The sequence below is a fragment of the Coprococcus sp. RTP21281st1_F1_RTP21281_210402 genome (assembly GCF_040915325.1).
Classification (GTDB): Bacteria; Bacillota; Clostridia; order Lachnospirales; family Lachnospiraceae; genus Coprococcus; species Coprococcus aceti.
In genome coordinates this window covers 310,741-426,083 of sequence record NZ_JBCPDQ010000001.1, presented here as the reverse complement: position 1 = coordinate 426,083, position 115,343 = coordinate 310,741, and the positions used below count along the sequence as shown (strand labels likewise).

99 protein-coding genes and 1 tRNA gene (1 of these 100 running past the window's edge) are annotated in these 115,343 nt (G+C 41.8%); 86 read left to right on the top strand and 14 right to left on the bottom strand.

Annotated elements, in window-relative coordinates:
* The 26 genes from AB5150_RS01955 to AB5150_RS01830 all read left to right on the top strand — a co-directional run.
* On the top strand, positions 1-19 hold the end of the coding sequence (locus AB5150_RS01955; protein WP_368291122.1) for a hypothetical protein. Its footprint begins 194 nt before the window's first position; the window shows 19 of its 213 coding nt (coding positions 195-213); its start codon lies off the left edge, out of view; it ends in the stop codon at positions 17-19.
* A gap of 113 nt (positions 20-132) precedes the next feature.
* Positions 133-339, top strand: coding sequence for a hypothetical protein (locus tag AB5150_RS01950; RefSeq protein ID WP_368291121.1), 207 nt, complete (start codon positions 133-135; stop codon positions 337-339).
* A 175-nt stretch (positions 340-514) separates the two neighbouring features.
* A complete protein-coding gene (locus tag AB5150_RS01945; protein WP_368291120.1) occupies positions 515-1,150 on the top strand; it encodes a helix-turn-helix domain-containing protein in 636 nt (211 codons plus the stop codon).
* Positions 1,151-1,237: 87 nt separating this feature from the next.
* Positions 1,238-1,897, top strand: coding sequence for a VWA domain-containing protein (locus AB5150_RS01940; RefSeq protein ID WP_368291119.1), 660 nt, complete (start codon positions 1,238-1,240; stop codon positions 1,895-1,897).
* Positions 1,898-1,906: 9 nt separating this feature from the next.
* Positions 1,907-2,089 carry a type II toxin-antitoxin system HicA family toxin gene (locus tag AB5150_RS01935; protein WP_368291118.1) on the top strand — a complete coding sequence of 61 codons (183 nt, stop codon included), beginning with the start codon at positions 1,907-1,909 and terminating at the stop codon, positions 2,087-2,089.
* Positions 2,090-2,106: 17 nt separating this feature from the next.
* Positions 2,107-2,928 (top strand): zinc-ribbon domain-containing protein, encoded by an 822-nt coding sequence (locus tag AB5150_RS01930; protein ID WP_368291117.1) that lies wholly within the window; start codon positions 2,107-2,109, stop codon positions 2,926-2,928.
* Positions 2,929-3,361: 433 nt separating this feature from the next.
* Positions 3,362-3,574: a helix-turn-helix transcriptional regulator gene (locus AB5150_RS01925; RefSeq protein WP_161171748.1), complete on the top strand. Its 213-nt coding sequence runs from the start codon at positions 3,362-3,364 to the stop codon at positions 3,572-3,574.
* A 17-nt stretch (positions 3,575-3,591) separates the two neighbouring features.
* On the top strand, positions 3,592-4,191 hold the full coding sequence (locus AB5150_RS01920) for a DUF1819 family protein (protein WP_368291116.1): 600 nt from the start codon (positions 3,592-3,594) through the stop codon (positions 4,189-4,191).
* 2 nt (positions 4,192-4,193) lie between these two features.
* Positions 4,194-4,781, top strand: coding sequence for a DUF1788 domain-containing protein (locus AB5150_RS01915; RefSeq protein ID WP_368291115.1), 588 nt, complete (start codon positions 4,194-4,196; stop codon positions 4,779-4,781).
* Between the two features lie 12 nt (positions 4,782-4,793).
* Positions 4,794-8,384: a BREX system P-loop protein BrxC gene (brxC, locus tag AB5150_RS01910; RefSeq protein WP_368291114.1), complete on the top strand. Its 3,591-nt coding sequence runs from the start codon at positions 4,794-4,796 to the stop codon at positions 8,382-8,384.
* 25 nt (positions 8,385-8,409) lie between these two features.
* Positions 8,410-12,054, top strand: a complete 3,645-nt coding sequence (gene pglX, locus AB5150_RS01905) for a BREX-1 system adenine-specific DNA-methyltransferase PglX (RefSeq protein WP_368291113.1) — start codon at positions 8,410-8,412, stop codon at positions 12,052-12,054.
* 111 nt (positions 12,055-12,165) lie between these two features.
* Positions 12,166-13,803 (top strand): hypothetical protein, encoded by a 1,638-nt coding sequence (locus AB5150_RS01900; protein WP_368291112.1) that lies wholly within the window; start codon positions 12,166-12,168, stop codon positions 13,801-13,803.
* A gap of 16 nt (positions 13,804-13,819) precedes the next feature.
* Complete coding sequence (locus AB5150_RS01895; protein WP_368291111.1) at positions 13,820-15,298, top strand: RNA-binding domain-containing protein; 1,479 nt, start codon at positions 13,820-13,822, stop codon at positions 15,296-15,298.
* Between the two features lie 177 nt (positions 15,299-15,475).
* Positions 15,476-18,022: a BREX-1 system phosphatase PglZ type A gene (gene pglZ, locus AB5150_RS01890; RefSeq protein ID WP_368291110.1), complete on the top strand. Its 2,547-nt coding sequence runs from the start codon at positions 15,476-15,478 to the stop codon at positions 18,020-18,022.
* A 23-nt stretch (positions 18,023-18,045) separates the two neighbouring features.
* Complete coding sequence (locus AB5150_RS01885) at positions 18,046-18,927, top strand: hypothetical protein (RefSeq protein ID WP_368291109.1); 882 nt, start codon at positions 18,046-18,048, stop codon at positions 18,925-18,927.
* A 45-nt stretch (positions 18,928-18,972) separates the two neighbouring features.
* A complete protein-coding gene (brxL, locus tag AB5150_RS01880; RefSeq protein ID WP_368291108.1) occupies positions 18,973-21,051 on the top strand; it encodes a protease Lon-related BREX system protein BrxL in 2,079 nt (692 codons plus the stop codon).
* Between the two features lie 39 nt (positions 21,052-21,090).
* A complete protein-coding gene (locus tag AB5150_RS01875; protein WP_368291107.1) occupies positions 21,091-22,158 on the top strand; it encodes a leucine-rich repeat domain-containing protein in 1,068 nt (355 codons plus the stop codon).
* A 72-nt stretch (positions 22,159-22,230) separates the two neighbouring features.
* A complete protein-coding gene (locus tag AB5150_RS01870) occupies positions 22,231-22,740 on the top strand; it encodes a hypothetical protein (RefSeq protein WP_368291106.1) in 510 nt (169 codons plus the stop codon).
* Positions 22,740-24,038 (top strand): hypothetical protein, encoded by a 1,299-nt coding sequence (locus tag AB5150_RS01865; RefSeq protein ID WP_368291105.1) that lies wholly within the window; start codon positions 22,740-22,742, stop codon positions 24,036-24,038. Before AB5150_RS01870 ends, AB5150_RS01865 begins: the two co-directional genes overlap by 1 nt.
* 24 nt (positions 24,039-24,062) lie before the next feature.
* A complete protein-coding gene (locus AB5150_RS01860) occupies positions 24,063-24,824 on the top strand; it encodes a tellurium resistance protein (RefSeq protein ID WP_368291103.1) in 762 nt (253 codons plus the stop codon).
* Positions 24,825-24,837: 13 nt separating this feature from the next.
* The gene (locus tag AB5150_RS01855; RefSeq protein WP_368291102.1) at positions 24,838-25,668 is read left to right on the top strand and encodes a PP2C family serine/threonine-protein phosphatase; all 831 of its coding nucleotides are present in this window, start codon (positions 24,838-24,840) and stop codon (positions 25,666-25,668) included.
* Between the two features lie 10 nt (positions 25,669-25,678).
* Positions 25,679-26,071 carry a hypothetical protein gene (locus AB5150_RS01850; RefSeq protein ID WP_368291101.1) on the top strand — a complete coding sequence of 131 codons (393 nt, stop codon included), beginning with the start codon at positions 25,679-25,681 and terminating at the stop codon, positions 26,069-26,071.
* Positions 26,068-27,087 carry a transglutaminase domain-containing protein gene (locus AB5150_RS01845; protein WP_368291100.1) on the top strand — a complete coding sequence of 340 codons (1,020 nt, stop codon included), beginning with the start codon at positions 26,068-26,070 and terminating at the stop codon, positions 27,085-27,087. Before AB5150_RS01850 ends, AB5150_RS01845 begins: the two co-directional genes overlap by 4 nt.
* A gap of 15 nt (positions 27,088-27,102) precedes the next feature.
* Positions 27,103-30,651, top strand: a complete 3,549-nt coding sequence (locus AB5150_RS01840) for an AAA domain-containing protein (protein ID WP_368291099.1) — start codon at positions 27,103-27,105, stop codon at positions 30,649-30,651.
* A gap of 24 nt (positions 30,652-30,675) precedes the next feature.
* Entirely contained in the window at positions 30,676-32,334 is a 1,659-nt protein-coding gene (locus tag AB5150_RS01835) for a leucine-rich repeat protein (RefSeq protein ID WP_368291098.1), read from the top strand.
* 159 nt (positions 32,335-32,493) lie between these two features.
* The gene (locus AB5150_RS01830; RefSeq protein WP_368291097.1) at positions 32,494-33,066 is read left to right on the top strand and encodes a helix-turn-helix domain-containing protein; all 573 of its coding nucleotides are present in this window, start codon (positions 32,494-32,496) and stop codon (positions 33,064-33,066) included.
* A gap of 56 nt (positions 33,067-33,122) precedes the next feature.
* Here AB5150_RS01830 and AB5150_RS01825 read toward each other — a convergent pair whose 3' ends face one another.
* The 4 genes from AB5150_RS01825 to AB5150_RS01810 all read right to left on the bottom strand — a co-directional run bounded on the left by AB5150_RS01825 (position 33,123) and on the right by AB5150_RS01810 (position 37,125).
* Positions 33,123-33,701 carry a TetR/AcrR family transcriptional regulator gene (locus AB5150_RS01825; RefSeq protein WP_368291095.1) on the bottom strand — a complete coding sequence of 193 codons (579 nt, stop codon included), beginning with the start codon at positions 33,699-33,701 and terminating at the stop codon, positions 33,123-33,125.
* 94 nt (positions 33,702-33,795) lie between these two features.
* On the bottom strand, positions 33,796-35,355 hold the full coding sequence (locus AB5150_RS01820) for an AMP-binding protein (RefSeq protein ID WP_368291094.1): 1,560 nt from the start codon (positions 35,353-35,355) through the stop codon (positions 33,796-33,798).
* Between the two features lie 68 nt (positions 35,356-35,423).
* Positions 35,424-35,672: an acyl carrier protein gene (locus tag AB5150_RS01815; RefSeq protein ID WP_015534183.1), complete on the bottom strand. Its 249-nt coding sequence runs from the start codon at positions 35,670-35,672 to the stop codon at positions 35,424-35,426.
* A gap of 61 nt (positions 35,673-35,733) precedes the next feature.
* The gene (locus tag AB5150_RS01810) at positions 35,734-37,125 is read right to left on the bottom strand and encodes a condensation domain-containing protein (protein ID WP_349092598.1); all 1,392 of its coding nucleotides are present in this window, start codon (positions 37,123-37,125) and stop codon (positions 35,734-35,736) included.
* A 470-nt stretch (positions 37,126-37,595) separates the two neighbouring features.
* On the opposite strand from AB5150_RS01810, the gene AB5150_RS01805 reads away from it, so the two are divergent.
* The 5 genes from AB5150_RS01805 (at position 37,596) to AB5150_RS01785 (ending at position 40,436) form a co-directional block, all read left to right on the top strand.
* Complete coding sequence (locus AB5150_RS01805) at positions 37,596-38,042, top strand: LytTR family DNA-binding domain-containing protein (RefSeq protein ID WP_004853256.1); 447 nt, start codon at positions 37,596-37,598, stop codon at positions 38,040-38,042.
* 11 nt (positions 38,043-38,053) lie between these two features.
* Entirely contained in the window at positions 38,054-38,509 is a 456-nt protein-coding gene (locus tag AB5150_RS01800; RefSeq protein ID WP_004853253.1) for a DUF3021 domain-containing protein, read from the top strand.
* A 261-nt stretch (positions 38,510-38,770) separates the two neighbouring features.
* The gene (locus AB5150_RS01795; protein ID WP_015534180.1) at positions 38,771-39,001 is read left to right on the top strand and encodes a type III toxin-antitoxin system ToxN/AbiQ family toxin; all 231 of its coding nucleotides are present in this window, start codon (positions 38,771-38,773) and stop codon (positions 38,999-39,001) included.
* Positions 39,002-39,186: 185 nt separating this feature from the next.
* Entirely contained in the window at positions 39,187-39,747 is a 561-nt protein-coding gene (locus AB5150_RS01790) for an RNA polymerase sigma factor (RefSeq protein ID WP_055222827.1), read from the top strand.
* Positions 39,744-40,436, top strand: coding sequence for a hypothetical protein (locus tag AB5150_RS01785; protein ID WP_004853247.1), 693 nt, complete (start codon positions 39,744-39,746; stop codon positions 40,434-40,436). The genes AB5150_RS01790 and AB5150_RS01785 overlap by 4 nt, the downstream gene beginning before the upstream one ends.
* On the opposite strand, the gene AB5150_RS01780 is transcribed toward AB5150_RS01785, so the two are convergent.
* Genes AB5150_RS01780 through AB5150_RS01760 form a run of 5 tightly spaced genes read right to left on the bottom strand, consistent with a single transcriptional unit; the run spans position 40,437 to position 44,720 of the window.
* A complete protein-coding gene (locus AB5150_RS01780) occupies positions 40,437-41,531 on the bottom strand; it encodes an NTP transferase domain-containing protein (RefSeq protein WP_368291092.1) in 1,095 nt (364 codons plus the stop codon).
* Positions 41,464-41,799: a winged helix-turn-helix domain-containing protein gene (locus tag AB5150_RS01775; protein ID WP_055279896.1), complete on the bottom strand. Its 336-nt coding sequence runs from the start codon at positions 41,797-41,799 to the stop codon at positions 41,464-41,466. Before AB5150_RS01775 ends, AB5150_RS01780 begins: the two co-directional genes overlap by 68 nt.
* A complete protein-coding gene (locus tag AB5150_RS01770; RefSeq protein ID WP_055279897.1) occupies positions 41,796-42,620 on the bottom strand; it encodes an ABC transporter ATP-binding protein in 825 nt (274 codons plus the stop codon). The genes AB5150_RS01775 and AB5150_RS01770 overlap by 4 nt, the downstream gene beginning before the upstream one ends.
* The gene (locus tag AB5150_RS01765; RefSeq protein ID WP_368291091.1) at positions 42,617-43,618 is read right to left on the bottom strand and encodes a FecCD family ABC transporter permease; all 1,002 of its coding nucleotides are present in this window, start codon (positions 43,616-43,618) and stop codon (positions 42,617-42,619) included. The genes AB5150_RS01770 and AB5150_RS01765 overlap by 4 nt, the downstream gene beginning before the upstream one ends.
* On the bottom strand, positions 43,602-44,720 hold the full coding sequence (locus AB5150_RS01760) for an ABC transporter substrate-binding protein (protein WP_117874143.1): 1,119 nt from the start codon (positions 44,718-44,720) through the stop codon (positions 43,602-43,604). Before AB5150_RS01760 ends, AB5150_RS01765 begins: the two co-directional genes overlap by 17 nt.
* A 129-nt stretch (positions 44,721-44,849) precedes the next feature.
* On the opposite strand from AB5150_RS01760, the gene AB5150_RS01755 reads away from it, so the two are divergent.
* The 24 genes from AB5150_RS01755 to yihA all read left to right on the top strand — a co-directional run bounded on the left by AB5150_RS01755 (position 44,850) and on the right by yihA (position 75,625).
* Entirely contained in the window at positions 44,850-45,650 is an 801-nt protein-coding gene (locus AB5150_RS01755; protein ID WP_117874144.1) for a xanthine dehydrogenase family protein subunit M, read from the top strand.
* Positions 45,641-46,111 carry a (2Fe-2S)-binding protein gene (locus AB5150_RS01750; protein WP_055144146.1) on the top strand — a complete coding sequence of 157 codons (471 nt, stop codon included), beginning with the start codon at positions 45,641-45,643 and terminating at the stop codon, positions 46,109-46,111. The genes AB5150_RS01755 and AB5150_RS01750 overlap by 10 nt, the downstream gene beginning before the upstream one ends.
* Before the next feature lie 12 nt (positions 46,112-46,123).
* The gene (locus AB5150_RS01745; protein ID WP_055144149.1) at positions 46,124-48,418 is read left to right on the top strand and encodes a xanthine dehydrogenase family protein molybdopterin-binding subunit; all 2,295 of its coding nucleotides are present in this window, start codon (positions 46,124-46,126) and stop codon (positions 48,416-48,418) included.
* A 67-nt stretch (positions 48,419-48,485) separates the two neighbouring features.
* Complete coding sequence (locus AB5150_RS01740) at positions 48,486-49,877, top strand: uracil-xanthine permease family protein (RefSeq protein ID WP_118757656.1); 1,392 nt, start codon at positions 48,486-48,488, stop codon at positions 49,875-49,877.
* A 228-nt stretch (positions 49,878-50,105) separates the two neighbouring features.
* Positions 50,106-51,101 carry an ROK family protein gene (locus AB5150_RS01735; RefSeq protein ID WP_022216043.1) on the top strand — a complete coding sequence of 332 codons (996 nt, stop codon included), beginning with the start codon at positions 50,106-50,108 and terminating at the stop codon, positions 51,099-51,101.
* 25 nt (positions 51,102-51,126) lie between these two features.
* Complete coding sequence (locus AB5150_RS01730) at positions 51,127-52,680, top strand: MATE family efflux transporter (protein ID WP_368291090.1); 1,554 nt, start codon at positions 51,127-51,129, stop codon at positions 52,678-52,680.
* Positions 52,681-52,753: 73 nt separating this feature from the next.
* Positions 52,754-54,289 carry a DNA methylase gene (locus AB5150_RS01725; RefSeq protein WP_368291089.1) on the top strand — a complete coding sequence of 512 codons (1,536 nt, stop codon included), beginning with the start codon at positions 52,754-52,756 and terminating at the stop codon, positions 54,287-54,289.
* A gap of 9 nt (positions 54,290-54,298) precedes the next feature.
* Positions 54,299-54,727 carry a hypothetical protein gene (locus tag AB5150_RS01720; RefSeq protein WP_055222821.1) on the top strand — a complete coding sequence of 143 codons (429 nt, stop codon included), beginning with the start codon at positions 54,299-54,301 and terminating at the stop codon, positions 54,725-54,727.
* A complete protein-coding gene (locus AB5150_RS01715) occupies positions 54,720-55,412 on the top strand; it encodes a glycerophosphodiester phosphodiesterase (RefSeq protein WP_055222819.1) in 693 nt (230 codons plus the stop codon). Before AB5150_RS01720 ends, AB5150_RS01715 begins: the two co-directional genes overlap by 8 nt.
* A gap of 62 nt (positions 55,413-55,474) precedes the next feature.
* Positions 55,475-57,403 carry an EAL domain-containing protein gene (locus AB5150_RS01710; RefSeq protein ID WP_022216038.1) on the top strand — a complete coding sequence of 643 codons (1,929 nt, stop codon included), beginning with the start codon at positions 55,475-55,477 and terminating at the stop codon, positions 57,401-57,403.
* 15 nt (positions 57,404-57,418) lie between these two features.
* On the top strand, positions 57,419-58,345 hold the full coding sequence (locus tag AB5150_RS01705) for a MoxR family ATPase (RefSeq protein WP_022216037.1): 927 nt from the start codon (positions 57,419-57,421) through the stop codon (positions 58,343-58,345).
* A gap of 41 nt (positions 58,346-58,386) precedes the next feature.
* Positions 58,387-59,448: a DUF58 domain-containing protein gene (locus AB5150_RS01700; protein ID WP_368291087.1), complete on the top strand. Its 1,062-nt coding sequence runs from the start codon at positions 58,387-58,389 to the stop codon at positions 59,446-59,448.
* The gene (locus AB5150_RS01695; RefSeq protein WP_368291085.1) at positions 59,441-61,801 is read left to right on the top strand and encodes a transglutaminase-like domain-containing protein; all 2,361 of its coding nucleotides are present in this window, start codon (positions 59,441-59,443) and stop codon (positions 61,799-61,801) included. The genes AB5150_RS01700 and AB5150_RS01695 overlap by 8 nt, the downstream gene beginning before the upstream one ends.
* A gap of 40 nt (positions 61,802-61,841) precedes the next feature.
* Complete coding sequence (locus AB5150_RS01690; RefSeq protein WP_022216034.1) at positions 61,842-62,543, top strand: 5'-methylthioadenosine/adenosylhomocysteine nucleosidase; 702 nt, start codon at positions 61,842-61,844, stop codon at positions 62,541-62,543.
* A gap of 2 nt (positions 62,544-62,545) precedes the next feature.
* Positions 62,546-63,028 carry an S-ribosylhomocysteine lyase gene (locus tag AB5150_RS01685; RefSeq protein ID WP_015534167.1) on the top strand — a complete coding sequence of 161 codons (483 nt, stop codon included), beginning with the start codon at positions 62,546-62,548 and terminating at the stop codon, positions 63,026-63,028.
* A 235-nt stretch (positions 63,029-63,263) separates the two neighbouring features.
* Positions 63,264-66,503: a SpaA isopeptide-forming pilin-related protein gene (locus AB5150_RS01680; RefSeq protein ID WP_368291084.1), complete on the top strand. Its 3,240-nt coding sequence runs from the start codon at positions 63,264-63,266 to the stop codon at positions 66,501-66,503.
* Positions 66,504-66,606: 103 nt separating this feature from the next.
* On the top strand, positions 66,607-67,527 hold the full coding sequence (gene ptb, locus AB5150_RS01675; protein WP_022216032.1) for a phosphate butyryltransferase: 921 nt from the start codon (positions 66,607-66,609) through the stop codon (positions 67,525-67,527).
* 33 nt (positions 67,528-67,560) lie between these two features.
* Positions 67,561-68,628: a butyrate kinase gene (gene buk, locus AB5150_RS01670; RefSeq protein ID WP_015534166.1), complete on the top strand. Its 1,068-nt coding sequence runs from the start codon at positions 67,561-67,563 to the stop codon at positions 68,626-68,628.
* A 132-nt stretch (positions 68,629-68,760) separates the two neighbouring features.
* Positions 68,761-68,967, top strand: coding sequence for an alpha/beta-type small acid-soluble spore protein (locus AB5150_RS01665; protein ID WP_015534165.1), 207 nt, complete (start codon positions 68,761-68,763; stop codon positions 68,965-68,967).
* A gap of 267 nt (positions 68,968-69,234) precedes the next feature.
* On the top strand, positions 69,235-70,521 hold the full coding sequence (tig, locus tag AB5150_RS01660; RefSeq protein WP_015534164.1) for a trigger factor: 1,287 nt from the start codon (positions 69,235-69,237) through the stop codon (positions 70,519-70,521).
* 46 nt (positions 70,522-70,567) lie between these two features.
* Entirely contained in the window at positions 70,568-71,149 is a 582-nt protein-coding gene (gene clpP / locus AB5150_RS01655; protein ID WP_015534163.1) for an ATP-dependent Clp endopeptidase proteolytic subunit ClpP, read from the top strand.
* Positions 71,150-71,285: 136 nt separating this feature from the next.
* Positions 71,286-72,596, top strand: a complete 1,311-nt coding sequence (gene clpX / locus AB5150_RS01650) for an ATP-dependent Clp protease ATP-binding subunit ClpX (protein ID WP_022216030.1) — start codon at positions 71,286-71,288, stop codon at positions 72,594-72,596.
* A 118-nt stretch (positions 72,597-72,714) separates the two neighbouring features.
* Positions 72,715-75,018 (top strand): endopeptidase La, encoded by a 2,304-nt coding sequence (gene lon / locus AB5150_RS01645; RefSeq protein ID WP_117874156.1) that lies wholly within the window; start codon positions 72,715-72,717, stop codon positions 75,016-75,018.
* A 10-nt stretch (positions 75,019-75,028) separates the two neighbouring features.
* Entirely contained in the window at positions 75,029-75,625 is a 597-nt protein-coding gene (gene yihA, locus AB5150_RS01640) for a ribosome biogenesis GTP-binding protein YihA/YsxC (protein WP_015534161.1), read from the top strand.
* A gap of 100 nt (positions 75,626-75,725) precedes the next feature.
* Here the strand turns inward: yihA and AB5150_RS01635 are convergent, their stop codons facing one another.
* Positions 75,726-76,259 (bottom strand): DUF4364 family protein, encoded by a 534-nt coding sequence (locus AB5150_RS01635; RefSeq protein ID WP_368291083.1) that lies wholly within the window; start codon positions 76,257-76,259, stop codon positions 75,726-75,728.
* Positions 76,260-76,535: 276 nt separating this feature from the next.
* On the opposite strand from AB5150_RS01635, the gene rho reads away from it, so the two are divergent.
* From rho to AB5150_RS01570, 13 genes are all read left to right on the top strand, one after another.
* Complete coding sequence (rho, locus tag AB5150_RS01630; protein ID WP_349092613.1) at positions 76,536-78,116, top strand: transcription termination factor Rho; 1,581 nt, start codon at positions 76,536-76,538, stop codon at positions 78,114-78,116.
* A gap of 153 nt (positions 78,117-78,269) precedes the next feature.
* Entirely contained in the window at positions 78,270-78,476 is a 207-nt protein-coding gene (rpmE, locus tag AB5150_RS01625) for a 50S ribosomal protein L31 (protein ID WP_004853176.1), read from the top strand.
* Between the two features lie 87 nt (positions 78,477-78,563).
* The gene (locus AB5150_RS01620; RefSeq protein ID WP_022216026.1) at positions 78,564-79,520 is read left to right on the top strand and encodes a DUF1385 domain-containing protein; all 957 of its coding nucleotides are present in this window, start codon (positions 78,564-78,566) and stop codon (positions 79,518-79,520) included.
* Positions 79,521-79,535: 15 nt separating this feature from the next.
* Positions 79,536-80,399, top strand: a complete 864-nt coding sequence (gene prmC / locus AB5150_RS01615; RefSeq protein ID WP_015534159.1) for a peptide chain release factor N(5)-glutamine methyltransferase — start codon at positions 79,536-79,538, stop codon at positions 80,397-80,399.
* 52 nt (positions 80,400-80,451) lie between these two features.
* The gene (gene prfA / locus AB5150_RS01610; RefSeq protein WP_015534158.1) at positions 80,452-81,528 is read left to right on the top strand and encodes a peptide chain release factor 1; all 1,077 of its coding nucleotides are present in this window, start codon (positions 80,452-80,454) and stop codon (positions 81,526-81,528) included.
* A gap of 1 nt (position 81,529) precedes the next feature.
* Positions 81,530-82,585 (top strand): histidinol-phosphate transaminase, encoded by a 1,056-nt coding sequence (hisC, locus tag AB5150_RS01605; protein ID WP_173795368.1) that lies wholly within the window; start codon positions 81,530-81,532, stop codon positions 82,583-82,585.
* Between the two features lie 213 nt (positions 82,586-82,798).
* Complete coding sequence (locus tag AB5150_RS01600) at positions 82,799-83,698, top strand: DUF5688 family protein (RefSeq protein WP_055144183.1); 900 nt, start codon at positions 82,799-82,801, stop codon at positions 83,696-83,698.
* 82 nt (positions 83,699-83,780) lie between these two features.
* The gene (locus AB5150_RS01595) at positions 83,781-84,368 is read left to right on the top strand and encodes a TetR/AcrR family transcriptional regulator (protein ID WP_022216022.1); all 588 of its coding nucleotides are present in this window, start codon (positions 83,781-83,783) and stop codon (positions 84,366-84,368) included.
* Between the two features lie 18 nt (positions 84,369-84,386).
* Positions 84,387-84,782 (top strand): response regulator, encoded by a 396-nt coding sequence (locus AB5150_RS01590; RefSeq protein WP_015534155.1) that lies wholly within the window; start codon positions 84,387-84,389, stop codon positions 84,780-84,782.
* Between the two features lie 96 nt (positions 84,783-84,878).
* Positions 84,879-86,195, top strand: a complete 1,317-nt coding sequence (locus AB5150_RS01585) for a replication-associated recombination protein A (RefSeq protein WP_055144185.1) — start codon at positions 84,879-84,881, stop codon at positions 86,193-86,195.
* Position 86,196: 1 nt separating this feature from the next.
* Entirely contained in the window at positions 86,197-86,409 is a 213-nt protein-coding gene (locus AB5150_RS01580; protein WP_015534154.1) for a hypothetical protein, read from the top strand.
* Positions 86,410-86,489: 80 nt separating this feature from the next.
* Positions 86,490-86,993 (top strand): SEC-C metal-binding domain-containing protein, encoded by a 504-nt coding sequence (locus tag AB5150_RS01575; protein WP_118649196.1) that lies wholly within the window; start codon positions 86,490-86,492, stop codon positions 86,991-86,993.
* A 96-nt stretch (positions 86,994-87,089) separates the two neighbouring features.
* Entirely contained in the window at positions 87,090-89,087 is a 1,998-nt protein-coding gene (locus AB5150_RS01570; protein WP_349092620.1) for an ATP-dependent helicase, read from the top strand.
* Positions 89,088-89,098: 11 nt separating this feature from the next.
* Here the strand turns inward: AB5150_RS01570 and AB5150_RS01565 are convergent, their stop codons facing one another.
* Positions 89,099-89,401 carry a DUF1292 domain-containing protein gene (locus AB5150_RS01565; RefSeq protein ID WP_015534151.1) on the bottom strand — a complete coding sequence of 101 codons (303 nt, stop codon included), beginning with the start codon at positions 89,399-89,401 and terminating at the stop codon, positions 89,099-89,101.
* 276 nt (positions 89,402-89,677) lie between these two features.
* Between AB5150_RS01565 and cysS the strand changes: the two genes are divergently transcribed.
* The 4 genes from cysS to AB5150_RS01545 are packed head-to-tail and all read left to right on the top strand — an operon-like array spanning position 89,678 to position 92,985.
* Positions 89,678-91,069, top strand: coding sequence for a cysteine--tRNA ligase (cysS, locus tag AB5150_RS01560; RefSeq protein WP_015534150.1), 1,392 nt, complete (start codon positions 89,678-89,680; stop codon positions 91,067-91,069).
* Positions 91,054-91,611, top strand: coding sequence for a Mini-ribonuclease 3 (locus AB5150_RS01555; RefSeq protein WP_015534149.1), 558 nt, complete (start codon positions 91,054-91,056; stop codon positions 91,609-91,611). The genes cysS and AB5150_RS01555 overlap by 16 nt, the downstream gene beginning before the upstream one ends.
* Positions 91,601-92,383 (top strand): 23S rRNA (guanosine(2251)-2'-O)-methyltransferase RlmB, encoded by a 783-nt coding sequence (gene rlmB, locus AB5150_RS01550; RefSeq protein WP_015534148.1) that lies wholly within the window; start codon positions 91,601-91,603, stop codon positions 92,381-92,383. The genes AB5150_RS01555 and rlmB overlap by 11 nt, the downstream gene beginning before the upstream one ends.
* Before the next feature lie 11 nt (positions 92,384-92,394).
* On the top strand, positions 92,395-92,985 hold the full coding sequence (locus tag AB5150_RS01545; RefSeq protein ID WP_117548824.1) for a sigma-70 family RNA polymerase sigma factor: 591 nt from the start codon (positions 92,395-92,397) through the stop codon (positions 92,983-92,985).
* 691 nt (positions 92,986-93,676) lie between these two features.
* Here AB5150_RS01545 and AB5150_RS01540 read toward each other — a convergent pair.
* Positions 93,677-93,749: transfer RNA gene (locus AB5150_RS01540), tRNA-Thr, on the bottom strand.
* 200 nt (positions 93,750-93,949) lie between these two features.
* On the opposite strand from AB5150_RS01540, the gene AB5150_RS01535 reads away from it, so the two are divergent.
* The gene (locus AB5150_RS01535; protein ID WP_349092624.1) at positions 93,950-95,626 is read left to right on the top strand and encodes a glutamine--tRNA ligase/YqeY domain fusion protein; all 1,677 of its coding nucleotides are present in this window, start codon (positions 93,950-93,952) and stop codon (positions 95,624-95,626) included.
* Positions 95,627-95,722: 96 nt separating this feature from the next.
* Positions 95,723-96,370, top strand: a complete 648-nt coding sequence (locus tag AB5150_RS01530) for a hypothetical protein (protein WP_349092626.1) — start codon at positions 95,723-95,725, stop codon at positions 96,368-96,370.
* Positions 96,371-96,424: 54 nt separating this feature from the next.
* On the opposite strand, the gene AB5150_RS01525 is transcribed toward AB5150_RS01530, so the two are convergent.
* The gene (locus tag AB5150_RS01525) at positions 96,425-97,144 is read right to left on the bottom strand and encodes a DUF6062 family protein (RefSeq protein ID WP_015534143.1); all 720 of its coding nucleotides are present in this window, start codon (positions 97,142-97,144) and stop codon (positions 96,425-96,427) included.
* 147 nt (positions 97,145-97,291) lie between these two features.
* Between AB5150_RS01525 and AB5150_RS01520 the strand changes: the two genes are divergently transcribed.
* The 8 genes from AB5150_RS01520 (at position 97,292) to recO (ending at position 106,764) form a co-directional block, all read left to right on the top strand.
* Complete coding sequence (locus AB5150_RS01520; RefSeq protein WP_022216012.1) at positions 97,292-98,167, top strand: DNA-3-methyladenine glycosylase; 876 nt, start codon at positions 97,292-97,294, stop codon at positions 98,165-98,167.
* A 170-nt stretch (positions 98,168-98,337) separates the two neighbouring features.
* Complete coding sequence (groES, locus tag AB5150_RS01515; protein WP_015534141.1) at positions 98,338-98,625, top strand: co-chaperone GroES; 288 nt, start codon at positions 98,338-98,340, stop codon at positions 98,623-98,625.
* A gap of 91 nt (positions 98,626-98,716) precedes the next feature.
* Positions 98,717-100,348 carry a chaperonin GroEL gene (gene groL / locus AB5150_RS01510; protein ID WP_349092630.1) on the top strand — a complete coding sequence of 544 codons (1,632 nt, stop codon included), beginning with the start codon at positions 98,717-98,719 and terminating at the stop codon, positions 100,346-100,348.
* A 165-nt stretch (positions 100,349-100,513) separates the two neighbouring features.
* Positions 100,514-101,248 (top strand): DUF4190 domain-containing protein, encoded by a 735-nt coding sequence (locus AB5150_RS01505; RefSeq protein ID WP_015534139.1) that lies wholly within the window; start codon positions 100,514-100,516, stop codon positions 101,246-101,248.
* 185 nt (positions 101,249-101,433) lie between these two features.
* On the top strand, positions 101,434-101,937 hold the full coding sequence (locus AB5150_RS01500) for a cytidine deaminase (protein ID WP_349092632.1): 504 nt from the start codon (positions 101,434-101,436) through the stop codon (positions 101,935-101,937).
* Between the two features lie 36 nt (positions 101,938-101,973).
* A complete protein-coding gene (locus AB5150_RS01495) occupies positions 101,974-104,883 on the top strand; it encodes an insulinase family protein (RefSeq protein WP_349092634.1) in 2,910 nt (969 codons plus the stop codon).
* A gap of 140 nt (positions 104,884-105,023) precedes the next feature.
* Positions 105,024-105,923: a GTPase Era gene (era, locus tag AB5150_RS01490; RefSeq protein WP_015534137.1), complete on the top strand. Its 900-nt coding sequence runs from the start codon at positions 105,024-105,026 to the stop codon at positions 105,921-105,923.
* 97 nt (positions 105,924-106,020) lie between these two features.
* Positions 106,021-106,764, top strand: coding sequence for a DNA repair protein RecO (gene recO, locus AB5150_RS01485; RefSeq protein ID WP_022216007.1), 744 nt, complete (start codon positions 106,021-106,023; stop codon positions 106,762-106,764).
* A 69-nt stretch (positions 106,765-106,833) separates the two neighbouring features.
* On the opposite strand, the gene AB5150_RS01480 is transcribed toward recO, so the two are convergent.
* Entirely contained in the window at positions 106,834-108,240 is a 1,407-nt protein-coding gene (locus AB5150_RS01480) for a PLP-dependent aminotransferase family protein (RefSeq protein WP_022216006.1), read from the bottom strand.
* Between the two features lie 346 nt (positions 108,241-108,586).
* Between AB5150_RS01480 and AB5150_RS01475 the strand changes: the two genes are divergently transcribed.
* The 4 genes from AB5150_RS01475 to AB5150_RS01460 form a co-directional block, all read left to right on the top strand.
* Positions 108,587-109,984 (top strand): glycine--tRNA ligase, encoded by a 1,398-nt coding sequence (locus AB5150_RS01475; protein WP_022057995.1) that lies wholly within the window; start codon positions 108,587-108,589, stop codon positions 109,982-109,984.
* A gap of 53 nt (positions 109,985-110,037) precedes the next feature.
* Positions 110,038-111,282 carry an aspartate aminotransferase family protein gene (locus AB5150_RS01470; RefSeq protein ID WP_022216005.1) on the top strand — a complete coding sequence of 415 codons (1,245 nt, stop codon included), beginning with the start codon at positions 110,038-110,040 and terminating at the stop codon, positions 111,280-111,282.
* A gap of 612 nt (positions 111,283-111,894) precedes the next feature.
* Positions 111,895-114,531 (top strand): pyruvate, phosphate dikinase, encoded by a 2,637-nt coding sequence (gene ppdK / locus AB5150_RS01465; protein WP_015534133.1) that lies wholly within the window; start codon positions 111,895-111,897, stop codon positions 114,529-114,531.
* 198 nt (positions 114,532-114,729) lie between these two features.
* Positions 114,730-115,343: cation transporter (locus tag AB5150_RS01460; RefSeq protein WP_368291082.1), on the top strand; the 614-nt coding region annotated here is incomplete at its 3' end.

The window sequence follows — 115,343 nt, the reverse complement described above, 5'->3', positions numbered from 1 at the left end:
GAAATTTAAAGAAAAATAGATTAAAACCTGCAACATATGATAGGTAGACGGCAAGGGGAATGGCATTTCACTAATATTTCAGACATATGGTGTGATGGTGATTGGAATTTGGAAAAATAGGAGGTGGCTGTTATGCATATTTTAGCATGTTTGCTGTTATTCGTATTTGGCTCTATTGCGGCGGCTTGCAAGGGAGACTTTTCAGGCCTTGAGGCATTAGGAAAAGGAATAGGTTTTCTTGTGCTCTTATTTGTTATGTTATGGCTTTTTACGCAGCCAGTCCTGCTTGTTATAGTAATTATTATTCTTGTGGTAGTAGTTTTTATATGTAATTCATAGCAATAGGAGAATCAGATGATATTATATGCCGAAAAATATGGAAATTGCATGATTATTGTAGCCATAATTCCGTGATGGTGAGAAGTAATGAGTATATTTTGTCGCCTGGGACGTGACAAATTATTTCTTTACACCATGTATAATAATAGAAAAGGTGCGAAAGGTGGTGTTATATATGCCGAGTAAGGAGTTACTTGAGGATGTAGGAAAGTACATAGATAAGTACTATCGCCCTGAGATGGACGATATAAAAATGGATAAAGAAATGAGATCTATTTTTGATAAGATTTCATTATTCAGAGAAAAAAGAAAACAGCTCAAAAATAAAGAAAATACTGAGAACCAAATTGAGATTGATGAATCAATGGCAGAGGAATTTGATGAGTCTACGATGGATAAAGTAAAGTTCACAAAATCCATGTCTTCAACAATTGCAACTAATAGAAATATTGATGATTTGATGAATCATATGGAGGAGACTTTTTCGCAGAGACTGCTTAGAATGATTGATGAAAGAGATCTAACAGATTCACAAGTTTACACAAAAGCAGGTGTAGATAGAAGACATTTTTCAAAGATAAGGAATGATATCTATTATACACCAAGTAAAAAGGTTGCCTTGGCATTTTCTATTGCACTGGAATTATCACTTGATGAAACAAAGGATCTTCTTGGTAGTGCAGGGTTTGCTCTGTCAAGAAGTTCAAAAACGGATATTATAGTGGCTTATTTCTTAGAAAACAAAATATATGATATGTTTGAAATAAATGACGTATTAGATGCATATGGAGAAGCTGTTTTTAAATTGTGAAATAATGATTTGTCGCCTATTATGCGACCAGCTCTGTTAGTTTCGCAGATATAATGTGATTACAATAAACCGAAGGAGGTAAATCACATGAATGCGGAATTAACAGAGCTGGTTTTTATTTTGGACAGAAGTGGTTCAATGGGTGGACTGGAGATCGACACAATCAGCGGATTTAACGGGATGATAGAGAGGCAGAAAAAAGAAGGAGAAAAAGTTAATGTGACTACAATCCTTTTTGATGATGAGGTGGAAATCATTCATGATCGTTTTCCAATTGATGCAGTTCAGCCGTTGACGGATAAAGAGTATTATGTCCGGGGGTGTACAGCATTGCTTGATGCAGTAGGACAGGCAATTAACAAAATTGACAATGTGCAGAAACATTTGCCGGAGAAACATCGTGCCGGAAAAGTATTGTTTGTAATTACCACAGATGGATTAGAAAATTCCAGCACAGAGTTCAATTACAATGATATTAAGCGAATGATTGAAGCAAAGAAAGAGTGCGGATGGGAGTTCTTATTCCTCGGAGCTAATATTGATGCCGGCAAAGAAGCAGAAAAAATCGGAATTGAAAGAAACAGGTCTGTAACATATGAGAATGATCATGATGGAGTAGCACTCAATTACGAGGCTGTTGGCAGAGCAGTGAGAGGCGTTACAAAAAGCAGAACATGTAGTGTAGAACTTGATGATACCTGGGCAGATGATATCGCAGAATATCATGAGAAGTCAGAAAAAAGGTAGGTGATATTCATGGTAGATACAAGAGAAATGAAAAAGATACTTCGTAATAACGGATATGAATATCAAAGATGCAAAGGCTCACATTTTATGTATTCAAACGGTATTTATACGGTTGCAGTTAATAAAGATCTAAATGCAATGGTAGCAAAAAGAATAATTAAGCAGTACCACCTGCAGGTATCAGGTGTGTAAGAAGGGAGAACAATTTTATGGCAATGATTGTATGTCCGCATTGTGGAGAACAGGTATCAGAAAAAGCAAAGAAGTGTGTGCATTGCGGTGCAATATTGATACCAGAAGAGAAGAAGCATTGCATGGAATGCGGTGCTGAACTCGAAGAGGGGGTGACAGAGTGTCCGAATTGTGGCTGCCCGGTAGATGATACACTAGGGCAGGAAGCAGATGAAAAGCCGCAAAAGGTAGAGGTAACAGGGGTAAAAGTGACTAAGAAGCTCAAGACTGTCATTGGAATTATAGTAGCATTAATGATAATAGGCAGTGTAACAGCAGTTGCGATAACAGAGTATCAGAAGAAAAAAGAAGCAAAGGAATATGCGCAAAGAGTTGAAGAATACTCAGATAATCTAGAACTTGCAACTTTTACCATGTTGTCTGGTGCAGGCGATGCAGAATCAAGTGCAAACTTGATTAAACAGGTCTGGTATAACGCCATTTATGAGAAACAGGATGATGAAACAGATAAGTATACCAAACCGGATGGATATTTTGTATCTGATTTTAATGATGCATTAGGAAATTTGTATTCGGATGAAAGTTTCAGCAGGAAGATAAGTAGTATAAAGGACAATCAAGATACCGTAGGCGGATTGATGAAGGAACTAAAAAATCCACCTGACGAATATAAGGAGGCATATGATGCACTTTCTGTGTTTTATGAAGCATACATATCGCTCACGAATTGTGCTATAGATCCATCTGGCAGCTTACAGACGTATTCAAGCTCTTTCAATGATGCTGATACGAATACACTTAATGCTTATAAATCAATGGAGTTGTATCTTGATGACTGATTTAATTATCCCCTAGGATGACAGCAGGGGATGTGTGGATAAAAGAGTTCTATGGAGACTAGCGGATCAAAACAGTTTAGTGACTAAACATTGTGTAAGGGTTAGTTACTAAACTGTTCTAGTTCTCAATGACAAATATGATATTAATCCAGCGTGGGTTTTCGTATTTTTAAAGTTTCTATACTGTGCTTTCTGATTTCTTCTGGAACTTTGTGAACAATTGCTTTCTCGGGCATTTCTACCACCTCTTTTTCAGATTTCGTATCTCGATAATTATATAATAATACGACATTCCATAAAAATAAACATGAATAAAGTTCGCAAGAAATTGCGATGTATTTGTTGTGGAATTCTACAAATTATAATATAATTTTACCATGGGTTTTAAACCATGTTTAGCATGAAGATATTATATATATCCGCGAGGTGTGAGATGAAAGTTAGTTATAACAAGTTATGGAAGTTATTGGTAGACAGAAAAATGAGCAAAGCTGATCTTCGCAAGGCTATAGAGATAGCTCCAAATACTTTGACGAAAATGCGTAAGGATGAGGAAGTATCCATGAGTGTACTCCTTAAGATAGCTACATACTTAGATTGTGATATTAGTGATATATGTGAGTTTGTAAAAGAGAATAAAGAATAATTGGCTGGGAGAACAAAATGGCAGATGTAGTATATAGTGCAGGACTTACATCAAAATTATTCTGGTTACAGGAGTCAAGGAAGACCGCAGGATATATTTTGAATGGATATAGCAAATCAGATATAAAAAAAATTGCGTGGCAGGAAAATATTTACCAAGTGAAGGCTGAATATAGAGCGTATGAGGTATTAAATGGTACATATAGACGAGTTGCAGCTTTACCTGAAGCGGTATTACAGATATTTATAACTTGTGATGTAGAGACAGCAAAGATTATAAATTTAATTGCGATATTATTGGATAGCAGATTATTTTTTGACTTCCTTCATGAAGTATATGATGAAAAGATTCGATTGGGAGAGAAAGAAATTACAGACCGGGATCTGAATGTATTCTTTTCAGATAAAGCGTTGCAGAGTGATGTGGTGGCTGGATGGACGGATATAGCAGTACGGAAACTGAAACAGTGCTTTACTAGAATGATGTTTGAGGCGGGATTGCTTGAAAGTAGTGCAAAACCAAGAACAATCAAGCCAATTCACATTGACTATCGTACAGAGGAATTGCTGACTGCAAATGGACTGGGAGAATACATGAAAGCTGTGAAAGGAGTCTGAGCATGGCAAAGTTAAGTTTGGATGATAGACTGAATCAGATAGAAGACAAAATATCAGAGAAGTCGTTTAGAGAGAATAAAGGACTTGGAAATGAAGTCGGATATTATATATTCGATTATGATCCAAGAGAGGAGTTGTATGTGAGAAATCATATAACATACCTTAAGGATAGAATAAACAACGGGAACAAGGATTTCAGAATAGTTGAGTTTGACCTGTTTCATCTGATGATTCAGATATTGCAGGAAGAAGGGTATCTGGAAGCATTCTTTGATTTGGAAAAGGAGAATGGATTCTTTGATATGGCAGACAGCCTGGTAGAAACTTTGGGACTGGACGAGACAAATGAATTGAATCTTATCGTTTCGAAAATATTGCAGGAAGATTTGACGGATAGTGTGGTATTTCTTACCGGAGTAGGCAAGTGCCATCCGATAATCGCAAGCCACAACATCTTGAATAACCTGCATCAGGTGCTTGACACTGTTCCAGTTGTGCTCTTCTATCCAGGAGAGTACAGTGGGCAAGATCTAAAATTATTTGGAACTATGGACTCACGCAATTATTACAGAGCATTTCGTTTAGTGTAGGGGAGGAAAACAATGCAGATAAAGAATATGTTTGAAAAGCAGATTGACCGTGACATCAAAGGAGTTATTAAAGTAGGTCAGTCGGATGAAGAGAATGTATATCAGGAGTTAGATGAATATGTAGTGACTAAGGAGCTTCTGAAGCATTTCAGGGATTTCTTCAACAATTATGAAAAGGGTGTAGATGGATATACAGATAAGATGGGTGTCTGGATTTCCGGATTCTTTGGAAGTGGTAAATCTCACTTCCTAAAAATACTGTCTTATTTATTAAAAAACAGCACAGTAGAAGGTAAAAGAGCCATTGAGTATTTTACAGATGGTAAAAAAATAGAAGATCCGATGCTTATTGCAGAGATGACAAAGGCTGGAACAATTGAGTCAGATGTCATGCTTTTCAATATTGATTCAAAGGGTTCTGCAAAGGTAGGCTCCGGCAAGGAGGCTATCGTTGAAGTGTTTATGAAGGTGTTCAATGAGATGCAGGGATATTGTGGTTCCATTCCTTATCTTGCAGAATTTGAACGTCAGTTGGATAATGAGGGCAGATTTGAAGAGTTCAAAGAGAATTTCGAGGCAAATGCAGGTGCACCTTGGGAGAAAAAGAGACAGGCATTTGCAGTTATTCAGGATAAAGTAGTAAAGACATTAGTCGAGATGAATTTCATGAGTGAGGAGGCAGCCCGTAACTGGTGCAAGAATGCAAAGGGTAACTATGACCTCAGTATCGAGAAGTTTGTATCACTTGTGCAGGAGTATTGTGCGAAGAAAGGACCGAATCATCATATTATCTTCTTAGTTGATGAAATCGGTCAGTATATTGCAGATGATACACAGCTTATGCTCAATCTCCAGACAATTGTGGAAGACCTTGGAACAGCCTGCAAAGGTAAGGCATGGGTTATCGTAACGAGCCAGGAGGATATTGATTCTATTACAAAGACAAAGGGAAATGACTTCTCTAAGATTCAGGGACGTTTTGATACGAGACTTTCTCTTTCAGCATCCAATGTTGATGAAGTAATCCGTAAGCGTGTGCTTGCAAAAAATGATACAGCAACACAGACGCTTAGACTTCTCTATGAGCAGAAAGAATCCATTATTAAGAATCTTATAACATTTACAGCGGATACAGCAGACAAGAAGCTGTATGCAGATAAGGCGGATTTTGCAGACTGCTATCCGTTCATACCATATCAGTTCAATCTTTTGGGACAGGTACTTACTGCGGTCAGAACACATGGCGCTAGTGGAAAGCATCTGTCTGATCAGTCACGTTCTATGCTTGCACTGTTTCAGGAGTCGGCAATCAGAGTAATGGATAAAGAGGATGGAGTATTGGTTCCGTTTAGCTTCTTCTACGATCCATTGCATAAGTTTATTGATCACCAGCATAGTCAGGTAATATCAGATGCAGAAAATAACAGTAAGCTGGATGAGTTCGATGTAGAGCTTTTGAAGGTTCTCTTTATGATTAAATATGTCAAGGAAATCAAGGCAAATGTAGATAATCTTACTACACTTATGATTTCCAATATTGATGATGACAGGATTGAAGTCCGTTCTAAGATTGAAGAATCATTAAAGAAACTGATTAAAGAGACACTTGTACAGAAGAATGGTGAAATATACATTTTCCTGACAAATGAAGAGCAGGAAATCAATAATGCCATCAACAATGAGTCAGTAGAGATGGGAGAAATCATCGGAGAGGCTTCTACAGTTATCTTTGAGGAAATCTATACAGAGAAGAAATACCGTTACAGCAGCCGTTACTTATTCCCATTCAACCAGAAGGTGGATGATCGATTCTTCAAGGGCAATCAGTCTAACGATATCGGAGTGACAGTTATCACACCTTATGGCGGAGATTATGCAGACTCTGCACTTCGTCTGCTCTCAGCACAGGAAAACAGTGTGATTGTGAAGCTGCCAAATGACAGTACATTCCTTGATGAGATTACGGAATCCATCAAGATATATAAATTCCTTAATAAAAATGCGTCCGGAGCCAGAGGCAGCTTTGACAGTATTCGCAGGGCGAAAGAAGATGAGCGTATTGAGAAGAAGGATAGAATCAGAATATTTATTGAGGATGCATTAAAAAATGCTGACATCTATGTAAATGGCGATAAGGCAACCATTTCAGCTAAGGAGCCGGCAACAAGAATCAATGAAGCACTCGGTAAGCTCGTAGCAATGAAATACAATAAGCTTACCTATATGGAGACAGCACCGGAGCTTTCAGATATTAGTGCTATCTTTAAGCATAGCGATGGTCAGATGAGTTTCCTTGGCACAAGTGATACCACACCAAATAAGCTTGCGTTAGAGGAAGTGGTACAGGTAATTGGATTAAACAATGTCAGACATATGAAGACATCCCTCAAGTCATTACAGGATAAGTTTGGTGCAGCACCTTATGGATTTGATCCAAAGGATGTGCAGTGGCTTGTTGCAATGCTGTTCAAGCTGGGAAGAGTGTCTCTTACTCTTAACAGTCAGAGCCTGTCATTACTTTCAACGAATTCGGATGAACTGGTCAGATATATTACAAAGCGAGAGTATGTAGAGAAACTCTTGATAGACATCAGAGAAAGAGCAACTGACGGACAGATTCGCTCCGCAAAAGAAGTTATGAAGGATTACTTCGGATTTACTGTATCCAGTGATGATGATGACAAAATCATGAGCAGCTTCAAGAGCAGAGCAAAGGATAAAGTTGAAGTTTACGATGACATCCTTGTAGAGTACAGAATCAATCCAAAATATCCTTGTAAGCGACTGATGGAAGAGGCTAGAAAGAGACTTGCTGAAATCCTTGATATCAATGAGCCTACAGAGTTCTTCAAGACAGTAGATAAGAAGAGAGATGACCTGCTTGACGATGCAGAAGATACTGCACCTGTATTTGATTTCTTTAAGGGAGATCAGAAAAAGATTTTTGAAGAGGCAGTGAAGAACCTTGCATATTTTGGCAACAGTAAGACTTATGTAAGTGATCAGGAGCTGTTAAAAGTAGTTGAAGAGATAGAGACTATCGTAAAGGACAGCAAGCCTTTTGGTAAGATTCAGAGATTACCGGAATTAAATAAGAGATTTGAAGAGCTTCATATGGGATTGCTTGAAAAGGAAGCAGCAATCATGGATCCATTAGTACATGATGACTTCCTTAAAGTGAAAGAGGTGTTGGATACTAAGCCTTTTGCAGAAGTACTCCGTCCTCGTATCAATCAGAGATTTGATGAGATCTGGGAGAAACTCAGAACATCCAGTGATATTGCTGCAATTAAGAATATCAAGCTGGAAAGTGACACTTTAAAAATCAAGTGTCTGGATGAGATAGATGAATATGAGAGGGCACATCAGCCTGCACCGGAATCACCTGTCGCACCGGTAGTACCAGGTAAAGAGCCGATTGATCCTACACCGGTACAGACTAAAGTAAAGACCAAGAGACGTAAGAATGTTTCCATCAGTAATGTAGCAGGGGCTAGAACATATTCGATAGAGTCAGAGCAGGATATTGATAAGTTTCTTGCTGAGATGAAGCAGAAACTGATGAATGAACTGGAAGAAGACACAATAATTACATTGAGCTGATAAGCTTGATTGGAGGATATAGCACATGAACAAAAATGCAATTAAGAAATTTGCAATAGATGCAAGAAATAAGCTGATAGCATCCGTTACGGATAAAGCCGGTATGCTTGGAATTACACCGGATAATTGCAGTGAAGCAATCACAAAAGGTGCAGATTTTGAGGTATACAAGACAGCGGCAGGAACAGAGGTAACACTTAACAAAAAACAGTGTGAGCAGAGAAGAAAACTTGTAGACCAGATTCATGCAAGAGGCTTTGAAGCGGTAGTGGAAGAAGTGGCATATACATGGTTTAACAGAATCTGTGCTATCCGTTTTATGGAAGTAAACGACTATATGTATCCTGTAAGAGTTCGTGTGCTTTCTTCTGAAAAAGAAGGAAAGAATGAGCCGGATGTGGTAACTATGGCTCCGGATATTGACTGGGAGTTCACTGATAAAGAGAGAGAAGAAATCATTGATGCCAAAATGAATAACAGGCTTGATGACTTATTCAAGATGCTCTTTATCAAGCAGTGTAATCTGCTTCATGAAGTGTTACCAGGCCTTTTTGAAGAGACAGAAGATTATACAGAAATGTTGCTTAACATCTCATTTACAAATGAGGATGATGTAATTCGTATGCTGATAGATGATAAGAGGGGAATTCCAGAAGAAGATTTTAACGTAAATACGATTGGAGAAGATGGACAGCCTACCGGACAGGTGGAGATTATAGGGTGGCTATATCAGTATTACAATACAGAATTAAAAGATGATACTTTTGCAAAATTGAAAAAGAATGTAAAAATCACAAAAGAGAGAATACCTGCAGCAACACAGCTTTTCACTCCGGACTGGATTGTTCGTTATATGGTTGAAAACTCTGTAGGTAGAATCTGGATTGAACATTTGCGAGCAGTTGATCCAAGTACAGATGAAAAGGCAACAGCTGAGAAATTTGGATGGAAATATTATCTTCCAGAAGCAGAGCAGGAAGAGGCTGTTAATGTAAAATTGGCAGAAATCCGTACTACATATAAAGACCTGAAACCAACAGACATTACCTGTATTGATCCATGCATGGGAAGTGGACATATCTTGATTGCGATGTTTGATGTGCTAATGGATATCTATGAAAGTGCCGGATATGATAAGAGAGAAGCGGCATTTGATATTGTAGAGAATAATATCCATGGACTGGATATCGACCAGCGAGCATATCAGTTGGCATACTTCGCAGTTATGATGAAGGGACGTGGATACAATAGAAGATTCCTGCGAGGAAGAGATGGAAAGCCAGAACCGAAAGTCTATGCGATTGTAGAGAGTAATGAAATTAATCGGAATCATCTGCAGTTCTTCGGAACACATTTAAGTGAGATGGAACGGAATCTGGCAACCATGCAGATTGAAGGATTGCTGGATACATTTAAAAATGCCAGAGAATATGGATCTATTTTAAACGTAGATGTATGTGATTGGGAGGTGCTGGAAAGATTTGTAGATGATTTAAGTACAACGGGACAGATTTCATTTGAGAGTGTAGGAAGCGAAGAAACACAGAAAAATTTGCAAAAATTAGTAAGAGTAGCACGAAATTTGGAACAGAAATATGATGCAGTAGTGACGAATCCACCGTATATGGGAAATAGTAGCATGAGTGCCAAACTATTAGAATTCATAAAGAAATGCTATCCAGACAGTAAAAGTGATATGTTTGCAGTTTTTATTGAAAGTTGTCGGACAATGACAAAGCATTTTGGGTATCAGGCTATGATTACACAGCACGCATGGATGTCGTTAGCCAGTTACGAAAAATTAAGATATAAACTACATGATATGAGCATTGTTAATATGGCACATCTTGGGGCAAGAGCCTTCGAAGAAGTAAGTGGAGAAATGGTTCAAACTACGAGCTTTGTATTTCATAATGTGAAAATTGAAAAACGTGAGGGTGTATATTATCGATTGGTTGACCAAGCTACTGCTGCAGAAAAAGAAAGAGCATTTTTGTCAGGAGAATATTGTTATAATGCTAGACAAGATAGCTTTGAACGAATACCAGGTGCACCTGTTTCAGCGTATGTGGCTGGAGACACTTTGGCTATGCTATATGAAAAAGGGAAAATAATTGATGATGTTGGAAAAGTAAAAATTGGTATGGGAACAGGAAATAATGATTTATTTCTTAAATTATGGTGGGAGGTAAATAATCTTACCATAGATTATACGATGAAAGATGCATCATTGATAACTGTTGGAAGCAAGAAGTACTATCCGTATAGCAAGGGTGGGGAACGAAAAAGATGGTATGGAAATCAAGAATATGTTGTATGGTACGATGAAGCCGGACAAAATCAGATGAAACAGACATCTGGACATCGTGAAAATGGAGGTTATGATTATTATTTTCACAAAGGAATGACTTGGACATATAGTACAATGGCTGCTTTTGGCGCTCGCGTTATGCCAGAAGGTTTTGTATTTGATGTAAATGGATCCTCCCTTTTCTTGCCAGAAAAGTATTATAATTATGTATTGTGCTTTTTGCAGTCATGCGTGGGAAGATTTATTATTGATTCAACAAAATCTGCTTTTAGTATTCAAGCTGGGACTATAAGAAATTTGCCAATTATTGGAGAAACAAATGATGAAATAGAAGACTTGGCAAAGAAATGTATAAGAATATCTCGTGAAGATTGGGATTCATTTGAAACATCATGGGATTTTAAGAAACATCCTTTTGTAACGGGTAATTTTGTGACCATAAAGGAAGCCTATGAAAAATGGCAGTTAATAACGGATGAGAGAATTGATAGACTTAATAAAAAAGAAAGAAGAATAAATGAGATTTTTATTGATAAATATGAACTTACAAATGAACTTTCACCAGATGTCAATATTGAAGATGGTACATTACATGTGCCAGATTTGAATAGAGAAGTTCGTTCGTTTATTTCCTATTCTGTTGGATGTATGTTTGGACGATACACTCCAGATAAAGAAAGAGTTGTTTATGCAGGTGACGAATGGGATAGTAGCAGATATAAATTGTTCTTACCAGATGAAGATAACTGTATACCCATTACAGACGAGGAATATTTTTCTGACGATATAGTAACTCGTTTTGTAGAATTTGTTAAAACAGTTTATGGTACAGACACATTAGAAGAAAATCTTGATTTTATTGCAAATGTATTAGGTAATAAAGGTGATACATCCAGAGAAGTCATTCGTAACTATTTTTTGAAAGATTTTTATGCAGACCATTTGAAAGTATATCAGAAGCGTCCTATTTACTGGATGTTCGACAGTGGAAAGCAGAATGGATTTAAGGCACTTATTTACATGCATCGATACGATGCAGACACAGTTGGCAGAGTAAGAACAGATTATCTTCATAAGGCACAGAAGTATGTAGAAACTGCAATGCAGAGTGCGCAGTATACGATTGACAATGCGACATCTGCATCAGAAAAATCAAAAGCCACAAAGGCAGTAACAAAGTACACTAAACAGCTTGCGGAGATGAAGATATATGATGAAGCCATTGCACATGTAGCTAATCAGAGAATTGAGATTGACTTGGATGATGGTGTAAAGGTAAATTATGCGAAGTTCCAAGGTGTGGAAGTAGCACAGGAAGGCAAGAAATCATTAAAGATTGATCTTTTAGCAAAAATATAATGTAAAATCTTCTTGGTTAATTGATATATGAATTATTGGCTGAAAGAGCCTAAGAAGTCATTGCATTAAGTCAGATAGATTGTCTGTACAATTAGGAAGGAAGCATGGAATATGTTGCAAATTATATCTGGGAAATTTTTTGAAGATGGGGAAATAGTACATAACGAATGTAATGGAATTTTATATTCTAATGTTGCCTTTCATTCCATGCACCCTATAGAATACGAAAATATAAAAATAAATACAGTGGATTGGCATCCTGGATATCCTTGTTATGTTATTTCATATGATAACTGTATTGAACACACTCCTAAAACAAGTATACTTGTAAAAATTGGGGATAATGTTGTAATTGAACAGTTAAAATATATTTTATCATTTTCATTAAATGCAATATTTGATGAAAGTGAGTCAGTGATAGAGAATCTTTGCAGAAGAGGAAATGCTCATGACAATTATATATCCTCTTATGTGACAGAAACATTTGATAAGGAGCGAAACTTTACTGGAGAAGATTGGAAATATAGCATTCAATTTTATAAAAAAATGATGCATTTGGCTCGTGACGAATATAAGATAGTCATGAGATGTTTAGCTGCATATCATGCTTCATTTAGTGTGTTTAGTAAGGATATATCACTGTCATATAGCATTCTTGTTTATGCTTTAGAGACTTTGTCAGAAAACTTTGATGAGTATACCACTTCTTGGAGCGACTATGATCAGAACACTAGGAAAAAATTGGAGGCTTTATTAGATAAAGTTGAAGATAATGTTGCAGAAGAAATAAGAAATATTTTAGTTTCTAATGAACACTTGAAATTATCAAGGAGATTTGCTCAATTTATTTTGAAGTATTTAGATGATGATTATTATAAAGCAATAGATAAACGTCAAGGTTCAGAAGAAGAAGTTAAACAGGCAGTCGTAAAAACTTATATATTTAGATCCAAATATGCACATGAATTAAAACCGATAATGAAGCAATTAATGGATGCTGGAATATCTGCCAATTCAGAAATATTTGAGTTTCAACATGAGGTATTTTTTACATACTCAGGCTTGTTAAGACTTGTCCGTACAGTTATAACGAATTTTGTTAATTCAAGAAATGTTGTGGAAAAGGAAGAATATGCATGGTATGACGATTTGCCGGGCACGATGAGTGTAGAGCTACATCCTAATTTATGGCTAGGTAAAAGCAATGATTTTAATTTTAGAAATATAGATAGGAATCTCGAGGCATTATTATATTGCATAGAAACTGAGCATAAAGTTCCTGAAATGAATGAACTTGTTGAAAATTATATGACTAATATTCTTAGCATAAAGGAGTCAGATCGATGTACAGCATATGTTCTGTCGTGGATATATGTAAACATTGTTCAGGGATTAGACAATAACTTTGCGGATAAAATAAAAAAATTATTAGATAAGCATTCTGAAACAGTAAATAAATGCTGTATCGCAACAATTATAGGCAATAGTTTTGGAATGAATACAGGATGTTTTGATTTAGAAGAAGTAGTAACGGTTATAAATAACTATAATAAGAGTAAATTTAAAAAGAATAGATTGAAAATTCATAGTAGGATAGAAAGCAGAATTTATATTGCAATTGCTCGCAGCTATAAAGATGAAGACAATAATAGCTGTAAATATTGGTATAAAAAGGCATATAGAAATGCTGTTAATGATAAAGAATTGCAGAGTGAAATTTTGAAAGAAATTGAACTGATAAAAATATAGTCAGGAGGTTTGGCGATTGAAGGAAGAGATTCTAAAAGAATTAAATATTAAAGAAGACCATGAACGAGAATGCAAATTAGCAACTGGTGGACTTCCGGAGAGTATATGGGAAACCTACTCTTCCTTTGCTAATACAAATGGTGGCACGATTCTGCTTGGAATAAGGGAACACAGAGATTCTTTTACAGTTGAAGGATTGACAGACAAGCAGATTGTAAAATATCAGAAAGACTTTTGGAGTACATTGAATGACAGGAATAAGGTGTCAAAGAACATCTTACTGAATCATCATGTCAGACCTGTGACTGTCGGAGAAAAGAAAATATTAAGAATTGATGTTCCTGCGGCAGACAGGCACGATAAGCCGGTATACATTGGGACAGATCCGATGAAAGGTACTTATAAAAGAGATTATGAAGGCGACTTTCTTTGTACTGAAGAGGCAGTCCGTGCGATGTTTGCTGACCAGAGAGATGTATCTGGTGATGTGGAAGTGCTGGATGAGTTTGGATTGGAAGTGCTGAATCAGGATACAATAAAAGGTTATAGAATTATTTTTGAACAGCTTCACAGTGGACATCCTTGGAATGCTTTGGAAAATGATGAGTTCCTTATGAAATTAAGGGCAGCAGCAAAGAATAAAAATGGTACATTATCTCCAACGATAGCAGGATTATTATTCTTTGGAGAGGCTTATCATATTACGGAGATTTTTCCGAATTATTTTCTGGATTATCGTGAGGAATGCGATGATAAAGCGGTACGCTGGTTATTCCGGACACATTCAAACGAAGGTGATTGGAGCGGCAATATATATGACTTTTTCTGCAAGGTTCGTACCAGAATGGACGATGATGTAGCAGTTCCATTTGCAAACAGACGAGATGGATATCGTGTAGATAGAGTGGATGTGCATGATGCATTGGAAGAAGCATTGGCAAATGCACTGGCACATGCAAATTATTACGGTAGACGAGGAATTCTTGTTGTTAAAAAGGGTAAGGAACTTAGCATTTCCAATCCAGGTACTATCAGGGTAACAAAAGAGGAATTTTATGCAGGTGGCAATAGTGATCCACGAAATCCGAATATCTTAAAAATGTTTGGGTTTGTAAATGTCGGTGAGCGTGCCGGAAGTGGTGTCGATAAGATTATGACAGCATGGGCAGAACAAAATTGGAAAAAACCGGAATTTGATTTCTCAGAGCGCAGTGACCGGGTAACATTAAAGCTCGAAGTTGGACAAGTGGTATATATTCCAAGTGCTGCTGATATCAGAAATGAAAATATAAATCACGCAATAGCAACTGCTGTGTCAAAAGAAGAAAAAATACTTGAGTATATCAGGCAGAATGGAAGTATTTCTTCTCAAAAAGCTGCTGATATAGGTGGTTATAAGTCAAAGACAGGAGCAAGAAAATTGCTTGATAAGATGATAGAAAAAGGATTGATTACGAAGAGTGGAAATGGACCGGCAACTAAATATGTGATTTAGGAGTTGCATTGCTACTTATCGAACACTTATTGAACACTATCAGACACTTTTACGGAATATCGGACACAAAGTGTTCGATAAGTGACCGATAGTGACCATTTATCGGACACTTCTTAGCATAGGCTGAATAAAAATATTTGTGCAGACCATCTGCACAAATGGATTAGAAGGTGAAATATGGATTTACAGAACATACAGGATCAATTAAATACAGAATTTGCCAAGTCAGAGACAAGAATTATATTCTGGTTTGATGATAAAGGTGAATACGAGGATGAGGTATCGGAACTGCAGCTTGGTGATGTAAAGCTGCACATTCTTGATGGTACAAACTGGCTCTATTCAAAGTATTTATTAAACGAAGAGGATAAAGAGAGTAAATATCTTGTCTATGCAGCCTTTGCAAAGCCAAGTGATGCAGAGAATCCTCTCGCAGATATGTATTATTACTCAACACCTTATTATACTGACAGAGTATCACAGATGTCACAGGAGATTGGCATTGATAATCGCTTTAAGGAGCATTTATCACAGTATGCTAATTTCTGGAAAAATAAGCATCGTATTGAAAAGTTCAAGGAGCTTGGAATTGACCATTACAATGCACAGACAATTGATATTGGTTTGATTGCTGTACTCACGGATGTAAAGACTCCAAATTTTGAGGAAGTAGTTAAGCAGATGATGCTCGGTGACAATGAGAAGTATTTTAAGGCATTGGATGATAATGGTTTGACTGATAAATTCTGGGAACTTTGTGAAAAATTCTTTGGATATAAATCTGAAAAGCCGAACATAGATGATTTGTCTGCTTGTATGATATTAACATATGCATCATCTACATTAAAGGCTACAGTTCCGGAAGCAATGAGAACTTATATTCTCAAGAAGTGTAATGATGTTGTGGTCTTTATCCGTAATATCATGGACAATGTGAATTATCAGGATGCCTATGACAAACTGGTAGAAAGAATAGATAAGTCATTACGCTTTGTGACAAGAATACAGGATGGATTAAAGAAAGATGTGGAGAAGAAAAAAGACAGTTCTCTCCAGTTGGCGGACGTTTTCGCTTGTGATGCGTTTGCCGGGTTAGATGACATTATTATTGATTGGGCATTGGAGCAGTTAAATGATGAGATTTTAGATGCACAGATTGATGGACTTAATATTGCTCAGGTAGCAGACCAGAGAATGTCTAAGGCATATCATTATAGCGAAAGATACAAGAATGAATATACGACTATCAAGTATGCATATTTGATGATGAAGTCTGTATCACTTATGGAATTTTCAAGTGATATTAAGACATTAGTTGCAAATTATCAGAAAGAGTCTTATTTGATAGATTCATATTATAGATGGTTTTATTATGCATATGATCAGATTGAAGATAACAGTAAATTCTCTGATGTAAGACAGAGAGTAGAGAATATTTATGCGAATACATATTTACAGAAGATAACACCGAAGTGGAATGAGAATTTCACAAATGATGTAATGAATGCTACAGACCTGCCTAAGCAGGAAGATTTCTATAAGCATTATCTTAGAGGATACGATGGAAAACAGAGAGTCATTGTGATTATTTCTGATGCTTTTCGGTATGAGTGTGCAAATGAACTTTTCGGCAGATTGGAATTAGATGAGAAGTGTACACCGAAGATGGAGAGTATGCTTAGCTGCCTGCCTTCTGTTACATCTGTTGGAATGGCAAGTCTGCTTCCACATAAAGAGATGCAGGTGGATGGCAACTTGAATGTGACTGTTGATGGACAGGCATGTGCAAGTATGGAACAGAGAGACAAGATACTGAAATCTTATAATGAAAATAATGTGGCTTTGTCATTTGATGAAGTTGCAAATGCTAATCAGGCTCGAATCAGGGAGTTGATTCAGGGCAAGAATATCGTGTACATCTATCACAATCAGGTGGATGCAAGAGGAGATAAGCTTGCAAGTGAGAATGAGGTATTCAATGCTTGTGCAGAGGCGATAGAAGAGATACATAAGTTGGTTAAGAAACTGACTGGTTATGTATCGGCACCAAAGTTTTTCATAACTGCAGATCATGGCTTCTTATATAAAAGAGACAGATTACAGGAGTTTGACAAGGTAACTTATCCAAAGGATAAATGCCTTTATACAAACAAGAGATTCCTCATTACAGAAGATGCAGTAAATGAGCAGGGAATCATGGCAAGAACAATGGCGTACCTTAATAAACTATATGTAGATACACCGGTTGGAGCAGATATTTTCAAAGTTGCCGGAGGCGGACAGAACTATGTGCATGGTGGTACGTCCATGCAGGAGATGATAGTTCCGGTCATTGAACTTACAACGAATACCAGAGGTGTGGCATACGATTATGTGGATGTTGTCCTTACATCTGTTACCCGTAAGGTGACAAACCTTATCACATACTTTGATTTCATTCAGACAGAGAAAGTCACAGACACCATGAAAGCAAGAAGTATCGTGGCTTACTTTACTACGGAAGATGGAGAAAAAATCTCATTTGATGTGCCTATGATTGCGAATAGCAGGGCAGATGCGCCGGAGAAGAGAACATTCCATGAGAAGTTTACTTTGAAGTCAAGAGAATATAAGTATGGCGATAAGTATTATCTTGTGTTGGCAGATGCTAATGATGAGAAGAATATCTTGCAGCAGTACGAGTTTATGATTGATATTGCGTTTGTTGATGATTTTGGGTTTTAAGATGTGCTGAGGGAGTATTCCTAATGATAAAAAGGGAAAAAGATAATAAAAAAAGTTTTATAAATCGTAGGGTATTTTTCGGATACAGCGAAATTTTAGTAAAACTATCGGTTCTTTTGATTGTGGCATTATATTTCGTAATCAGAGGATCATCATGGCTGTTAATTTCCAATAATAATGTTATTTATAAACTGTTTTACACAGATCCTGTTGGAGATCATACACTTTATAATATAGCAATTAGTTACGTTGCAGCATATATATTTTATTTAATTCAAGTATATTATCCGGAGCGAAAAAAGACATCTATTGCAATAGTTCAAACAAAATTGGATATGCGTAATTGTCTCCATCAATGTGCGATTTTTATTAACGGATGGGAAGCATATACGACCAGAGATCAAGCTAAAGGAGCAATAACTGGAGTAAATATTCAATTATTATACTTTCAAGATGCGGAAGGACATATTGTTCAAATGACTAGAAAGTGTTTAGCAGATACCATTCTAAGAATTCTTGAAGATTATGAAAAAATAAAAGAGAACGTGGATTTTAGAAATGCTGATATGGAATTACAGAAGCTATTTTTAGACATGGATTTTCCGGAACAAGCAAATGAATGGTATCAGGTAATGTTGGGTGCAGAAATATTGTGCAATAACAAAAATTCAACAATTATGGAATCATACTCAGAAGCAAAACTTGCAGAATTTAAATTAAGAATAATGAAATTAGCTATGATTTATCATATTGAAGAATGTATCCCGCTAGAAGAAACCAAAGATGAAAAAAAAATAATGGAATATCATCAGATTATAGCCGAAGGATACCGTATGGTGGATGAAAACCGAGAATATTTTCAAAAGTTACCCCAAGGCTATAATAAACCACTTAGAAGAGAATGAGCTTAACCAATAATATATAATTGATAATTATGGAAAGGAAAAACAATGGACGGATTTGATATTACTCAGGAAAATACAACAGATGATAAACGAGAAATCATAAAGCAAAAGCTCCGCCAATATTATGATGGCCGTATTGTACGCAAGGATTTAACAAAGTCCGTTCGTGAAGGAGCTAATGTTCCGGTCTATGTACTGGAATATCTTCTCGGACAGTATTGTAATTCCGATGATCAGGAGATTATTGACGAGGGAGTAGACAATGTTAAGCGTATTCTGCGTGATAACTATGTTCGCCCGGATGAAGCACAGAAGATATTGTCACTTCTTCGAGAGAGAGGAAGCTATACAGTTATTGACAGGATCACAGTAGTGCTTAATACAAGGGAAGATCGGTATGAGGCAACATTCTCTAACCTCGGAATTAAGAATATTCCTATCAGTGCTGACTATGTGAAGGATTATGACCGCCTGCTATGTGGCGGTATCTGGTGTATTCTCCAGCTTGACTATGAGTTTATCGAGGAAGATAAGAAGAATACACAGCCTATCCGCATTAGAAAGCTGACACCTATTCAGATGCCACATGTGGATATGGATGAAGTAAAAAATGGTCGTAATGCATTTACTAAGGAAGAGTGGATGGATATTCTGCTTCGCTCTACTGGTATGGAACCGGACAAGCTTTCTGACAGAGCTAAATGGTTATTGATTGCCCGTATGATTCCGCTTGTGGAGAACAACTTTAATCTGTGCGAATTAGGACCACGTTCTACAGGTAAATCATACATATATGAGCAGATTTCTCCAAACAGTATCCTTGTAGCTGGAGGACAGACAACTGTTGCAAATTTGTTTTATAACATGTCTAACAATACAGTAGGTCTTGTCGGAATGTGGGATGTTGTAGCATTTGATGAGGTTGCTGGTATCAAGTTTAAGGATAAAGATGGTATCCAGATTATGAAGGGATACATGGCATCAGGTGCATTTTCCCGTGGTAAAGCTGAGATACAGGCAAAGGCATCTATGGTATTTGTGGGAAATATTAATCAAAGTGTGGAGACTTTACAGAAGACATCAAGTTTGTTTGATCCATTTCCGCCTGAAATGGGTACGGATACGGCATTCCTTGATCGTTTCCACGCATATATACCTGGATGGGAGATTCCTAAGTACAGACCGGATTCATTTACAAATGATTATGGGTTTATCACAGATTACCTGTCAGAGTTCATGCGCGAGCTTCGTAAGGATAATTACAGTAATATTGCAGAGAAATATTTCAAATTAGGAAATAATTTAAATCAGAGAGATGCCATTGCTGTTCGTAAGCTGATTTCTGGATTTATAAAATTACTTTATCCGGATGGCGACGTCAGCAAGGAAGAAGTTGCTGAGATCATGGATATTTCACTTGAACTTCGTAGACGAGTAAAAGAGCAGCTTAAAAAGATTGGTGGAATGGAGTTCTATGATGTGAACTTCTCTTATATAGACAATGACAGTTTTGATGAGCATTTTGTATCTGTACCTGAGCAGGGCGGGGGAAAGATGATTCCTGAAGGTATGGGTAAGCCGGGATGCTTATATACAGTTTCAAAGTCAAAGACTGGGATGATAGGATGTTACCGCTTGGAAACCCAGATGATGCCAGGAAATGGCAAGCTGACATGCACGGGTATAGGTTCAGGTAAAGAACCGAAGGAAGCAACAAATACAGCGTTTAATTATTTAAAGGCAAATGGTAAATCAATATCTGGAAATATTAGTACAACAACGAAGGATTATATCATCAACTATCAGGATATGCAGGGAATTGGAATGACTGGTAGTCTTGCGTTGCCTACACTGATAGCTATTTCATCGGCAGCACTTAGCAAGCCACCAATCAGTAGCCTTGCGGTACTTGGCGAAATTAGCATCGGTGGAACACTTATTAAGGTGGAAGATTTGGCAAGTACATTGCAGGTTTGTCTCGATAGTGGAGCTAAAAAAGTACTTCTTCCAATTACATCAGCAGCAGACCTTGGAACAGTGCCATCTGACTTAGTTGGAGCGTTCAGTCTGATATTCTATTCTTCTCCGGAAGAAGCAGTTTATAAAGCCTTGGGCGTAGAGTAAAGAAGGTGATGAGTTATTTTTGAGCAGGATTTTGAAGCAATGCTTCGACAGTATGAAAATTCAATAAATGATAAGCGACAGTTTACCGCATTAGTTAAAGATATATTTCCAGAAGAGGCAAAGAATATCAATCTGATTCTTATGGCATACAACATGGGAATTGCACAGGATATTCAGAAGGCGAATCTGCTCAATAATACATTTGCTTTCCGGTACGTGAAGCAGTTGATGGATGACTATGGCATCAGCAGAGTGAATGCAGATTGGATCGTGTCAGTATGGTGTTCTTGTTATGGTAATAAAGTGCTTGGAAAAGCCTGTGACATTTCAGTGCAGAAGCAGGGCGGTGGTCCAGCGATAAAAGATAATAAGTCATCTTCGGGAAAATCATATGGAGATTTATTTGTATATGAGAAAAGTTGCAGAGGCAACGGACTGGCTGTAATCGGATTCCGTGGAGATAAGAATCAGACGATTATATTTCAAAATAGGTCTGGAAATGAAAATGTTATAGAGATTGCGGATAACAGTTTTAGCAAATCTTCCATAGAAGAGGCAATTCTGACGGAAGGCTTTAAATACATAGGACTAAATGCTTTTTTTGACTGTGAGAAATTGCATCAGGTGGTATTGCCAGTCAGCGTAGAGGAGATTGAAAACTCAGCATTTGAAAATTGCAACAGTTTAAAATCAATCTCATTGCCGATACTGCTTAAGACAATCGGAGATGCAGCCTTTAAAGGAACCGGATTACGGACACTTGATATTCCAAAGAGTGTATTCTGGATAGGTGATGATTTATTGGCAGAGTGCCAATCACTGGAACATATTAAGATACCGGATAACATTGCAAGGATAACTGACAGAATGTTTATGAATTGTTGTGGATTGAAGAAGGTGGAGCTGCATGAAAAATTGAATGTGATTGGTGAACGAGCATTTTTCGGCTGCTCCAGTCTGGATTTTATTATAATTCCAGATAGTGTACATCAGATTGGTCAGGATGCTTTTAAGGGGACGGATGATATGTTTATTGTGCAATGCTCCTTTGGTTCTTTTGCAGAGCAGTATTGCAGGAAAAATAAGATTAAGTATCAGCTGGTCTAAGTGTCGCATGTAAGGCGACACTTAGACAAACATGATACAGTATACTCTACGTATAGAAATGAGGTGAGTGGTATGGGATTGTTAGCAGATATCTTTGGTACAGGCAACAAAGTACCGACAATAATATCAATTCTTCCGGTGGCTGCTAAGCAGGAGATAGAAGCTGGCAGGTTACCGATTCTAAACACAGATCAGCTTTTTCTAAAAAAAGGTGAGAAAATCCACTTTATTGACAAGGCGATAAACCTTGAGATAAAAACGGTTAAGCAATACCAGCATGTAGGGCATTCAGGTCCTGGATTGTTTAAAGGTAATCGATACAATGTTGGAGTTGCTAGGCCGATAGAACGTACAGAATTGGTACAACATAGAGGAATCTTATATGTGACGAATCAAAGAATAGTATTTCAGGCGTCGGAATGGGGATTTGATAAGACTTATAGGTATCTGACAGCGATAACCCCATACATAGATGCATGTGAGATGCAGTTTGGAAATAAAACTTATAATATGATCGTGGCAGATGGCAATTTATTATATCAAGCCTTGCAGCTTGTGAAACAAAGGAGGCAGATACCATAATGGACGGACAGTTGAAGAATGGAATGATAATGACTTCGGAAAGCGGGAATAAGTATAAAATTATTAGTTTGCTTGGCGCAGGTGGACAGGGTGAGGTATATGATGTCGAATGTAACGGAAAACATTATGCGATGAAATGGTATTTCAAAGGAAGCGCAACTGCGAGACAGAAAAAAATGCTTGATAATATAATTGCGAAGGGATCTCCTGATTCCAGTTTTTTATGGCCGATGGAACTGATAGTGCCAAACCAGGGATCTTTGTTTGGTTACATAATGCCTCTTAGACCAAAGAGTTATAAGAGTATAGTGGATTTGATGAAGAAACGAGTAAATCCATCCTTTTATGTTATATGTAGAACAGCATTTAATCTGACAAAGGGATATCAAAAACTACATGGAATGGGTGCAAAGTATCAGGATATTTCGTTTGGAAATCTATTTTTTGATCCGGATACTGGGGATGTATTAATATGTGATAATGACAATGTTTCTTTTGATAATTCCAAACCGGGAGGTGTGTTAGGAACTCCTGGATTTATGGCACCTGAGATAGTAAGAGGTGAGAAGAGACCATCGCGAGAGACGGATAGATATTCACTTTCGGTATTATTGTTTTATCTGTTTATGGTGAATCATCCTTTGGAAGGAAGATTGGAAGCCAATATAAAATGTATGGATTATGCTGCGAGAGTGAAACTGTATGGTACGGATCCTGTATTTATTTTTGATCCAGATAATAAAACAAACAGACCAGTAAAAGGCATTCATGATAATGCGAATATTTACTGGCCAATGTATCCAGAGAAGCTTCGGAAGATGTTTACAAAAGCATTTACGGTGGGGCTTACGGAACCTAACAAACGAATAACAGAGCCGGAATGGATGAATCTATTTGCAAACATGATGAGTGGAATGTTGAAGTGTTCTTGTGGCGCAAGAAATTTTTACGACGAAGAACTAGAGAAAAATGGTGCTGCACATGTATGCTGGCATTGCCAGCAGGTGGTCCCAGTCCCAGCAAAGATTATTATTGGAAAAAACATAATAATTCTAAATGCAGGAACTAAGTTATTACATCATCACTTATATGGTGATTATGATATGGATACGGTTGTTGGGTCTGTAGTACAGAATCCAAAGAATCCTGCATTGTGGGGTATTAGGAATGAAGATGAAGTGAACTGGACCTACGAAAAATCGGACGGAACCCAGATTCCAATTGAAATAGGCAGATCAGCAGGCATTGCAAAAGGCGTAAAGATTATTTTCTCTGATGCAGTTGGAGAATTCAAATAAGGTTATTCAAGGAGGATAAATAATATGGATGAGTTACAGAGACCAGGTGGAGAATTAGCAAGTAGACCATTACATTTCTTTTGGGTAGTGGATTGTTCAGGTTCAATGATCAGTGATGGAAAAATGGGAATTGTAAATAATGCGATTCAGGAGTGTATACCAGCTATGGAATCAGAAGCAGACAATAATCCAAATGCGCAGTTGCTTGTAAGGGCACTTCAGTTTTCTACGGGTGCAAGTTGGATTACAGCAAGCCCTGTTCCTGTGGAAAGCTATGGATGGGAACCACTTGATGCTGGTGGAGTGACAGATATGGGAAAAGCATTTGAACTTTTGGCAGCTCAGCTGTCTATACCACCTATGCCCGCCAGGGCATTGCCACCAGTCATTGTACTTTTGTCTGATGGACAGCCTACAGATGATTATAAAAAGGGGCTTGAGAAGTTGAAAAAGCTTCCTTGGTTTAAGAAGTCGGTCAAGATCGCAATCTCGATTGGAAGGGATGCGGATGATGATGTTCTTGTTGAGTTTACAGGAAATCGGGAATTGGTATTGCAGGCAAATAATCCTACGGCTCTTGTAAAAATGATCAAATGGGCCTCAACAACAGCTTCTATGGTATCGGCTCCATCAAGTAAACCTGTGAATGTTGATGATGCTCCGAATGTTGATGGTCTGGCAGGTAGTGGTGATCCTTTTGCTCCTGCGAACAATTCTGCACCTTTGATTCTTGATATGAGTAATATTCCAAATCCTGATGATTTTGATGAGGGAGCTGTTTGGTAAAAGGAGGCAGTAAATGAAACGTTTAATTTGTGGTGAAAGCGTAAAAGGCGCTACTCACGAAAGAAATGGTTTGCCACTCCAGGATTCAAAGAGAATAGAAGAGGTTTCAGATCATATTACAATTTTATCTGTAGCAGATGGACATGGTAGTGATAAGTGTCCAAGAAGCGACAGAGGTTCACTTATGGCTGTGAATGCGTTTTGTGATGTAATGAAGAAGTATTTGCATGGATACGGTCAGACTCAAGAAGGAATGGCTGAACTTGTGACGGTACTTAATAGAGAAGGCGACACAAGATTTGCTCAGGATGTGTGTGATGATTGGCAGGTCCGTGTAAAGCAGTCATTTTACAAAAATAAGGATTCATCTTTGATTGAGGCAGATAGTCACATTAATTGGGATGGAGTTTACTCGTTGTATGGAACTACTCTTTTAGGAATGTTAATAACAGATACGTTTGTATTTTCTTTCCAGATTGGAGATGGTGATATTACTGTTATTACTAATGATGATATATCACCGCTTGTAGAACCTGAGAAATTCCTTGGTACAGAAACTCATTCGCTATCTAAGGCTGATGCATGGAGAAAATCAGTAGCTTCAGTAAGAAGAAAAGATGTTGAATCAGATCAGCCATATCTTTATATGCTTTCAACAGATGGATTTGTAAATAGTTATGCCAGTGATGAAGATTTTAAGAAAACATGTAGAGATTATTACAACATGATAGGTAAATATGGATTTGATGCAATAAAGGGTAATCTGGCAAAGTGGCTTAAGGAAACAAGTGAGCTTGGCTGTGGTGATGATGTAACGGTTGTTATGGCGTATTTTGCAAAGTAGGTGATTTTATTTGGAGAAACCAATCATTAGTACAAGAAGTGGCGAACCGGAGGCACGGATAGCTTTGTGCAAGTGTAAAGAGGCAAAGGGAAATATATATGGTGTTAGGTTTCAACGTGCAGACGGGGGCTGGAAGTACACATGGGCTTTTGAGATGAAAGAAAGTTCAGCGAAAAGAGAAGGATATGACAATACGCAGATAATGGGTAATATCTATCCAGATGATAATTATCCGGGATGTCCATATTGTGGAACCAGATATTTTGTTGTTTGTGGAAATTGTCAGCATTTAAATTGTAACATTAACACTGGCGAGACGTTTACTTGTGACTGGTGTGGTAACACTGGTACATTAGGTGGATTTGGCGGAGATGGAATTGCATCGGGAGGAGATAGAGGTTGATAGTAGACAGATATTACTACAATCAGCTGAATAAAAACGAGCAGATAATATATAGATGCTTTTATCAAGGGATAATGGATCGAAAAGACATTATCCCTATTCCTGTAAAAGGAAGGATGACTCAGGAGGTATTTAACAGGATATTTGAAGCAATGACAAGAGATAATCCGCTGATTTATTATCTGAATCAATCTACTTGCAGTCTTGCAACTGATGTGTTGGGACATACTGCGATATGTCCACAGTATTTCTTCAGCAGAGAGCGAATCCATGAATATAATCGAAAAATAGAAAAGGCAGTAAATGAACTGGCTGCGGATTTAAAGCTGCAAGAAGGAACTGAGTACGAAAAAGAACTAAAAGTACATGATTGGCTATGTAACTTTGTTTCGTATGACTATGATGGGGCAGATATTAATGATCCGGTGAGATTTATGGAGGCTCATAATATTGTAGGTGTTTTTGCTCATCATCGAGCCCAGTGCGAAGGAATAGCAAAGGCAGTAAAGGTACTGTTGAATGCAGTGGACATCAAATGTATTGTCGTCACAGGTAAAGCTGATGGCAATGGTCAGAACGGACCTCATGCATGGAATATTGTTAACATAGATGGAAAAGCATATCAGTTAGATATTACATGGGATATTGGCGCTGGTGGGAAAAACAAGGATAGAATGGCTTATGATTATTTTAATCTTACAGATGGGATGATGTATATGGACCATACACCTGACGGTAAGCTTCCAATATGTAATTCGCTGGATATGAATTATTTTAGAAATAACAAACTGGTCTTCAACTCGAAGACCAGATTATTAGCATATATTGATTCCTTGTTGAAAAAAGGAGAAATGGACTTCTATTTTCAGCTGGAAGGACGATTAAAGATGAAAGATATCTTGAAAGATATTAGTGATTTATCCATGAGTGTTATGACAACGAAGGGGAAGAGAAATGTTAGAATTCAGCATATACCAAATGAGAAACTAGGGATATGTTGGGTTAGGATAAAATAATGGAGGGGATACTCTATGTGGCATACAACTGAATTAATAGGTGCTTTTAAGGATATAACAAATAGATATGGGTATGGCATTTACCAAAATAGAAAGTTGAGTGTGGCTGTTTGCAACGATTTGCTTGCCGAATATGATACAGAAAAGAATATTGTTCAGATGCTTTTTCAAGCCGGACTAGGAGAAACATTTATAGGAGTTCCGTATAAAAACGAACAAGAATTAAAAATAGGACTTTCTCGTGTAGAAAAATTTTTGATGGACCAGGCGATAGAAAGCGGTGTAAGAGAGGGTATTCTCGATGTTGTTAGCAGTGTATTTTCAGATGCATTACTTAGTGATACTGGAGAAAAATACAAACCAGATGTAACTAGATCCTTTTCCAATTTGCACTTCAAAATGAATTTACCTGTAATCAAAGAGTTTGCAGATAGGATAGAAGCAACCTCAAAATTTATATATACACATTCGGATACTGATGTGGAGACTATTCTCGAAAGATGTGTAATTACTGATAGATTTGGATCTGAGTTTACATCACACATGGATTACACATTGCTGAAACATGGAAAATCAAAGACGATGTCCACCACTATTCCAATGAATGATAAGAAGATATTTACTGCAAAGGCGGACATATCATTTGTATTTTTGTGCAGTAATCGTAAAAAAATAATTACTTCATATAAGATTAGTAGTTCTGGAACAACTGCATTAACTTCTGTCACTATTTATAATATGGGTGATTTGGAATATGAGAGAACTTCAGATTTAGTTCGATTACTTATGAAAGTTTCTGGAGAAGCTATAAGTCAGGAAATTGGAGATAGAGATAGTGTAATGGATCCAATGACAAATCCTGTAGTAGCACCAGTATATACATCATCAGATATTAGGGAATATTCAGATGGGTTGCATAAGGAGATTTTGTATTTAAAGCAGGGAAAGGGTAAGAGATACAAGATTGTTAATGGATCAAAACTGAATAAAAGCGATAATGGTGTTTATACGTATTCATTTGAAATGGAAACGGAGATACATTTGCCTGATGATGCACCGGTCGTTGTTGAATTAAGTGGAGGAATTAGAGCTGTTGGAACTGTGCTGTCATGTGAAGACTTTCAGTTAATGCTTATGTTGGATAGAGATATAGGAGACCGTGTTGGTTCTGCCAGAATGATGGTTGAACCTTGGAAACTATTGGAAGCCTTGGATAAGCGGATGAATTCATTAAATCCTAATGTTAATAAATTGGCAATTAGGCTTATGGAGGAAGGCCCCAAGCTTACAAGCTCTAAAGATATAAACAAAGTTCCCAAAGGTCAAGAAGCAGCCATAAAAATGCTTCAACAAGAAGACATTGTGTCAATATGGGGACCGCCGGGAACAGGAAAAACTCATACGATGGCAGAAATTGCAAAAGATTATATATATCAGGGAAAATCGGTTTTGATAGTTTCACATAGCAATGTATCAGTTGATGGCGTTATAAAACAGATTATAAAGAACCCTGATGACAGGATGAAAGATTATTTAAAGCATGGGAAAATACTCAGATTTGGGTATGTCAGAGATAATGAGCTTGCAAAACATCCATATGCAACATCGTTTACTTACACATTAAGTATGTGTAATAGCTATGCCACTGAACTTGATAGATTATTGATACAAAGAGATGATTTTAGAGTAAAGAATAAAACTCACACAGATGAATACAACAAGCTGGAATTGAAGATAAAACAGCTTAGAAGCGATATAAGAAAGGAAGAGCGCAGATATGTTGATAAGGCACAGCTGATAGGTACTACGATATCCAGAGCAACTGTGGATCCGATGTTTGAGCAAAGACAGTTTGACTTGGTGATGTTTGATGAGGTTTCAATGGCTTATGTTCCTCAGGTAATAGCTGCAGCTGCTTTGGCCAGAGATAAATTCCTGTTTGTTGGAGATTTTAGACAGCTCGCACCTATATCCCAGAATCCTTCTGCAAAAATTTTGCAAGTTGATATATTCTCATTTTTAAAGATAGTAGATGCGAATGGTGATATGTATTATCATCCATGGCTCGTTATGCTCAATGAGCAGAGAAGAATGTATCCAGAAATAGCTGCTTTTCCAAATAAATATGTATATAGTAATATGCTTGATAATCATCAGGAAGTTATTAATTCAGAAGATCTGACTAGAATAGTTAGGCGAGAACCATTATCGGGAGATGCGCTTAATTTGATTGATCTGTCAGGCTCTTATTGTGCAGCTGATAAAAATACAGACGGATCAAGATTTAACATATTAAGTGCAGTAGTATCGTTTTGTACAGCAGTGTCTGTACAGAAAAATCAGATTGAAAGTATAGGAATAATAACACCTTATGCAGCACAGACAAGACTTATTCGTGCAATGATAAAAGATTACTATAATGGTGGAACCTCTAATATAAGTTGTGCAACAGTACATCAGTTTCAGGGGTCTGAGTCTGATGTAGTGATTTTTGATGCAGTTGAAAGCTACCCTAAAAATGCAGTTGGTGTTTTGATGGGTAAAAATCAAAATCAAGTGATCCGGCTTATCAATGTAGCTGTGACAAGAGCAAAAGGAAAATTAATAACAGTTGCCAATTTTAGGTTCTGGGAGAATGTATTCAAGGGAACAAATCATATTTTTTACAGGTTGTTATCATTTGTAAAAAAAGAACACCATACGATTATAGATAATAGTTCAAAAACTTTGAAACCTTATTTGGTAAATGTTTCTCCAGATAAAATGATGGAGATTCATATAGATGAACAACAGGCAGTTAATCAATTGGCGGTAGATGTGAGAAAAGCAAAATTTAAGATTGTTGTTTCTCTTCCAAGTGGACAGCTTAAAGAAACGGAACAACAGATTTATGAGTTGTTTGATGAAGCAGATAGCCGTGGAATAGAAGTAAAGATGAAGTGTAATGAATACAAGGAGTTACCAAAGAGATGGCAGGAGTATTGCGTTGGAACAGAAAATGCAACATTTCCATTAATAGTTATTGATGATGAAATTGCATGGTATGGTTTACCAACAGCAAAATGGGTATTTAAGGTTAATAAAACAGATTCATTGGTTACGGTCGTAAATGCTATGGTCAGGATTAAAGGCAGAAATACAATAGAAATGATGAAAGCTTTGACGGACCTTGAAGTGGTAGAGATTGGGGAGAATAAAAGACCTCTGACAAAAAAGAAAGGTATGTATACAGCCCAAGAAGTAGACGACTCAAATGATACCAAGGTAAAAGTTCCTGGTTTGTGTGGACTGGCAGCATTTGTTGAAGAAAAAGAGTTTTGCCCTAATTGCAGAAAAAATATGATATTAACAAAGGGCTCCAAAGGAACATCTTATTTAAGATGCTCGGATAAATCGTGTTTAGGACGTAAATACCTCACTCCGGATTTAATAAATTGGTATATCTCTGCAAAGAATGTATCGTGTCCTAGACATGATGGAGGAGATTTAAAAGGCGGATTAAGTAAGTTTGGCCCATACATTAAATGTAGTTGCGGACATTATTTAAAACCGGATGAGATATAGACTATATATACAACAGGTGGAATGATGAATAAAGCATTAACACAGGAACAAGCCAAGATAATAAATTTTATAAAAAAATATCCGGATTCTATAACGGATCGCAGAAGGTTTGCTGCTTTAATCGCAGACATAATACCAGATAACAAGCCGTTAAAAAATGCTATCATTTTGGCATACGAAGAAAATATTATAGAAGAAATACGTTGTGGGGATAATTATTTGCAGGTAATGTATAGATGTAGCCGCATATTGGAAAATAGTACAGGATTATCTCCAAATTATGTAAAACAGGCAGTGGAAATTTTGATTTTCCTATTTGGTAAAGAAGAATGGTTCAATGATAGCATAGATCAGAATACCGATGCATGCCAGGATTTTTCGATAGATTTAGAGAGTGTAAAGAAAAAGGTATGTCAAACTGGGATTATAGAGTACGTAGAATTAAAAGGGAAAATACATATACTTAATATTGTCTGCAGTAATAATAATCTGTCAAAAAGCATTGTTCTAATTCCTGAGCGAATTGACGGATGTGAAGTGGTTGGATTATTCTCAAATTCATTGAATAGTTTAAGGTATAATAAATGTAAGTATATGGTTGTACCTAACACAGTTGTTATGATTGGTGATATCAGGGATGGATTATATTCCTCATTTGATAAATCAAAGGGGAATAGTGGTCGGATAAAGATATATTGGTCAAAATATAATTATTCAAATTATGGAGATGATTATGAATTTTATAGTGCTTGGGCTGATAATATATCTGATGAGATAGCTATCAGAGAAATGACTTCCGAAATTGTAGATTATTTGAATTCAAATAAATTTATGCTTATAAATAATTATCAGAATAAGTTTGGTTATTGGTCATATCCCCAAAATGGTATGTGGATATATAAGGACTCACTTATGTTTTATTCTGGGGACAATGAAGTGATAAATGTAAATTGCTGCAAAAAGGTTTGTAGGGGAGCGATTGCACACAATGCGGTAAAAGAAATTGTGTTTGGAGCTACTGTAACTAGATTTGAAACAAAAATGATAACAGATTGTGGACAACTAGAAAAAATAACTTTTGAGGCAGATGTTAGGTGTAATTTTAGTGAATTGGCAATTTTAAATTGTAAAGAGCTTAAATGTGTAAATTGGCCAGATATTTTTGATTTTGAGCAAATATCAATATATGCAGAATGTCCGAAACTCGGAAATATGATCAGATATAACAGGTTGTTAACATACCAAAGTAATGAGAAAGTAATAATTGTGCCACCAGAGATAGAAGTAGTGAATAATAAAGCATTTTGTTCATGTAAAAAGGCTGAGATAGTAATAATTCCTTCAGGTGTCGAAAGGGTAGAGTATGAGGCGTTTGATGGAACATCTATTAGTCACGTAATTATTGAGGGACAATATACTCAATGGGATGCACACGCACAGTCTGATTCAGTTTTATATGTATATTCGAAAAAGGATTCAAATGTCATGCATTCTGTTTCTCCATTCAAGAAATATCCTGGATTGTATATGAAAAATATATCTTGTATGGAACCCTATATATCGGATAAATATGACACAGTAGGGATATTATCAAAATGCCAGAATAGTTGTGACGGTAAAAGTGATGATGAAATGCTAGTTAAACCATATTCATGGGAAAAAGAAATTTATTATAAAAATTAGACATTATTTATGTAAGAAAGAAATTTTTCACAATCAATGAATGTATATGTATATAAAATACCATTTGGACACATGTGTCATGTGTGAATATTCTTGCTTTGTGTCATGTATTTGCTTAAACAACAATAGTAAGATCGAAATTGAAAGGAGGGCACAATAATGCAACAAGAAAAAATGGGATGCTTGCTTCGGGAATTGCGCAAAGAAAAAGGAATGACGCAAGAGCAATTGGCAGAACAGCTCGGTGTATCAAACCGATCCGTGTCACGCTGGGAAAATGGAATTAATATGCCTGATATTTCAATTTTAGTGGAAATATCAGAATTTTTTGAAGTAGGGATCCTGGAACTAATTGAAGGCGAAAGGAAACAGGAAGAAATGGATAGTAATGATTTAAAAAAAATAGCAAATTATTCTGATGAACAGAAACGTCATATTTTGAACAAAATAAATAAGAAGGATGTTGTTGGCTTAGTTTTTAGTTTTATTGCAGCATTTAGTGTATCAGCATATACGGAGTATAAATATAATATATTTTTATTGTTAACTTCGTTTGGAATAGCAACTGCTATAGCCATGCAATTTGCGAATATAGCATATACTACAGGTTTGTCTGATAAAGGGTGTCAATTTAGAAAGAGACATCCGTATATTCTTTATGCAGAGATTGTTTTGCTGATTATTCTGTTAATTTCATTGGCAATGGATATAAGGAAATTTTTAGCCATTTAATTGTGTAGTGCTTGTATTATGTGAGTAATATTGGAGAGATCCCCATGATGGGAGACCTATACCCCTAAATACGGTCTCATACCATCCAGAAATGCTTCTGTCAGGAAAGCAGACACCTTGTCGCTGCTTTCCTGACAGTTATCCACCGCAAACTTGTGCAGGATACCAACCACGCCGCCTATTGCGTATGCTACGGCGTATGAGTATTTCTCCTGGGCCAGGCCGGTCTTGCTGGATTTTTCCAGAATTAATCGCACGTATCTATGGAACATTGTCAGTGCCTTTTCCACGAAATCATAAGCCTCAGGTGTGGCAAGGATGATCATGAGAAATTTATTTGCTTTCATGTATTCGCATAGAGACCTGAAGAACTGGTGGCAGATCTCAAGATTGCCTTCCGGTTTGAAACTATTCATGATCTGAAATATTTCATCGACGATGCGGTCTTCCATGGCATTGATGAAAGCTGGCATGTCTTCATAGTGGTTGTAAAATGTGCTTCTGGTCACACCGGTGAGTTTAGTTATCTCGGACACGCTTATTTTGTTCAGAGCCTTTTGACCTGCAAGTATCTTGAATGCATCGAGAAGGTCACTTTCAGTTCTATCATATCGGGGATCGGTTGAGTTGATCATGGCTGTCTCCTTTATCTGCTGCCTGGCTTGGTGCTGCAGTTTTGTCATTATCTAATACAGCAATGTTACAACAATAATGCGTGTGAGTCTATTGTTATACGAGATTTCTTTTGATCTTTTTTGTCGAACTCTTTTCAAATGGTTCTTTTCTTATATCCAGTGCAGAGATCCTTTTGTATGTTGGCTGGTTTTTGTTGAAAGTATCAATAATTTTTTGCAATTTTTCAGAAGTTCTGTCTGCATCCATATGTTTCTTATCTACAAAATCCTGATCTGGATATATGTGAGCAGTGAGATGGTTGCCGTCGCCGGTAATGACTATTTCTGAAATAAGGGGTTCTATAGAAAGCTTTCCTTCCAGTTCCTCAGGGGATATGTTTTCACCATTTGCCAGAATGATGAGGTTCTTTTTCCTTCCGGTTATATACATGAAACCATCGGAGTCGAGATAACCAAGATCTCCGGTGCAGAGCCAGCCGTCTTGAAAAGCTTCTGCGGTCTCGTCTGGCATGTCGTAGTATCCGGACATGACGCTTGTGCCTTTTATCTGAATTTCCTCATCGACAAAACGAACAGCGCAGTTGTCCAGGAGTTTGCCAACGGATCCGGGTCTGTTGTATCTGTGATTGTTGGAGCAAATTACAGGGGAGCATTCAGTCATGCCGTATCCCTGGAGTATGTCTATTCCATATTTTTTGAATTCGGTAACATACATAGGATCCAGATATGCCCCTCCGCAGAATATATATTCCAGTTTACCGCCAAATGCTTCCTTTGCAACCAGCTTTTTAGGAAGGAGAGGGTTGACGTCTTTGAGTTTTTTGTAAATGGTTTCTACCATGAGAGGAACCATCAGCATACCAACAGGCTGAAACCGTTTCATGTTTTTCAGCATGTGTAGCAACGAGTCATTGATGCAGATAGTGGCGCCCAGTGAAATGCCCTTCATCCATTCCATTGTCAGGCAGAAGGCGTGATGTATAGGAAGAACGCTCAGAATAGTTACACCAGGTTCCAGATTTACATATACATTTTCAACATTTTGTGCGAGATTGAATTGAGACAGCATGACGCCTTTGCTTTTACCTGTTGTTCCAGAGGTATACATAAGCGTACACATTTTATCCTTATCCTGATCGGCAAATGCAAAGTCATCCGGTATGGTAATTTCGCTGCGGAGCTGTTCAAATGACAAAATTGCTAATTGTGGATTTGAATCTGCACCCTCCGGACGCTCTATATCGACTTTCTTTTCCATGGTGAATACAACATTCATTCTAGGACAATCTGCTTTCAGTTCTGTTATCACATCTTTTCTGGATGCTCCGCAGAATAATGCAGTTGATTCTGATCTATTCAGAAGTTCATGTAATTCCGGAGCAGACAGGTTTGCATCCAGCGGTACAGCAGTATTTCCCGTGAAAAGTATAGCCATGTAGGCGCAGATCCATTCATAAGAGCTGCTTCCCACCAGTGCAATATGTGTTCCGCAGAGTCCATTATTTCGTAAAATGACAGCAGTTTTGCGAATATCATCCCACATATCTCCGTAGCTCTTTTCAACAATCTCTCTGTGAGACAGATATTTAACAGCTATTACATCTCTATATATCCGACAGCTTTTTTCAACAATTTCCAGAATATTTTCTTCCATATATTATATCTCCATTTCTTTTATGTGAAGCAAAATGGGACATACTCCGTCGTCCCAGATTTTTAATGTTAAACCGATGCAGAAGAGCTTGTCAGGTTGTCAAGGTACTTGATGGCGTCTTCTATAGTGTGAATATTGATGATCTCATCTTCATCGATTTCCACGTCAAATGTATCTTCAAGGTCGCCGAGAAAAGTCATGAAATCAAGGGAGCTAAAGCCCAAATCTTCTATGAATCGCATATCATTAGTGATCTCATCAGCTGGTGTATTGCAGTATTCGGCAACAATGTTCAAAAAAGTTATATTAGTATTCATATTAAAATTCTCCTTATTGAATTAATTAAATGGGGCAGGAACCTCCGTCCCCAAAAGATGGTCAGATGCATTCGATGATTTCGCCCACGGTCATTTCTGGCTCGGCAATGCCTTTGAAGATTATCTTCATAAGGTAGTAGTAGAACAGTTCAATGTCCTGTTCGGAGAGACTTGCGGTCTGGTATCTGAAATAGAAATTCAAACCCAGATCATTTGCACTGTGCATGACGGTGAGATAGATCTTTTGTTTTGATGTACCATTTGGAATCCACATGCTCCTTACGGAAATGTCTTCGAGATGCGGATTTTTAAGCCTGATAGGAAGAGGCTGGTAAGTAAGCCCCACGCTCTCATAAGTAGTGTGTGGAGGAGTGTGGAACATTTCTTTCATCTGGTCAGACAAAAGTTCCGGGTCATAATTGCAGTGTCGGTATACATGATTCTGAACATCCTGAATCATGAAAACTGCATCCAGAAACTCTGTGTCCGGATCAATGATGGTTCTGCAAGGGTATGCCATTGCGCGCGAGCCACCTGATACCCACTCGGCATGTGTGGAACGTCTTGAAACATAATTCCTTATGGAGATGTCAGTCTGTCCGCCATTTGCCTTGGAGAGATAAGTTCGTATTCCCATGAGAATGAGGTTGGTCATGGATATGTGATTGTTCATACAAAAATCCAGAAGATTCTGGGTTGGCTCAGCATCCAGGTGATAGTTCTTTGTAGCGACAGACAGGTTGTTAATCTCCTGATCTGCAGCGCGGAGTGACTTGTCATTGTGAAGGCGCCTGCTTTCCTGGAGTATCCGTTGTCCCTGTATATCGGAGTAAATAGGTTCTCCATTTTCCTCCAGCACATTTTGCCAGTACATGCGGTCTTTTGAGACACGTTTTTCGTCTGTGCTTTTTTTAAGATCACGTTCGACCATGTCAGTGAAACTTGCCATGTCCTCAGGATAAGGCGTGCCAAATTTGTAATGACAGTACAGTTCCATGATGTCATTCACCATGACGATAGCTCCACATGAATCCATGAGTCTGTGATCGATCTTGATATACAGCCCATTGTAGCCCCCCGGAAGTGAGATCATTTTTATCACGTTCATCGGAATATTGTCCCCGTCAAACGGAATTCTGGACCATTCTTCCATGCGGTGGTAAGCGTCATCACCGGAAAGCCATGAAAGGTTTTCGTAATCAATATCTCTGTCATCGTGAGAAACAACATATTGCCGTACCTCTCCATTTGGGTCAACTTTTGTAAAACGGATTCGCAGGCATTCGTATCTTTCGTACTCCAGCTGTATGCATTTTTTCAGCAGACCAAAATCAAGCGGCGCTTGCAGAGTCATACAAATGCTTATATTTGCGACTTGCTGAGTGCCAAATTCAATAATTGGTTTGAAATGTATCTTTTGTGAAGGTGTTAATGGATAATATTTTCTTGGCATAATTTATTCCTCCTGATGTTCTGATACGCTGTGGGAAAAGTTATCACAAGAAAAATGAGGATTCAATATGCCGGATCCGCTAATGGACACTTTAGATGAAATTGACCGGAAATCGGGGACGTTCCTTCTGTCACCAAGAGTGTCCCCCTGTAACGAATAAGACAGAGGGACACTCTTGGTGACAGAAGGAACGTCCCTACATGTAATAACTGTTATATTTGGTTATAGAAATCTCGGCAAACCCTTGAAAATACTAAAATTTTCGTGGGTGTCCTCCCCGTCACATCTTGTATTGTGTTATATCGTTTTACCCTTGTTTATGAACCCTCATAAGGGAAAAAACAAGGGAAGGAATCAACTGCGAAAACATTGTTTTTGACCAGTTAGGTAGAAAAAATTACCACCTATTGATAAAGTATAGATAATAATCCTAATCCAGATATACTACAAAGCAAGAAAGGAGGAAAATCATGAAACTGAATATTAATATCGATGCGGAAGCTAAAGAACCTGAAATTATGATTACAACAGCACAGATGACGGAAGAAGTTAACAGAGTTGTTGATTTTGTAAGCAGATTAGATGATGCTCCAACAATTATTTCCGGTATCAGAGAGGATAAGGTCGAACTATTAGATCCGGATCACATAGTAAAGATTTACGCAGAAGACAGTAAAGTTTTTACCCAAACAGACAATGGTACGTATCAAATTAGATTGAGACTATATGAAGCGGAAGAAAGATTGGATAACAGTAAGTTTGTAAGGATATCAAATTCAGAAATTGTGAATCTTAAGAAGGTTAAAAGCCTTGATTTAAGCTTTGTAGGAACAATTTGTATGGAATTATCGAATGGGACTGTAAGTTATGTTTCCAGAAGATATGTTTCAAAGATCAAAAAAGTATTAGGATTATGAGGTGACTAAAAATGAAAAAAGAATTATTTTCTAGAATATTTGTTGGATTATTGGGTGGAATTGTAATTAGTTATTTGATTACAATTGGAATTTCACTTGCAATCGGTGATGGTAGTTACTATTCATGTGTTCCGAGTTTGATTGAACGATTTGGCAATGAGGTAACAGCGATTATCATACAGACTGTTTTAAGTGCCGTTCTTGGAGCAGGATTTGCAGGAGCATCTGTTATCTGGGAAATAGATAAGTGGAGTTTATTAAAACAAACAAGCATTTATTTTGGAATTGTATCTGTACTTATGATGACAGTTGCATATATTTGCGAATGGATGGAGCATTCTGTTAAAGGTGTATTAAGCTATTTTGCTATTTTTGTTGCAATATTTGTTGTAGTTTGGATAGTACAATATTTGATTTGGAAGATACGTATTTATAAGATAAAAGAAGGCATTCAAAAGAATAATTAGTCGAAATACACAGAGTACAAATCGAAGATTTGTGCGGTGGGTGTATTTCGCTCTACGAGGCTGAAAAATGATTTGTGCTAAATATAAAAAGATTATGAATTTTTAGAAATTCATTGACAAAAGAATGGCATTTGGTTCAATAATATTGAAGGAGGGTCCTGCCGATAAGTGGACGTTCAAAAAGCGTTAGGGTCGCTACGGTGACACTACATTCAAGGACTATGGAAACATAGTCCTTGAAATATTTTAAAGAAGAAATGAATGATTCAAGCACCATTAGAAGTATATCGTATTGATATGAAATACATCAGAAACTTACATAATATAGATGACAGAGTTTTATCGGTATCTCCTCAGATTGGTAAGGACGAGCGACCTTTTCTTGGAGTGCTTGTTATTTGTAATGAACATAAGTATTGTGTTCCCTTATCTAAGCCAAAGGAAAAGCATGAAAAAATGAGGGATAAAATTGATTTCAAAAAGATTGTATGAATTGTAATTTTCCGCATTGAATATTAAGAGACTTGTTGGTGTATGTCTTTTGCTGTTTTATTATATTCTTTCAAAAAATGAAAGCTAATCTTTGAATAAATATCTTTTGAATTTAAGTGACGCTTGACACATTTTCCCCGTCTATTAGAGTGAAAGGCCTTAATACAAAGGAGGAGGAGAAGCCTATGGATGATAAGCAGATATTAGATTTATATTGGGAGCGCTCCGAAGCTGCTATATCCGAAACTTCAAAAAAATACGGAAAGTATTGCAGATACATAGCCTTTAATATTCTTCACAATGACGAAGACAGCGAGGAATGTGTAAATGATACTTATTTAAGAGCTTGGAACAGCATACCGCCTAACCGTCCATCTGTCCTAAAAACTTTTTTAGGGAAGATTACTCGCAACTTATCTTTGGACAGGTACGAACTGCTCAATGCAAAGAAACGTAATAGCGGGCAAATGCCATTGATTCTTGATGAAATACAAGAGTGCATACCATCGTTGGATAGTACAGAAAACATTGTTGAAGAAATTGCTCTAACGGATATTCTCAACCGCTTTCTTTCTTCCCTGTCATTAGAACAGCGAAAAATCTTTATGAGAAGATATTGGTACTTATCGCCCATTAAAGAAATTGCAACGGAATATGATATGAGCGAGAGCAAAATCAAGATGTCATTATTTCGTTCAAGGAACGAACTTAAAAAATTGTTAGAGAAAGAAGGTATCTCTGTATGAAAGAAAAGAAACTTTTAAGGGCATTGGGAAATGTCGATAATCAGTATATTAAGGAGGCTGAACCTATGAAAAAAACAAGTAAAATAACTAATCGGCAAAAATGGGTGTCTGTTGCTGCTTGCTTCGTACTCGTTGCTGTGATTGGAGTGGGAGTTTTTCAAAGCAATCTGTTTGGTACAAAAAACGATATTGCCACGCTGGATGGTGGAGAAACAATTACTTTTGTTAAAAATGACTTATCACAATCTTCAATTAACTTAAATGTAACAACAAGGCCCTTGAGCGATGCTGAGATTGAAATGCTTTTTGCAGACTTGCCTGTTACCGCAGATGCTTACTTTGATGCTGACAATCATAATATTCTGGGTCTTGAGGGAAAAATTGGTGATACAAGAATGGTAGTATCTAAACAGGGTGTAAATCTATTAGATACTATCATTGATGGAAATACAATCACTTCAAGTGTAGACGGCGTTGATATCAATGCAGGATATTTCGTAACAAAGTCAAATAGTCAAGGTATCAAAACCGTAATATATTATGCAACCTTTGATATGGGAGAGAACACTATTTATGTAGAGTATTCTGGCGTTGAAAATGAAAGTGAAACTGTAAAAAACAACTTGGTAGACACAATTTTGAAGTTGATTGAGAACGGTGCATTTGATTTGAGTCAAATCCAAGAATAATCAGGGACGTTCCTTCAGCCGCGCCATATCTGCTGGTGTGTCAATGTCCATCAATTCAGTCTTGCTGGTGACAGGTAGCTGCCTTACCTGAGATTCGTGACTGTGGACAACGACATTTCCGCCTTTTCCTTGTGGGAGAGACATAAGCTCATCAAAATATTCTTTTGGAAATATCACAGGTGCTCCTGGTGTTTTGTCATAACACGTTCTCCATATATATGATGGCTCATTTTTAGAACATAATAATAGTGATGCTATAGATTCCGTCTTTATGAGTGGCTGATCGGAAGGAATAAAAGCACAGCGGTCAATATAAGAACCAATTGTATCCAGACCAAGACGGATCATATCATTCCGATATGGAGAGGAGTGAAGGATTACCGGTATACTATATTCTGTGCAAAGCTTTTCAATATCCTGGTGTATGGTGACAACAAGTCGTCTGGCAAACAAATCTTTTGTTATATCAAGTATCCACTTTATGAGTGGCTGTCCGTGATATTCAGCCATGAGCTTATTGCTGCCAAAGCGCTTTCCCTGTCCTGAAGCCATGATGATACATCCGGAATTGCCAAATGGTCTGTCAAGGTCAACAAGGAACACATCTTTATGGCTGCACAGCCAGTTTAGAAATGAGAGATCCTGTTTTCGAACGACCATAATGATCCGCTTTTTATTCATGAGCCTTTCGAAAGCTTTTTGATAATCGTATGATGTGTTTTCAAGATATCCAATTTCGTCTACAGTAATCCATGGTGCTGTTGTGTCTGCTAGGCTTTCTAAAAAAGCAATACATGTGCTGTTAAAGGCATCTTTAATGGGCTGCATGAGGTTCTCGCAACCTGTGGCATCAGAGCAGAATCTGCCTATACGTACAACTTCACCGCTAGAGTTGTTTTTCATGTATACGCCTTCTTTTGGAACGGCCCATGATGTAACTCCGGGCATTTGTCTGTCGAAAAGTGAAGAGAGAAGTGTTGATTTGCCACTTTTCCTGTCACCGGTAATAACGATATGTTTCTTTTGACTAGTCAGAAAAGATCTCCATATACAATTGGCTTCCAGCCTGAATACAGGCTTCTCTGTATTGTTCATATTTTTTCAGCCATTCCTTTCCCTCTGGTGTTATCGTGCTTCCCCCACCTGACCTGCCACCTGTTGTGCGGCTTGTAAGTGAAAATCCCAGCGCTTCTTCAGCATTTTTTATCATGCGGAATGCTTTGCTGTAGGCAAGTCCCATGGACTGGGATGCGGAGCGGAGAGAACCGGTTTTTTCTATAGCCAAAAGAAGGCGGTATGGGCCTTCACCAAAGAATTTCTCATCATTATCATCAAAAAATGTTATTTTAATAGCAGCTCTCAATGCATATCATCCTCCTTCATCATGACAAGCTGGCGCTTTCCCTGACGGTTGCAAAGTTCTCTGATACTGATTGTACCATAAACTTTGGACAGAAGCATTTCCATTTCCTCAATGGGTGTTTTATCGGGATATATTTCACCGATCAGCTTGGATTCAGATAAAACCAGAAGAGTGTTGCAGTAATTTAATGCAAGTGATGAATCGTGAAGCGTTACCAGAGACACCGCGCGGTTTTGTTCAACATAGCTGCACAGAAGTTTCATGATCTGGTAGCGCAGTCTGAAGTCCAGTGCACTTTCCGGTTCGTCCAGGAGTAAAAGCTTCCGTTTGGCCACAAATGTACGTGCCAGCAGGGCAAGCTGTTTTTGCCCCTCGCTCAATGTCTGGAAATTATCGTTTATCCGTGAATCAAGGCCGACCATTGCAAGAACTTCATGAGCTTTTCCTTTCATGGTATCAGTAGGGGGCTGAAGCAGCTTAAGCTCTGGGTTAAATCCCATCATGACAACATCCAAGAGAGATATGTCTATGGATATGCCGCTTTTTTGAGGGATATATCCACATAGCTGTGCTAGTTTTTTGTGAGGAATATGTTCCAGCTGGAGATTATCTAACTCGCAGCAGCCACTATGTGGAATCAAATTGGCAATAGCTTTGATAAGGGTTGTCTTGCCACAGCCATTCTCGCCAAGTATACCAACAATTGTACCTTCTTCTGCAGAAAAGCTGATATTATTTATCACATTTTGCACATCTGGGGTGTTGGTGCGGCTGCTGTGGTGGTAGCCGGCTGACAGATCGCATATGTTTAATATACTCATTTTACAGGTTTCCTCCTTATGCATAGATAGATAAGAAACGGTGCTCCTACGATACTTGTGAATATACTGACCGGCAGTTCTGTGGAACATACACTGCGGGCAAGGATATCGCCGAAAGTGAGAAGACATCCACCTATAAGACCACTCAGAAGCATAGTTGATAAGCGGTTATTTTTGAGCAGCATTCTGGCTCCGTGCGGAGCAAGCAAAGAAATAAAGCTGATAAGTCCTGTCATGCTGATCACACTTGAAGTTGCCAGGGTTGCGATCAAAAGAACCAGCATTCGCATCTGGTTAACATGCACTCCAAGCATTTTGCCCTCTGCGTCATCAAGGGAGAGCATTATGATCTGTCTGTACAACAGGAACATTATCAGCAGGCAGACCGCACATAGTATTACGTTTGAGCCAATGGAATATATGCTTATGCCATTAAGACTTCCCATGATCCAGTATTCAATTGATGCTAATTGTTTTTCAGGGTCGGCAGTCAGCTTCAGACACACAAGAGCGGTCTGGGCAAGACTGTGTACTGCTATGCCTGCCAGTACTATGCTTTTTCCATCACGTTCATATGTCAGCGATGACAGAAGCAGAACCAGTATCACACAGCATATGGCTCCGGCAAAAGCAGATATGGTTACAGACATTGTTCCGGACAAAAACAGAATGCCAAATGCGGCACCTGCGCTTGCACCTGAGGATACACCTATGATGTCTGGAGAAGCCAATGGGTTCTTAAAGACAGTCTGATATACAAATCCTGCTATGCCGAGAACAAATCCCCCTATACAGCCGATGATTCCGCGGCTTGCGCGAAGCGTGAGAAATACACGCCACTGCATGTCATCGCCTTGCAGCAATCCATTCAGTGTAAGAGGATATCTTCCGACAAAAAAAGAAAATATACTGAGAGCTGCCAGAATGACAGCTCCCAGTATAATAGTTATTGTTGCTTTGTTTTTATTTTTACGCTTGTTATTAGTTGTTGATTCCATAGAATGTTTCATAATAATTTGTCATTTCAGTTGTATATGTGTCAGCTGATACCTGATCAGGATGAAGGATCCCTGCAAGCCATACAGATGCCAGGATTCCTGCAGGTACCGGGCTATCCAGTGCTTCCACGTCTCCAGGAATAGCATATACGTGGCTGTTTTTTACAGCAGTGCATTCTGCAAGGTTTGGATCGTTCATTACGTCATCTACTGTATATTCGGCATCCGATGCGATTATTATATAAGAAGGATCCCATGCAAGAAGCTGCTCATAGCTTATCTCGGCCCAGTAGGTGTCTGTGATAGAATCAGCTGCATTTTTTCCACCGGCAAGTTCTATGATGCTTGACTGATACATAGAAGGACCGGCAGTAGACAGGAATGATGAGTTGCCGGCAAGGTATACACTTTCAGGTTCTACGCCAGACAGAGCTGAAGTAAGCATATCCTTCTGAGAATCTATATATGCGAGCAGCTTTGCAGCTTCTGAGTTGGTGTTAGTTGCCGTAGCTATGGTGTTGATCATTTCTGTCAGAAGATCCTGACTTTCAGGATTGACGAGCAGTACTGTGATACCGAGGTCTGTCAGGCTCTGGGCTGCATCCTTCAGCTTCATTGGCAGAATAACTAGATCAGGTGAAAGAGTAGCACATGTCTCAAGGTTGAACTCTTTGGCAGTTCCAACATTCGGCAGCTCTGTCATTTCCGGTGCAGCAAGCTTATAAATAGGGCGCTTGTCTGCTTTTGCCTCAATACCGACAACCTTATCCTTGAGACCAAGAGCGATCAGAAGGCTTGAAGAAATATAGTAGCCGCTCACGATAGAAGATGGCTCTTTTTCAATTGTAACTTCACGGCCGGCCTGGTCAGTAACTGTTACAGGGTAGACAGTCTGTTCAGCATCTGCTTCAGTGGAAGACTCTTCAGAAGATAATTCTTCAGATACTTCTTCACTGGAAGCTGATTCGGATACTGAAGCAGCTGTGGTGCTTTCCGTAGTACTCTGTGTTGTTGTAGCACTGTCTGTACCACAGGCTGTAAGTACTGCCAGCATAGTACAGATAAGTATGATAGATAGTTGATTTTTAAAAGTTGTTTTCATGAATTCAATGTTCCTTTCGTTATTCTTGAAATAATACAACGGTATTGTAACAAAGCATCTTTTCAAAGACAAGCTGTTTTAATATAATATATTTTGAAAAATTGTGTTTATATGTTAAAAGGAGCTTTTATGGTAACAATACAGAATTATGTACGCGCACAAAGTATTGATGAGGCATATGAACTGAATCAGAAAAAGGGAAGCTGTATTATCGGAGGCATGCTCTGGACAAAAATGCAGGATCGCCTGATACAGACAGCCATAGATATGTGTGATCTGGGACTTGATAAGATTGAAGAAAAAGATGACGAATTCATTATTGGTGCAATGGCATCACTCCGTCAGATAGAGCTGCATGACGGATTAAACAAATATACACATGGTGCAGTATGTGAAGCTGTGAAGGATATTGTGGGAGTTCAGTTTCGGAATCTCGCAACGATTGGCGGAAGCATATGGGGACGTTTCGGCTTTTCAGACATCCTGACAGTTTTTTTAGCTATGGATGCATTTGTGGAACTTTATCATGGTGGTATGATTCCTCTCAGGGAATTTGTCAACATGAAGCAGGACAGGGACGTGATTGTACATCTGATCATCAGGAAAACTCCTGGGGTTTTTGCTTATGCATCAGTCCGCAATCAGAGAACAGATTTTCCTGTCATTGCCTGTTCAGCATCATGCGTGGATGGAGAATACCGTCTGGCTGTGGGAGCAAGGCCTGGAAGGGCGATGCTTGTTCTGGATGAAGAAGGCTTGCTCACAGGGGGACTTTCAGATGATACAGAGAAAGCATTTGCCAGTTGGGTTTCTGACAATGTTCCGGTTGGAAGCAATCATCGTGCTGGTGCAGAATACAGAAGCCGTCTGATACGTGTGCTTGGACAGAGATTATTGAAAAAAATTGAGGAGGAGCAGCAGTGGAAATAAAAGTTAAATTAAATGGGAAATTTGTCTCGGGAAATATAGCTCCTGATATGCTCCTTATAGATTTTCTGCGCGATCATGGCTGTTATAGTGTGAAACGCGGCTGTGAGACGTCAAATTGCGGCCTGTGTACAGTGCTTATGGATCAGACTCCTGTCCTTTCCTGTTCGATGCTTGCTGCCAGGGCAGATGGACACGAGGTGCAGACCCTTGAGGGCCTTCAGGATGAGGCGGCAGAATTTGCCGGATTCATTGCTGATCAGGGTGCTGATCAATGTGGTTTCTGCAACCCGGGTTTTGTGATGAATACAATAGCTCTTCTCAGAGAAAATCCTGATCCATCGGATGATGAGATCAGGGCATATCTTGCCGGGAATCTGTGCAGATGTTCCGGATATGAGGGACAACTGAGAGGAATCCGAAATTACTTAGACAGTAGAATTCCTGCAGATGACAGACAGTAAAGGGGTGAACTCATGGAACATAAAAAATATAATGTAGTTAATAAATCCGTTAGAAAAAAAGATTCTATGCAGTTACTTCTTGGCAAACCGGTATATGTGGATGATATCACTCCCGGTGATGCACTTGTTGTGAAACTGCTTCGCAGTCCACATGCGAATGCTATTGTGGAGGATATAAATGTCTCCATAGCAAAAAAAATACCCGGAATAGTAGATATTTACACATGGCAGGATGTGCCAAATAGCCGGTTTGCAATAGCAGGACAGACATATCCTGAGCCGTCACCGTATGACAGACTCATTATGGATCGCCATGTGAGGTGTGTGGGCGATGTGGTTGCAATCATAGCAGCTGAGGATGAAAAGTCAGCAATCAAGGCTATGAAACTCATAAAGGTAAAATATAAAATCTTAGAGCCTGTTCTGGATTTCCGCAAGGCAAAGGATAATGATATATTGGTTCATCCTGAGGACGACTGGTTCCCACCGGTTCAGGTAGGAGGCGATCCGAAACGCAACCTGATAGCAAGCGATATAGGCGGTGATGGCGATGTTGATGCTGTTATAGCTGACTGTGATGAGGTACTGGAGAACAGATATCATATGAGAGCCTTTAACCAGGCTATGATGGAGACTTTTCGAACGTATACACACCTTGACCGTTATGGAAGGCTTCATGTAATTTCTTCTACACAGATCGTGTTTCATGTACGTCGTATTCTGTCAAGAGCGCTTGGCATTCCAAAGAGCAGGATCAGAGTGGAAAAACCACGTATAGGAGGCGGATTTGGAGCAAAGCAGACAGCGGTAAGTGAGGTGTATCCTGCATTTGTGACCATGAAGACAGGACGTGCGGCCAAGATCATATTTACGAGACAGGAAAGTCAGATCGCAGGTTCACCGCGCCATGAGATGGAGGTGAGTGTTCGTCTGGGAGCAGACCGCGATGGACATATAAGGGGACTTGATCTGTATACGCTGTCCAACACAGGAGCGTATGGGGAGCATGGACCTACAACAGTCGGACTTAGCGGGCATAAGTCAATTCCATTATATACGGGAGGTCTTGAGGCATATAGGTTTGGATATGATGTTGTATATACGAACACTATGGCGGCTGGTGCATACAGAGGCTATGGGGCTACACAGGGAATCTTCGCACTTGAGTCTGCGGTGAATGAACTTGCGGAGAAACTGGGGATAGATCCGACCGTGATCCGTGAGCAGAATATGCTGCGCGAGGGAATGAAGATGCCTGCGTATTATGGTGAAACTGCAAATGCGTGTGCTCTTGACAGATGTATGGCCAGATGCAAGGAGATATTTAACTGGGATGATAAATACCCTGTCAGGGACATGGGAAACGGAAAAGTCAGGGCTGCAGGAGTGGCAATGGCCATGCAGGGTTCTTGTATATCGAATGTGGATGTGGGATCTGCAACGGTCAAGCTTGCGGATGATGGTACATTTAACCTGATAATCGGTGCTGCAGATATGGGAACCGGATGTGATACTATCCTTGCACAGATGGTTGCGGAGTGCATGGACTGCTCGGTTGATGACGTGGCGGTATTTGGAGCAGACACAGATGCTTCACCGTATGATTCCGGCTCATATGCTTCATCCACTACGTATGTAACAGGAAAGGCTGTGGAGCTTGCCTGTGATAAATTGAAGAAGAAGCTGTGCGCAATTGCAGCAGGAATGCTTGGATGTGAACAGGATGAAATGTATTTCGAAAATGGCAGGGCATATCGGACAGGAACAGATCAAAGCGTTTCCTTGGCTGATATAAGTGTTAAGGATCAGGTCGCAAATGATATTGCCGCTGTAGCTACAGTCTCTCATTCATCTCCGGTTTCGCCTCCTCCATATATGGTCGGAATGGTTGAGATAGAACTTGACAGATATACAGGAGAAGTGAAGATATTGGATTATGCTGCAGTCGTGGATTGTGGCATAGCCATAAATCCGGCACTGGCACGTGTTCAGGCGGAGGGAGGCATAGTTCAGGGAATCGGACACACTCTGTTTGAGAACATCACCTACAATGCGAAGGGATGCCCGATAGAGTCGAGTTTCATGCAATACAAGATACCAACCCGTCTGGATATGGGACATTTGAGAGTGGAATTTGAAAACAGCTATGAGCCTACAGGTCCTTTTGGAGCCAAATCGATAGGGGAAATAGTTATCAACACTCCGGCACCTGCTATTGCACATGCCATATACAGGGCGACAGGTGTATGGCACAGAGAACTACCGATTACACCGGAGAAGATTCTTATGTCCATGCCGGAAGAGTGATTGGAGATAACATAAGCAGAATAACAGAATCTGTAATATGAAAAAAATATACAGGAGAAAACAACAGATGAAAAATAAGTTTAAACTTTCAGAAACAGCATTCCAGCTTGATGGAAGGATGCCTCTTTCCCAGGCGATACCTCTTGGACTTCAGCATGTCCTTGCAATGTTTGTCGGAAATTTGACACCATTATTGATTATCACAGGAGCATGCGGACTGGTCGGTGGTGAATTTGCTGATCTTCAGCTTTCACTGCTTCAGAACGCAATGCTTATCGCGGGAGTTGTCACCCTGATACAGCTTTTCTCAATAGGACCTGTTGGAGGAAAGGTGCCGATCATTATGGGTACATCTTCAGGTTTTATAGGAGTATTCAACAGCGTGGCGGCAACCATGGGCGGTGGAGTGCTTGCGTATGGTGCGATTATGGGGGCATCCATTATCGGTGGCCTGTTTGAGACTGTGCTTGGCTTTTTCCTGAAGCCATTGCGCAGGTTTTTCCCGGCTGTTGTAACAGGTACAGTGGTTTTATCCATTGGACTCAGCCTTATATCGGTGGGAATAAATTCGTTTGGAGGTGGAAATAATGCCGCAGACTTTGGCTCCATGGAGAACCTTCTGCTTGCAGTATTTGTCCTTGTGGTTATTCTTTTCTTTAAGCACTGGACAAAAGGATTTTTGAGCTCATCATCGATTCTTTTTGGAATAATCGCAGGTTATATCGCAGCGATCATAATGGGACTTGTTCTTCCGAGAACAGGTATAACTGCTGATGGTGTGGAATATACAAAAGCCTGGGTGCTGAACTGGGACAAGGTGAAAGATGCTTCCTGGTTTGCGATTCCACAGCTCATGCCTGTAAAACCAGTGTTTGATGTGCGCGCAATCCTTCCTGTGCTCATAATGTTTATTGTTACAGCGGTGGAGACTGTAGGCGATATATCAGGTGTTATGGAAGGTGGTCTTGGAAGGGAAGCCACAGACAAGGAACTTTCAGGTGGTGTGATGTGTGACGGTCTGGGTTCATCTCTTGCAGCTGTGTTTGGAGTCCTTCCAAATACATCGTTCAGCCAGAATGTGGGACTTGTAGCCATGACTAAGGTCGTCAACAGATTTGCGCTTGCAACAGGAGCGATATTCCTGATATTATGTGGCCTTTGCCCTAAACTTGCAGCACTGGTATCGATCATGCCTCAGTCAGTGCTTGGCGGAGCTGCGGTTATGATGTTTTCTTCGATAGTTATCAGTGGTATTCAGCTCATAACAAAGGAACCGTTAAGCGCACGCAACCTGTCCATAGTTTCGGTAGCACTGGGCGTGGGCTATGGAATGGGAGCCAATCCGGGTATTCTAGCAAATGCCCCTCAGCTGCTCCAGCTTGTTTTTGGAGGCTCAGGAATTGTTCCTGCGGCAATGGTTGCAATTCTGCTTAATATTATCCTGCCTAAAGAAAAGTAGTAATTGGGGACGCTCCTCGTTACAAAGGAAACGTCCCTGTTATATATAACAAAAAGTTGTGCTACAAAAGTAGTTGTTGATAACAAAAAAATATGCTAACATAAAAATAGTAGTTTCCGAATGTATGTTCGATATAGTATAATATATACTGTATATACATTTGAGACTGCTATTTTTTAACTTGAAAAATATATAGTAATAAAACATATTCGGTATGGAGGAGAAGTTATGTACCTTGTGATAGACGTAGGCGGAACATTTATAAAGCATTGTGTGATGGACAGAGATGCTGAGATAATGGAGAAGAATAAATTCCCTACACCTGGAAGATTTGGGAATGGACTGGAGAACATACAACAGGGGCTGGATGCATTCCTTGATGCACTTCAGTCGATATATGATGGATATAAGGAAAGATATGATATACAAGGAATAGCTATATCACTTCCTGGACAGGTGGACGTGGACAACGGGATATGTTATGCCGGCGGAGCCTTGCCTTACCTTGACAAAGCACATATAGGCGAGCTTGTAAGCGAGAGATGCGATGGACTTAAGGTAGCGCTTGAGAACGACGGCAAATGTGCAGCATTGTCGGAGATATGGCAGGGAAATGCAAAGGACTATAGCAGCGCAGTTGTATTGGTATTTGGCACAGGTGTCGGTGGAGGAATAGTCATAGACAGAAAGATACTCCACGGCAGAGGTATGGTTGCCGGTGAGATGTCGTACCTGTTTGAGGATGTGAACAGGGATAATATAGACAAACTTGTACCGCTTGAGGCGAATCTCAAGAATACAAAGAAACATGTAAAACTTCCGGACAATGTCACCTGGACGATGCAGGCATCGGTAAGCTCACTCAGAAGAGAGGTGGCAGCAGTCAAGGGCATGAGGGAAGATGAAGTGTCAGGTGAGATGATATATGAGTGGGAGACTGCCGGTGATAAGGCGGTCATAGATGTACTTGAGGACTGGTATCTGAACATCGCGAAGCACTGCATGAATATACATGTCATTCTTGCACCGGACATCATACTCCTTGGAGGTGGAATCAGTGCGGAACCGAGGTTCATACAGGGCGTGAAGAAGTATGTGGATAAGCTTGCAAAATTTTCAGTGATCTATAATGAGATGCAGGTTGGACTGTGCAAATTTGGTAACGATTCCAATCTCATAGGAGCACTTTTCAACTATCTTCAGAAGTATGAGGGTGCCCACTAGATAAGAAAACGGAGATCATATCAGGATGAAACACAATGACGGAAAAGAGACGGACATCAGAATGAAGCACAATGACGAAAAAGAGACGGACATCAGAATGAGCGCAGAAAAGAGTAAAGAAAGAAGCATAGAAAAAAATATAGAAAAAAGCAAAGAAAAAGGCAAAGAAACGAATACAGAAAAGAACACCGATTATAGAAAAAAATCGCACGAGATGGATATGTTAAATGGTTCACTGGCGCTTAAGATGCTTATATTTGCCATGCCACTTGCCGCCAGCAGTATACTGCAGCAGCTTTTCAATTCGGCAGATGTAGCTGTGGCAGGAAGATTTGCAGGAAGTGATGCCCTGGCGGCCGTTGGAAGCAATGCGGCGGTTGTTGCCCTGTTTGTGAATGTGTTTGTGGGGCTTTCAGTGGGTGTGAATGTTCTTGTGGCCCATTATATAGGCCAGAACAAAAAAGATTCCATAAGCAGGTGTGTGCATACCAGCGTGAAGTTTGCCCTTATATGCGGAATAGTTATGCTTGTTGCGGGAATGTTTGTGGCAAGACCGATTCTTGAGGCCATAGATACCCCTGAGAGGGTGCTGGATCAGGCTGTACTTTATTTGAGGATATACTTTGTGGGAATGCCGTTTATCATACTTTATAATTTTGGAGCGGCTGTGCTCAGAGCTATAGGTGATACAAGGCGTCCGCTTTACTGCCTGATAGTTTCAGGTGTACTCAATGTTGTACTCAACCTGTTCTTCGTGTGTGTGTGTAAACTTGGAGTGGCAGGCGTCGGCATGGCAACGGTCATATCAAATGTTGTCAGTACGGGAATAGTCATGTATATATTGATGCATGAGGAAGGTCCACTCAGACTCGATATAAAGAATATACGAATAGATAAAGTGTGCCTGGGAAAAATACTCAGGATAGGAGCTCCATCAGCGATACAGACGGCAGTTTTCTCATTGTCAAATGTGCTGATACAGGGCGGAATCAACAGCTTTGGTCCTGATGCTGTGGCAGGCTCATCCACGGGTCTTAATTTTGAATATTTTGCATATTTTGTCATATCCGCATACGCACAGGCAGCAGTGACATTTGTGAGCCAGAATTATGGTGCAGGTGAGAAGGAGAGATGCAGAAAAGCTCTCAGGATTGCCATGTTAGAGGGCATGCTTATGACGGCTGTGTTCAGCAGTGTCATGATGCTTTCAGGGGATTTGCTTGTGAGATTTTATACAACAGATACAGAGGTTATAAAGTATGCACTTATAAGAATGAAGCATGTCATGCTCCTTGAGGCGATGACAGGAACATATGAGATGACAGCTGCGGCACTCAGAGGCCTTGGCAGATCCATGCTGCCGGCTATTATAACAGTTGTGGGTTCAGTAGTGTTCAGGATCATATGGATATATACGGTGTTTGCGCGATATCATTCTTTTGGCATGCTTTTGAACGTGTATATAGTTTCATGGATAATAACAGGTACGGCGATGATAATCGCATACATACTCGTATCGAGGAAAGTGCTGGGGCATACACGGGCCGGCGGGAAGGCTGCTGAGACGGCTGCTGTATAGTATGTGACTCAAGGCACATAAGCATCAGAAAGAGAAGATTAAGACTGAGCAAGAAGTGACAGGGGGATTGGCTGTGGATAGGGATAAGAAAGATAGAACGTATATTGCGATAGATCTGAAATCCTTCTTTGCATCGGTTGAATGTGTTGAGCGCGGACTTGATCCACTGACCACCAATCTGGTAGTGGCAGATGCGTCGAGAACAGAGAAGACCATATGTCTTGCTGTTTCCCCGTCGCTGAAGAGCTATGGTATACCTGGAAGAGCCAGACTGTTCGAGGTGGTGCAGAGGCTTAAGGAGGTCAATGCCAGCAGGAGAACACTTTCACCCGGTGGAAACTTTTCCGGGGAGAGCTGCGATTCCAATGAGCTTGCGGAGCATAATGAATTTGCGGTTTCGTATATAGCCGCTCCGCCACGTATGGCATATTACATGAAGTACAGTACGGATATATATAACATCTATCTGAAGTATGTAGCACCAGAGGATATGCATGTGTATTCCATAGATGAGGTGTTCATGGATGTGACGGATTATCTTGGGATATATAAGATGAGTCCGCACGATCTTGCCATGACGATCATACAGGATGTGCTTGCACAGACCGGTATAACAGCAACAGCAGGGATAGGAACGAACCTCTACCTGTGTAAGATAGCGATGGATGTTGAGGCAAAGCATATAGCCCCGGATAAGGATGGAGTCAGGATAGCAAGTCTTGATGAAATGTCGTACAGACAGAAGCTGTGGAATCACAGACCGCTCACAGATTTCTGGAGAGTGGGAAAAGGATATGCGAGAAAACTTGAGAGTCATGGACTTTACACAATGGGTGATATCGCCAGATGCTCACTGGGACATGACGATGAGTATTACAACGAAGATCTGCTATACAGATTATTTGGTATAAATGCAGAGCTGCTCATAGATCATGCATGGGGCTGGGAGCCTTGTACCATTGCAGATATCAAGGCTTACAAGCCGGAGAGGAACAGCATAGGTTCAGGACAGGTGTTGTCATGCCCATACGAATATGAAAAAGCCAGACTTATTATCCGTGAGATGACGGATCTGCTCGTGCTGGATCTTGTGGATAAGAATGTCAAGACAAATCAGATGGTCATAACAGTGGGGTATGATATAGATAATCTCAAAAAGAACGCTGCGGGAGCGAAATTTTCCGGAGAGATACAGACAGATATGTATGGGAGAAAGATACCGAAAAGTGCCCATGGAACGGTGAATCTTGGAGAGTATACATCATCTACACAGGTCATCATGGATGCGGTGACCGGATTGTTTGAAGAGATCGTAGATCCTTTATTGTATGTCAGAAGGATATATGTCACGGCGAACAATATCATATCGAATACTGCGGCACATGAGAAACAGTCAGCAAGGCAGCTCAGTCTGTTTGATGATTTTGGAGACGGGGCAGCAGAGACGGAGAAAAAGCAGCAGGATATGAAGCGGGAGCAGAGCATGCAGAAAGCGATGATAGAGCTCAAGAAGAAATTTGGCAAAAATGCAGTCCTTAAGGGAATGAATCTTGAGAAGGGCGGTACGACGATAGAGAGGAACGGACAGATAGGCGGTCACAAGGCTTAGGAGGGGCTTATGGAAGATAATTACGATGACATAATACAGCTTACACATCACGTGTCCTCTGTTCATCCGCACATGTCTATCCATGACAGAGCAGCACAGTTTGCCCCATTTGCCGCACTCACAGGACATGGAGCAGCCATAGCGGAGACTGCAAGGCTCACCGATGAGAAGTTGGAGCTGGATGAGAGTCAGAAAATGGTTCTTGATCAGAAACTGTTGAATATAATGCATAATGCAGACAAAAAATGTGTGAGTATAGAGTATTTTGTAAAGGATGACAGAAAAGCTGGTGGAAGATACGAACATGTGTCGGGATATATACGCAATGTTGACGTATATGGGAAAAAGATAGTTATGGAAGACAGAACCGAGATACCGATAGATGATATATATGATTTAAATATTGATCAGAATGGAGATGTATATTTGCATGAATAGAGAGACTATGGTGATAGCACACAGAGGAGCGAGTGCCCTTGCGCCTCATGAGAATACACTTGAAGCGTTTCAGATAGCTATAGATCTGAAGGCGGATATGGCGGAGTTCGATGTGAGGAAAACCAGTGATAATATACTCATAGTATTTCATGATGGAACTATAGACGGCAGAAAGATAGGAGATATGACATACAACAGGATCAACGATATTGCATCAAAAGAAGGCTACAGAGTGCCTACGCTTGACGAAGTCCTGGAACTCTGCAGCGGAAAGATATGTCTTGATATAGAATTAAAGGAGAGCGGATACGAGAGGCGTGTCATAGATCTTGTCAAGGGGAGATTTGGATACGGTGAGTTCTCGATAAAATCCTTCAAGGACAAAGTGTCGTACAATGTGAAGGCCATAGACCCGAGGATAAAGACCGGACTGCTCGTCGGTAAGAAAAAGGCTAAGCTCGGTGTCAGATTGAATGAGTATTTTCCTGAGAGAAGAATGAGACGGTGTAAAGCGGATTTTATATCGCCGAATTATCTTCTCTGCACGAAGAAATTTGTGAAGAGAATGAAGCGCAAGCACATACCGGTATATGTGTGGACTGTGAATGATCCACACTGGATGAGACGTATGTGCAGACTGGGCGTAGATGCAGTGATAACAGACCGCCCGGATATAATGCGTTGAAAGACCTAGAAATATTTGTTATATTATTCTATAGGTGGAGGAGTTGTACATAGGAGGATAATATGAGCAAAGTACTATACTTTGATTACGCGGCATTCTGCGTGTTTACTCTTATCATGGTCTCAGTCATCATGAAGAAAATGACCAGAGGCAAATTAAACAGGCAGTTTCAATTTGTTCTGACCATTGCAATGGTTGCCACAGCGTTTGATATAGGCGCCATCGCATTTGACAATATGGGTGAAAGGCATGTAGTCACCCAATACATATTCCATACGGGATATCTCTTTTTCCATGTCGTTTCATCGGCTATGTATGCCGCTTATGTGGTGAACATAGTGGATGCCATACATATATTCAGAGGTAAAGTGAAGAGTTTCATACTGGCACTTCCAACGTTGCTGTGCATGATCATGCTCGGAGTTAATTTTTTCACTCCGTGTGTATTCAGTATAGGCGGACAGGGAGAGTACAGAAGAGAGTTTTTCATGACATTTCTGTATGCTGCCGGAATATTTTATATGATTCTAGGCTTCATGGTTGTTACGAGATATCACAGGAGACTTACAAGAGGAAGATTTGTATCAACCATAGCGATATTCCCATTGGTTGTTGTTGCGGCCGTATTTCAGATGTTTAACCCGGATATTCCGATTGAGATGTTTGCAAATGCGATTGGATTACTGTTCGTTGCGTTGCTGATACAGAGTCCGGAGCAGGTTATAAGCAGTGCCACGGGCCTGAACAAGATCACAAGATACATGGACGACGTGAGAAATTCTCTGGATAATGGCCTTGATATAACGGTAGTTATGATAACTATGGAGAATGACAAGACTCTTCGCGGGATTCTGGGAGTTGAGGAATATCATAAGCTGCTCAGGGAGATCTCTGAAGACTTTTTAGAGTGGAGCAGACCATATGGATATGATGTTGAGTGGTATTATCTGGGAACCGGAATGTTCAGATGTGTCATGAACCAGCGTATCAAGGATCAGGCTGAGGATTTTGCGGAGCGGATAAACGAGAAGCTGAAGAAGGGATATAAGTATAATGATATGTTTATAAATCTATTGCCGATAATATGTATCACCAGATGTCCTCAGGATATAGAGGATGTTGACAGTGTGATGCGGTTTGGCGGTGAGCTTGCTGAGCACGAGTATACAGGCCGTGTTCTCTATGCCAGAGATATCTATAACAAGGAAAGATATGATCTGATGCGGGACATGGACATGATACTTGATAAGGCATTTGCCGAGAACAGGTTTGAGGTTTACTATCAGCCGATATACAGCATAGATTCTGGAAAATATAACAGTGCTGAGGCACTTCTGAGATTAAATGATGATATGTATGGATACATTTCGCCGGAGATATTTATCCCTGCTGCGGAGGAGAATGGAATGATCCATAAGATAGGTAAGTTCGTTCTTGAAGAGGTGTGCCGTTTCATAGCTGGAGAGAAATTCAAGAATCTCGGACTGGAATATGTTGAGGTGAATCTGTCGGTCATCCAGTGCATGAGCAGTGAGTTATCAGAAGACGTGCGGGCAGTGATGGAGCGTTACGGAGTCAGCAATGAGCAGATAAATCTTGAGATTACTGAGACTGCGGCTGCCTATGCTCAGACGACAATGATGGACAATATCAACAGTCTCACAGATTATGGTATTGCATTCTCACTTGACGATTTTGGAACAGGTTATTCCAATATGAAGAGGATAGCATCCATGCCGTTTGCGATAGTTAAGCTGGACAAGACATTTGCGGATATAGACACAGATGACAAGATGATGAAGGTTGTCAAGAACACCATAAGCATGGTTAAGGATATGAATATGAAGATCGTAGTGGAAGGCGTGGAGACGGAGGAATCCCTCAGGGAGTTCAGCAATCTTGGAGTGAATTACATTCAGGGCTATTATTTCTCAAGACCATTGCCACAGGATAAGTTCATATCAGAGGTGAAGAGAGTTAACCAGAGCTAAGAGAAAGGACGGCGTATGACAGATATAGAGAACCGGGTCGTTGATGAGGTAGAGAAGGTCGTAAAGGGAAAAAGAGATATAATAATCAAGGTCTATGCTGCCATACTTGCGGGTGGACATATACTGCTTGAGGATATCCCGGGTGTGGGCAAGACCACTCTTGCAACGGCATTTGCCAGAACTCTGGATATGAAATATAACAGAGTCCAGTTTACACCGGATGTTCTGCCGAGTGACATAATGGGATTTTCCATGTACAATGCAAAAAGCGGTGAGTTTGAGTACAGAGAGGGTTCAGCGTTCTGTAATCTGTTCCTTGCGGATGAGATAAACCGAACATCGCCTAAGACTCAGTCGGCACTCCTTGAGATCATGGAGGAAAAACATGTGACAGTCGATGCTGTTACAAGGGAACTTCCACAGCCTTTCACGGTCATGGCAACCCAGAATCCGGTTGGTTCGTCGGGAACGCAGATGCTTCCGGAGTCCCAGCTTGACAGATTCATGGTGAGACTTTCCATGGGATACCCATCCCACGAGGCTGCGGTGCAGATACTTAAAGGTCAGGAATTTGTACCTATGGACAGTGTAGAGAGAATAGTGACGAGAGATGAACTGATAGGTCTTCAGGATAAGGCGAGAACTTTGAGTGTGCATGATTCAATATTTGATTACATAGTGACTCTGGTTGAGGCTACCAGGGAGAGTGAGCTCTTCTCGATGGGAGCAAGTCCGCGAGGCGCAAATGCACTTCTGCGGATGAGCAGAGCAATGGCGGTGCTCTCTGGAAGAGAATATGTTGTGCCGGGAGACATAGCAGAGGTGTTCAACGACGTGCTTGGGCACAGGGTAAAGCTTGCAGCCCGTGCCAGAGCTAATGGAATGACTGTCGCAGAGGCTCTGGATGAAGTGAGAAGTCAGGTTAAGGTTCCAAGGACTTAGAACTGAGAACATAAGAGATATAAGTAAAGGAGGATCAGCGGATGAAGTACGCATGGCATGTATTCAAATACATTCTCGTGTTTGTTATAAATCTGTTGATCCTTCTTTTTGTGCATTCATATTTTAATTTCATAGTTATGATACTGATGATAGTTCTGCCGGTCGTGTCAATAGTATGCACCTTTGTGCTTTCAAGGCATTTGACTGTAAAGTTTGGCGGCGGGGAGCAGAACCTTACGGTGGATTCGCCATTTCTCGTATCGGTTGTGCTCGACAACAGCAGCATTATTCCGAATATGAACACAGAGATAGAGATAAGCATGGAGAATGATCTTTTCCATACAAATGGCAGGCATACGCTGTGCATACCTGCATATTCGCGCAGTGCGAATGTGGTGGACTACCAGATAGCCCAGTCGTATGTAGGTGCACTGGAGGTGAAAGCGGACAGAATATGTGTTACTGACTGGCTTGGATTTGTGAGGATAAAGAGCAAATGCAACTCGGTAAAAGAGTACAAGGTTTTCCCTTCCGGAAAGGTTGATGTGGAGGCGGATATGACCGCGGTTTCACAGGGGATGAACGAGGCTGAGGAGAGCCGGAAAAAAGGTCATGATTTCTCCGAGGTTGTGGATGTGAGAGAATACCAGCCGGGGGATAAGCTTCAGAATATACATTGGAAGCTGTCAGCAAAAAAAGACGTGCTGATGGTAAAGGACAGAGAGAGCATGTCGTCAAGCCAGCTCATGATATTGGTAGAGCTTGCCGATGATGAGACACATATATTGAATGATGTACTGAAATCCGCCTACGGCATGGCTGTAAGTCTGTTGGATGAACAACTGCCGTTTACATTCTATTACTGGAGCGGCGCGCAGGGCGATATAGTCAGGACTTCGATAGACAGCAGGGATGATCTCGCTGAATGGATGGAGAAGATCTTTTATGAGCAGGCGTATGCAGATTTTGGCTATGGGTTATCGATGCTTGAGAAGAATCTGGATTATGACAGAAGGATCATAGTTGTTTCCGGCGATATGAGAGCGGATGGCAATGTAGTGTTTACATATGGAGATCGTGTGAAAGGATACATAATTGGGTAGAATCTTTGGTAGAAAAAAGAAAACTGAAGACAGGAAAGCGGTAGAATTCTGTGAAGGTGTAAGGCTGCTCAACGATCCGGAGATCACAGATGGAGGCAGAGAAGGCGCGGATTACAGAAAAAGAAAGCTGCGCAGAAGAAAATCGGACAGCAGAGGTATTGCTGCAAAATGCCTGCTGGAGATATTTATCATAGGCGGTTCAATGTGCGGCTTTTTGTCGTGTATAGATATGGCGTATGGTGTTCCCGTTATATTTCTGGCGTATGCGCTGCTGGCCATGTACTTCTGTGGTCTGTTCAAATCAGGCAAGGTGTGGGTGAGAGATGTTGGATATGTCATATTTCTTGTCGCTTTTGTCCTGTTCATCATGCTCCTCAGACGTTATATAAACAGTGGATTTTATGCTATCGTAAATGAGTTTCTGGATCATGTGACTGATTATTATGGAGCCCAGGAGGTTAAGGTATTCTCCGAGACTTTGTCCAACAGGGCGCTCACTGTTCCTGTGGCAGCCATCGCTATAGGCTGTGTAGAGATAATAATCCTCAACATTTTCCTTAACACGAATATGAGTGTGTTCTGGGCAGTGTGGTTTTCACTTCCTGTGTTTATATTACCATTGTTTTTCAGGCTTGAGCCGGATGTTATTTACATGTTCATGGTATCCACAGGACTTTTGGGAGTTATCTGCCTTAAGGGAAATGGTCACTTCCGTATAACTGACAAGGACAGTACGTTTGAATATGATGAGAAGAAGCGAAGATTCAGTTACAGGCATAGTGACAGGGCGTCTCTGCAGCTTGCGGCCGGTGTGGCGGCTGTATGTATATTGGTGGGAAGTGCGGTTATCCTTGTCAAGCCGCAGCAGACTTATCTGTACAGGTATCGTGATAGCTCGGCGAAGAACAAGATCGAAGGCCCGCTTGGAAACCTCATCATGTATGGATTTGAATCCCTAAGGAATTCGGCGAATACCGGAGGACTGGCGAATGGAAAGCTTGGAGGCGTGTCGGATGTCACACTTGATGGACAGACGGATCTGATAATCACATTTGCACCATATAGCACAAACAGGATCTATCTGAAAGCGTTCGTTGGTGATGAGTATAGCTGGGATCATTGGGACAGAGATAAGGATGGCGACTATCCGTCACCGGTCAATTCTGAAGGACATGCCAGAGGACGAATGGATATACAGAACATAGATGGCGCCGGAGATCTAAAATATTACCCTTACTACACTGATATAGAAGCCATGAATACTTACAAAGAGGGCGATTCATTGTACAGTGTGGAGTACAGTCCATCCGCTTTGGCTGAGCCGGTTATGTCGTCGGTGGATGACAAGTATCTTGAGATTCCAGAGGAGAATATGGATTCAATACGAAGATTCTGTGAGAGCGCAGGAATCACGGAAAAAGACAGTGTGGATAATGTGCTGCAGAAGGTGTATATATACTTCCTGGAGAATTATCCGTACACACTGCATCCGGGAGCCACGCCGAGGGATGAGGATTATGTCAATTATTTCCTTGATACCACGAAGAAGGGCCTGTGTGCCAATTATGCCACTGCGGGGGCGCTGATCCTGAGATACATGGGGATACCCACAAGATATGTGGAGGGGTATGCCGTGGATTACACCGAGGTCCTTGACGGAACAATGCTCGATGAAGAACAGTTCAGATACGATGATTATTATTCAGGCTCATCAGAGCTTGGAAGAACGGCTGTTGTTCAGGTGGATGTGGACGATGGCGGAGCTCATGCGTGGATAGAGGCGTTCATACGTGGCAGATGGCAGGTCGTGGAGCTGACACCTCCGTCGAGTGAAGATGAGGATGAGACCCAGGATGATTTCTGGTCCAGATTTGGAAGATGGCTAGTAGGTGATGACAGCGGAGATACCGGAACAGATACGACCGGCACAGCATTTTCACTTGGAAATGCCGTGTGGATAATATATGTTCTGGCGGGATGTATAGCATTTGCAGTGCTCTTGTTTGTGGGACGTATAGCAGTCAGGAAGATAGTTCGTTTTGTGGGTTATCACAGGAGAGATAAGACTGGAAATGTGATAGCTTACTATAGGTATATGTGTGATTATGCAAGACTTGCGTCGGATGATTTTTCGAAGGCGGGAAATCACAGGCAGCAGCTTGAATATTTCTGTAAGGGCGCAGATCCGGCGGAGACTGAGGACCTTGCGGCATATATGGAAGGCATAAGCTATGGCGGCGAGGTGTCCGGGGACGAATATGTACAGCGTATGGGAGAACTTCGGGTGCTGTTCAGGAGCTTTAGGAGACAGGTCCCTTTTATGAAGAGGATATACATATTCCGAATGTTGTAGTATAGTTGACAGGTAGCAATGGATAATGGAGGTATAAGAGATGCTTGGAATCATAGGTGCGATGGACGAGGAAGTCGCAAGACTGAAAGAGATGATAGATGGGCTCCAGGTCACAGACAAGTGTGGCATGAGCTTCTACAAAGGACAGATAGAAGGAACGGATGTCGTGGTCGTAAAGTGCGGTGTCGGCAAGGTCAATGCGGCCATGTGTACCCAGTCGCTGATCGACATGTATGGAGTGTCAGCTATCATCAACACCGGAATAGCCGGATCACTGGATGCTGACATAGATATAGGAGACATCGTTCTGGCTACGGATACCGTGGAGCACGATATGGATGTATCCGCCCTTGGATATGAGCCGGGTGTGATCCCTGATACAGAGCTGAGCGTGTTCAAGACCAGCGATGAGCTGCTTAAGATAGCACAGGACTCAGTGGATGCAGCAAATATAGGAGTCAAGGTGTTCACTGGAAGAGTGGTGAGCGGCGATCAGTTTATCTGGAGCAAGGACAAGAAGAAATGGCTTGTGGAGACATTTGGTGGAAGATGTGCAGAGATGGAGGGCGCGGCCATAGGACATGTTGCAGTGCTGAATAAGGTTCCGTACCTTGTTGTCCGGGCCATATCGGACAAGGCTGATGACAGTGCAGAGATGGATTATCCTACATTTGCGGCAAAGGCTATAGAGAACAGTGTAAACATGATGACAGAGATAATAAAGAGATATGAGGTGAAGTAGACATGGATAAGATAGCAAGTTTTCAGATAAATCATCTTCTCCTGAATCCGGGCATTTATGTGTCGAGAAAGGATAAGGCTGGGGATCAGATCCTCACAACATTTGACATAAGGATGACAAAGCCGAATTATGAGCCGGTTATGAACACTGCGGAGGTTCATACCATAGAGCATCTCGGTGCGACATTCTTGAGAAATAATGAAGAGTATAAGGACAGGGTCATATACTTTGGACCTATGGGCTGCAGGACGGGATTTTATCTCATACTCGCAGGCGATTATGAGTCGAAGGATATAGTGGAGCTTATGATATCAATGTTCGAATTCATAAGACATTATCACGATCCGATCCCTGGAGCAAATCCAAGAGAGTGCGGCAATTACCTGGATATGAATCTCGGTATGGCGAACTATCTTGCAGAGAAATTCCTGTCACAGGTTCTGTATGATATAGATGACAGCAGACTTAATTATCCAGAGGGTTAAATTCCAATTTACAAATGAGATCAAAATATACAGACCATGTAAAAAACGGGTGATTTTCAGTGGAAATTCGCTTTGTTGAGGAATGTTTGCCATTCTATTGACAATGAAGCTTGCGTGCTTTTTAATGCACGTAAGCTTTTTTTGTGCACATAAAACAGCTAAACAGATTCATGAAGACGGCTCTTACCGGATACGGTTATGAATGGGCTGAAACTCAAACAGAAAGGAAGAGATTATGAAAAGATTGTATGTATATAAGATTCTGCTGGCTGTTCTTCTGGCCGTATGTGTGGCCGGTGTGGTTTTTTATCATAGGTTCAGTACAAGGTCAAGTGCTGACGAACTGTATGCCGGGGAGAAAAGCAGGCATACTGATGTTATGGCCACCTCAACGGATGGAATTGCGGCTATGGCCGGATATGAGATAAGTTATGAAGATGTGGACTGCATCCTAAGCGGCGATGTGGTGTTTTACAATGGGATGCCATACACGAGGCATTACACGGTGCATAAGGATGGTGTAGAGTACAGGGCATACTGCGGCGATCATAAGAAATATGAAGTTAAGAGCACGGACAAGGTGGCATTTTCCGTGACAAATGACAGACTGCTTCAGAAAGCGTTTCTGTATGGACCGGGAAGTGAATATGCGTGGTCTGGTTTTAAGGGGGTGTCCGCAGATCACAGACAGCTCATCATGACACTGACTTTGAATTATATAAGACATGGACAGTATTTTGACGTTATAGACGAATTCTATAAATACATATCGGAGACAAAGCGAGATGAGATCGTCCTTCAAGGAGATCAGGCAGATATAGAGATAATAGATGATGGAAGCAAAGAGAATTACGGTAATTATGTAAGTCTTAAGGATTATACCGGTTATGTGGACAAGAAGACTGGTGAGAAGAGAAGAAGAACCAGGATAATGAGGTGTAAGGCAGATGCTGAGAATGGAGTGAGGATCTCGGTACCGGCGGATACATGGCTCCATATCAGGAAAAGCGGAGAAAAGGAGTTCACCATCCACAAGACAGGTAAGGTAACTATAATGGGAGGCGACAGATTCTTTTTCAGTGCTGAGAAGGCTCATAAGGGAACGGGCACAGTAAAGTCTGGTAAAGGGATCCCCGGAGTTACAGTGTATACTGTAGATTCCACTCAGGTAGATGATGACCAGCAGTTGTTATTTGGAACGGTAGCTTCAAGCAGTATTTCTATGGATATTGAATGGACGGGAGAGAAGCCTGTTCTTGGAAAGTTCAGTCTGCACAAGACCGACAGAGATTCCGGCGCCGGTGTGGGAGAAGCTCTGTACAATATTGAGATGGAAGTGAAAAACGGCACACAGAGTCTGCGCACTCTGGTGGCTCAGATAGAGACTGATGAGAATGGACATGGTATAGTTGTGATGTCAGAATATGGCGGACTTGGAACCTATGAGATCACAGATATGCCGTTCGGAACATACAGGATATATGAGGAAAGGGCTCCGTACAACTATGAGAGAAACAGTGCTGTGGCACAGCTCGTTATAAACGAAGAAGGAGAATTCCTGTCCGTGGATGGCAAGGAGGTCAGTACATCCACGGAGCTTGAAATAAGCTGGGAGACTTGGGACAAGGTGATCTCAGGCAAGATTGATCTGAGCATATACAAACAGGATGTGGAGACGGGAGATAAATCTCAGGGAGATGCTGTCTTGTCAGGGGCTGAGTTTACAGTCAATTATTACAGGAATTTTTATAATTCCGTGGACGAGCTTCCAGAGAAGCCGGATCAGAGCTGGGCGCTTAAGACGGATGACAGCGGTAAGTGCGGCCTTGAGGATGTGGTTTTGCAGACGGGAACAATCACGGTTCAGGAGACAAAAGCCCCAGAAGGGTACACGCTTGTGAATTCAATATTTAAAAGCACAAAGAATGGCAATATTATAAAGGATAGTTCAGATGGAATATATCTGGACAGAATAGAACAGGATGGCGACACTGTTCGTCTGGTAAATGGCTACGAGCTTGTGGTCGGGAACCATGTCGTAAGAGGTGACTTCAAATTCAAAAAAGTGGTTGCCGAGGATGGGACAGCGATCGCAAATGTGAGATTCCTCGTCGAGAACTCCGATGGCACCCAGTCTGCGGAGATAACAACTGATGCCAATGGCGAATACTCCAGTTCTGCGGATGATATCTGGTTTGGGGATGGAAAGCCGGACAAGACCAAAGGGTCACTGCCGTACGGAGAGTACACATTGACAGAGCTTCGTTGTGATGCAAATAAGGGAAAGTATAAGAGCATTGCTCCGATAAAATTCAAAATAGATTCAGATGAGTGCGTGCTTGATCTTGGGGACATAGTTGATGAGAGGATGCCGGAGATAGAATCTGTAGCGAAGAACAGTGAAGACGGATCGAAGTTCATTGATCCGGATGCGGAAACTGTAGATATCACGGACACGGTGAGTATGAAAGGGCTGGATATCGGGCACAGATACAAACTGAGCGGAAGCGTTGTCTCACAGGAGTCGGGCAGACCGCTTGGGGCAGATGGATCAACGTCAGAGAAATGTTTTACCGCAGATGCAGAGGAGATGACGGTGGATGTGAATTTCAGGTTTTCGACTGACAGCATAAGTGGTTCGGCTCTTGTCTGCTATGAGGTGCTTACGGATGAGGATTATGAGGGAGAGGTCGTAGCTTCACATGAGGATGTGAACCTTGCTTCACAGACAGTTTATACAAAAGAAAAAGAGAAGATCAGAGGGAGCATAAGTGTCCACAAGACGGATGATATTCTGGAGACACCTCTTGCGGATGCGGAGTTCACATTGTACAGGGCATCTGATCATGAAAAGCTCATGACAAAAAAGACTGACAAAGCCGGCAGTGTAGAATTCACCGGACTCGAGCCGGGAGAGTATTATATAAAGGAGACCAGAACTCCCAAGGGTTATATTGCTGACCCGGGGGTGAATTCCATACCGGTGAGCGTGCCGGAGAGTGCAGATGAGCCACCGGTGATAAATGTCAAAAATCACTATGGCATGGTGCATATACTCAAGACGGATCAGGAGGATGGCAGTCCGCTTGCCGGGGCTGTGTTTGGCATATATGATGACCGGGGTGCTCTGATCGCAAAAGCTGAATCGGAAGAAAATGGGCAGGCTGTATTTTACGGACTTGCCAGAGGCACGTATAGCATAGAGGAGTTAGCTGCCCCAGAGGGTTACGAAAAAACAGACAAAAAAATTCAGATAGACACATCAAAAAATGAATATACCATGGATGATCCGGTGATCATAACAAATCAGAAAATAAAAGAACATCCATCACCCGACACGCCAAACACTCCTGATACGCCGGACACCGGAGATCGGGATCCTGTTTCGAAGGTCATACTGCTTATGTGCTTTGCCGTAGTTTCGGTTGCGGGAATCGTATTTTACAGGAAAAAATTTACCGGAGAATCAAAATGACAGTAATAATAACATGGGACAATGTGGTTGACCTTTAGATTTATAAGTGATAACATACAAAATGGACTTGTATAAATAATAAATATCACGTGAGGTGCGAAAGATGAGTAAAAGTTTTGATGATTTATTGGCAAAGGTTTCACAGTGCAGCAGAAAGACAGTTTCAGTTGCAGTAGCACAGGATGCGCCTATTCTTGAGGCTGTAAAGGCAGCAAAGGAGAAGGGAATCGCAGATGCTATACTTGTGGGTGACGAGGCAAAGATCAGAGAGGTCGCAGATCAGATCGGTATGGATCTTACAGGTTATGAGATCGTAAATGAGCCAGATGATATAGAGGCTTCACTTAAGGCAGTGAAACTTGTTCATGATCATAAGGCTGACATGTATATGAAGGGACTTCTCTCAACAAAGGATTTCCTGAAGAGTGTCCTCAACAAAGAGGTTGGTCTCAGAAATGGTAAGCCACTTTCACATGTATGTGTATTTGAGATCCCTGGTATTGACAGACTCCTGTACCTTACAGATGTTGCGTTCATGACTTATCCTTCACTTGAGGAGAAGAAGTCGATCATAGAGAACTCTGTAGAGGTTGCTCATGCGTGCGGAATACCTTGTCCAAAGGTTGCTCCACTTGCAGCAGTAGAGGTTGTAAATCCTAAGATGCCTGTAACAGTAGAGGCTGCTGAGCTCACAAAGATGAACGAGAACGGTGAGATCACAGGCTGTATAGTTGACGGACCTCTTTCAATGGATCTTGCGATCGAGCCAGAGGCAGCTATCCATAAGGGAGCTACAGACAGAAAGATCGTTGGAGATGCCGATATCCTTCTGTTCCCAGACATACATGCAGGTAACCTTGTATACAAGACACTTGTTCATACAACAAAGTGTAAGAACGGATGTATCATAACAGGTACAGATGCTCCTGTAATCCTTACATCAAGATCAGATACATTTGAGGTTAAGCTCAACTCAATAGCACTTGCAGCAGTTGTTGCAGAGTCACTTAAGGCAAACAAATAAGCCATACATAAAAAACATTTGGAGGTTTAAAAAATGTCATATAAGATTCTTATAATAAACCCAGGTTCAACATCGACAAAGATCGGTGTGTTCGAGGACGAGACACTTCTGTTTGAGGAGACACTCAGACATACAACAGAGGAGCTTGCAGGCTTCAATATGATAGTAGATCAGAAGGACTTCAGAAAGAAGGTTATTCTTGATGTCCTTGCTGAGAAGAACTTTGACATCAAGACACTTGATGTATGTGTAGGACGTGGTGGAATGCTCAAGCCAATCCCAGGCGGTACATACGCAGTAAGCGATGACCTTCTTGAGGATCTTAAGATCGGTAAGCAGGGCCAGCATGCATCAAACCTTGGTGGTATCCTCGCAAGAGAGATCGGTGATGAGCTCGGAGTTCCTTCATACATCGTAGATCCAGTCGTTGTTGATGAGCTTATGCCATCATCAAGACTTTCAGGAGTACCTGAGCTTCCAAGAATAAGCGTGTTCCATGCACTCAACCAGAAGGCAGTAGCCAAGAGATATGCAAAGGAAGTTGGCAAGAAGTACACAGACCTGAACCTCATCGTAGTACATATGGGTGGCGGTGTATCAGTTGGTGCCCATGATCACGGTAAGGTAGTAGATGTATACAACGCACTTGACGGTGACGGTGCATTCTCACCAGAGAGAGCAGGTGGCGTTCCTTCAGGAGCACTTGTAAAGATGTGCTTCTCAGGCGAGTATACACAGGCTGAGGTTATGAAGAAGCTCGTTGGAAAGGGCGGCTTCAACGCTTACATCGGAAGCAACGATGCAAGAGATCTTGAGAAGCTTGTCAATGAGGGCGATGAGCATGCAAAGCTTGTTCAGGATGCATTCTATCAGCAGGTTGCCAAGGATATAGGTGGTATGGCAACAGTTCTCAGAGGAAAGGTTGATCAGATCATCCTCACAGGTGGAATCGCATATTCAAAGCACACATGCGAAGAGCTTGAGAAGAGAGCAGGATTTATTGCTCCATTTACAGTATATGCAGGAGAGGATGAGCTCCTTGCACTTGCTCAGGGCGCACTCAGAGTCATGAATGGCGAAGAGGAGCCAATGAAGTATTAAGAGAAAAGTGATTTTCAGATAAAAAGTTCATAGCACATAACAGAAATTGCCATTATAACATAAGCCATATTGTTAATAATACTAACAAGACGAAAGTCTTAAATAATTATTTCAATATGGAGGTACAGGGTTATGGCAAGTTCAAACTCTAACAAGACAAGTGTTCCAGAGGCAAAGAGTGCTATGAACAAGTTCAAGATGGAGGTAGCCAAGGAGATTGGTGTTGATCTTAAGGATGGCTACAATGGAGATTTAACATCAGCTCAGTCAGGTTCAATCGGTGGCGAGATGGTTCGTCAGATGATCAAGAGACAGGAAGAGCAGATGTCAGGAAGATAAGCTTGGCTTATAATCTCCGTTAGATCTACGAACAAAAAGAAGACCTGGTGTATGATCCATACATCAGGTCTTTTGTGTCGTGAAAACTTTCTATTATAATAATAGTATAATGGACTGGACAATCATTTGCACATTATGATATAATCGATGATTGATGTGGACTTTGTCCACACATATAAACAAGAAAAAGATAAATGGATGCTATCTGAGTGCCTTAATTGTAGGGCTTAAGGCACCATTTGCACATTTCAAGGAGGAAATAAAAAGATGAGTTTCACAGTAGAAAAGCTTGAGCACAGCATGGCAAAGCTTACAATCACAGTACCTGCAGCAGATTTTGACAAGGCAATGACAGCAGCTTACAACAAGACAAAGAACAGATTCAATGTTCCAGGCTTCCGTAAGGGCAAGGTGCCAATGGCATTCATCGAGAAGATGTATGGCCCGGAAGTATTCTATGAGGATGCTGCAAATGCAATGATCAACGAGTATTATCCAAAAGAGGCTGTAGCTTCAGAGCTTGAGATCGCATCACAGCCAGTTATTGACGTAATAGAGATGGGCAAGGGCAAGGATTTCGTATTCACAGCAGAGGTTGCTGTAAAGCCTGAGGTTACACTTGGCGATTACAAGGGAATCGAAGTTGAGAAGATCGACGTTGAAGTAACAGATGACGAGGTTCTTGAGGACATCAAGAAGGAGCAGCTTCAGAACGCAAGAAAGGTACTCGTAGAGGGAAGAGCAGCACAGCTTGACGACGAGGTTACTCTTGACTTCGAGGGATTTGTTGATGGTGTTCCATTTGATGGTGGAAAGGGTGAGAACTACAAGCTCGTTCTTGGCTCACATTCATTCATCGATACATTTGAGGATCAGCTTGTTGGTAAGAACATCGGAGAGGATGTTGAGGTTAACGTAACATTCCCAGAGGATTACCAGGCTGAGGAGCTTGCAGGAAAGCCGGCAGTATTCAAGTGCAAGATCAACTCTATCACAGAGTCACAGCTTCCAGAGCTCAATGATGAGTTCGCAAGCGAGGTAGGCGGATGCGATACACTTGACCAGTACAAGGAAGAGGTAAAGCAGAAGATACTTGCAAAGAAGAACAGAGACGCTGCAAACGAGAAGGAAGCAAAGGTTCTTGACAAGGTTATCGAGAACGCAACTATGGATATTGCAGATGCACAGGTTGAGGATATGCAGAAGAGAATGAAGGATGAGTTCGCTCAGACACTTCAGTATCAGGGAATCAGCCTTGAGCAGTATATGCAGATCGTAAACGTTACAGAGGAGTCTCTCATGGAGAGAATCAAGCCGGACGCACTCAAGAGAATCCAGCAGAGAGCAGTTCTTGAGGCTGTAGTAAAGGCTGAGAACATTGAGGCTACTGACGAGGAAGTTGACGAGGAGCTTTCAAAGATGGCAGCTCAGTACCAGATGAAGCTTGAGGATATCAAGGGATTCATGGGCGACGCAGAGAAGGACAGCATCAAGAAGGATGTAGCAGTTAAGAAGGCTGCAAAGCTTCTTGTAGATGAGTCAAAGGAAGTTTAATATTTTAACAGACAGATTGGCTTGATATGTATTGGAGGTAGATAACATGGCATTGGTACCATACGTTGTAGAACAGACTAGCCGCGGAGAGCGAACATACGATATTTATTCTAGATTGCTGAAAGACAGAATCATCTTTCTTGGAGATGAGGTAAATGATGCAACTGCAAGCCTTGTTATAGCACAGTTGTTATTCCTTGAGTCAGAGGATCCTTCAAAGGATATCTCGTTATATATCAACAGCCCGGGTGGATCAGTTACAGCCGGAATGGGAATATATGACACAATGAGATATATCAAGTGTGATGTTTCAACAATATGCTGTGGAATGGCAGCGAGCATGGGAGCATTCCTTCTTGCAGGAGGAACAAAGGGCAAGAGATATGCGCTTCCAAACTCGGAGATCATGATACATCAGCCACTTGGTGGAACTCAGGGGCAGGCAACAGAGATAGAGATCGCAGCCAGACATATATTAAAGACAAAAGAGAAACTCAACAAAATGCTGAGTGAGAATACAGGAAAACCACTTGATGTTATCGCGGCAGATACAGATCGTGATAACTGGATGACTGCTGAGGAGGCTTGTGCATACGGCCTTATCGACAGCGTTATAACAAACAGATAATACAGATAGAGATATCTGATATGTAGAAGATGTATCAGTTGGTTGGAGCCAGCCTGCAGAACCGGCGGTGTATTCGCAGATTCTGGAAAAGACTGGCTCCAGACAATTATAAATAGTGAATAATCGAGGTATTGTAATGGCAGATCGTAGTGACGAGAGAAAACAGCTCAGATGTTCTTTCTGTAATAAGACACAGGATCAGGTTAGAAAACTCATAGCCGGACCTGGGGCTTACATATGTGATGAATGCGTAGAGATATGCTCAGAGATAATAGAAGAAGAACTGGTTGACGCAGGACTTGATTCAGATGGTGATATCAATCTGTTAAAGCCAAAGGAAATAAAAGAATTTCTTGATGAGTATGTAATAGGTCAGGAAGAGGCAAAAAAGGTACTGGCGGTTGCCGTGTACAACCATTATAAGAGAATACTTGCGCAGAAGGATTTTGAGGTTGAATTACAGAAGAGTAATATCCTCATGGTTGGCCCAACGGGATCAGGTAAGACATATCTTGCCCAGACCCTTGCAAAATTGTTAAACGTTCCTTTTGCAATAGCAGATGCTACAACTCTCACAGAGGCTGGATATGTAGGAGAGGATGTTGAGAACATTCTCCTGAAGCTTATACAGGCCGCTGATTATGACATAGAGAGAGCTGAGCATGGAATAATCTATATTGATGAGATAGACAAGATCACAAAGAAGAGCGAGAACGTATCCATAACCAGAGACGTGTCGGGTGAGGGCGTTCAGCAGGCTTTGTTAAAGATAATAGAGGGCACTGTGGCTTCAGTTCCACCTCAGGGTGGAAGAAAGCATCCGCATCAGGAGCTTATCCAGATCGATACGACCAACATATTATTCATATGTGGTGGTGCGTTCGAGGGACTGGAGAAGATCATAGAGAACAGAGTTGGCCAGAAATCAATTGGCTTTAATGCAGAGGTTATAGAGCAGTCAGAGCAGGACGTTGGACAGCTCCTCAAGCAGGTTATGCCACATGACTTTGTAAAGTATGGACTTATCCCTGAATTTGTGGGAAGAGTTCCTGTTGCAGTGACTCTGGATCTTCTGGATGAGGATGCACTTGTGAGAATACTGACAGAGCCAAAGAGTGCAATATGCAAGCAGTATAAGAAGCTTTTTGAGCTTGATGGAGTTCAGCTTGAGATAGAGGATGATGCACTCAGAGAGATAGCAAAGGAAGCTATGGAGCGTAAGACCGGAGCTAGAGGACTTCGAGCTATCATGGAGAATGCTACACTTAATCTTATGTACGAGATCCCTTCAGATCCAACTATAGAGAAGTGTGTTATTACCAAGGGTGTCATAACAGGCGATGAAGAACCTGTACTGACTTACAGAGATCCATCAGAGGATACAGACCTTCCTAAGAAAAAGGTAAGGAAGAAAAAGGCAAATACAGATAACGGCGAGAGTGCATAGTCATTATTGCCGAAATGAGACGTTACAACGCTGACATACATTTGCGCCCTTATAAGCCTTTAAATGTGCAGTGTTGATAACGTCTTATTTTTTAATGATATATACGGAGATAACAGGTATGAATGAGAAAATGTTAGAGATGACAATGATTAGTCTTGACGATGGCGTGGTTATGCCGGAATTGTCCTTCTATCTTGATGCGACAACGCGTGAAGCCTGCGAGGCGGTGGGACATGCAGTCAAGAATGAGGAATGTATATTTCTGGCAAATCCTGTTCATAAGAACGGCGATAAGACAGTTTCGTTTTATGAGATAGGTGTCATAGCCAGGATAAAGCAGTTTGTCAGACTTCAGAACAAAGGCATGAGAGTTCTCATACAGACTGAGAAGAGAGCGCGCCTTGTGGATTACAGCAAGGATAAATATTATGTGTGCCACGTGACAGATGTGGAGGAGACTAACGACATCAGCGAGGATGAGGAGAAGGCTATACAGAGCATACTCAAGGAAAAGCTTAAGGAAGCATTTGACGAGGGTATAGTGAAGAACAACGTTCTGTACAGGGAGATACGTTCATTCAAGTCTGTCAGAAAGCTGGTTGACAGCATGGCCGACTATGTGAATATATCTGATGACAACAGGCAGGAGCTTCTGGAGATGCTAGATGTCAGAAGCCGCGCTATGAGGTTGATACAGATAATGGAGGAAGTTCTCGGAATCGGCAAGATCAAGAAAGAGATCATGGAAAAGGTCAATCAGGAGACCGCTGAGAATCAGAGAAAGTATGTGCTCAGAGAGCAGATGTCCGTTATCCGTAAGGAGCTTGGTGACGACGGCGTAGATGCAAATGTCAGAGAATTTCAGAAGAGACTCGATGAGGCGGGCTGCAGCCAGGAAGTATACGATAAGATAGAAAAAGAGATAAATTACTATAAGGGCATACCTCAGAATGCAGTTGAGAGCAGTGTGTCGGCAAACTATATCGATGTGATGCTCAGCTATCCGTGGAATGTGTCAACGGAAGATAATAATGATCTGCAGTCAGCCATAGACATACTTGACAAAGATCACTATGGCCTTGAGGAGGTCAAAGAGAGGATCGTTGATTATCTTGCTGTTCATATATTGAGCAATAAGGGGGACCTTCCGATCATTTGTCTTGTGGGACCTCCGGGAACAGGAAAGACATCCATAGCAAGGTCGATAGCCCGTGCAACATCGAGGAAATATGTCCGCTTATCACTGGGCGGAGTCCACGATGAGGCGGAGATCCGAGGTCACAGGAAAACATATGTGGGAGCTATGCCTGGAAAGATTGTACAATCCATGATAAAGGCAAAGACGAACAACCCGCTCATGCTTCTCGATGAGATAGACAAGGTGAGCAGTGATTACAAGGGAGACGTGTCATCGGCACTTCTCGAGGTGCTTGATGGTGAGCAGAACAAAGAGTTCAATGATCACTATTTTGGAGTACCGGTGGATCTGAGCAATGTACTGTTCATAGCAACGGCGAACGACCTCTCCGGTATACCGGGGCCGCTCCTCGACAGAATGGAAGTTATAAATATATCGGGATACACGGAGAATGAGAAGTATCATATAGCAAAGCTGTACCTTGTGGAGAAGACCCGTGAGAAGAACGGACTGACAAAATCTCAGTTCAAGATAGATGCCGGTGCCATAAGGGAGATCATAAGCCACTACACGAGAGAGGCGGGAGTCAGAAGTCTTGAGAGAAATATAGACAAGGTGTGTCGGAAGGCCTGCCGCAAGATACTCACCGGTGAGATGGATGTGGTCAAAGTCACAAAGAAGAATATCCAGGATTTTCTTGGCCCATACAAATATAAAGATGAGAATGGAAATCTGAAGAATAAAATTGGCGCTGTCAGAGGCCTTGCTTGGACGGCGGTTGGCGGTGTCACTCTGGAGATAGAGGTCAATGTGCTTCCGGGGACAGGAACTCTTCAGCTCACAGGTAAGATGGGCGATGTTATGAAGGAATCCGCTTATGCGGGAATGAGTTATATCAGATCCCTCAAGGAATCACTGGCGCTTGGAGACGATTACTTTGCAAAGCACGATTTCCATATCCATATACCGGAGGGGGCAGTTCCAAAGGATGGTCCGTCTGCCGGAATAACCATGGCGACAGCGTTGTATTCAGCCATATTTAACGTGCCGGTTAATGGCAGAATAGCTATGACAGGAGAGATAACTCTCAGAGGAGAGGTGCTTCCTATTGGAGGCCTGAAGGAGAAGCTCCTTGCAGCCAAGATGATCGGTGTTAAAGATATACTGATACCGTCGAAAAATGAGAGCGATTATCTGGAGCTGGATGAAGAGATAACATCGGGAGTCAATATTCATTTAGTGGAAGACATGAGGCAGGTGCTTGACCTTGCCCTTGTCAGATAAGGAGAAGTATATGATAGTAAAGAGCGCTGAGCTTGAGACTGTGTGTGGAATTACAAGTAAATTACCTGATAACGATCTCCCGGAGATCGCATTTGCCGGCAAGTCAAATGTAGGAAAATCATCTCTGATAAATGGATTGCTTAACAGGAAGTCGCTTGCCAGAACATCCGCGCAGCCAGGTAAGACACAGACGATCAATTTCTATAATGTAAATAAAAATCTGTACTTTGTGGATCTGCCGGGATATGGATATGCAAAAGTATCGGTGGAGATAAGAGCAAAATGGGGCAAGATGATCGAGAGATACCTTCACGGTTCTCCGCAGCTCAAAAAGGTATTCCTGCTGATAGACATAAGACATGTGCCATCGGAGAATGACTGCATGATGTATGACTGGATCGTGGACAATGGCTATGAGCCGGTGATCATTTGCACAAAACTGGACAAGATCAAGAGAAGCCAGGTTCAGAAGAACTTGAAGCTCATACGTGAGAAACTGGATCTTGTTCCTGGAACAACGATGATACCGTTCTCCGCACAGACAAAGCAGGGAAGAGATGAGATCTGGAATCTCATAGAGGAGACACTGGCACAGGAGCAGCAGTAAAGTAATATGAACATATAGTCAGATAAATAGACAAAAAAATGACTGAGAATATCGAGGAGTATAATTCTTTTCGGTATTCTCAGTCATTTTTATGCTGATATTAGCTGGATGTGTTGGATGCCCATAACTGTTTTACGAGTATATCATATATCTCAGTGCTTTTCTGACGCCAGTTGTCACATATGGCAACAGCCACGGCCTGGGTAGGCACGCTGAACTTTATATCCAGCAGCGGCTCGTTCCTGTCGTTGATGACGCAGGAGACGGTATATTCATTGGAATCGTTGAGGTAGTAGTCAGACTGTATCTCAGTTTCCTTTTTGAGGTTGATCTGCTGTTTCTCAAAGAAATCCAGTATATCCTGTTTGATGGCATATGGGATCCTGTTCTCGAACATGCTCAGGGCTTCCTCACCTTTGTAGGTTATCTTATAATGGGATGCGCCTCTTATGCTTGATACATATACAAATTCGCTTTCTATAAGTCCGTTTATGGCTTCCTGAAGAGTGAAATAATTGGTGTAGCCCTTCTCCAGAACAAAGTCTGAAATCTGTGAATTGGTCAGAGTGAAGTTAACTCTGTCAAGCATATAGAGCACTATGAGTTTATATAATACAATAGATTCGATTCCCATATCGTGTATCCTTTGTTAAAATGTTTGTCCGTGCTGATGAACGGACAACATTCATATGATAACATTAGTAAAATTTAAAATCAATATATTTACAATTGTTCTATTTATGTTATAATGAGCGGGAATAATATGCGTGCTTAGCGCATTTTTATTTTTTACCGTAATTGAATTTGATGTATCATTGAGAGACACTACTTATTTCTTAGAGTGTTTATATTCCCATAATACTTAATTTATTTGTTGATCATTGGTTTCAGTGAAAGGAGACAATTATATATGGATTTTAGTAAAGCTTCTCTTGCAGAGCTGCGTCAGTTTACCAAGGATAATGGTATAAAAGGCTGCTCGGGAATGAAGAAGGCGGAGCTTGCGCAGTTCCTCATAAAATATGTGGAGGAGCATGTGACAGCGGTTTCAGTGGAAAATAAGAAAAATGTGTCAGAGCCTAAGACCGAGCATGTGGTCAGAGAGACAGCCGGAGACACAGAATACAGAAAAACCAGGATAGTACATCACTCTGAGGGCTCGAGAGGTGATGATTCCAGGGAGAACAATGGACAGAGACGTATGAGAAGAATGGCTACATATCAGGATCACAGCCAGAATCAGGAGAGATACCAGGATAGAGGTCAGAATCAGGACAGAGGTCAGAGCCAGGAGAGATACCAGGACAGAGTCCAGTCAAATCAGACGGCACAGAACGTGAACGAGTATCTGCCGGAGCTCGACAGTGGAAGACAGGCTCACGGAATACTTGAGGTCATGCCTGAGGGATATGGCTTCATAAGAAGTGCAAACTATCTTCCGGGAGATCAGGATATATATGTGTCACCGGCACAGATCAGAAGATTTGGTCTCAAGACAGGAGATATAGTCACAGGTAATATAAGAAACAAGACACAGGGAGAAAAGTTCAGTGCCCTTTTATATGTGGCAAGCGTGAACGATGAGGATCCTGCGGTCATAGCGGCCCGCAAGAGCTTTGAGGAGATGACCCCTATCTTCCCTAATGAGAGGATAGAGCTTGACGGAGACGGTGCTCCTATCCCTATCAGGATGATCAATCTTCTTGCCCCTATAGGTAAGGGACAGAGAGGCATGATCGTTTCACCACCTAAGACAGGAAAGACGACTCTTCTCAAGCAGATCGCAAAGCAGATCAGCAGAAAATATGAGGATATGCACCTGCTCGTCCTTCTCATAGATGAGAGACCTGAGGAGGTAACAGACATAAGAGAGTCCATAGAGGGCCCTAATGTGGAGGTTATCTATTCAACATTTGATGAGCTTCCAGAGCATCATAAGAGAGTGTCAGAGATGGTCATTGAGAGAGCAAAGAGACTTGTGGAGTCCAAGAAGGATGTCGTGATCCTGCTCGACAGTATCACACGTCTGGCAAGAGCGTATAACCTCACGGTCGCTCCTAGCGGAAGAACTCTGTCAGGTGGTCTTGATCCTGCAGCGCTTCACATGCCAAAGAGATTCTTTGGTGCCGCCAGAAACATGCGTGAGGGAGGAAGCCTTACGATCCTTGCCACAGCGCTGGTCGACACGGGCAGCAAGATGGATGACGTTGTATTTGAGGAGTTCAAGGGAACCGGTAACATGGAGCTTGTGCTTGACAGAAAGCTCTCAGAGAAGAGGATATTCCCTGCCATAGATATAGCAAAATCCGGCACCAGAAGAGATGATCTTCTCCTCAACAAGGAAGAGCAGGAGGTTGTCACAGCCATTCACAAGGAGCTCATGGGAAGTAAATCAGAGGATATTCTTGAGGATGTCAGAAAGCTGTTTGTTCGTACCAGAAACAACAAAGAATTTATCCACTATGTAAAGCAGTCACTTCTCAGAAAATAACAGCAGGATTGTTGAGATGATTTTGTCAAAAAAATCAAAAAACTGCTTGCATTGTACTGGTCACTATGTTAGAATACAGAAGTTGTGTTATGAAGAACCCTGGCTTTATGCCTGTTCTCATATATAAATATATATGTAAAGAGGTGAAAAAGAATGCGTAAAGGAATACATCCAGATTACTATCAGGCAAAGGTTGTATGTAACTGTGGTAACGAGTTCGTTACAGGATCAACAAAGGAAGAGATTCACGTAGAAATTTGCTCAAAGTGTCATTCATTCTACACAGGTCAGCAGAAGGCAATCAAAGCACGTGGTAGAATTGATATGTTTAATAAGAAGTATGGCGTTCAGGCCAACTAATAAAAACGTTGATAGCTTGAGGTTATTTTACAATAATCTCAAGCTGTTTTTTTATTATCCAGTTAAATATACCGATAGGAGATTGGCGTGAAGAGAGTAAGAATAGGCGGTCAGGCTGTCATGGAAGGTGTCATGATGAAAAATGGCGACAGATATGCGGTGGCAGTCAGAAAACCGGATAAAGATATAGAAGTGAAAGTTGTGGATTATGTGTCCATGGCATCGAGAAGTGTATTTTTCAGAGTTCCTATAATCAGGGGAGTTGTCAATTTCGTGGAATCCCTCGTGATAGGAGTGAAGACCCTCACATACTCAGCATCGTTTTACGATGACGAGGAGCCTGAGAAGGCGGAGAAAGAGAAAAAAGAAAAGAAAAAAGAGAGGACACCTGAGCAGCAGAAAAGAGCGGACGATGCGGCGATGATAGGTACAGTGTTATTTTCACTTGTATTTGCCATCGCGTTATTCATGATGCTTCCTGCATTTATCGGGGAACTCATAGACAAGGTTATAGATAACAGGATCATAATGTCTGCCATAGAGGGAGTTATAAGACTTGGAATATTCCTGGGATATGTGGCACTCATATCGCTTATGAAGGATATACAGAGAGTGTTCATGTACCATGGGGCAGAGCACAAGACGATCAACTGTTTTGAGGCTGGGGTGCCACTGACTCCGGAGAACGTGAAGAAGTATTCAAGATATCATAAGAGATGCGGAACAAGCTTTCTGTTCATCGTAATGATAATAAGCATAATTGTTTTCATGTTTATAAGCGCAGATACGGCATGGCTCAGACTTGTCATAAGACTGCTGCTGGTTCCGGTAATCGCCGGTATATCATACGAATTTATAATGTTTGCTGGCAAGAGTGATTCAAAGCTTGCAAATGCGCTGTCAGTTCCGGGAATGTGGGTTCAGAGACTCACCACAAGGGAGCCGGATCTTGACATGATAGCAGTTGCGATAAAGTCCGTGGAGGCAGTTATAGACTGGGAGGCATACCAGGACGCCATGCACAAGGGCGAGATAGAAGATTAAAGGATTTCGATAGAGATGAAGCTGTGTGAACTTTTGAGAATGGGACGGGACAGGCTGGAGAAAAGTGATGTTCCTGATGCGGATATAGACGCTGATATATTGTGGCAGTACCTGTCGGGTATGAACCGTATGGATATGATCATGGCCAGAGAAGATGACGTGGATGATGATAAATCGGAAGCCTACATGAAGCTCATAGAAAAGAGGAGCACAAGGATTCCGCTTCAGTATATCACAGGTGAGCAGAATTTCATGGGATATGATTTTGATACCGCAGAAGATGTGCTCATTCCAAGGATGGACACAGAGACTCTTGTTGAGACGGCATTGAAGCTTGTAAAGGACGCTGACCATAACGTTGATGTTCTGGACATGTGCTGCGGTTCGGGCTGCATAGGAGTATCGTTTGGACTCTGGAACAAGAACAGCAGGATCGTACTTGCCGATGTATCTGAGGCAGCGATCGGTCTTGCAAGGAGAAATGTAGCGAAACTGTGTGCAGGGGATGATAGATTTGAAGTGGTCAGGACGGATCTCTTTGAGCAGATATCCGGGAAATATGACCTCATACTGTCGAATCCTCCATATATAAGAAGTGATGTCATAGAGACACTCATGCCGGAGGTCAGGGAGCATGAACCACATCTGGCACTTGACGGAACGGCGGATGGATTGTATTTTTATAGAATAATAGCCGATAAGGCGAGAGAATATATAAAGGATGAAGGATATGTTGTATTCGAGATTGGCAATGATCAGGCAGAAGATGTACAGTACCTCCTTGTAGATTCAGGTTATGACGATATACATGTTGTACAGGATCTGAGTGGTAATGACCGGGTGGTGTACGGCAGATATGACAGAGAAGATAACCGGTAGATTTAACGCTGCAGGAGACAGCGTGACAGAATGAATATAGAGAGGTATAGATATGTTTGACAGATTAGAAGAACTTGTAGATAAGCTTGATACGATAAATAATCAGCTCACCGATCCTGATGTTGTGTCAGATCAGAACAAATTCAGAAAGCTCATGAAGGAGCAGAGCGATCTCTCACCTATAGTTGAGAAGTACCATGAGTACAAGGATGCAAAGACTACCATAGAGGACAGTCTTGAGATTCTTGAGGAGGAGAGCGACGAGGAGCTCCGCGAGATGGCAAAGGAAGAGATGAATGAGGCAAAGGCGAATCTCGAGACCATAGAGCAGGAACTCAAGATTCTTCTGCTTCCAAAGGACCCTAACGATTCCAAGAACGTAATCGTGGAGATCCGTGCCGGTGCAGGCGGAGATGAGGCTGCTCTGTTCGCATATGAGGTGTACAGAATGTACCAGAAATATGTTGACCAGTTCAAGTGGAAGGTTGAACTTATGAGTGTCAACGAGAACGGTATCGGAGGATTCAAGGAGGCTGTGTTCATGATCACCGGAGACGGTGCGTACTCCAAGATGAAGTACGAGAGTGGTGTACACAGAGTACAGCGTATACCTAAGACAGAGTCAGGCGGAAGAATCCATACATCGACCATAACAGTTGCGGTTATGCCTGAGGCTGAGGAAGTTGATGTAGAGATAAATGAGAATGATATAAGGATAGATGTAATGCGAGCATCCGGAAACGGTGGACAGTGTGTCAATACAACCGATTCGGCAGTACGTCTTACACATATACCTACAGGAATAGTGATCTACAGCCAGACAGAGAAATCACAGCTCCAGAACAAGGCAAAGGCATTTGCCCTTCTGAGATCAAAGCTGTACGATATGGAGCTCCAGAAGCAGCATGACGCAGAGGCTGCGGACAGAAGAAGCCAGATAGGAACAGGAGACAGATCAGAGAAGATCAGAACATACAATTTCCCTGAGGGGAGAGTTACAGATCACAGGATCAAGCTCACATTATACAAGCTTGACCAGATCATGAACGGAGATCTGAATGAACTTATAGACAGTCTTATAGCGGCTGACCAGACAGCAAAGCTGGCACAGGTGAATGAGGAGGAATAATATGGCAGCGTGGAGTGACAATATAAGAAAAGTAGAACCTTATGTTCCGGGTGAACAGCCTAGGGATACAGATGTGATAAAGCTCAATACGAATGAGAATCCGTACGGCCCGTCACAGAGAGTGAAGAATGTAATGATGGATATCGATACACTCAGATTATATCCGGATCCAACAGCATCGGCACTTGTCGATGTGCTTGCAGAGTATCACGGAGTTGATTCTTCACAGGTATTTGTGGGAGTGGGTTCGGATGATGTGCTTGCCATGTCGTTTCTTACATTTTTCAACTCTGACAAACCAATATTGTTCCCTGACATTACATATTCCTTCTATGATGTGTGGGCAGAGCTTTTCAGTATCCCTTACGAGAGACCGGCACTTGACGAAAACTTCAGGCTGGTGAAGGAGAATTACTACAGAGAGAACGGGGGAATCGTATTCCCTAATCCAAATGCCCCTACAGGAATATACGAGGACATAAAGAATGTGGAGGATATAGTCAGCCACAACAAAGATTCGATAGTCATAGTAGACGAGGCGTATATAGATTTCGGCGGCGAGTCGGCACTTGGCCTTATAGACAAATATGACAATCTTGTGGTTGTAAGAACGTTCTCAAAGTCGAGATCCATGGCGGGACTCAGGATAGGATATGCAATAAGCAACCCGGTTCTGATAAAGGCCCTCAATGACGTAAAGTATTCATACAACTCATATACAATGAACAGGCCATCACTGATAATGGGAACAGAGTCAGTTAAGGACGATGAGTATTTTAAGGAGACTGTTTCAAAGGTGGTCGCCACGAGAGAGAGATTCGTGGAAGCTATAAAGCCACTTGATTTTACATGCCTTCCTTCGTCTGCAAACTTTGTATTTGCAACGCATAAGGATATTCCGGCAAAGGAGATATTCCAGGCTGCGAAAGATGCCCATATATATGTCAGATATTTTGACAAACCACGTATAGACAATTATCTGAGGATATCCATTGGTACGGATGAAGAGATGGATAAATTCACAGAGTTCCTTACAAATTATATACAGGAGAGATAATAAACAGACCGCTGTGCCGAAGGCATGGCGGTTTTTTCTTGATATGGCGGCAACAACTGTGCCAGGATTCCACTATAAAGCGCAGGATTCCACTATAAAGCGCACCAAAACTATTGAATTTGGCAGAGTTTTTCTATAGAATTCACCCATGAAATATTTCAGGAAAAAATATCGGGACGTTTCGTTTGATTTTGTTTGTAAAAGGAGAATTGAATGAATTTTGATGAATTTATAGCCAGAGTAGTGGATGAAATGAGAAGCAGACTTCTCAGACAGGGAGATGGATCAGACATCCGGGTCAATAAGGTTTTGAAGAATAATGGGGTGGAGCTCACTGCGATGAATGTGTGCAAGAGCTCTGAAGAGGTGTGTCCTACGATATATCTTGATCCGTTTTACAGGGATTATGAACAGGGGATGGATTTTGATGTTGTTATGGAAGATATATGCAGGCTCAGAGAGGCGAACTGCAGGTGCAGGAAGCTTGATATACGCGATGTGGTGGATGAGACGAAGGTTATGGACAACATAATATTGCGGCTTGTCAACAGGGAGCGAAATAGCCGGCTGCTTGAGAGTGCACCATTTATAGAGTTTAATGATCTTGCGATAACTTTCAGAAGGGTGCTGAGTCTGGATAACGACGGCCTGGCAACCACGATAGTCAACAATAATGATGTGAAGAGGTGGAGAGTCAGTCTGGATACATTGTATAAGAATGCACTTAAGAACACCCAGAGAATGTTTCCGTGTGTAAGGCAGAACCTTTTTGATGCGCTGAAGGGCAGATATGAAGGGATAGATTTCGATGACGACTGTGACAATGTGGACGAACTGTACATGTTGTCAAACACGCACGGTATCAATGGGGCCACGGCCGTACTGTATGATGGAATGCTTGAGGAGTGTGCGAATATGGTGGGTGATGACATATATATCCTGCCATCCAGTGTGCATGAGCTGCTGTTTATCAGGGCAAGTGCGGATTACACAGAGGATTATTACAAGGATCTCATAAGAGAGGCGAACAAGGTAACAGTGTCTGCCTTGGATTATCTGTCTGACAGTCTGTATATGTACAGCAGGGAAAAAGGAAAACTCTTGATAGTCTAAAATGTTGACAAAATATATCCCATGACATAGAATAAAATCAGTGTTCTAAGGGCAAAATTATGTGTAATGGGAGGAACAGACATTGGAGGATAGTTATATTTCGCGCAGAGATAAAATTGTCGCTTCAGCTATCGAACTAATTGGAGATTTGGGATTACATGCTCTTACACCGAAGAACCTTGCACGAAAGCAGAATATATCTGATACGCTGATATATAAGTATTTTGGGGGTATAGATGAGGTACTTATAGCGGTTGTGAACGAATATGCGGCATTTGATGTCAATATCCAGAGGACTGTTGAGAGACTTGACGGGACATACCTGGATAAGATCAAGTATTATGCAGATACATATGCAACATATTATGATAACTATATTGGTATGGGTGCGATAATGCTGCATTATGAAGAATTGCTTCACATGTCAGAGACGAGAGAGATCATCTCTGAGTGTATGTTGAAGCGTAATGATTTTGTGTGCACATTGTTTCAGAGTGCGATTGACAGCAAGGAGATACGAGCGGTTTTCTCACCGAAGGAACTTACGCTCATGTTCAACGGAATTTTTACAGAGGGATTGCTTGAACGGAGAAACCAATACTCAAGGAAGAGTTTCAGGGGTGAGATCAAGGAGATGCTCAGTCATCTTGAGAAAGTACTTAGGTTGTAAAATTAGGGAGGAATTGTCATGAAGATATTAATAGCTGAGGATGATGTTGCAAATGCAAAATTTTTATCCAAGTATTTGAGTAAGTTTGGTGATGTGGTCATAACACCTGATGGAATCGCAGCGGTTGATGAATTTGTAAATGCTCTTGAGAAGGGCGAACTGTTCGAGCTGGTGTGTCTTGATATCATGATGCCAAAGATAGATGGGTATAAAGTTCTGGCATCCATAAGAAGTGCAGAGAGAAAGCACGGAGTGTCAAGGATGCTCAGATCGAAGGTCATAATGACCAGCGCACTTGATGAGGCAAGCTTTGACAGTAATCTCGCCAGCGACGATTATGATGATTACATATGTAAGCCGATTGATATCATGAAGTTTAATGACATGCTGAAGAAACTGGACATTATCAAGTAGATGATATGATATTGATACATGCGAAGCCCGTTATTGTAAGATATCGGGCTTCGAAGTGTCTTATGACACTGAATATTAGATGGCAGGGACATAAAGATGGATTTATTTGAGTATATGAGGGAGAATTTCTCGGAGGATGATTCTCCTCTGGCAAAAAGAATGAGACCGACCAGCCTTGATGACGTGGTTGGACAGGAACATATTATAGGCAAGGACAAGCTTTTGTACAGGGCGATAAAAGCGGATAAGATAAGTTCGCTTATATTTTATGGCCCTCCGGGGACCGGCAAGACTACGCTTGCCATGGTCATAGCCAATACAACCAAAGCAGAGTTCAGACAGCTCAACGCCACAACGGCGGGCAAGAAGGACATGGAAAAGGTTGTGGAAGAGGCGAAGAATACCAAGGCTATGTATGGCAGACGGACTATACTGTTCATCGATGAGATCCACAGATTCAACAAGTCACAGCAGGATTATCTCCTGCCATTTGTTGAGGATGGAACGGTGGTACTCATAGGAGCGACCACAGAGAATCCTTATTTTGAGGTTAACGGGGCTCTCATATCCAGATCCCATATATTCCAGCTCAATCCATTGTCCAGGGAGGACATCAAGAAGCTCATCCACAAGGCAGTGTACTCAGAAAATGGCATGGGTGCATTTGATGCAGACATTGATGAGGATGCCGAGGACTTTCTTGCAGACATGGCGTCGGGAGATGCGAGAAGTGCGTTAAATGCCATAGAGCTCGGAGTTCTGTCGACGGAGAGAAGCGAGGATGGCAGGATACACATAACGCTTGAAGTGGCGGAGGAATGTATCCAGAAGAGAGCTATAAGATATGACAAGGACGGAGATAATCATTATGATATAATATCCGCATTTATAAAGAGCATGCGTGGATCAGATCCTGATGCGGCGATATTCTACCTTGCAAAGATGCTTTACGGAGGTGAGGATATAAAGTTTATTGCCAGAAGGATCATGATATGTGCCAGTGAGGATGTGGGCAATGCTGATCCGAATGCTATCGTGGTGGCGTCGGCATGTGCACAGGCTGTGGAGAGAGTCGGAATGCCTGAGGCACAGATAATACTTGCCCATGCGGCTTCCTACGTTGCGTGTGCACCGAAGAGCAATTCTGTGGTGAATGCGATATTTGCGGCTATGGATGCGGTAAAGCATGAGGACACGGGTCAGGTTCCGGTGTATCTCAGAGATGCACATTACGGCGGTGCAGCAAAGCTTGGACACTCAGGATACAAATACGCTCATGATTATCCGAATAATTACGTTGACCAGCAGTATCTTCCTGATAAGATTGCAGGCAGGGTATTCTATGAGCCGTCGGACAATGGTTATGAGAGAGATATCAAGGCGTATTTTGATAAGATAAAGAAGAGAGACTGATATGGATATATTGAAGAGAATTGGAGCTATAGTGCTTGTACTTGTGCTCATCGGAATGTATGTTGCGACATTTATAATGGGAATAACCGGAAGTGATAATCTGATGGGTATGATATTCCTTGATGTGGTCATTCCTGTTGTGTGCTGGGGAATATGGCTCATCGCCAGGGTGCTCAGACGCAAGGGCGAAGATATGAGAGATCAGAACAAGTAGAACAGTACAAATGTGTTGAAAAAAATTACATAATTTGATATACTCTTTAAAGTTCAAAAAATACTTAAGAGGTAGATGAAATGAGTTTATTAAAAGAATGGCGTGATTACGCATACGGATTAGATGACAGAACACCTGAGGGGAAGGAATTCTGGGTTAGTTATTTCCAGGCAGAGAAGGGCGTATATGAGCAGCTTCTTGCTAATCCTCTTGCAGACCCTGTACATGGAACTGTAAAAGAGCTTGCTGAGAAGTACGGACTCACTATTCAGTATATGATCGGATTCCTCGACGGAATAGATGACAGTCTTGCAGAATCAAACAATCTTGATGATGTGACAGAGGACTCAGAGGTTAAGCTTCCTATAGATTATGAGAAGCTTTATATGAACATGGTTGAGTGCAATGCAGAGTGGCTCTACACTCTTCCTCAGTGGGAGGGAATATTCTCCAAGGCAAAGAGAGACGAGCTCTACAAGATACAGAAGTCATCTAAGACTATCATCAAGGCACCAAAGGTTGGAAGAAACGATCCATGTCCATGTGGAAGCGGACTTAAGTACAAGAAGTGCTGCGGTAAGTAATGATATATATCATGCTGATATAACTGGCAGATATGAGAAGGCGGTTAAAGGGTAAACTTTTGACCGCCTTTTATATTTGCGTGAAAGGATATACAGATGGAATTTAATGAATCCCAGAAGAGAGCGGTGAGACACTGCGATGGGCCGATGCTGCTGCTAGCGGGGCCTGGTTCAGGTAAGACTACGGTCATCACCCACAGGATAAAATACATGACAGAGGAACATGGTGTGAGACCGGACAATATCCTGGTCATAACCTTCACGAAGGCTGCGGCGAATGAGATGAAGGGGCGGTTTCAGGAGCTGTGTCCGGGAACCCGCGGAGTAACATTTGGAACGTTTCACTCTGTGTTTTTCTGGATGCTCAGAAATGCATATAATTACACAGCGGCGAATATCGTCACGGATTCCGAAAAGTATGGAGCAATCAGGGACAGCATAGACAGACATGGCTTCAGGTATGACAGCCAGGAGGATTTTGCCAAGAATGTTGTCGGGGAGATAGGCAATGTCAAGAGCGAGAGAGTGAGTCTTGAGAACTATGAGAGCACAACGATGAAGCTTGAGGATTTCCGCATTGTGTACGATGAGTATGAGAATTTTCTGAGAAGATGCGGGAAGATAGATTTTGACGATATGCTGGTGTTCACATATGAGCTATTGTCGGAGAGACCAGACATACTTAAGATGTGGCAGAACAAGTTTCGGTACATACTCATAGATGAGTTCCAGGATATAAATATGATCCAGTATGACATTGTGAAGCTGCTAGCCGGAGAGAGACAGAACGTATTTTCCGTGGGTGACGATGATCAGTCGGTGTATGGCTTCAGGGGGGCTGCTCCGGCTATAATGAAGAAGTTCCCGGAGGATTTCCATGGTACGGTCATAGAATACCTGAATGTCAATTACCGCTGCAGCTACGATATAGTTGAGTGCTCGAAGCGGATAATACAGAACAACCGGGACAGATATGAGAAGCAGCTCAGGTCGGCATTTGCCGCGGGACAGAGCGACAGAGTCCATATAGTTAAGACGGACAGCATGACGGAGCAGAATAAGAAGATCATAGACAGGATAACAGAGCTTAACCGGGCTGGTATTCCATACCGTGAAATGGCGATCATATTCAGGACGAATACCGAGCCGAGGGCGCTGGCTTCAAAGCTCATGGAAAATGGCATACCATTTTTGATGAAGGATAACATACCAAATATCTTCACGCACTTCCTAGCTGAGAACATATTTGACTATATAAGGCTTGCAAGGGGCAGCAGGGACAGGAGAACGGTCCTCAGGATCATCAATAAGCCGAACAGGTATATAAGCAGGGATGCATTTGATTCGCCGGTGGTGAACTTTGAGGAGTTGAGGCAAAATTATAAGGATAAGTATAGGATAGTCAACAACATAAATGTCCTTGAGAACGATCTGGAGAGGATAAGCAGACTTGCACCGTACGCGGCTGTGAATTATATAAGGAAAGCGGTTGGACTGGATGCGTATGTGAGGGAATATGCTGAGTACAGGGGCGTGAGTGAGGATGATTATATTGATATCCTGGAGGAGATACAGGACAGTGCAAAAGACTTCCTGAGCTTCGACGACTGGATGGAGTATATAGACGAATACACAAAACAGCTCAGAGAGCAGAGCAGGCAGGGCAGTGTGGCAGGTGATACAGTCACACTTTCGACTATGCACTGTTCAAAGGGACTTGAGTATTCATATGTATTCATAATGGATGCTGTTGAGGACATAACGCCTCATAAGAAATCGGTCGGAGATGGAAATATAGAGGAGGAACGCAGGCTGTTCTATGTGGCAGTCACGAGGGCTAAGTATGGACTGTATGTGTATGTTCCCCAGAAAATGTATGGAAGAAAAGCGGTGACCTCGAGATTTGTCCAGGAAATGCTTGTGGACAGGTCTCTGATAAAAACAGGAAACACCATAATCCACAAGCGGTATGGACGTGGAGTCATCACATATGTAGATGACAGAAAGCTGTGTGTCCACTTCGATGATATACATGAAACAAAGACGCTCAGCCTTGAATACACGATAAATAACGAGCTTATAGAAAACGCATAGATGTACGGATATTATTCCTCGTCATCTGAATTGAATTCCAGATCGTCCAGAATCTCGTCGAGGGCGTCTGCGACATCGTTGAACTCAGCCTCGTCGGTGATCTCGTCGAGGGTGACATCGTCTCCCTGCTCGCTGTATCTGTACACGATGATATCGGCATCCTCGTCATCTGCAGGAAGCAGAGCGGCATAAGAGATGTCATTTACCTCGAATTTGGCAATGATCTCACATGTGCAGGATGTTCCATCCTCGTATGTTATATCGATCATCTCGATATCCATTTCGTCGGTTTCGTTATTGTTTATATCTGACATATAGGTATCCTCCTGATTGTTTTATTCAGTTTATTCTAGTAAATAATTGGTGCTATGTCCAGTACAATTATAAAATGAAATTATTGACAAAGCCTGCACCCGCACATATACTAGACACAAAAGGCGAAGAACAGGAATTGTAGTATTTAATACAATCAGAGTGGAACCGCGGAGATAATACTTCGTCTCTATATGCATATCATATGTATATTGGGACGAAGTTTTTTGTTTGCTTACAGATATATTATCGACCAATATAGAAAGGACATTATATTTATGAAGATTTTAAACACGCTCACAAGAAGAAAAGAAGAGTTTGTGCCTATCAACGAGGGTAAGGTGGGAATATATGTATGTGGTCCTACTGTATATGATTATATCCATATAGGAAATGCCAGACCAATGATAGTATTTGATACGCTCAGAAGATATCTGGAGTACAAGGGCTATGATGTCAATTATGTATCGAATTTTACTGATGTCGATGACAAGATCATAAAGCGTGCAAATGAGGAGGGTGTGGATGCCAGCGTTATATCAGAGAGATATATCGCAGAGGTCAAGAAGGATATGGCGGCTCTCAATGTGCGTGAGGCGACAACACATCCAAAGGCAACAGAAGAGATACCGGATATGATTGAGATGGTAAAGACTCTTATAGAGAAGGGATACGCTTACGAGGTGAATGGAACCGTATACTTCAGAACCAGAAAGTTCAAGGACTACGGCAAGCTGTCCAAGAAGAATATCGATGATCTCCGTTCAGGTAACAGAGACCTTCTTGTATCAGGTGTTGATGAGAAGGAGGATCCGCTTGATTTCGTTCTCTGGAAGCCAAAGAAGGAGGGCGAGCCATCATGGCCATCACCATGGGGCGATGGAAGACCAGGCTGGCATCTTGAGTGCTCGGTTATGTCCAAGAAATATATCGGAGATGTAATAGATATACATGCGGGTGGAGAGGATCTTGTATTCCCACACCATGAGAACGAGATAGCACAGAGTGAGGCTGCAAATGGCACAGAGTTCGCAAGATACTGGATGCACAACGGCTTCCTCAAGATCAACAATGAGAAGATGTCCAAGTCACTTGGCAACTTCTTCACAGTCAGAGAGATAGCAGAGAAGTACCCTCTTCAGGTCATTAGATTCTTCATGCTGTCAGCCCATTACAGAAGTCCGCTCAACTTCTCAGCAGACCTTGTTGAGGCTTCAAAGAACGGCCTTGAGAGAATCCTTACAGCAGTTGACAGACTGAAGTCTATAAGCGGAACAGAAGGAGAAGTAGATAAGGCAGTTGCAGACGAGATGGATGCGTTTGTGAAGAAATATGAGGCAGCCATGGATGACGACCTCAACACTGCAGATGCGATCTCAGTTATATTTGAGCTCGTAAAATATGCAAATGTAAATGTGACAGAGGAGTCAACAAAGGCTACTGTGGAGCTTGTGCTCAATACAGTGACAAAGCTCTGCGACATACTTGGAATCATCACAGAGAAGAAGAAAGAGATACTTGATTCAGATATAGAGGCTCTTATCGAGGAGAGACAGGCTGCAAGAAAGGCAAAGAACTTTGCTAGGGCAGATGAGATCCGTGACCAGCTCAGTGATATGGGAATTATCCTTGAGGATACCAGAGAGGGCGTAAAATGGAAAAGAGCATAGACAGTTACTTTACTGAGATACTCGGGGTGACATACACTAATCCAAGGGAGTATTCACCGCTTTCACTTGCATATATAGGTGACAGCGTGTTTGATCTTCTCATAAAGACCCTTGCTGTCACAAAGGATAACAAGCAGGCATACAAATACCACAAAGAGGTGAGCCAGCTTGTGAAGGCGGAGGCTCAGGCGGGATATATAATGTATCTTCTGGACAACGGACTGCTCACCGAGGAGGAAGAGTGGATATACAAGAGAGGCAGGAACACCAAGACTCATTCAACAGCCAAGAATGCGACTGTGGGACAGTACCGAATGGCAACGGGCTTTGAGTGCCTTATAGGCTTTCTGTATCTTGATAAGCAGTATGACAGGATGTTTGAGATCACGAGGATCATACTGAACCATGATCCAGTTGAAACGGACAGGGCAGAACAGCAGCACAAGGATCCGGGCAAAGCAGCACAGGAAGATACAATAGAGGATACCTCAACACTTGAAAAGAGTACAGAGAGTACAGATGGAGAAAAAGATGCAGAATAGAGAATTTGAGAATAACATTAAGACAGAGAGCGATGAGGAAGCATTTGTCATAGAGGGAAGAAATGCAGTCCTCGAGGCTTTCAGATCAGGCAAGACCATAGATAAGCTGTATGTCCTTGACGGATGCAGGGATGGAATCGTGAACAGCATAGTCAGGGAGGCGAAGAAGCAGGATACAGTGATAAACTACCTCTCAAAGGAAAAGTTAAACCAGATGTCACAGGCTGGCAAGCATCAGGGAGTGATTGCACATGCAGCGGCATATAAGTACGCAGAGATAGAGGATATGTTTGCACTGGCTGAGAGCAGAGGAGAGGATCCATTTTTCTTCATACTTGATGAGATAGAGGATCCACACAATCTTGGTGCGATCATCAGAACAGCGAATCTCTGTGGTGCCCACGGTGTAATCATACCTAAGAGGCGTGCAGTCGGAATCACAGCTACAGTTGTAAAGGCATCAGCGGGAGCTATCAATTATACACCTGTTGCAAAGGTGACAAATATCAGCAAGACCATAGAGGAGCTGAAAGATAGAGGCATGTGGTTCGCCTGTGCGGATATGGACGGAGAACTCATGTACAAGTGTAACCTCACAGGTTCCCTTGGACTTGTCATAGGTAATGAGGGAAGCGGCGTCAGCAGACTGGTCAAGGAGAAGTGTGATTATGTCGTATCTGTTCCTATGAAGGGAGACATAGACTCACTCAACGCGTCAGTTGCTGCCGGAGTTCTGGCTTATGAGGTCGTAAGACAGAGGATGAACAAGTAAAGGTAGAGTATATGTATTCGGAATTATCAGATAATGAACTGCTGGAGCTTATAAATGAACAAAAGGATAACGATGCTATGGAGACACTTATCAAGCGCTATGGCCCAATGATAACGGGACAGAGCAGAAGCCTTTATATCATAGGTGCTGATGAGGAGGATCTTATACAGGAGGGCATGATCGGACTGGTCAAGGCTGTGAATAATTACAGACCTGACAAGGGCGCGACATTCAAGACCTTTGCGTTCATGTGCGTGAGAAGGCAGCTCATTACCGCGGTGAACAATTCAAACAACAAGAAAAACGGACCGTTGAACTACTATATATCGATCTATGGCGATGGCGGGGGAGATTACTCTAGCCCGCTTGATGAGATAGATTCGGGTGTCATAACTAATCCTGAGGACATTATGATGGCGAAGCTGCGTGAGTCAGATCTTATAAAGCTCATCGACAGTAAGCTTTCTAAGTTTGAGAAGCATGTTCTTGACGAATATCTAACAGGAGCTTCTTATGAAGTGATAGGGGAGAGACTCTGCAAACCGGCAAAATCCATAGACAATGCGGTTCAGAGGATCAGAGCTAAGCTCAGGGATGTGTAATTAGAATAATAAAATTTTATGTTGTTTAATCAAAGACAGGAAGCGGCATAGTGCCGCTTCCTTTTTTGCAAAAAATCAGCTAATAAGCCTGCATATTAGCTTGAAATAAACTAAAATAAATGTATAGCCAACCTTAATCGAAAGTAACAAAAGGTAAAAATGATTATTTTTTATTGATCATCAGATTAAGGAGTGGTGGCATGAGAGCGGAGAACAAAGCTAAAAAGGTAAAGGTAATGTGGGAACGATCGTATTGTTCCTGGCTTTGCCGGTATTGCTTCTTATCGTATTCACTTATATACCATTTGTGGATATGTTTAAGAACAGTTTGACGGACTGGGATGGAATAAGCGAGACATCCAATTTTGTTGGTCTTAAGAATTTGAGAGCATTGACCTCATTGCAAACAATGCAGCAAGCGTCGACAATAAGGGAAAATGGACTAATGTAAATAAAGCTTCTGAGCTCGATCTTGACAAGGGTTCACAGTACCAGGTCGATCTGAGCACACAGCACTTGGACAGTCACACCCCGGACATAAGTCACTGAACGATGTCATGAGTGAGTGGAATAAGAAGTGGGCTGATGGAATATATGAAGCTGAGACTGCGGGCGGAAAGTAAGTGATCCGGTCTGCGGTGGATAAAAATAAAGCCGCTCAGGGCGGCGTAAATACGGACAAAAAAATAAAAGCTACTAACGGGAGTCGGACCCGTGACCTCAACATTACCAATGTTGCGCTCTACCACCTGAGCTATAGTAGCTTGCTTTTCAAAAGCAATAATAACTATAACAAAATGAACATCAAAAATCAAGTAAAATATTTACATTTGTGCGAAAAATAATGACAAATCAAAAGATAATTGTGGTACAAGCAGTAAAAGTATGGTAAACTAACTGTAATCGTGTGCAAATTCGGTTGCAGACATTTAGAATTATCAAAAAAGCGGGAGGCAGTTTGGAAATGGCTGAAGAGATGACAGGTAAGAATTTCATTGAACAGATAATTGAGAAAGATATCGCAGAGGGTAAGGTGCCGAAGATCGTTACCAGATTCCCACCAGAGCCAAATGGATATTTACATATAGGACATGCCAAGTCAATACTTTTGAATTACGGACTGGCACAGCAGTATGGCGGACAGTTTAATCTCAGATTTGACGATACCAACCCTACAAAGGAGAAAACAGAGTTCGTAGAGTCAATACTTGCAGATGTCAAGTGGCTGGGAGCAGACTTTGGAGACAGAGTGTTCTTTGCATCAAATTACTTTGACCAGATGTACGAGGCTGCCATAAAGCTCATCAAGAAGGGCAAGGCATATGTGTGTGACCTCACAGCAGATGAAATCAGAGAGTACAGAGGAACTCTCACTGAGCCGGGCAAGAACAGCCCATACAGAGACAGAAGCATAGAGGAGAATCTTGATCTGTTCGAGAGAATGAAGAACGGTGAGTTCCCTGACGGAAGTAAGGTACTCCGTGCAAAGATAGATATGGCAAGCCCTAACATCAACATGAGAGATCCTATTATCTACAGAATAGCGAGAATGAACCACCACAACACAGGTGACAAGTGGTGCATTTACCCTATGTATGACTTTGCACATCCTATCGAGGATGCCATCGAGGGTGTTACACATTCTATATGTACACTTGAGTTTGAGGATCACAGACCTCTGTATGACTGGGTGGTTATGGAGCTCGGTTACAAGGATTCACCTGAGGACACACCAAAGCAGATAGAGTTCGCAAAGCTTTACCTGACAAATGTCATAACAGGTAAGAGATACATCAAGAAGCTTGTCGAGGACGGAATAGTAGACGGATGGGATGACCCACGTCTTGTAAGTATTGCAGCCCTCAGAAGAAGAGGCTTCACACCATCAGCTATTAAGAAGTTCATGGAGCTGGTTGGAATATCCAAGAGCCAGTCGTCTGTTGATTACGCTATGCTTGAGTATTGCGTGAGAGACGACCTGAAGCTCACAGCCAAGAGATACATGGCAGTTGTTGATCCTGTAAAGCTTGTCATCGACAACTATCCTGAGGATCAGGTTGAGTACCTCGATGTCGAGAACAATCAGGAGAACGAGGAGCTCGGAAGCAGAAAGGTAGCATTCAGCAAGTATCTGTATATAGAGAGAGAGGACTTCATGGAGGAGCCTCCTAAGAAGTATTTCAGACTGTTCCCTGGCAACGAGGTTCGTCTTAAGAATGCATATTTCGTAAAGTGCGTGGGATTTGAGAAGGACGAGGACGGCAATGTCACAACAGTACATTGTACATATGACCCAGAGACAAGAAGCGGTTCAGGCTTTGAGGGACGTAAGGTCAAGGGAACCATTCACTGGGTATCGGCAGAGAGCGCAATAGATGCAGAGGTTCGTCTGTATGAGAATATCATCGATGAGGAGAAGGGGAAGCTCAACGACGATGGTACATTGAATCTCAATCCAAACTCACTTGTTATCAAACAGGGATGTAAGCTTGAGAAGGCATTTGAGGAGGCTCAGCCGGGAGAGGCATTCCAGTTCCTGAGAAATGGTTTCTTCTGTGTTGACTCAAAGGATTCTACAGCGGAGCATCCTGTATACAACAGGATCGTGTCACTCAAGAGTTCTTACAAGCCGGGCAAGTAATTACCGGGGATGCGTTTATAATTTATGATGTGGGGATTGGCGCTTATCCTGTGGGGGGATATGCGTACATCAAAATAGGTGATTGGAAACAAAAATATGAAAGATGAGAGTAAGAAGGTATACATACTTTTGTCAAAGACAAAAACAGTTCCTTCAAATCTCATAAAGCTTATGACCAGAGAGCCGTATTGTCACACATCTCTGGCACTGGACATAAGTCTTGATGAGATGTACAGTTTTGCAAGGAAAGGTGTATACAATCCATTTAACAGTGGATTTATCAGTGAGAACATAGAAAAGGGAATATTTGGAAAGCATAAGGGAACCAGATGCGCTGTGTATGAGCTGAAGGTCACGAGTAAGCAGTATGACAGGATACAGCAGGAGCTCGCCAGATTCAAGAAGCATCCGGACAGATACGGATATAACTTCATGGGTGTATTCAGCGTATTTTTCCATCTTGCGTATGAGAGGGAATACAGTTTCTTCTGTTCACAGTTCGTGGCATCGGTGTTGAAAAATGCTGGTGTGGATATATTCCACAAGAAACCGGGACTTGTCAAGCCGGGGGATTTCAGAAGGTGCCCTGAGCTCAGACCGATATTTACCGGGCTTCTCACAGAATACAGAGCATATCTCCATGAGAGAATGAAACAGGCTCATGGCATAGAGAACACAGGCAGAAGGCCTGGCATGATAAAGCCGTCGCTTCCGGATGGTCTCATTGCATGGAGAGTCAGTTAAAATAAGCCGCTTTACAGATATGTAAGGCGGCTTTTATTTATTGTCATGTGTTTATTATTCTACAAATGTGTGGCCAATCTTGATGATCCCTCTCGGGAGGGCGTCCTTGGAATTCTTCCATGGCTCGTTCTTGTATCTGTAGTCAAACTTGTCTATGAACCAGCTCAGGTCACCATTGACACGTTCCATATTGTCAAAGTATACCTTGTTGAGGATTTCGATGAACTGCGCATACTGTTCCTTGCTCAGTTTGTTCTGGCCTGTCTTGTACAGTATTCCGTAGTGGTATGTACAGAAGCCTTTGCTCGTAGCAAATTTGTCCCTGAACTCGGAATCTCTTTTCCACATATGGAAGATAGTGTCTACATAGCGTACGAACATGTCATCCATACGTCCACAAATGAAGCAGCTTTTCTCCATATTCTCTATATAATCGACAACAGGTGCATTTGGTGTGTTCTTGCCGAACAGACCGGCTTTGGCGGCGGGACCTTTGGCAGCCAGCGCCCTCATATCTTGTATAGTCTTATTCATATGGGTGTTCATCATGAGTGCCAGACCCAGACGATTCTTTTCCTGATAGAGCATTCTCAGATGATGACTGCAAAAACCAAGCTTGTCAGTCATGGCACGGTTGTCGTCCTCCATGTAGCTTGGCCCCATCGTATATTCAATTGCATTTCGTTCAAGATCCTTCTGCATCTGGCACATAGGGCATTCGCAGCCGCTGTCAAATGCATCGTTTACTGGTATAGTGTATATCTGTTCAGCCATAAATCCTCCTGTTTGTGATAGTGTCAGTTTTTGCCACACTGCTTATGTGACATTGAAAATAATATACAGGTATTATACAATAGCCTGGAGAAATTTATAAGACAAAAAGCACAATTATACAAATATGAAATGGCAGGTGTACGGAAGATGAATGTAAGTTGTGATGGCAATATAGTTACGGTAGACGGAGTGAAGGATTTCAGACTTTCTCAGATACTTGAGTGTGGTCAGTGCTTTCATTTTGACAAGCTTGATGATGAAGTGTATGAGGTCATAGCATTTGGCAGGGCTGTGAAGATGGAACAGTCAGGCGGCGTGCTCAGGATATATGGTTCATCCATGGAAGACTATGAAGGAATATGGCGCCCTTATCTGGATATGGACAACGATTACGGGCTCATCAAGGAGAGTGTCATAAAGGCGGACAGCGCACTTCAGACGGCTGTGAATGAGAAGGATGGAATACGTATACTTAATCAGGACTTCTTTGAGACGCTTATATCATTTATCATATCCCAGAACAAGAATATCCCTCAGATAAAACAGTGTGTGAAAAATATATCGCATAGATTTGGTGATGAGGTCATAGGATATAATGGCGAGGCATTTTATGTGTTCCCTGATGTAGACAGACTTCATGAGGTCACAGAGGATGAGCTCAGGGAGTGCAAGGTCGGATTCCGTGCTCCATACATAATGAATGCGACGGAGGCGGTGTACTCGGGAAATGTCACAAAGGAGAAGCTTGACGCACTTGACATAGAACAGGCAAGGGAACTTCTCATGACTATAAAGGGAGTAGGAGAGAAGGTTGCCAACTGTGTCCTGCTCTTTGGACTTGGAAGACGTGAGGCTTTCCCTGTGGATGTGTGGATGAAGAGGATCATGGAGAGCATGTACTTTGATGGCAAGGACACAAAAAAGCTGGAGATAGAGGCATTTGCCGTGAAAAAGTTCGGAAATCTCGGGGGATATGCGCAGCAGTATCTGTTTGACTATGCAAGAACGACTCTTTTTAAGTGATATGTATTACTGTAGATGACAGACATATTTTTATATATTTTTTAGAAAATAAGGGTTGATTTTTTTATAGAAATGGATAGAATATAAAACAGTGTTAGCACTCACATAAATTGAGTGCTAAGAACGAAGATGAGAAAATAAAAGAAAAAATAAATCAGGAGGTATATATCATGAAGTTAAGACCACTTGGAGACAGAGTAGTATTAAAGCAGTCAGTAGCAGAGGAGACAACAAAGTCAGGAATCGTATTACCAGGCCAGGCAAAGGAGAAGCCACAGTATGCAGAGGTTATAGAGGTTGGCCCTGGAGCAGTTGTTGATGGCAAGCTGGTTCCTATGGACGTTAAGGTTGGAGATACAGTTATATATCAGAAGTTCGCTGGTTCAGAGGTTAAGCTTGACGACGAAGAGTACATAGTTATCAAGCAGGACAGCATCCTTGCAATCGTTGAGAAGTAAAAGCATATATCCAGACAGCGTGAGCTGCGGGAGACATATGCGGATGATATATGGATAATATATATGTAATATAACATGGAGGTAGATAGAAATGGCAAAGGAAATTAAGTACGGTGCTGAGGCTAGAAAGGCACTTGAGGCAGGAGTTAATCAGTTAGCAGATACAGTAAGAGTTACACTTGGACCTAAAGGAAGAAACGTTGTACTTGCAAAGTCATACGGTTCACCACTCATCACAAATGATGGTGTTACAATAGCAAAGGACATCGAGCTTGAGGATGCATTTGAGAACATGGGTGCTCAGATCGTCAAGGAAGTTGCAACAAAGACAAACGATGTTGCAGGTGATGGTACTACAACAGCTACAGTTCTTGCACAGGCTATGATCAATGAAGGAATGAAGAATCTGGCAGCAGGTGCTAATCCTATCGTTCTCAGAAAGGGAATGAAGAAGGCTTGCGACAAGGCAGTTGAGGCTATTCTTGATATGAGTGAGACTATCAGCGGAAAGGATCAGATCGCAAGAGTTGCATCTATCTCAGCTGGTGATGATGAGGTTGGACAGATGGTTGCCGACGCTATGGAGAAAGTGTCAAAGGATGGAGTCATCACAATCGAAGAGTCAAAGTCAATGAAGACAGAGCTCGACCTTGTAGAAGGTATGCAGTTCGACAGAGGTTATATTTCAGCTTACATGGCAACAGATATGGAGAAGATGGTTGCAGAGCTTGATAACCCATATATACTTATTACAGATAAGAAGATCTCAAATATCCAGGAGATCCTTCCACTTCTTGAGCAGATCGTTCAGAACGGATCAAAGCTACTGATCATCGCTGAGGATATCGAGGGCGAGGCTCTCACAACACTTATCGTCAACAAACTGCGTGGTACATTCCAGGTAGTAGCTGTAAAGGCTCCTGGTTATGGCGACAGAAGAAAAGAGATGCTTCAGGATATCGCTATTCTTACAGGCGGTAAGGTAATCTCAGAGGAGCTTGGATATGAGCTCAAGGATGCTACTCTTGATGACCTTGGACGTGCAAAGAGTGCTAAGATCACAAAGGAGAACACAGTTATCGTTGATGGTATGGGCGCTAAGGAAGACATCGCAGGTCGTGTAAATGTCATCAAGGCTCAGCTTGAGGAGACAACATCAGAGTTTGATAAAGAGAAGCTTCAGGAGAGACTCGCAAAGCTTGCCGGTGGAGTTGCAGTTATAAGAGTCGGCGCAGCTACAGAGACAGAGATGAAGGAAGCTAAGCTCCGTATGGAGGATGCCCTTAATGCCACAAGAGCTGCAGTTGAAGAGGGAATCATCTCAGGTGGTGGTTCAGCATACATCCACGCTGCAAAGAAGGTTGCAGAGCTTGTAAAGGATCTTGAGGGCGATGAGAAGACAGGCGCTAAGGTAGTTCTCAAGGCTATGGAGGCTCCACTGTTCCACATCGCAGCCAATGCAGGACTTGAGGGATCAGTCATCATCAACAAGATCAAAGAGTCTGAGGTTGGTGTGGGCTTTGATGCATACAATGAGACATATGTCAACATGATCGAGGCAGGAATCATTGATCCTGTTAAGGTTACAAGAAGTGCACTTCAGAACGCTACATCAGTTGCTTCAACAATGCTCACAACAGAGTCAGTTGTAGCTGATATCAAGGAAGACGCTCCAGCAATGCCAGCAGGCGGAGCAGGAATGGGCGGCGGAATGGGCTTCTAAGGAATAGAGTCAGACACGATTTCGCAGTAAAATGCAAAGACTAAGATAAAAAAGGATCACATCATTCGTAATCGGGTGATGTGTTTCTTTTTTTATGTAGGTTAATTGACACTAACCGGCATGTGTGAGATAATCAGAACAGATATTTTTCGACTAAGGGAAAGTATGGGTTACAAAAAAGTTATAAATGAAAGGCAGGAAGAGATGGGAGAAGATAACAACAGCTTTGGCGGCTATCAGCCAACAGAAGACAACAGACAGGCGGGACAGCAGAATCCATATGCCGGTGCGCCTCAGTATGGACAGAACGACCAGAACTATGGTCAGTCAGACGGCCAGTATGGACAGAACGACCAGAACTATGGTCAGTCAGACGGCCAGTATGGACAGAATTATGGTCAGCAAGGTGGACAGTATGATCAGAATTATGGTCAGCCAGGCGGCCAGTATGGACAGAATTATGGCCAGCCAGGTGGACAGTACGGACAGGGATATGGTCAGTATGGTCAGGGCTACGGACAGCCGGGAGATCCATACGGACAGAATTATGCTAACCAGGACATGAATATGGGCGGAGGTCCGGCATATCCACAGAATAATATGCAGCCACAGGAGAGCAAAGGCGTATCCATAGCATCTATGGTGCTTGGTATCTTTTCTCTTACATTTGGATGTTGTATCACATATGTGGGAATTGCCACAGCCATTGCGGGACTGATAACAGGTATCATAAGTCTTAAGGATAAGAAGCCTGGCAAGGGAATGGCTATCGCAGGTATTATAATGAGCGCAATAGCACTTGTGTTCCTGGTGTTCTGTATTATCCTGGTTCTTACATCGGACACATATCAGGATATGGTGGACGAAATACTCAGACAGATACAGTCAGGAAGCTATTAAAAATGTAATAAATTGAATAAAGAGAAGTGATCGAGAGGCCGCCGGATTTCGGGCGGCCTCTTATTATGTGCACCAAGCTGATAATATTTGAACGTTTAATACTGTGTGGGTGATTGAATCTAAAGGTGGATTAGTGTTATTATTATGGAAGTGCGTAGAAGGTATCAGAAAGGAGGTCCTGTATTATGGAGAGTGATTATATTATTGAAGATACAGACATCAGGCGTCTTATTGTGAAAGCGGTAGAGGCGAGAGATATGGCATATGCCAGGTACTCACAGTTTAAGGTTGGGGCAGCACTCCTGGCGGGCCGGGAGAATTCTTCATATGCAGATGAAGTCGTTGGCAGAGAGACAGACAGCCGCGATAGAAATGTGAATGAATACAGAGTGTTCACGGGCTGTAATATAGAAAATTCCTCGTATGGTGCAACTATATGCGCAGAACGTGCAGCGGTGTGTAATGCAGTGAGTAGTGGCTATAAAGATTTCAAAGCGATTGCTATTGTCGGTGGCCTGAATAGTACAGGGATAAATGGAATAACATATCCATGTGGGATATGCAGACAGGTGCTCTCGGAATTTTCTGCGGATATGTATGTTATCGCAGCACGTTCAGAGGATGATTACGACATGAGAAGATTGTCAGAGTTTCTTCCGGCTTCGTTTGGTGCCGGACAGATGGAATAGTGAGCGTTGAAAATTTATATAGAAGGAGAATATGAATTGGGAAATATCAAAGATTTAAAGGCTTACAGAATAGTTGAGGAGAAGGATCTACCGGAGGTACATGGCAAGGGATATGTGCTGGAGCATATAAAGACAAAGGCAAGGGTTCTCATCATTGAGAATGACGATGTGAATAAGGTGTTCAATATAGGTTTCAGGACACCTCCATATGATGATTCAGGAATACCTCATATAATTGAGCACTCAGTGCTTTGTGGTTCAAAGAAATATCCGGTAAAGGATCCATTTGTTGAGCTGGCAAAAGGTTCTCTGAACACCTTCCTAAACGCCATGACTTATTCAGACAAGACGGTATATCCTATAGCGAGCTTCAATCAGAAGGACTTTGAGAACATCATGAGTGTGTATCTGGATGCAGTGTTCTATCCGGATATCTATATACATGATGAGATCATGAAGCAGGAGGGCTGGCACTACGAGCTTGACTCTGTGGACGGAGACCTGAAGTACAACGGAGTTGTGTATAATGAGATGAAGGGCGTGTACTCAAGTCCTGAGTCGATTATGTACAGAGAGATAGAGTCATCACTCATGCCGGACACTCCATATGGCAATGATTCAGGCGGTGATCCGGTATCCATACCTACACTCACCCTTGAGAGATTCAGAGATTTCCACAGGACATATTATCATCCATCGAACAGTTATATTTATCTGTATGGTGACTGTGATATGGCGAAGGAGCTGGAATTTATAGATGAGGAGTATCTGTCACATTACGATTACAAGGAGATAGATTCAGCGATCCCTCTTCAGAAGCCATTTGACGAGATGAAGGATATCACTAAGGAGTACTCCATAGCTGATACTGATCCAGAGGAGAACAATTCCATACTCACATACAGCAAGATAACAGGGCTCAGCACCGAAAAGAAGAAGGTTACAGCCCTTGAAATACTTGAGTACGTGCTCATGGATGCGCCGGGAGCTGTCCTGAAGAAAGCTCTGACTGATGCGGGTATAGGCGAGGAGGTCTACAGCTCATTTGACAATGGCTGTCAGCAGACCACATTCTCTATCATAGCAAGAGGCGCGGATAAGAACGATAAGGACAGATTCATAAAGATAATAGATGATACATTTGAAGAACTCAGCCATGGTATAGATAAGGATGCGGTTGAGGCTGCAATCAACAAGTTTGAGTTCAAGCACAAGGAGGCCAATTTTGGAAGGTTTCCTAAGGGACTTATGTACGGACTGGATGCATTTAACAGCTGGCTGTATGACGATACCAAGGCACTCATGTTTTTTGAGATGAATGATGTGTATAAGGAGCTGAGAGAGGATCTTCAGAATGGATATTTTGAACAGATCATAAAGGAATGTTTCATTGACAATACATTTGGCCTGTATCTCACTATGAATCCAAAGAAGGGGCTTGACAAGGAGAACGAGAAGAAGATCGCTGATGAGCTGGCTGCATACAAGGCTACACTCAGTCGTGAGGAGCTTGAGAAGATTGTGGAGGATACAAAGGCACTCAAGGAGTATCAGGCAACCCCTTCATCAGCCGAAGATCTTGCCAAGGTTCCACTTCTGTCGATAGATGACATTGACAAAGAGGCTGAAAAGCTTAAGAATGTTGAATCTGAGATTGGCGGACTTTCAGTTGTAAGCCACGATATATTTACAAACGGTATAGGATATCTGAGGTTCTATTTCAATATAAATGATATAGATAATGACCTTGTGCCATATCTTGCTGTGCTGTCATGCCTGTTTAAATATATTGACACAGAGAAGCATACCTATGGACAGCTTTCAAATGAGATAGACAGTAATATAGGTGGAATAGAATTTGATATGGTTGGATATGCCAGTGACACGGATATCAAGAAGTTCTTTTACGTGTCAATGAAGGCACTCTATGAGAAGCTTCCATATGCCGTTGAACTGATGAAGGAGATTATGTTCTCATCTAAGATCGATGACAGGAAGAGACTGAAGGAGCTCCTGACGGAGGAGAAGTCCAGCATGAAGAATGGCATGGCTGCATCGGGACATGTGACCGCATACACAAGAGCCATGTCCTATATAGATGAGGGAGCAAGATTCACGGATGAGACCTGTGGAATCGCTTATTATGAATTCCTGTGTGACATAGTGGATCACTTCGATGAGAAGTACGATGACTTCATTGAGAAGCTTCAGTATGCCCTTGCAGAGGTACTCAGAAAGGGGGCACTTACGGTTTCATATACAGGAAATGAGGACGTGACAGATCTGCTTGAGGAATCATTTGCGGACTTTGGCATGGCACTCTCTACAAGACCTGCACATAAGGATGTGAAGCCTTTTGAGAAGGATCTCAAGAATGAGGGCTTCAAGACAGCCAGCCAGGTTCAGTATGTTGCCATAGCGGGTAATTTTGAGGATGCGGGATACAAGTACGACAGCTCACTGAGCGTTCTCAAAATCATATTCTCATATGGTTATCTGTGGGAAAATGTCCGTGTGAAGGGCGGCGCATATGGTGCCATGTGCTCATTCCTCAGGAATGGAACCTGCTATATGAGCTCATACAGAGATCCAAACCTCATGGAGACATATGACATATTCAAGAATGCATATAAGTTCGTGGAGAACTTTGAGTGCTCAGACAGAGATATGACCAAGTATATCATTGGAACCATGGCTCAGATAGATGCACCGACGACTCCTGTTGCGGAGGGTATAAGCCATATGGCGAGATACTTTATGGGAGTTACAGATGAACAGATCCAGAGAGAGCGTGATAAGATCCTCTCCACCGACAGAGATGCCATCAGAGCCCTTGCACCACTTGTGAAGGCTGTTACGGATTCAGGAATCATCTGCGCCATCGGCGGAGAGAGCAAGATAGAGGAGAATAAGGACAACTTCAAGGATGTACTTGCGATTTTCTAGGTATAGCCGACAGTCGATATAATGAGCGCAAGTGAGTGGGCGTGCTTGCATGACTTGCGAGCGGCGAATTAGGGTCATGACATAGTAAAGCTAGATGCGTATGCGTAGGTTAGCCTGCGCATGCAGGATGAAGGAGATATATGAATAAAGAATACAAATCAGGCTTCGTGTCCATCATAGGCAGACCAAACGTTGGAAAGTCGACACTTATGAACAGACTGATAGGACAGAAGATAGCGATAACAAGCAACAAGGCGCAGACCACGAGAAACAGGATACAGACCGTGTATACCAGCGATAAGGGACAGATTATCTTCCTGGACACACCGGGAATAAACAGGGCGAAGAACAAGCTTGGAGAGTACATGCTCAAGGTTGCTGAGAGTACGCTGGATGAGGTCGATGTGGTTCTCTGGATAGTTGAGGCCACAACATTTATCGGTGCAGGAGAGCGGTATATCATAGAACAGCTCCAGCATGTAAAGACACCTATAATTGTGGTTGTGAACAAGATAGACAACGTGGAGGAGAGCAAGGTATTTGAGGCGATAAATACCTATAAAGATGCCTGTGACTTTGCGGAAATAGTTCCTGTGTCGGCATTAAAGGGCAAGAACACAGATGAGCTCATAGATACCATTATGAAGTATCTTCCGTATGGACCACAGTATTATGATGAGGACACGATCACTGACCAGCCGGAGAGACAGATAGTTGCCGAACTCATCAGGGAGCAGGCGCTCCGTCAGCTTGATAAAGAGGTTCCCCATGGTATTGCAGTTGTGATTGATTCCATGAAAGAGAGACCGGATGGCGGCCTGATCGATATCGATGCGACAATCATATGTGAGAGGGACTCCCACAAGGGAATCATCATAGGAAAGCAGGGCGTCATGCTGAAGAAGATCGGTACTCATGCGAGATATGGAATAGAGAGACTTCTTGACACCAAGGTCAATCTGAAGCTTTGGGTAAAGGTCAAGAAGGACTGGAGAGATACAGATACATTGCTAAGGAACTTTGGGTTTAGAGACGAGTAGTGTGTGCAAACAGGATCGGTAAATGTGCAGTTGCTGCGGGCAGTGCATAGTTTGCCGATCTTGTCATGTTAAATTTGTTATGGAGGTGGATATACAATTGAGAGAAGAAGTAACATTGCATGGAATTGTACTGTCCAGCAGCCTCCAGAGCGAATATGACAGGAGAATGGTGGTCCTCACCAAAGAACGGGGCAGGATCACAGTATTTGCAACAGGTGTGAGGAGAGGAACGAATCCGCTCCAGTCCAAGACACAGATGTTTGTCATGGGAAGTTTTACATTGATCCCGGCGCGGGATTCATACAGGCTTGTGAATATAGATGTGGATGAATATTTCCATCAGCTCACCATGGACATAGATGCATACTGTTATGCATCGTATTTCTGCGAGGTCATGGGCTTCATGACCCATGAGGGAGACAGGGCAGCAGATTACCTCAATCTTCTGTATGTGAGTCTTAAGGCTCTGGAGAAGGGGCAGATGCCAGCAAAGCTCATCAGGTGCGTGTACGAGATAAAGCTTATGGATGTGTTCGGACAGGGAATACAGAGCTTCCACTGTCCGGTATGTGGCAAGGCTGAGGTGTCAAATGTATTCGATGCAGCATCGGGTGGACTGCTCTGCGATGGATGCAAAGGCCGGGCAAAACATCCGCTTCATCTATCTGATGACGCAGTATACACGATACAATACATAAATGGTGCACCGCTTGGCAAGATGTACAACTTCAATGTGTCAGATCCTGTACTGGCGGAGATACAGCTAGTGTCGAAGCAGTTCATGGATATGTATGTGGACAGGAAGTTCAAATCGGTGGAGATCATAGACTCGCTGCCATGAAAAAAAGAAGAGAATCCTACATGACGTGAGATTCTCTTCTTTTTGTATATTACCTGTCTAAAATACAAATCACAGAGAGTGTATTATTTTAGAGAACGCCTTCATCGCGCCGGGAAGTTTTTCATATGGTATGGCGCTGAAACCAAACAGAAGCTGGTTCTCAGGACAGAGATTCTTTCTTATCCAGAATGGTTCTGTGGAGAAGATTCGTATGCCTTTCTGTTCAAAAGCTGATATGAGCTCTGTCTGGGTAAGCTTTGAGTTCTTAACCTCTGCCACAAAGTGGAGACCGGCTCCGGCACCATACATGATCACATCATCTTCAAGATTCTGTTTCACATAATTCAATATATAATCATGCTTCTTTTTATAGTGATTCTTCATGGCGCCTATGTGGCGCTGATAATTACCACTCTGTATAAATTCAATAAGTGCAAGCTGCAGAACCGTTGGAACTGTGCAGTTGGTGTGTGAATAACTGGATTCATATGCCTTCATCAGATCTGCTGGAAGCACCATATATGATATTCGAAGATCCGGTGACATGGATTTGGAAAATGTCCCGAGATATATAGTGTGGTCGCTGTTATCGATGGATTGCAGGGATGGAATTGGTCTGCTTTGGTATCTGAGCTCGCTGTCGTAATCATCCTCGATGATATAACTTCCCGATTGAGCCGCCCACTCTATGAGCTCTAGCCTCTTGCTGATAGGCAATATGCTTCCCATAGGGAATTGGTGGGATGGGGTCACATATAACAGCGTGTCTCTGAGCCTCTGTATATGGTCTATTGATACACCGTCATTCTCAAGAGGTATGGGGATGATCCTGAACGGACTCTGGCTGACGATCTCCCATGTTCCGTTGTAGCCAGGGTCCTCTATGGCAAATGAATAGTCTGACGGACTGAATATATGCGTGATTATATCTATTGATCTCTGGTGGCCGCTCGTGAGAATGATCTGCTCCGGTGTGCAGTTTACACCTCTGGACATGTACAGATATTCGGTGATAAGACTGCGGAGGGTGTAACTTCCCTGTGACATCTGGTAGGAGGCGGTATCGGCCATGGATATCATGTCCCAGGCGTTCATAAGGCATTTGCGCCATGCCCTGGAGTGATAGCAGTTGTAGTCCAGATTGCCGTAGCTGAACGTGTAGTCAAATGTCTTTCCTGATTGTCTGGAAGAATGCTGTATATTGTGGCTTTGTCTTGGCTTTTTGTCCGGAGAAAATGCAGAGATGTTCTCAACATAGTAGCCTGAGCCTGTCACGGAGCGTATATATCCTTCAAGTTCAAGCTGGTTGTAAGCAGATACTACTGTGTTGCGGCTCAGTTTATGTTCGGCGGCTAGCTGCCTTGTTGCAGGGAGCTTTTCACCTGCAGCATAGTGCTCATTAAGTATCTCGGATTTCATTTGTTCATATAATTGTTCGTATAGAGACTTATCGGAGGCCTTGTCTATTGATATCATTTCCGTGTTCCTTTCCTGCATATTATAAGCGTTAAAAATACCTTGTATCATTGGATATTTGCGTATTACTTGATTTGTTCATATTCCAATACTGCAAATTGGAACTATAAAAATACTTGAAATTGGAACTTTAGAAAGAACCAATCTGGTGCTATTATACAAGAGTCATAGCGAGTAAGCAATAAGAAGAAGTCATAAGGTGATGTCTGACGGCACAAATTATAGTAGCTTTGTATAAATAATATTACAAAATATGCCGTGAACCTTGCAAAAATATTTGAATGAGTATAAAATAAGGCGGATAGAGTGAAAAAATGCAAATTCGAATATGATTTGGAGGATTACAATGGAAAAGACATTAGACAAGATCGTTGCATTGGCAAAGAGCAGAGGATTTGTTTATCCAGGTTCAGAGATTTACGGTGGTCTCGCAAATACATGGGACTATGGTAATCTCGGAGTTGAACTCAAGAACAATGTTAAGAGAGCATGGTGGAAGAAATTCATCCAGGAGAACCCTTACAATGTAGGAGTTGACTGTGCTATCCTTATGAACCCACAGACATGGGTTGCTTCAGGCCACCTTGGAGGATTTGCTGATCCTCTTATGGATTGCAAAGAGTGTCATGAGAGATTCCGTGCAGATAAACTTATAGAGGACTTTATGGCTGAAAACGGAGTTGTTCCAGAGGGCGCAGTAGACGGATGGAGCAACGAGCAGATGGAAGAGTACGTTGAGAAGAACAATATCTGCTGTCCAACATGTGGTAAGCACAACTTCACAGGCATCAGACAGTTCAACCTTATGTTCAAGACATTCCAGGGTGTAACTGAGGATGCCAAGAACACTGTATACCTGAGACCGGAGACTGCACAGGGTATATTTGTCAACTTCAAGAATGTACAGAGAACTTCAAGAAAGAAGGTTCCATTTGGAATTGGCCAGATAGGAAAGTCATTTAGAAATGAGATAACACCTGGTAACTTCACATTCAGAACAAGAGAGTTCGAGCAGATGGAGCTTGAGTTCTTCTGCAAGCCGGGTACAGATATGGAGTGGTTTGAGTACTGGAGAAGCTTCTGTATCAACTGGCTCAAGGATCTCGGAATCAAGGATGATGAGATGAGAGCCCGTGACCATTCACCTGAGGAGCTTTGTTTCTACTCCAAGGGAACAACAGATATCGAGTATTTATTCCCATTTGGATGGGGTGAGCTCTGGGGAATCGCTGACAGAACAGATTACGATCTGACACAGCACCAGAATACATCAGGAGAGTCCATGGAGTACTTCGATGACGAGACAAAGGAGAAGTACATTCCATATGTAATCGAGCCATCACTTGGTGCTGACCGTGTTACACTGGCATTCCTGTGTGCTGCATATGACGAGGAGAACATCGGAACAGAGGAGAAGCCAGACATCCGTACAGTCCTTCATTTCCACCCACAGCTTGCACCGGTTAAGATCGGTGTGCTTCCACTTTCCAAGAAGCTCAACGAGGGTGCAGAGAAGATTTATGCAGAGCTTTCAAAGTACTACAACTGTGAGTTCGATGACAGAGGCAACATAGGTAAGAGATATAGAAGACAGGATGAGATAGGAACACCGTTCTGTGTAACATATGATTTCGATTCTGTTGAGGATGGAGCAGTCACAGTTCGTGACAGAGATACCATGGAGCAGGAGAGAGTCAAGATTGAAGATCTGAAGGCTTACTTTGAGAAGAAATTTGAATATTAATTGATGGTGTGACCGGAGATAATACGGGACACTGAATTACAGGAGGCATTAAGATGCATAGTAAAGAGTTATTTTCAGAATACGAGGCAAATGTAAGATCGTACAGCAGAAGTTTCCCAGAGATATTTACAAAGGCCAAGGGAGCCAAGATGTATGACGAGAATGGTAAGGAGTATATAGACTTCTTCGCAGGAGCAGGCGCGCTGAACTATGGTCATAACAATGATTATATAAAGGAGAAGGTTATCGATTACATCCAGAGCGATGGAATCATGCATTCTCTTGACATGATGACAGCACCAAAGGCTGAATTCATCGAGTTTTTTGAGAAAAAGGTCCTTGAGCCTAGAGGACTTGATTACAAGATCATGTTCGCAGGTCCTACAGGAACAAATGCAGTTGAGTCACTCTTAAAGCTTGCACGTAAGGTCAAGAAGAGAGAGATGATCTGGGCATATATGGGTTGTTTCCATGGTATGACACTTGGCTCAATATCACTTACAAGTGATGCTGCAAGCCGTGCAGGAGCAGGCGTTGGACTTGACAACGTATACCACATTCCAGCTCCTTACATGTTCCCAGAGCTTGATACGATCAAGTTCATGCAGACACTTCTTGATGACGATCATTCAGGTGTTGAGAAGCCTGCAGCAATCTTTATCGAGACAGTACAGGCAGATGGTGGTGTAAATGTATTCTCAGTAGAGTACCTCAAGGCACTCCGTGAGTTCTGTGATAAGAACGATATCCTTATGGTTGTTGATGACGTACAGGTAGGCTGTGCAAGAACAGGTACATTCTTCTCATTTGAGAGAGCAGGAATCAAGCCTGATATGTTCTCACTTTCAAAGTCAATCGGCGGATACCCATTCCCTATGGGACTTGCAATGTTCAAGCCGGAGTATGATCTCTGGAAGCCGGGTGAGCATTCAGGTACATTCCGTGGAATCCAGCTCTCAATGGTAGCTGCAAAGGCAGGACTTGAGTTCATGCTTGACAACAACATCGAGGCAGAGACAAGACGTAAGGGCGAGATAGTTAGAGAGTATCTTGAGAAGAATATAGACGGCGATCCAAATGTAATTGCAACACGTGGTATCGGACTCCTCTGGGGCGTAGAGGTTAAGGACGATGCAACAGCAGGTGCCATCACAGCAAGAGCTTTCAAGAAGGGTCTTGTAATAGAGAGAGCTGGCCGTGACAACGCGGTCATCAAGATCATGCCACCACTTATCATCTCAGATGAGGATCTTATTGCAGGTCTTGATATTCTCAAGGCAGCTATTGATGGTGAGTAATTTGTAATTTAATGAGCATTGTGACAGTTGTAATTGCGCAAGACTGATATAATGCGAATATCCACATGAAGCCGATAGGCGACATGATATAAAGTTAAACATAGGCTGCGGAGTTTTCCGCAGCCTATGTTTTTGATGGGTGGATATGGTTGTGCGGGCAGTTTGGAAATTGTATCTTTTGTGTTAGAAAAGTGGTTGTTGGATACAATTTTTTCGCCTTTTAAGGACATTTCCAGAAAAATAACACAAGGAATTAATAGATTGCATCTTTACGAATAAAATTGCTCAAAAGGAGATAATTTTGTGGCATTATAGGCGTAAAAAACAAAAAAGATACACTAAATGTGACTGTTCAGAGCCAACCTCCAAAATGCTACGCATTTAGTCGGTGTGGCGTATCCGCCAAATAAAATTTCAAAAACAGTCTTAAAAATGCAAGCATTTTACACCTGTTTTATGAAATTTTGCTTGGCTCTGAACAGTTGCCACAAAATATAGAAAAAAGAGTTTGCTAATGTTGACATATATGTTATAATCAGTCTAGCGCGTGTGGAGACTTCACGGGGACTTCACACCATGAAATATAAAGTTTACGTAGGAGGTAACAAACAAATGGCAAACAAGTGGGTTTATATGTTTAGCGAAGGCGACATGACCATGCGTAATCTTCTCGGTGGTAAGGGTGCAAACCTTGCTGAGATGACAGCAATTGGTCTTCCAGTTCCACAGGGTTTCACAATTACAACAGAGGCTTGTACTCAGTACTATGAGGATGGCCGTAAGATCAATGACGAGATCATGGCTCAGGCTATGGATGGCGTTAAGAAGATGGAGGAGATCAACGGCAAGAAGTTCGGAGATCTTGAGAATCCATTACTTGTATCAGTTCGTTCAGGTGCAAGAGCATCTATGCCAGGTATGATGGATACAATCCTTAACCTTGGTCTTAACGATGACGTTGTTGCTGCTATGATAGCACACAACCCAGATCCAGCATTCGAGCGTTTCGTATACGATTCATACAGACGTTTCATCCAGATGTTCTCAGACGTTGTTATGGAAGTTGGTAAGAAGTACTTCGAGCAGCTCATAGACAAGATGAAGGAAGAGAAGGGTGTTAAGTTCGATGTAGAGCTTACAGCACAGGATCTCAAGACACTTGCTGAGCAGTTCAAGGCAGAGTACAAGAACCAGTTAGGAACAGATTTCCCTTCAGACCCAGTTGAGCAGTTAAAGTTAGCTATCGAGGCTGTATTCCGTTCATGGGATAACCCACGTGCGAACGTATACAGAAGAGACAACGATATCCCTTATTCATGGGGTACAGCAGTTAACGTAATGCCTATGGTATTCGGTAACCTGAACAATGAGTCTGGTACAGGTGTTGCATTTACTCGTGACCCTGCAACAGGTGAGAAGAAGCTTATGGGTGAGTTCCTTATCAATGCACAGGGCGAGGACGTTGTTGCCGGTGTTCGTACACCAATGCCAATCGCTCAGATGGAGCAGGAGTTCCCAGATGCTTATGCAGAGTTCATCAAGGTTTGTGAGACTCTTGAGAATCACTACCATGATATGCAGGATATGGAGTTCACAGTTGAGAACAAGAAGCTTTACATGCTTCAGTGTAGAAATGGTAAGAGAACAGCTCAGGCAGCTCTTCAGATCGCTTGTGACCTTGTTGATGAGGGACATAAGACAGAGGAAGAGGCAGTTGCAATGATCGATCCTCGTAACCTTGATACACTTCTTCACCCACAGTTTGATGCAGCAGCTCTTAAGGCAGCTACACCAATGGGCAAGGGACTTGGCGCTTCACCAGGTGCTGCTTGTGGTAAGATCGTATTCACAGCTGACGATGCTGAGGCATGGGCAGCTAGAGGCGAGAAGGTAGTTCTTGTACGTCTTGAGACATCACCAGAGGATATCACAGGTATGAAGTCAGCACAGGGTATTCTTACAGTTCGTGGTGGTATGACATCACACGCTGCAGTTGTTGCCCGTGGTATGGGTACATGCTGTGTATCAGGTTGTGGCGATATCGTTATGGACGAGGAGAACAAGAAGTTCACACTCGCTGGCAAGGAATTCCATGAGGGAGATTACATCTCAATCGATGGTACAACAGGTAACATTTACGATGGAGTTATCAAGACAGTTGATGCTCAGATCGCAGGAACATTCGGCCGTGTTATGGCATGGGCTGATAAGTATAGAACACTTAAGGTTAGAACAAATGCAGATACACCAGCAGATGCTAAGAAGGCACGTGAGCTTGGTGCAGAGGGTATCGGTCTTTGCCGTACAGAGCATATGTTCTTTGATCCAGAGAGAATCGCAGCATTCCGTGAGATGATCTGCTCTGATACAGTAGAAGAGAGAGAGGAAGCTCTTAATAAGATCCTTCCATATCAGCAGGGAGACTTCAAGGCTCTTTATGAGGCACTTGAGGGTAACCCAGTTACTATCAGATTCCTGGATCCACCTCTTCATGAGTTCGTTCCAACAGAGGAGGCTGACATTGAGAAGCTTGCTGCTGCTAAGAACAAGAGCGTTGAGGAGATTAAGGCACTTTGCAACTCACTCCATGAGTTCAACCCTATGATGGGTCACAGAGGATGCCGTCTTGCTGTAACATACCCAGAGATCGCTAAGATGCAGACAAAGGCTGTTATCCGTGCAGCAATCGAGGTTCAGAAGGAGCATCCAGATTGGACAGTTGAGCCAGAGATCATGATCCCACTTGTATGTGAGGTTAAGGAGCTTAAGTACGTTAAGAAGGTAGTTGTTGAGACAGCTGACGCTGAGATCGCTGCTGCTGGCGTAGATCTTAAGTATGAGGTTGGTACAATGATCGAGATCCCAAGAGCAGCTCTTACAGCTGATGAGATCGCTAAGGAAGCTGACTTCTTCTGTTTCGGTACAAACGACCTTACACAGATGACATTCGGATTCTCAAGAGATGATGCTGGTAAGTTCTTAAATGCTTACTATGATGCTAAGATCTTCGAGAACGATCCATTTGCTAAGCTTGATCAGACAGGTGTTGGTAAGCTCATGGATATGGCAGTTAAGCTTGGTAAGCCAGTTAATCCAAAGCTTCACATCGGTATCTGTGGTGAGCACGGTGGAGATCCTTCATCAGTTGAGTTCTGCCACAAGATTGGTCTTGATTATGTATCATGTTCACCATTCAGAGTACCTATCGCTAGACTTGCTGCTGCTCAGGCTGCAATCGCTAACAAGTAGGATTCGTACGAACAGAACTTGTAAGTAATTAGCTTAATAAAGACAATATGAGTCCCTGTAATTGCCATGAGGTGGTTACAGGGACTTTTTTGTAAAAAATATGCATATCAAAAAGGAGAAATCAATAGCCGATACTTGATTATATTATGTACTGATGATATTGTGGTCTATGGAAATTAAACATAGGAAGAATATATAATGAATGAAAGAGATGTAGAAATTAGTAAAAGAGAAGCTAAGAAGAAGGAACGTAGGTCGAGAAAGGACAAGCTTGCAATAGAGAAGAGAATACTTCGTCTGTCTTTTATGGGAAGTGTCTTCTTCATACTTGCGGAGGGCGTGATGGCATGGTATACCCATTCACATTCGCTTTGGACGGACTGCCTGTTCGACTCCGCAGATCTGGTCATGATAGGACCATTTATGGTGCTGGTTCCGCTTCTGTATAAACCTGTGACAGAGAAACATCCATATGGCTATGCCCAGGTGGAATCACTTTTCCTCCTTGTGAAGTACAGTGTATTACTTGCACTCACATGTAATCTCATGGTTGAGAATATAAAGCTGTTGTTTCATGGTGGACATGAGGTAGATGCGGGGAGCATAGCGGTATTCGAATTTCTTGTATGTGTATGTTGTGCGGTTATGTATGCGATACTCGGTCATTACAGTAAGAAATATGAGTCTACAACTATCAAAGCGGAGCTGTATATGTGGAAGCTTGACGTAATAAGCAGTATGGGAGTTGCTGTAGCATTTGCGGTACAGACTGCTCTGTTGCATACAAACCTGCGTTTTATTACCCCTTATAT

Coding starts and splice junctions, on each gene's coding strand:
- AB5150_RS01950 (WP_368291121.1), top strand. CDS start 133: ATGCATATTTTAGCATGTTTGCTGTTATTCGTATTTGGCTCTATTGCG.
- AB5150_RS01945 (WP_368291120.1), top strand. CDS start 515: ATGCCGAGTAAGGAGTTACTTGAGGATGTAGGAAAGTACATAGATAAG.
- AB5150_RS01940 (WP_368291119.1), top strand. CDS start 1,238: ATGAATGCGGAATTAACAGAGCTGGTTTTTATTTTGGACAGAAGTGGT.
- AB5150_RS01935 (WP_368291118.1), top strand. CDS start 1,907: ATGGTAGATACAAGAGAAATGAAAAAGATACTTCGTAATAACGGATAT.
- AB5150_RS01930 (WP_368291117.1), top strand. CDS start 2,107: ATGGCAATGATTGTATGTCCGCATTGTGGAGAACAGGTATCAGAAAAA.
- AB5150_RS01925 (WP_161171748.1), top strand. CDS start 3,362: ATGAAAGTTAGTTATAACAAGTTATGGAAGTTATTGGTAGACAGAAAA.
- AB5150_RS01920 (WP_368291116.1), top strand. CDS start 3,592: ATGGCAGATGTAGTATATAGTGCAGGACTTACATCAAAATTATTCTGG.
- AB5150_RS01915 (WP_368291115.1), top strand. CDS start 4,194: ATGGCAAAGTTAAGTTTGGATGATAGACTGAATCAGATAGAAGACAAA.
- brxC (WP_368291114.1), top strand. CDS start 4,794: ATGCAGATAAAGAATATGTTTGAAAAGCAGATTGACCGTGACATCAAA.
- pglX (WP_368291113.1), top strand. CDS start 8,410: ATGAACAAAAATGCAATTAAGAAATTTGCAATAGATGCAAGAAATAAG.
- AB5150_RS01900 (WP_368291112.1), top strand. CDS start 12,166: ATGTTGCAAATTATATCTGGGAAATTTTTTGAAGATGGGGAAATAGTA.
- pglZ (WP_368291110.1), top strand. CDS start 15,476: ATGGATTTACAGAACATACAGGATCAATTAAATACAGAATTTGCCAAG.
- AB5150_RS01885 (WP_368291109.1), top strand. CDS start 18,046: ATGATAAAAAGGGAAAAAGATAATAAAAAAAGTTTTATAAATCGTAGG.
- brxL (WP_368291108.1), top strand. CDS start 18,973: ATGGACGGATTTGATATTACTCAGGAAAATACAACAGATGATAAACGA.
- AB5150_RS01875 (WP_368291107.1), top strand. CDS start 21,091: ATGCTTCGACAGTATGAAAATTCAATAAATGATAAGCGACAGTTTACC.
- AB5150_RS01870 (WP_368291106.1), top strand. CDS start 22,231: ATGGGATTGTTAGCAGATATCTTTGGTACAGGCAACAAAGTACCGACA.
- AB5150_RS01865 (WP_368291105.1), top strand. CDS start 22,740: ATGGACGGACAGTTGAAGAATGGAATGATAATGACTTCGGAAAGCGGG.
- AB5150_RS01860 (WP_368291103.1), top strand. CDS start 24,063: ATGGATGAGTTACAGAGACCAGGTGGAGAATTAGCAAGTAGACCATTA.
- AB5150_RS01855 (WP_368291102.1), top strand. CDS start 24,838: ATGAAACGTTTAATTTGTGGTGAAAGCGTAAAAGGCGCTACTCACGAA.
- AB5150_RS01840 (WP_368291099.1), top strand. CDS start 27,103: ATGTGGCATACAACTGAATTAATAGGTGCTTTTAAGGATATAACAAAT.
- AB5150_RS01835 (WP_368291098.1), top strand. CDS start 30,676: ATGAATAAAGCATTAACACAGGAACAAGCCAAGATAATAAATTTTATA.
- AB5150_RS01830 (WP_368291097.1), top strand. CDS start 32,494: ATGCAACAAGAAAAAATGGGATGCTTGCTTCGGGAATTGCGCAAAGAA.
- AB5150_RS01825 (WP_368291095.1), bottom strand. CDS start 33,701: ATGATCAACTCAACCGATCCCCGATATGATAGAACTGAAAGTGACCTT.
- AB5150_RS01820 (WP_368291094.1), bottom strand. CDS start 35,355: ATGGAAGAAAATATTCTGGAAATTGTTGAAAAAAGCTGTCGGATATAT.
- AB5150_RS01815 (WP_015534183.1), bottom strand. CDS start 35,672: ATGAATACTAATATAACTTTTTTGAACATTGTTGCCGAATACTGCAAT.
- AB5150_RS01810 (WP_349092598.1), bottom strand. CDS start 37,125: ATGCCAAGAAAATATTATCCATTAACACCTTCACAAAAGATACATTTC.
- AB5150_RS01805 (WP_004853256.1), top strand. CDS start 37,596: ATGAAACTGAATATTAATATCGATGCGGAAGCTAAAGAACCTGAAATT.
- AB5150_RS01800 (WP_004853253.1), top strand. CDS start 38,054: ATGAAAAAAGAATTATTTTCTAGAATATTTGTTGGATTATTGGGTGGA.
- AB5150_RS01795 (WP_015534180.1), top strand. CDS start 38,771: ATGATTCAAGCACCATTAGAAGTATATCGTATTGATATGAAATACATC.
- AB5150_RS01790 (WP_055222827.1), top strand. CDS start 39,187: ATGGATGATAAGCAGATATTAGATTTATATTGGGAGCGCTCCGAAGCT.
- AB5150_RS01785 (WP_004853247.1), top strand. CDS start 39,744: ATGAAAGAAAAGAAACTTTTAAGGGCATTGGGAAATGTCGATAATCAG.
- AB5150_RS01780 (WP_368291092.1), bottom strand. CDS start 41,531: ATGAACAATACAGAGAAGCCTGTATTCAGGCTGGAAGCCAATTGTATA.
- AB5150_RS01770 (WP_055279897.1), bottom strand. CDS start 42,620: ATGAGTATATTAAACATATGCGATCTGTCAGCCGGCTACCACCACAGC.
- AB5150_RS01765 (WP_368291091.1), bottom strand. CDS start 43,618: ATGGAATCAACAACTAATAACAAGCGTAAAAATAAAAACAAAGCAACA.
- AB5150_RS01760 (WP_117874143.1), bottom strand. CDS start 44,720: ATGAAAACAACTTTTAAAAATCAACTATCTATCATACTTATCTGTACT.
- AB5150_RS01755 (WP_117874144.1), top strand. CDS start 44,850: ATGGTAACAATACAGAATTATGTACGCGCACAAAGTATTGATGAGGCA.
- AB5150_RS01745 (WP_055144149.1), top strand. CDS start 46,124: ATGGAACATAAAAAATATAATGTAGTTAATAAATCCGTTAGAAAAAAA.
- AB5150_RS01740 (WP_118757656.1), top strand. CDS start 48,486: ATGAAAAATAAGTTTAAACTTTCAGAAACAGCATTCCAGCTTGATGGA.
- AB5150_RS01735 (WP_022216043.1), top strand. CDS start 50,106: ATGTACCTTGTGATAGACGTAGGCGGAACATTTATAAAGCATTGTGTG.
- AB5150_RS01730 (WP_368291090.1), top strand. CDS start 51,127: ATGAAACACAATGACGGAAAAGAGACGGACATCAGAATGAAGCACAAT.
- AB5150_RS01720 (WP_055222821.1), top strand. CDS start 54,299: ATGGAAGATAATTACGATGACATAATACAGCTTACACATCACGTGTCC.
- AB5150_RS01715 (WP_055222819.1), top strand. CDS start 54,720: ATGAATAGAGAGACTATGGTGATAGCACACAGAGGAGCGAGTGCCCTT.
- AB5150_RS01710 (WP_022216038.1), top strand. CDS start 55,475: ATGAGCAAAGTACTATACTTTGATTACGCGGCATTCTGCGTGTTTACT.
- AB5150_RS01705 (WP_022216037.1), top strand. CDS start 57,419: ATGACAGATATAGAGAACCGGGTCGTTGATGAGGTAGAGAAGGTCGTA.
- AB5150_RS01700 (WP_368291087.1), top strand. CDS start 58,387: ATGAAGTACGCATGGCATGTATTCAAATACATTCTCGTGTTTGTTATA.
- AB5150_RS01690 (WP_022216034.1), top strand. CDS start 61,842: ATGCTTGGAATCATAGGTGCGATGGACGAGGAAGTCGCAAGACTGAAA.
- AB5150_RS01685 (WP_015534167.1), top strand. CDS start 62,546: ATGGATAAGATAGCAAGTTTTCAGATAAATCATCTTCTCCTGAATCCG.
- AB5150_RS01680 (WP_368291084.1), top strand. CDS start 63,264: ATGAAAAGATTGTATGTATATAAGATTCTGCTGGCTGTTCTTCTGGCC.
- ptb (WP_022216032.1), top strand. CDS start 66,607: ATGAGTAAAAGTTTTGATGATTTATTGGCAAAGGTTTCACAGTGCAGC.
- buk (WP_015534166.1), top strand. CDS start 67,561: ATGTCATATAAGATTCTTATAATAAACCCAGGTTCAACATCGACAAAG.
- AB5150_RS01665 (WP_015534165.1), top strand. CDS start 68,761: ATGGCAAGTTCAAACTCTAACAAGACAAGTGTTCCAGAGGCAAAGAGT.
- tig (WP_015534164.1), top strand. CDS start 69,235: ATGAGTTTCACAGTAGAAAAGCTTGAGCACAGCATGGCAAAGCTTACA.
- clpP (WP_015534163.1), top strand. CDS start 70,568: ATGGCATTGGTACCATACGTTGTAGAACAGACTAGCCGCGGAGAGCGA.
- clpX (WP_022216030.1), top strand. CDS start 71,286: ATGGCAGATCGTAGTGACGAGAGAAAACAGCTCAGATGTTCTTTCTGT.
- lon (WP_117874156.1), top strand. CDS start 72,715: ATGAATGAGAAAATGTTAGAGATGACAATGATTAGTCTTGACGATGGC.
- yihA (WP_015534161.1), top strand. CDS start 75,029: ATGATAGTAAAGAGCGCTGAGCTTGAGACTGTGTGTGGAATTACAAGT.
- AB5150_RS01635 (WP_368291083.1), bottom strand. CDS start 76,259: ATGGGAATCGAATCTATTGTATTATATAAACTCATAGTGCTCTATATG.
- rho (WP_349092613.1), top strand. CDS start 76,536: ATGGATTTTAGTAAAGCTTCTCTTGCAGAGCTGCGTCAGTTTACCAAG.
- rpmE (WP_004853176.1), top strand. CDS start 78,270: ATGCGTAAAGGAATACATCCAGATTACTATCAGGCAAAGGTTGTATGT.
- prmC (WP_015534159.1), top strand. CDS start 79,536: ATGAAGCTGTGTGAACTTTTGAGAATGGGACGGGACAGGCTGGAGAAA.
- prfA (WP_015534158.1), top strand. CDS start 80,452: ATGTTTGACAGATTAGAAGAACTTGTAGATAAGCTTGATACGATAAAT.
- hisC (WP_173795368.1), top strand. CDS start 81,530: ATGGCAGCGTGGAGTGACAATATAAGAAAAGTAGAACCTTATGTTCCG.
- AB5150_RS01600 (WP_055144183.1), top strand. CDS start 82,799: ATGAATTTTGATGAATTTATAGCCAGAGTAGTGGATGAAATGAGAAGC.
- AB5150_RS01590 (WP_015534155.1), top strand. CDS start 84,387: ATGAAGATATTAATAGCTGAGGATGATGTTGCAAATGCAAAATTTTTA.
- AB5150_RS01585 (WP_055144185.1), top strand. CDS start 84,879: ATGGATTTATTTGAGTATATGAGGGAGAATTTCTCGGAGGATGATTCT.
- AB5150_RS01580 (WP_015534154.1), top strand. CDS start 86,197: ATGGATATATTGAAGAGAATTGGAGCTATAGTGCTTGTACTTGTGCTC.
- AB5150_RS01575 (WP_118649196.1), top strand. CDS start 86,490: ATGAGTTTATTAAAAGAATGGCGTGATTACGCATACGGATTAGATGAC.
- AB5150_RS01570 (WP_349092620.1), top strand. CDS start 87,090: ATGGAATTTAATGAATCCCAGAAGAGAGCGGTGAGACACTGCGATGGG.
- AB5150_RS01565 (WP_015534151.1), bottom strand. CDS start 89,401: ATGTCAGATATAAACAATAACGAAACCGACGAAATGGATATCGAGATG.
- cysS (WP_015534150.1), top strand. CDS start 89,678: ATGAAGATTTTAAACACGCTCACAAGAAGAAAAGAAGAGTTTGTGCCT.
- AB5150_RS01555 (WP_015534149.1), top strand. CDS start 91,054: ATGGAAAAGAGCATAGACAGTTACTTTACTGAGATACTCGGGGTGACA.
- rlmB (WP_015534148.1), top strand. CDS start 91,601: ATGCAGAATAGAGAATTTGAGAATAACATTAAGACAGAGAGCGATGAG.
- AB5150_RS01545 (WP_117548824.1), top strand. CDS start 92,395: ATGTATTCGGAATTATCAGATAATGAACTGCTGGAGCTTATAAATGAA.
- AB5150_RS01535 (WP_349092624.1), top strand. CDS start 93,950: ATGGCTGAAGAGATGACAGGTAAGAATTTCATTGAACAGATAATTGAG.
- AB5150_RS01530 (WP_349092626.1), top strand. CDS start 95,723: ATGAAAGATGAGAGTAAGAAGGTATACATACTTTTGTCAAAGACAAAA.
- AB5150_RS01525 (WP_015534143.1), bottom strand. CDS start 97,144: ATGGCTGAACAGATATACACTATACCAGTAAACGATGCATTTGACAGC.
- AB5150_RS01520 (WP_022216012.1), top strand. CDS start 97,292: ATGAATGTAAGTTGTGATGGCAATATAGTTACGGTAGACGGAGTGAAG.
- groES (WP_015534141.1), top strand. CDS start 98,338: ATGAAGTTAAGACCACTTGGAGACAGAGTAGTATTAAAGCAGTCAGTA.
- groL (WP_349092630.1), top strand. CDS start 98,717: ATGGCAAAGGAAATTAAGTACGGTGCTGAGGCTAGAAAGGCACTTGAG.
- AB5150_RS01505 (WP_015534139.1), top strand. CDS start 100,514: ATGGGTTACAAAAAAGTTATAAATGAAAGGCAGGAAGAGATGGGAGAA.
- AB5150_RS01500 (WP_349092632.1), top strand. CDS start 101,434: ATGGAGAGTGATTATATTATTGAAGATACAGACATCAGGCGTCTTATT.
- era (WP_015534137.1), top strand. CDS start 105,024: ATGAATAAAGAATACAAATCAGGCTTCGTGTCCATCATAGGCAGACCA.
- AB5150_RS01480 (WP_022216006.1), bottom strand. CDS start 108,240: ATGATATCAATAGACAAGGCCTCCGATAAGTCTCTATACGAACAATTA.
- AB5150_RS01475 (WP_022057995.1), top strand. CDS start 108,587: ATGGAAAAGACATTAGACAAGATCGTTGCATTGGCAAAGAGCAGAGGA.
- AB5150_RS01470 (WP_022216005.1), top strand. CDS start 110,038: ATGCATAGTAAAGAGTTATTTTCAGAATACGAGGCAAATGTAAGATCG.
- ppdK (WP_015534133.1), top strand. CDS start 111,895: ATGGCAAACAAGTGGGTTTATATGTTTAGCGAAGGCGACATGACCATG.